General features: G+C 68.5%; 102 protein-coding genes, 2 tRNA genes and 4 pseudogenes (1 of these 108 running past the window's edge). 42 read left to right on the top strand and 66 right to left on the bottom strand.

Annotated elements, in window-relative coordinates; genetic code table 11:
• Positions 1–331 carry the 3' portion of a transketolase-like TK C-terminal-containing protein gene (locus tag AWC25_RS19420; protein ID WP_069398600.1) on the top strand. The gene continues 2,006 nt to the left of window position 1, outside the view, so the window shows 331 of its 2,337 coding nt (coding positions 2,007–2,337); the start codon falls outside the window, past its left edge; the stop codon is at positions 329–331.
• Here the strand turns inward: AWC25_RS19420 and pks2 are convergent.
• Positions 328–6,642: a sulfolipid-1 biosynthesis phthioceranic/hydroxyphthioceranic acid synthase gene (gene pks2 / locus AWC25_RS19415; protein ID WP_085167298.1), complete on the bottom strand. Its 6,315-nt coding sequence runs from the start codon at positions 6,640–6,642 to the stop codon at positions 328–330. The two genes, AWC25_RS19420 and pks2, sit on opposite strands and share 4 nt — an antisense overlap.
• A gap of 297 nt (positions 6,643–6,939) precedes the next feature.
• Here pks2 and AWC25_RS19410 point away from each other — a divergent pair, with 297 nt between their 5' ends.
• Positions 6,940–8,115 (top strand): permease, encoded by a 1,176-nt coding sequence (locus tag AWC25_RS19410; RefSeq protein ID WP_372513423.1) that lies wholly within the window; start codon positions 6,940–6,942, stop codon positions 8,113–8,115.
• A 16-nt stretch (positions 8,116–8,131) separates the two neighbouring features.
• Here AWC25_RS19410 and AWC25_RS19405 read toward each other — a convergent pair whose 3' ends face one another.
• From AWC25_RS19405 to AWC25_RS19340, 15 genes are all read right to left on the bottom strand, one after another.
• Positions 8,132–8,512, bottom strand: a complete 381-nt coding sequence (locus AWC25_RS19405) for a Fur family transcriptional regulator (RefSeq protein WP_232326887.1) — start codon at positions 8,510–8,512, stop codon at positions 8,132–8,134.
• On the bottom strand, positions 8,454–9,461 hold the full coding sequence (locus tag AWC25_RS19400) for a metal ABC transporter permease (protein WP_084229119.1): 1,008 nt from the start codon (positions 9,459–9,461) through the stop codon (positions 8,454–8,456). Before AWC25_RS19400 ends, AWC25_RS19405 begins: the two co-directional genes overlap by 59 nt.
• Positions 9,458–10,375, bottom strand: a complete 918-nt coding sequence (locus AWC25_RS19395) for a metal ABC transporter permease (RefSeq protein ID WP_069398596.1) — start codon at positions 10,373–10,375, stop codon at positions 9,458–9,460. Before AWC25_RS19395 ends, AWC25_RS19400 begins: the two co-directional genes overlap by 4 nt.
• Entirely contained in the window at positions 10,372–11,229 is an 858-nt protein-coding gene (locus AWC25_RS26665; RefSeq protein WP_069398595.1) for a metal ABC transporter ATP-binding protein, read from the bottom strand. Before AWC25_RS26665 ends, AWC25_RS19395 begins: the two co-directional genes overlap by 4 nt.
• On the bottom strand, positions 11,230–12,180 hold the full coding sequence (locus tag AWC25_RS26660) for a metal ABC transporter solute-binding protein, Zn/Mn family (protein ID WP_142278946.1): 951 nt from the start codon (positions 12,178–12,180) through the stop codon (positions 11,230–11,232).
• Positions 12,181–12,292: 112 nt separating this feature from the next.
• Positions 12,293–12,640: a DUF732 domain-containing protein gene (locus AWC25_RS19385; protein ID WP_085167296.1), complete on the bottom strand. Its 348-nt coding sequence runs from the start codon at positions 12,638–12,640 to the stop codon at positions 12,293–12,295.
• 6 nt (positions 12,641–12,646) lie between these two features.
• Positions 12,647–13,858: a PPE family protein gene (locus tag AWC25_RS19380; RefSeq protein WP_085167295.1), complete on the bottom strand. Its 1,212-nt coding sequence runs from the start codon at positions 13,856–13,858 to the stop codon at positions 12,647–12,649.
• 19 nt (positions 13,859–13,877) lie between these two features.
• Positions 13,878–15,083 carry a PPE family protein gene (locus tag AWC25_RS19375; protein ID WP_069398591.1) on the bottom strand — a complete coding sequence of 402 codons (1,206 nt, stop codon included), beginning with the start codon at positions 15,081–15,083 and terminating at the stop codon, positions 13,878–13,880.
• A gap of 354 nt (positions 15,084–15,437) precedes the next feature.
• A complete protein-coding gene (locus AWC25_RS19370; protein WP_085167294.1) occupies positions 15,438–16,694 on the bottom strand; it encodes a saccharopine dehydrogenase family protein in 1,257 nt (418 codons plus the stop codon).
• Positions 16,695–16,736: 42 nt separating this feature from the next.
• Entirely contained in the window at positions 16,737–17,219 is a 483-nt protein-coding gene (gene coaD, locus AWC25_RS19365) for a pantetheine-phosphate adenylyltransferase (RefSeq protein WP_069398589.1), read from the bottom strand.
• A 6-nt stretch (positions 17,220–17,225) separates the two neighbouring features.
• Complete coding sequence (gene rsmD, locus AWC25_RS19360; protein WP_085167293.1) at positions 17,226–17,798, bottom strand: 16S rRNA (guanine(966)-N(2))-methyltransferase RsmD; 573 nt, start codon at positions 17,796–17,798, stop codon at positions 17,226–17,228.
• Positions 17,799–17,811: 13 nt separating this feature from the next.
• Positions 17,812–21,207, bottom strand: coding sequence for a pyruvate carboxylase (locus tag AWC25_RS19355; RefSeq protein ID WP_085167292.1), 3,396 nt, complete (start codon positions 21,205–21,207; stop codon positions 17,812–17,814).
• Between the two features lie 10 nt (positions 21,208–21,217).
• A complete protein-coding gene (locus AWC25_RS19350; RefSeq protein WP_085167291.1) occupies positions 21,218–21,847 on the bottom strand; it encodes a vitamin K epoxide reductase family protein in 630 nt (209 codons plus the stop codon).
• A gap of 8 nt (positions 21,848–21,855) precedes the next feature.
• Positions 21,856–22,623 carry a DsbA family protein gene (locus AWC25_RS19345; protein ID WP_069398585.1) on the bottom strand — a complete coding sequence of 256 codons (768 nt, stop codon included), beginning with the start codon at positions 22,621–22,623 and terminating at the stop codon, positions 21,856–21,858.
• A gap of 104 nt (positions 22,624–22,727) precedes the next feature.
• Positions 22,728–23,846: an alpha/beta hydrolase gene (locus tag AWC25_RS19340; protein WP_069398584.1), complete on the bottom strand. Its 1,119-nt coding sequence runs from the start codon at positions 23,844–23,846 to the stop codon at positions 22,728–22,730.
• Between AWC25_RS19340 and AWC25_RS19335 the strand changes: the two genes are divergently transcribed.
• Together AWC25_RS19335 and AWC25_RS19330 are read left to right on the top strand one after the other, a co-directional pair.
• Positions 23,845–24,726 (top strand): aldo/keto reductase, encoded by an 882-nt coding sequence (locus tag AWC25_RS19335; RefSeq protein WP_085167290.1) that lies wholly within the window; start codon positions 23,845–23,847, stop codon positions 24,724–24,726. The genes AWC25_RS19340 and AWC25_RS19335 overlap by 2 nt on opposite strands.
• A 6-nt stretch (positions 24,727–24,732) precedes the next feature.
• Positions 24,733–25,578 carry an aldo/keto reductase gene (locus AWC25_RS19330; RefSeq protein ID WP_169717150.1) on the top strand — a complete coding sequence of 282 codons (846 nt, stop codon included), beginning with the start codon at positions 24,733–24,735 and terminating at the stop codon, positions 25,576–25,578.
• Between the two features lie 10 nt (positions 25,579–25,588).
• Here the strand turns inward: AWC25_RS19330 and AWC25_RS19325 are convergent, their stop codons facing one another.
• From AWC25_RS19325 to AWC25_RS19315, 3 genes are read right to left on the bottom strand one after another with little or no spacing between them, the layout of a single operon-like run.
• Positions 25,589–26,302 carry an HNH endonuclease family protein gene (locus tag AWC25_RS19325; protein WP_069398581.1) on the bottom strand — a complete coding sequence of 238 codons (714 nt, stop codon included), beginning with the start codon at positions 26,300–26,302 and terminating at the stop codon, positions 25,589–25,591.
• A complete protein-coding gene (gene recG, locus AWC25_RS19320) occupies positions 26,299–28,518 on the bottom strand; it encodes an ATP-dependent DNA helicase RecG (protein WP_085167289.1) in 2,220 nt (739 codons plus the stop codon). The genes AWC25_RS19325 and recG overlap by 4 nt, the downstream gene beginning before the upstream one ends.
• Before the next feature lie 2 nt (positions 28,519–28,520).
• On the bottom strand, positions 28,521–30,191 hold the full coding sequence (locus tag AWC25_RS19315) for a DAK2 domain-containing protein (protein WP_069398579.1): 1,671 nt from the start codon (positions 30,189–30,191) through the stop codon (positions 28,521–28,523).
• A gap of 215 nt (positions 30,192–30,406) precedes the next feature.
• Here AWC25_RS19315 and rpmB point away from each other — a divergent pair, with 215 nt between their 5' ends.
• Positions 30,407–30,601: a 50S ribosomal protein L28 gene (gene rpmB, locus AWC25_RS19310; protein WP_085167288.1), complete on the top strand. Its 195-nt coding sequence runs from the start codon at positions 30,407–30,409 to the stop codon at positions 30,599–30,601.
• Between the two features lie 13 nt (positions 30,602–30,614).
• On the opposite strand, the gene AWC25_RS19305 is transcribed toward rpmB, so the two are convergent.
• Complete coding sequence (locus AWC25_RS19305) at positions 30,615–31,436, bottom strand: mycofactocin-coupled SDR family oxidoreductase (RefSeq protein WP_085167287.1); 822 nt, start codon at positions 31,434–31,436, stop codon at positions 30,615–30,617.
• A 2-nt stretch (positions 31,437–31,438) separates the two neighbouring features.
• Positions 31,439–32,329 (bottom strand): SDR family NAD(P)-dependent oxidoreductase, encoded by an 891-nt coding sequence (locus AWC25_RS19300; RefSeq protein WP_085167286.1) that lies wholly within the window; start codon positions 32,327–32,329, stop codon positions 31,439–31,441.
• 96 nt (positions 32,330–32,425) lie between these two features.
• On the opposite strand from AWC25_RS19300, the gene AWC25_RS19295 reads away from it, so the two are divergent.
• The 3 genes and pseudogenes from AWC25_RS19295 to AWC25_RS19285 all read left to right on the top strand — a co-directional run bounded on the left by AWC25_RS19295 (position 32,426) and on the right by AWC25_RS19285 (position 35,034).
• Entirely contained in the window at positions 32,426–32,869 is a 444-nt protein-coding gene (locus AWC25_RS19295) for a nuclear transport factor 2 family protein (protein ID WP_085167285.1), read from the top strand.
• An 82-nt stretch (positions 32,870–32,951) separates the two neighbouring features.
• Positions 32,952–34,171: pseudogene (locus AWC25_RS27765) on the top strand (hypothetical protein).
• Between the two features lie 32 nt (positions 34,172–34,203).
• Positions 34,204–35,034 carry an oxidoreductase gene (locus AWC25_RS19285; protein WP_085167284.1) on the top strand — a complete coding sequence of 277 codons (831 nt, stop codon included), beginning with the start codon at positions 34,204–34,206 and terminating at the stop codon, positions 35,032–35,034.
• Positions 35,035–35,041: 7 nt separating this feature from the next.
• Here the strand turns inward: AWC25_RS19285 and AWC25_RS19280 are convergent, their stop codons facing one another.
• Both AWC25_RS19280 and AWC25_RS19275 read right to left on the bottom strand, forming a co-directional pair.
• The gene (locus AWC25_RS19280) at positions 35,042–35,725 is read right to left on the bottom strand and encodes a uracil-DNA glycosylase (RefSeq protein WP_069398574.1); all 684 of its coding nucleotides are present in this window, start codon (positions 35,723–35,725) and stop codon (positions 35,042–35,044) included.
• 39 nt (positions 35,726–35,764) lie between these two features.
• Positions 35,765–36,736 carry a thiamine-phosphate kinase gene (locus tag AWC25_RS19275; RefSeq protein WP_069398713.1) on the bottom strand — a complete coding sequence of 324 codons (972 nt, stop codon included), beginning with the start codon at positions 36,734–36,736 and terminating at the stop codon, positions 35,765–35,767.
• 214 nt (positions 36,737–36,950) lie between these two features.
• On the opposite strand from AWC25_RS19275, the gene AWC25_RS19270 reads away from it, so the two are divergent.
• Positions 36,951–37,538 carry a DUF3515 domain-containing protein gene (locus AWC25_RS19270; protein ID WP_069398573.1) on the top strand — a complete coding sequence of 196 codons (588 nt, stop codon included), beginning with the start codon at positions 36,951–36,953 and terminating at the stop codon, positions 37,536–37,538.
• On the opposite strand, the gene AWC25_RS19265 is transcribed toward AWC25_RS19270, so the two are convergent.
• Positions 37,535–38,641: a D-alanine--D-alanine ligase family protein gene (locus AWC25_RS19265; RefSeq protein WP_084229118.1), complete on the bottom strand. Its 1,107-nt coding sequence runs from the start codon at positions 38,639–38,641 to the stop codon at positions 37,535–37,537. The genes AWC25_RS19270 and AWC25_RS19265 overlap by 4 nt on opposite strands.
• Before the next feature lie 94 nt (positions 38,642–38,735).
• Complete coding sequence (locus tag AWC25_RS19260; RefSeq protein WP_069398571.1) at positions 38,736–39,779, bottom strand: NAD(P)H-dependent glycerol-3-phosphate dehydrogenase; 1,044 nt, start codon at positions 39,777–39,779, stop codon at positions 38,736–38,738.
• Between the two features lie 135 nt (positions 39,780–39,914).
• Here AWC25_RS19260 and cofC point away from each other — a divergent pair, with 135 nt between their 5' ends.
• The 3 genes from cofC to mutT1 all read left to right on the top strand — a co-directional run bounded on the left by cofC (position 39,915) and on the right by mutT1 (position 43,868).
• Positions 39,915–40,565: a 2-phospho-L-lactate guanylyltransferase gene (gene cofC, locus AWC25_RS19255; protein ID WP_069398570.1), complete on the top strand. Its 651-nt coding sequence runs from the start codon at positions 39,915–39,917 to the stop codon at positions 40,563–40,565.
• Between the two features lie 89 nt (positions 40,566–40,654).
• Positions 40,655–42,850 (top strand): RNA degradosome polyphosphate kinase, encoded by a 2,196-nt coding sequence (locus AWC25_RS19250; protein WP_276048584.1) that lies wholly within the window; start codon positions 40,655–40,657, stop codon positions 42,848–42,850.
• 70 nt (positions 42,851–42,920) lie between these two features.
• Entirely contained in the window at positions 42,921–43,868 is a 948-nt protein-coding gene (mutT1, locus tag AWC25_RS19245; RefSeq protein WP_085167282.1) for an 8-oxo-(d)GTP phosphatase MutT1, read from the top strand.
• A 61-nt stretch (positions 43,869–43,929) separates the two neighbouring features.
• Here mutT1 and AWC25_RS19240 read toward each other — a convergent pair whose 3' ends face one another.
• The 3 genes from AWC25_RS19240 to leuC all read right to left on the bottom strand — a co-directional run bounded on the left by AWC25_RS19240 (position 43,930) and on the right by leuC (position 46,839).
• Entirely contained in the window at positions 43,930–44,559 is a 630-nt protein-coding gene (locus AWC25_RS19240; RefSeq protein WP_069398567.1) for an HU family DNA-binding protein, read from the bottom strand.
• A 214-nt stretch (positions 44,560–44,773) separates the two neighbouring features.
• Positions 44,774–45,370, bottom strand: coding sequence for a 3-isopropylmalate dehydratase small subunit (leuD, locus tag AWC25_RS19235; RefSeq protein ID WP_069398566.1), 597 nt, complete (start codon positions 45,368–45,370; stop codon positions 44,774–44,776).
• A gap of 20 nt (positions 45,371–45,390) precedes the next feature.
• Positions 45,391–46,839 carry a 3-isopropylmalate dehydratase large subunit gene (gene leuC / locus AWC25_RS19230; protein WP_069398712.1) on the bottom strand — a complete coding sequence of 483 codons (1,449 nt, stop codon included), beginning with the start codon at positions 46,837–46,839 and terminating at the stop codon, positions 45,391–45,393.
• A gap of 97 nt (positions 46,840–46,936) precedes the next feature.
• On the opposite strand from leuC, the gene AWC25_RS19225 reads away from it, so the two are divergent.
• Positions 46,937–47,638 carry an IclR family transcriptional regulator gene (locus AWC25_RS19225; protein WP_069398565.1) on the top strand — a complete coding sequence of 234 codons (702 nt, stop codon included), beginning with the start codon at positions 46,937–46,939 and terminating at the stop codon, positions 47,636–47,638.
• Positions 47,639–47,814: 176 nt separating this feature from the next.
• On the top strand, positions 47,815–48,327 hold the full coding sequence (locus tag AWC25_RS19220) for a pyridoxamine 5'-phosphate oxidase family protein (RefSeq protein WP_069398564.1): 513 nt from the start codon (positions 47,815–47,817) through the stop codon (positions 48,325–48,327).
• Between the two features lie 4 nt (positions 48,328–48,331).
• Here the strand turns inward: AWC25_RS19220 and AWC25_RS19215 are convergent.
• The 4 genes from AWC25_RS19215 to AWC25_RS19200 form a co-directional block, all read right to left on the bottom strand.
• Positions 48,332–48,404: transfer RNA gene (locus AWC25_RS19215), tRNA-Glu, on the bottom strand.
• Positions 48,405–48,485: 81 nt separating this feature from the next.
• Positions 48,486–48,560 (bottom strand) — tRNA-Gln (locus tag AWC25_RS19210).
• Between the two features lie 161 nt (positions 48,561–48,721).
• Complete coding sequence (gene gltX / locus AWC25_RS19205) at positions 48,722–50,194, bottom strand: glutamate--tRNA ligase (RefSeq protein WP_085167281.1); 1,473 nt, start codon at positions 50,192–50,194, stop codon at positions 48,722–48,724.
• Entirely contained in the window at positions 50,191–50,991 is an 801-nt protein-coding gene (locus AWC25_RS19200; protein ID WP_069398562.1) for a fumarylacetoacetate hydrolase family protein, read from the bottom strand. The genes gltX and AWC25_RS19200 overlap by 4 nt, the downstream gene beginning before the upstream one ends.
• A 201-nt stretch (positions 50,992–51,192) precedes the next feature.
• Between AWC25_RS19200 and AWC25_RS19195 the strand changes: the two genes are divergently transcribed.
• Positions 51,193–52,497, top strand: coding sequence for an MFS transporter (locus AWC25_RS19195; RefSeq protein WP_085167280.1), 1,305 nt, complete (start codon positions 51,193–51,195; stop codon positions 52,495–52,497).
• Here AWC25_RS19195 and AWC25_RS19190 read toward each other — a convergent pair.
• A complete protein-coding gene (locus AWC25_RS19190; RefSeq protein WP_069398560.1) occupies positions 52,397–53,407 on the bottom strand; it encodes a 3-isopropylmalate dehydrogenase in 1,011 nt (336 codons plus the stop codon). The genes AWC25_RS19195 and AWC25_RS19190 overlap by 101 nt on opposite strands.
• On the bottom strand, positions 53,404–54,990 hold the full coding sequence (gene serA / locus AWC25_RS19185) for a phosphoglycerate dehydrogenase (protein ID WP_069398559.1): 1,587 nt from the start codon (positions 54,988–54,990) through the stop codon (positions 53,404–53,406). The genes AWC25_RS19190 and serA overlap by 4 nt, the downstream gene beginning before the upstream one ends.
• A gap of 128 nt (positions 54,991–55,118) precedes the next feature.
• On the opposite strand from serA, the gene wrbA reads away from it, so the two are divergent.
• A complete protein-coding gene (wrbA, locus tag AWC25_RS19180) occupies positions 55,119–55,718 on the top strand; it encodes an NAD(P)H:quinone oxidoreductase (protein WP_085167279.1) in 600 nt (199 codons plus the stop codon).
• A gap of 155 nt (positions 55,719–55,873) precedes the next feature.
• Here wrbA and ilvC read toward each other — a convergent pair whose 3' ends face one another.
• The 3 genes from ilvC to AWC25_RS19165 form a co-directional block, all read right to left on the bottom strand.
• Positions 55,874–56,875 (bottom strand): ketol-acid reductoisomerase, encoded by a 1,002-nt coding sequence (ilvC, locus tag AWC25_RS19175; RefSeq protein ID WP_069398557.1) that lies wholly within the window; start codon positions 56,873–56,875, stop codon positions 55,874–55,876.
• A 73-nt stretch (positions 56,876–56,948) separates the two neighbouring features.
• Positions 56,949–57,455, bottom strand: coding sequence for an acetolactate synthase small subunit (gene ilvN / locus AWC25_RS19170; RefSeq protein ID WP_069398556.1), 507 nt, complete (start codon positions 57,453–57,455; stop codon positions 56,949–56,951).
• Positions 57,456–57,533: 78 nt separating this feature from the next.
• Positions 57,534–59,420 (bottom strand): acetolactate synthase large subunit, encoded by a 1,887-nt coding sequence (locus AWC25_RS19165; RefSeq protein ID WP_069398555.1) that lies wholly within the window; start codon positions 59,418–59,420, stop codon positions 57,534–57,536.
• A 347-nt stretch (positions 59,421–59,767) separates the two neighbouring features.
• Here AWC25_RS19165 and AWC25_RS19160 point away from each other — a divergent pair, with 347 nt between their 5' ends.
• On the top strand, positions 59,768–60,106 hold the full coding sequence (locus tag AWC25_RS19160) for a PH domain-containing protein (protein WP_069398554.1): 339 nt from the start codon (positions 59,768–59,770) through the stop codon (positions 60,104–60,106).
• A 6-nt stretch (positions 60,107–60,112) separates the two neighbouring features.
• Here AWC25_RS19160 and AWC25_RS19155 read toward each other — a convergent pair whose 3' ends face one another.
• Entirely contained in the window at positions 60,113–60,979 is an 867-nt protein-coding gene (locus AWC25_RS19155; RefSeq protein WP_069398553.1) for a DoxX family protein, read from the bottom strand.
• Positions 60,980–61,196: 217 nt separating this feature from the next.
• On the opposite strand from AWC25_RS19155, the gene AWC25_RS19150 reads away from it, so the two are divergent.
• A complete protein-coding gene (locus AWC25_RS19150; RefSeq protein WP_069398552.1) occupies positions 61,197–62,318 on the top strand; it encodes a PQQ-dependent sugar dehydrogenase in 1,122 nt (373 codons plus the stop codon).
• Between the two features lie 29 nt (positions 62,319–62,347).
• Here the strand turns inward: AWC25_RS19150 and gatB are convergent, their stop codons facing one another.
• From gatB to gatC, 5 genes are all read right to left on the bottom strand, one after another.
• Positions 62,348–63,859, bottom strand: coding sequence for an Asp-tRNA(Asn)/Glu-tRNA(Gln) amidotransferase subunit GatB (gene gatB / locus AWC25_RS19145; RefSeq protein WP_085167278.1), 1,512 nt, complete (start codon positions 63,857–63,859; stop codon positions 62,348–62,350).
• A gap of 48 nt (positions 63,860–63,907) precedes the next feature.
• Positions 63,908–64,756 (bottom strand): MinD/ParA family ATP-binding protein, encoded by an 849-nt coding sequence (locus AWC25_RS19140; protein ID WP_232326884.1) that lies wholly within the window; start codon positions 64,754–64,756, stop codon positions 63,908–63,910.
• Between the two features lie 392 nt (positions 64,757–65,148).
• Positions 65,149–66,180 (bottom strand): ATP-dependent 6-phosphofructokinase, encoded by a 1,032-nt coding sequence (locus AWC25_RS19135; RefSeq protein WP_069398549.1) that lies wholly within the window; start codon positions 66,178–66,180, stop codon positions 65,149–65,151.
• Positions 66,181–66,225: 45 nt separating this feature from the next.
• Complete coding sequence (gene gatA, locus AWC25_RS19130) at positions 66,226–67,713, bottom strand: Asp-tRNA(Asn)/Glu-tRNA(Gln) amidotransferase subunit GatA (RefSeq protein ID WP_069398548.1); 1,488 nt, start codon at positions 67,711–67,713, stop codon at positions 66,226–66,228.
• Positions 67,710–68,009 carry an Asp-tRNA(Asn)/Glu-tRNA(Gln) amidotransferase subunit GatC gene (gene gatC, locus AWC25_RS19125; protein WP_069398711.1) on the bottom strand — a complete coding sequence of 100 codons (300 nt, stop codon included), beginning with the start codon at positions 68,007–68,009 and terminating at the stop codon, positions 67,710–67,712. Before gatC ends, gatA begins: the two co-directional genes overlap by 4 nt.
• A gap of 69 nt (positions 68,010–68,078) precedes the next feature.
• Here gatC and AWC25_RS19120 point away from each other — a divergent pair, with 69 nt between their 5' ends.
• Positions 68,079–68,735: an ACT domain-containing protein gene (locus AWC25_RS19120; protein ID WP_069398547.1), complete on the top strand. Its 657-nt coding sequence runs from the start codon at positions 68,079–68,081 to the stop codon at positions 68,733–68,735.
• A 10-nt stretch (positions 68,736–68,745) separates the two neighbouring features.
• Here the strand turns inward: AWC25_RS19120 and AWC25_RS19115 are convergent, their stop codons facing one another.
• The 5 genes from AWC25_RS19115 to AWC25_RS19095 form a co-directional block, all read right to left on the bottom strand.
• The gene (locus AWC25_RS19115; RefSeq protein ID WP_085167276.1) at positions 68,746–71,658 is read right to left on the bottom strand and encodes an MMPL/RND family transporter; all 2,913 of its coding nucleotides are present in this window, start codon (positions 71,656–71,658) and stop codon (positions 68,746–68,748) included.
• The gene (locus AWC25_RS19110) at positions 71,655–72,059 is read right to left on the bottom strand and encodes an MmpS family transport accessory protein (protein ID WP_069398710.1); all 405 of its coding nucleotides are present in this window, start codon (positions 72,057–72,059) and stop codon (positions 71,655–71,657) included. The genes AWC25_RS19115 and AWC25_RS19110 overlap by 4 nt, the downstream gene beginning before the upstream one ends.
• A 197-nt stretch (positions 72,060–72,256) precedes the next feature.
• The gene (locus AWC25_RS19105; RefSeq protein ID WP_142278940.1) at positions 72,257–72,865 is read right to left on the bottom strand and encodes a TetR/AcrR family transcriptional regulator; all 609 of its coding nucleotides are present in this window, start codon (positions 72,863–72,865) and stop codon (positions 72,257–72,259) included.
• A gap of 36 nt (positions 72,866–72,901) precedes the next feature.
• Positions 72,902–74,986: an NAD-dependent DNA ligase LigA gene (gene ligA, locus AWC25_RS19100; protein WP_085167275.1), complete on the bottom strand. Its 2,085-nt coding sequence runs from the start codon at positions 74,984–74,986 to the stop codon at positions 72,902–72,904.
• Between the two features lie 63 nt (positions 74,987–75,049).
• Positions 75,050–76,078: a uroporphyrinogen decarboxylase/cobalamine-independent methonine synthase family protein gene (locus tag AWC25_RS19095; RefSeq protein WP_069398543.1), complete on the bottom strand. Its 1,029-nt coding sequence runs from the start codon at positions 76,076–76,078 to the stop codon at positions 75,050–75,052.
• A 134-nt stretch (positions 76,079–76,212) separates the two neighbouring features.
• On the opposite strand from AWC25_RS19095, the gene AWC25_RS19090 reads away from it, so the two are divergent.
• On the top strand, positions 76,213–76,821 hold the full coding sequence (locus AWC25_RS19090) for a sensor domain-containing protein (RefSeq protein ID WP_069398542.1): 609 nt from the start codon (positions 76,213–76,215) through the stop codon (positions 76,819–76,821).
• A 34-nt stretch (positions 76,822–76,855) separates the two neighbouring features.
• On the opposite strand, the gene AWC25_RS19085 is transcribed toward AWC25_RS19090, so the two are convergent.
• The 7 genes from AWC25_RS19085 to AWC25_RS19055 form a co-directional block, all read right to left on the bottom strand.
• The gene (locus tag AWC25_RS19085) at positions 76,856–77,131 is read right to left on the bottom strand and encodes a hypothetical protein (protein WP_069398541.1); all 276 of its coding nucleotides are present in this window, start codon (positions 77,129–77,131) and stop codon (positions 76,856–76,858) included.
• Positions 77,132–77,242: 111 nt separating this feature from the next.
• Positions 77,243–78,319 (bottom strand): tRNA 2-thiouridine(34) synthase MnmA, encoded by a 1,077-nt coding sequence (gene mnmA / locus AWC25_RS19080; RefSeq protein ID WP_069398540.1) that lies wholly within the window; start codon positions 78,317–78,319, stop codon positions 77,243–77,245.
• Positions 78,316–79,494, bottom strand: a complete 1,179-nt coding sequence (locus tag AWC25_RS19075) for a cysteine desulfurase family protein (RefSeq protein ID WP_069398539.1) — start codon at positions 79,492–79,494, stop codon at positions 78,316–78,318. The genes mnmA and AWC25_RS19075 overlap by 4 nt, the downstream gene beginning before the upstream one ends.
• Before the next feature lie 68 nt (positions 79,495–79,562).
• The gene (locus tag AWC25_RS19070; protein WP_069398538.1) at positions 79,563–80,402 is read right to left on the bottom strand and encodes a lysophospholipid acyltransferase family protein; all 840 of its coding nucleotides are present in this window, start codon (positions 80,400–80,402) and stop codon (positions 79,563–79,565) included.
• Entirely contained in the window at positions 80,399–81,262 is an 864-nt protein-coding gene (locus AWC25_RS19065; RefSeq protein WP_069398537.1) for a GNAT family N-acetyltransferase, read from the bottom strand. Before AWC25_RS19065 ends, AWC25_RS19070 begins: the two co-directional genes overlap by 4 nt.
• A 158-nt stretch (positions 81,263–81,420) precedes the next feature.
• Entirely contained in the window at positions 81,421–82,377 is a 957-nt protein-coding gene (locus tag AWC25_RS19060) for an electron transfer flavoprotein subunit alpha/FixB family protein (protein WP_069398536.1), read from the bottom strand.
• A 36-nt stretch (positions 82,378–82,413) separates the two neighbouring features.
• On the bottom strand, positions 82,414–83,205 hold the full coding sequence (locus tag AWC25_RS19055) for an electron transfer flavoprotein subunit beta/FixA family protein (protein ID WP_069398535.1): 792 nt from the start codon (positions 83,203–83,205) through the stop codon (positions 82,414–82,416).
• 228 nt (positions 83,206–83,433) lie between these two features.
• Here AWC25_RS19055 and AWC25_RS19050 point away from each other — a divergent pair, with 228 nt between their 5' ends.
• From AWC25_RS19050 to AWC25_RS19035, 4 genes are read left to right on the top strand one after another with little or no spacing between them, the layout of a single operon-like run.
• The gene (locus AWC25_RS19050) at positions 83,434–84,264 is read left to right on the top strand and encodes a class I SAM-dependent methyltransferase (RefSeq protein WP_085167274.1); all 831 of its coding nucleotides are present in this window, start codon (positions 83,434–83,436) and stop codon (positions 84,262–84,264) included.
• Positions 84,261–85,844, top strand: a complete 1,584-nt coding sequence (locus AWC25_RS19045) for a 1,4-alpha-glucan branching protein domain-containing protein (protein WP_142278939.1) — start codon at positions 84,261–84,263, stop codon at positions 85,842–85,844. Before AWC25_RS19050 ends, AWC25_RS19045 begins: the two co-directional genes overlap by 4 nt.
• Positions 85,841–87,085 carry a glycosyltransferase family 4 protein gene (locus AWC25_RS19040; protein WP_069398533.1) on the top strand — a complete coding sequence of 415 codons (1,245 nt, stop codon included), beginning with the start codon at positions 85,841–85,843 and terminating at the stop codon, positions 87,083–87,085. Before AWC25_RS19045 ends, AWC25_RS19040 begins: the two co-directional genes overlap by 4 nt.
• Before the next feature lie 54 nt (positions 87,086–87,139).
• Positions 87,140–88,495: a TIGR01777 family oxidoreductase gene (locus tag AWC25_RS19035; RefSeq protein WP_085167273.1), complete on the top strand. Its 1,356-nt coding sequence runs from the start codon at positions 87,140–87,142 to the stop codon at positions 88,493–88,495.
• Here the strand turns inward: AWC25_RS19035 and AWC25_RS19030 are convergent.
• Positions 88,492–89,139 (bottom strand): phosphodiesterase, encoded by a 648-nt coding sequence (locus AWC25_RS19030; RefSeq protein ID WP_276048600.1) that lies wholly within the window; start codon positions 89,137–89,139, stop codon positions 88,492–88,494. The genes AWC25_RS19035 and AWC25_RS19030 overlap by 4 nt on opposite strands.
• A gap of 349 nt (positions 89,140–89,488) precedes the next feature.
• On the opposite strand from AWC25_RS19030, the gene AWC25_RS19025 reads away from it, so the two are divergent.
• The 11 genes and pseudogenes from AWC25_RS19025 to AWC25_RS18975 all read left to right on the top strand — a co-directional run bounded on the left by AWC25_RS19025 (position 89,489) and on the right by AWC25_RS18975 (position 98,165).
• A complete protein-coding gene (locus tag AWC25_RS19025) occupies positions 89,489–90,598 on the top strand; it encodes a polyprenyl synthetase family protein (RefSeq protein ID WP_069398708.1) in 1,110 nt (369 codons plus the stop codon).
• The gene (gene crtI, locus AWC25_RS19020; protein WP_085167302.1) at positions 90,595–92,118 is read left to right on the top strand and encodes a phytoene desaturase family protein; all 1,524 of its coding nucleotides are present in this window, start codon (positions 90,595–90,597) and stop codon (positions 92,116–92,118) included. Before AWC25_RS19025 ends, crtI begins: the two co-directional genes overlap by 4 nt.
• Complete coding sequence (locus tag AWC25_RS19015; RefSeq protein ID WP_069398530.1) at positions 92,115–93,068, top strand: phytoene/squalene synthase family protein; 954 nt, start codon at positions 92,115–92,117, stop codon at positions 93,066–93,068. Before crtI ends, AWC25_RS19015 begins: the two co-directional genes overlap by 4 nt.
• Positions 93,065–93,388: a lycopene cyclase domain-containing protein gene (locus AWC25_RS19010; RefSeq protein WP_069398529.1), complete on the top strand. Its 324-nt coding sequence runs from the start codon at positions 93,065–93,067 to the stop codon at positions 93,386–93,388. The genes AWC25_RS19015 and AWC25_RS19010 overlap by 4 nt, the downstream gene beginning before the upstream one ends.
• Positions 93,385–93,696 carry a lycopene cyclase domain-containing protein gene (locus tag AWC25_RS19005; RefSeq protein ID WP_069398528.1) on the top strand — a complete coding sequence of 104 codons (312 nt, stop codon included), beginning with the start codon at positions 93,385–93,387 and terminating at the stop codon, positions 93,694–93,696. Before AWC25_RS19010 ends, AWC25_RS19005 begins: the two co-directional genes overlap by 4 nt.
• Positions 93,683–94,405 (top strand): class I SAM-dependent methyltransferase, encoded by a 723-nt coding sequence (locus AWC25_RS19000; protein ID WP_085167272.1) that lies wholly within the window; start codon positions 93,683–93,685, stop codon positions 94,403–94,405. The genes AWC25_RS19005 and AWC25_RS19000 overlap by 14 nt, the downstream gene beginning before the upstream one ends.
• Entirely contained in the window at positions 94,402–95,934 is a 1,533-nt protein-coding gene (locus AWC25_RS18995; RefSeq protein ID WP_085167271.1) for an FAD-dependent oxidoreductase, read from the top strand. Before AWC25_RS19000 ends, AWC25_RS18995 begins: the two co-directional genes overlap by 4 nt.
• Positions 95,931–96,932: a DUF5914 domain-containing protein gene (locus AWC25_RS18990; RefSeq protein WP_085167270.1), complete on the top strand. Its 1,002-nt coding sequence runs from the start codon at positions 95,931–95,933 to the stop codon at positions 96,930–96,932. Before AWC25_RS18995 ends, AWC25_RS18990 begins: the two co-directional genes overlap by 4 nt.
• Before the next feature lie 14 nt (positions 96,933–96,946).
• A complete protein-coding gene (locus AWC25_RS18985) occupies positions 96,947–97,159 on the top strand; it encodes a hypervirulence associated TUDOR domain-containing protein (protein WP_085167269.1) in 213 nt (70 codons plus the stop codon).
• A 15-nt stretch (positions 97,160–97,174) separates the two neighbouring features.
• A pseudogene (locus AWC25_RS27510) lies at positions 97,175–97,502 on the top strand (DUF3140 domain-containing protein).
• 108 nt (positions 97,503–97,610) lie between these two features.
• Entirely contained in the window at positions 97,611–98,165 is a 555-nt protein-coding gene (locus AWC25_RS18975) for a MarR family winged helix-turn-helix transcriptional regulator (RefSeq protein ID WP_069402914.1), read from the top strand.
• Here AWC25_RS18975 and AWC25_RS18970 read toward each other — a convergent pair.
• Both AWC25_RS18970 and fni read right to left on the bottom strand, forming a co-directional pair.
• Positions 98,098–99,406, bottom strand: a pseudogene (locus tag AWC25_RS18970) (glycosyltransferase). The gene AWC25_RS18975 and the pseudogene AWC25_RS18970 overlap by 68 nt on opposite strands.
• 6 nt (positions 99,407–99,412) lie before the next feature.
• Positions 99,413–100,456: a type 2 isopentenyl-diphosphate Delta-isomerase gene (fni, locus tag AWC25_RS18965; protein WP_069402913.1), complete on the bottom strand. Its 1,044-nt coding sequence runs from the start codon at positions 100,454–100,456 to the stop codon at positions 99,413–99,415.
• 191 nt (positions 100,457–100,647) lie between these two features.
• Between fni and AWC25_RS18960 the strand changes: the two genes are divergently transcribed.
• The 4 genes from AWC25_RS18960 (at position 100,648) to AWC25_RS18945 (ending at position 105,227) form a co-directional block, all read left to right on the top strand.
• Complete coding sequence (locus AWC25_RS18960; protein WP_085167268.1) at positions 100,648–102,747, top strand: MMPL family transporter; 2,100 nt, start codon at positions 100,648–100,650, stop codon at positions 102,745–102,747.
• A complete protein-coding gene (locus AWC25_RS18955) occupies positions 102,744–103,232 on the top strand; it encodes a TspO/MBR family protein (protein WP_069402911.1) in 489 nt (162 codons plus the stop codon). The genes AWC25_RS18960 and AWC25_RS18955 overlap by 4 nt, the downstream gene beginning before the upstream one ends.
• Entirely contained in the window at positions 103,232–104,560 is a 1,329-nt protein-coding gene (locus AWC25_RS18950; RefSeq protein WP_085167267.1) for a cryptochrome/photolyase family protein, read from the top strand. Before AWC25_RS18955 ends, AWC25_RS18950 begins: the two co-directional genes overlap by 1 nt.
• Positions 104,561–104,672: 112 nt before the next feature.
• Positions 104,673–105,227, top strand: a complete 555-nt coding sequence (locus AWC25_RS18945; RefSeq protein WP_085167266.1) for an anti-apoptotic protein — start codon at positions 104,673–104,675, stop codon at positions 105,225–105,227.
• Here the strand turns inward: AWC25_RS18945 and AWC25_RS18940 are convergent.
• Complete coding sequence (locus AWC25_RS18940) at positions 105,224–105,961, bottom strand: acyltransferase (protein WP_044510561.1); 738 nt, start codon at positions 105,959–105,961, stop codon at positions 105,224–105,226. The genes AWC25_RS18945 and AWC25_RS18940 overlap by 4 nt on opposite strands.
• 187 nt (positions 105,962–106,148) lie before the next feature.
• On the opposite strand from AWC25_RS18940, the gene AWC25_RS18935 reads away from it, so the two are divergent.
• Positions 106,149–107,441: an outer membrane protein assembly factor BamB family protein gene (locus AWC25_RS18935; RefSeq protein ID WP_085167265.1), complete on the top strand. Its 1,293-nt coding sequence runs from the start codon at positions 106,149–106,151 to the stop codon at positions 107,439–107,441.
• Positions 107,442–107,447: 6 nt separating this feature from the next.
• Here AWC25_RS18935 and AWC25_RS18930 read toward each other — a convergent pair whose 3' ends face one another.
• From AWC25_RS18930 to AWC25_RS18920, 3 genes are all read right to left on the bottom strand, one after another.
• Complete coding sequence (locus AWC25_RS18930; RefSeq protein ID WP_069402907.1) at positions 107,448–108,131, bottom strand: esterase; 684 nt, start codon at positions 108,129–108,131, stop codon at positions 107,448–107,450.
• A 71-nt stretch (positions 108,132–108,202) separates the two neighbouring features.
• Entirely contained in the window at positions 108,203–109,384 is a 1,182-nt protein-coding gene (locus tag AWC25_RS18925) for a THUMP-like domain-containing protein (protein ID WP_198166753.1), read from the bottom strand.
• A complete protein-coding gene (locus tag AWC25_RS18920) occupies positions 109,381–110,343 on the bottom strand; it encodes a class I SAM-dependent methyltransferase (RefSeq protein WP_069402906.1) in 963 nt (320 codons plus the stop codon). Before AWC25_RS18920 ends, AWC25_RS18925 begins: the two co-directional genes overlap by 4 nt.
• A gap of 82 nt (positions 110,344–110,425) precedes the next feature.
• On the opposite strand from AWC25_RS18920, the gene AWC25_RS18915 reads away from it, so the two are divergent.
• Positions 110,426–110,794 carry a hypothetical protein gene (locus AWC25_RS18915; RefSeq protein ID WP_142278938.1) on the top strand — a complete coding sequence of 123 codons (369 nt, stop codon included), beginning with the start codon at positions 110,426–110,428 and terminating at the stop codon, positions 110,792–110,794.
• Positions 110,795–111,546: 752 nt separating this feature from the next.
• A complete protein-coding gene (locus AWC25_RS18910; protein ID WP_069402904.1) occupies positions 111,547–113,223 on the top strand; it encodes an HAL/PAL/TAL family ammonia-lyase in 1,677 nt (558 codons plus the stop codon).
• 26 nt (positions 113,224–113,249) lie between these two features.
• Here the strand turns inward: AWC25_RS18910 and AWC25_RS27720 are convergent, their stop codons facing one another.
• The 4 genes and pseudogenes from AWC25_RS27720 to AWC25_RS18900 all read right to left on the bottom strand — a co-directional run bounded on the left by AWC25_RS27720 (position 113,250) and on the right by AWC25_RS18900 (position 115,222).
• Entirely contained in the window at positions 113,250–113,378 is a 129-nt protein-coding gene (locus AWC25_RS27720) for a hypothetical protein (RefSeq protein WP_264033873.1), read from the bottom strand.
• Between the two features lie 75 nt (positions 113,379–113,453).
• Complete coding sequence (locus AWC25_RS27035; RefSeq protein WP_169717148.1) at positions 113,454–113,756, bottom strand: hypothetical protein; 303 nt, start codon at positions 113,754–113,756, stop codon at positions 113,454–113,456.
• 52 nt (positions 113,757–113,808) lie between these two features.
• A pseudogene (locus tag AWC25_RS27890) lies at positions 113,809–114,609 on the bottom strand (GMC family oxidoreductase); the annotation flags it as partial.
• Positions 114,610–114,799: 190 nt separating this feature from the next.
• Positions 114,800–115,222, bottom strand: a complete 423-nt coding sequence (locus AWC25_RS18900) for a GMC family oxidoreductase N-terminal domain-containing protein (protein ID WP_085167264.1) — start codon at positions 115,220–115,222, stop codon at positions 114,800–114,802.
• Between the last annotated feature and the right edge of the window lie 121 nt (positions 115,223–115,343).

The raw sequence follows: 115,343 nt of genomic DNA, 5'->3' as shown, positions 1-115,343 counted from the left end.
TCGGCTGGCGCAGCTCGGAGTCCCGGCCGACGTGGTCTGCGTGACCAGTCCGGGCCTGCTGTTCCAGGCCTGGCAGGCCCGCCAGGGCCGGGGCCGCGCCGACAGCTGGATCCTCGATCAGGTCTTCCCCGTCGACCGCGCCCACCCGATGGTCACCGTCCTGGACGGTCACCCCCACACGCTCGCGTTCCTGGCTAACATTCAGCGAGTTCCGTTGACCGCCTTGGGCGTGTCGACGTTCGGTCAGGCCGGCGGCCTCCAGGACGTGTACCGCTACCACGGCATCGACACCGACAGCATCGTGCGGGCGGCACTCGACATCGCCGGCTAGCCCGGGGCCGCCAGGTGTGCCTCTTCGGCGGCCAGCGCCTCCGACAGGTGCGCCCCCAACGCGCGCGCCGAGTTGTAGGTGGCGATGGTTTTGGGCGTCAGGCGGATCCCGGTCTCGGCTTCGATGCGGGTGCGCAGTTCCAGATTGCCCAGCGAGTCCAGGCCGTGCTCGGCGAACGGCCGGTCCGGGTCGATGGCGCGGCGCAGGATCAGGCCGGTCTGGTCGGCGATCAGGCGGCGCAGCCGGGCCGGCCACTCGTCGGGCGCCAGGGCGCGCAATTCGTCTCGCAGCGCCGAGCTTTCGGCGCCGTGCTGATCGCCGGAGTCTCGGAAGGCCTCGGCGAACGGGCTGCGCGCCACCAGCGCGGCCAGCCAGGGCGCCCCCGTCGTCGGGACGTAGCCGGTGTAGGTGCGGTCGTAGCGCAACAACGTCTCGAACGCCCGGGCCCCCTCGTCCGGCGCGATCATCGTCGTGCGCCCGCCGGCGGCCAAGAAGGTGGCGCGGCCGATCTCACCCCACGCCCCCCAGGCGATCGCGGTCGCCGGCAGACCCTGGCTGCGCCGCCAGCGAGTGAACGCGTCCAGCCAGCTCGAGGCCGCGGCGTAGGCGCCCTGCCCGGCCGAGCCGAACAGCGCGGCCACCGAGGAGAAGGAGCAGAACCAGTCCAGCGGCTGCCCGGCGGTCGCGTGATGTAAGTTCCACACCCCGTTGACCTTTGGCGCCCAGTCCTTGTCGATCAGCTCGTCGGTGATGTTGGCCAGCACGGCGTCCTCGACGACGGCGGCGGCATGCAGCACCCCGCGCAACGGCAACCCGGTCGCGGTGGCCGCGGCCACCACCGCGGCGGCCGTCTCGGGTTCCGCGATGTTGCCGCTGTGCACCACCACATCGGTGCCGTTCGCGCGTAGGCGCTCGATCGCCTGGCGCGCCTTGGGAGTTGGGGCGGACCGGGCGGTCAGCACGATGCGGCCGCAGCCCGCCTTGCCGTTGCGCGAGGCCATCTGGCCGGCCAGGAACAGGCCCAGACCGCCCAGGCCCCCGGTGACGATGTAGGCGCCGTCGTTGCGGAACACCGGCGCCCGCTCCGGCAGCAGCACCGCGTCGGTCCTTCCGGCGCGGGGCACCGTGAGCACCAGCTTGCCGGTGTGCTCGGCGCCGCTCATCACCCGGATCGCCGTCGCCGCCTCCGACAGCGGATATTCGGTGCAGGTCGGCACCGGCAGCTCGCCGTCCGCGATCCGCTGGTAGAGCGTGCGCAGCAACTGTTGCACCCGGCCCGGATGGGTGTGCGTGAGCAGTGCCAGGTCGACGGCGTAGAACGACAGGTTGCGGCGGAACGGGAACAGGCCCAGCCGCGCGTCGGCGTAGATGTCCCGCTTGCCGATCTCCACGAACCTTCCGCCGTAGGCCAGCAGTTCGATCCCGGCCTGCTGGGCCGCCCCGGTCAGCGAGTTCAGCACGATGTCGACGCCGTACCCGTCGGTGTCGCGGCGGATCTGCTCGGCGAACGCGGTGCTGCGCGAGTCGTAGACGTGTTCAATTCCCATGCGCTGCAACAACTCTCGACGCTCAGGGCTGCCCGCGGTGGCGAAAACGTCGGCGCCTGCCCGCCGCGCGATCGCGATCGCGGCCTGACCGACGCCACCGGTGCCGGAGTGGATCAGCACCTTGTCCTCGGCGCAGATCCGGGCCAGCTCGCACAGCCCGTACCAGGCGGTGCCGTACGCCGTGGCCGCCGCGGCGGCCTGCACGGTGGTCACGGCGGCCGGCAAGCCGACCACCAATCGGGCATCGCAGGTGACGAACGTGCCCCAGCTGCCGTTGCCGAATCCGGCGAAGCCGCCCACCCGGTCGCCGACGTGCAGGCCGGTGACGCCGTCACCAACCCGGGCCACCACACCACCCACGTCGAAACCCAATTGATGCGGCCGACCCTCCAGATCCGGGTAACGACCAAGAGCCGCAATCACTTCGGCGAAGTTGACGCTGGCGGCGTCGACCGCGATCTCCACCTCCCCGGCGCGGGGCGCGGTGCGGTCGAGTGCGACGAACTCCAGGGTCTGCAGGTCGCCGGGGTGGCGCACGACCGCGCGCAGCTGCTCGGTCTCGTGGCGGACCGTGGTGGTCCGGCGTTCGTCGGCCGCCAGCGGGGTGCAGCGCAGCCGCGCCGTGTACCACTGGCCACCTCGCCAGGCCGTCTCGTCCTCGGGCGTACCCGACAGCAGTTCCTGGGCGACCAGCTCGATGTCGTCCTCGGCGGCCAGGTCGATCTGGGTGGTGCGCAGTTGCGGATTCTCCGCGCCGACCACGCGCAGCAGGCCGCGCAGCCCGGCCTGTACCAGGTTGGGATCGTCATCGCCCCGCACGAGTTGCGCCCGTCGGGTCAGGACGTACAGCCGCGGCGGCTCGGCCGACATCTCCGGCAGTTCGCGGATCATGCGGACCAGGTGGCGCACCTGCTCGCGGCCCGCCAGCAGCCCCGGCTCGTCGGGCGGACCGCCGGGCGGCGGGCACACGATCACCACCCCATCGAGTCCACCGCGCACCACCGCGGACAGCTCCGCGGTCTTCGCGGCATGGTCGGCCTGCCGTGGCCAGATCAGTGTGCAGGGTTGGGCGGCAAGGGATTTCAGGGCGTCGGCGAGACGGGACCCCAGCAGATCGGACTCGGCGGGGGTGATCAACAGCCAGCTGCCCACCGGCCGCTCGGGCACCGGCTGCAAGGTCTGGCGCTGCCACTCGACGGTCAACAGTCGCTCGGTCATCAGCTGGTCGGCGGCGCCGCCACCGGCCGTCATGCGCAGACCTTCGACGGCCAGCACGACGGCACCGGTCTCGTCGAGCAGGTCCAGGTCCACCTGCAGCGCCGACTCGCTCGCCGACACGATGCGCGCCTGGCAGTAGCGCGTGCCCCGGACCGGGGCGTAGCGGCGCAACCGCGCCACACTCACCGGTAGCAGCAGGCCGACGTGCGCCGCGTCCTTGATGGCAGGGTGGGCCAGCACCGTCTGGAAGCAGGCGTCCAGCAGCGCCGGATGTACGCCGTAACCGCCCTGCTGCGAGCGCACCGCCCTGGGCAGCTCCACCTCGGCAACGACGGTGCGGCTCTTGCCTGCTGCGTTACAAGCCGACACCAGGCCGGCAAAGGCCGGGCCGTAATCGACGCCGCGCTCGGCAAAGGCGCGCCGCAGCGCGGCGCCGTCCGTCCGCTGCGGGTGGGTGGCCAGCAGGGCCGCGATGTCGCGGCGCTGCGGTTGTTCCTCGGCGCCCGCGTCGGCGGCGCGGCACAACGTCGCCGTCGCGCTGCGGGACCGTTCACCGTCGCGATCGGTGTCCACCGCGAACGCGGCGACGCCGGCGTCCTTGATCGAAGCCACTGCGCTGACCGGGGTTTCGTCGTCCAACAGCAGCATCTGCTCGAACCGGACATCGCGCACCTCGGCGTCCGGCCCGAAGATCTGGGCCGCGCCGGCCAGGGCCATCTCGCAAAAGCCCGCGCCCGGGAACACCGCGACGCCGTTCACCCGATGGTCGGCCAGCCAGGGCAGCGTCGCGGTGCCGATCTCGCCCTGCCAGGCGTGCCGCTCCGGCTCCTCGGGCAGCCGGACATGCGCACCCAGCAGCGGATGCACCGCAACGGTGGGCTCCCCGCGCCCGGTCGACCCGTCGGACTCGACTAGCAGCCGCTGCCGGGTCCAGGTCGGCAGCGGCGCATCCACCAGCCGGCCCGCCGGATACAGCGCGGCGAAATCGATTGCGGCACCGGCACTGTAGAGGTCGCCCAGAAACCCCAGCAGCCCATGCGGAACGGGCTGCTCGCGGCGCAGGCCGGCCAGCGCTTGCACGACGATGTCGGCCGCGGCGGCGGTCTGTTCCACCGCGCGGGTCAGCAGCGGGTGCGGCGACGGCTCGGCAAACACCCGGTGCCCGTCGTCCAACGCGGCCTGCACGGCGGCGGCGAACTTCACCGAACCGCGCAGGTTGTTCACCCAGTACCCGGCGTCGAAGGTCGGCGCCACGCGCGGATCATCAAGCGTCGCAGAGTAACACGGCACCACCGGCGCGCTCGGCGCCAGGTCGGCGAGCCGCTCGGCCAGCTCGGCCAGGATCGGGTCGACCTGGGACGAGTGCGACGCGACGTCCACGGCCACCTCGCGCGCCATCACGTCGCGGGCTTCCCACCCGGCGACCAGATCGCGAACCCGGTGGGCGGCACCGCCGATCACGACGGAGTTCGGCGAGGCGATCACCGACACCACGACGTCGGCGATGCCGCGGGTCGCCAGCTCGTCGCGCACCTGCCGGGCGGGCAGCTCGACCGTGGCCATCGCCCCGGCACCGGCCACCCGGGACATCAGTTCCGAGCGTCGGCAGATCACCTTGACGCCGTCTTGTAGCGACAGCGCACCGGCGACGACGGCCGCGGCGATCTCGCCCATCGAGTGGCCGATGACCGCGCCGGGCCGCACCCCGTGGCACCGCATCGCCTCGGCCATCGCGACTTGGAACGCGAACAGCGTGGGTTGCACCCGCCCGATGCCGGTCACCGTCTCCGCTGCCGACATCGCCTCGGTGACCGAAAACCCCGACTCCGCCGCAATCAGCGGCTCGGCCCGCGCGACGGTCGCCGCGAACGCCGGCTCGTTGGCCAGAAGCTCGGCACCCATCGCCGCCCACTGCGAGCCCTGCCCGGAGAAGATCCACACCGGCCCGCGGTCGTCGTGCCCGGCCGCCGGCGGGTAAGGGGTTTGGCTGCAAGCGATTTCGCGGAGCTTATCAACCAGATCGTCGACGCTGTTCCCGGCGACCACCGCGGTGCGCACGGTGCGGTGCCCGCGCCGCCGCGCCAGCGTGTAGGCCAGGTCGACGGGCCGCACGCCGCACTCCTGGGCGGCCAGCCAGTCCGCCAGCCGCCCCGCGGTTCGGCGCAGCTCGCCCGCCGAGGTCGACGACAGCGGAACGACCAGCGCGCCGGGCGCGGGACGCTCGGCGGGCGCGCCGGAGGCGTCGGGCGCCTGCTCGAGCACGGCGTGCACGTTGGTGCCCGACATCCCGAACGACGTCACCCCGGCCCGTCGCGGCACCGGGCCCCGCGCGTCGCCTTTGTCCGGCCACGGCGTAACCTCTTGCGGCACAAACAATCCGGTGTCGATGCGGGCGAGTTCGTCGGGCAGGCGGGTGAAGTGCGCCATCGGCGGCACCAGGCCGTGGCGTAACTCGAGGACGGCCTTCACCAACCCGACGGCACCGGCGGCCGCTTCGGTGTGGCCGACGTTGCTCTTGGCCGACCCCAGCGCGACCCGGTTACCGGCGGCGCCGTAAACCTCTGCCAGGCTGGCGAATTCGAGTGGGTCACCCTTCGGGGTCCCGGTGCCGTGCGCTTCCACCACGCCCACCGTCGACGGATCGACCCCGGCCGCTTCCAATGCCGCGCGGTACACCGTGGCCTGGGCGGTGCGCGATGGCGTGGTGATGGTCTCGGACCGGCCGTCCTGGTTGGCCGCGGTGCCGCGCACCACCGCCAGGATCCGGTCGCCGTCGCGCTCGGCATCGGGCAGCCGCTTGAGCATCACCACGGCGCAACCATCGGAGCGCACGAAACCGTCGGCGGCGACGTCGAACGTGTGGCAGCGACCCGTCGGTGAGAGCATGCCCTGGCCCGACGCCGACGTTGACACCCGCGGGTCCAGCACCAGCATCGCGCCCCCGGCCAACGCCAGGTCGCTTTCGCCGCTGTCCAGGCTCCGGCAGGCCAGGTGCACGGCGAGCAGACCCGACGAGCACGAGGTGTCCATCGTGATGGCCGGTCCCTGCAAACCCAGCCCGTAGGCGATGCGTCCGGAGGCCATGCTGAACGGCGTGCAGGTGTAGCCGTAGGCGTCGCCCAGCACGCCCGCATCGCCGGTCATCAGCGTGTAGTCCTGCTGGCACAACCCGATGAACACGCCAGTGCGCGAGCCGCTCATCGACGCCGGCACGATCCCGGCGTGCTCGATCGCCTCCCAGGACGTCTCCAGCAGCAACCGGTGCTGCGGATCGATGGCCGTCGCCTCGCGTTCGCCGAAACCGAAGAAGGCGGCGTCGAAGCCGCCGACGTCGTCGATGAAGCCGCCCCAGCGCGACACCGACCGATCCGGGACACCGCGCTCGGGGTCGTAGTGGTCCTCGACATCCCACCGGTCGGGCGGGATCTCGGTCACCAGGTCGTCGCCGCGCAGCAGCGCCCGCCAGAAGGCGTCGGGTGAGTCGATACCGCCGGGGAGCCGGCAGCCCATCCCGATGACCGCAATGGGCGTGACACGCGACTGCATCGCCGTTCATACCTCGTCTCAGCTCTGCCGGCGGCGCCTCCCCAAGCACCACCAGATGTCGATACGCGCAACGGAACCCCCGTAGCAGCGCTCGCAGAACCACTAATCCGGGTATCGACACGGAAATACTCGAACCGCCCCAGCTTAGACGCCGGGCTTCGCGGCGGCGCGGGAATGGATGAATTGTTCCCGCGCCCGCCGGCGCGGTGCACAACCGGCACCGAGCACCGCGAACGGACGCGCCCGGCCCCGGTGGGCCATAATCACCGCAGCACGCAACCCACCGCGGAGATCAAAGTGACGAGCAAAGCGCCAGCGGCCCTGGGCCACGCCTTGACCTTGGCCGGGTCGATGACGTGGGAGATCACCTGGGCGCTGATCCTGGGCTTTTTGCTCTCGGCAGTGGTGCAGGCGGTGGTACGCCGATCGACGATCGTGAATCTGATCGGCGACGACCGGCCCCGCACGCTGGCCGTGGCCGCCGGGCTGGGCGCGGCGTCGTCGTCGTGTTCGTACGCCGCGGTGGCGCTGGCCCGGTCGCTGTTCCGCAAGGGCGCCAACTTCACCGCCGCGATGGCGTTCGAGATCGGCTCCACCAACCTGGTCATCGAACTGGGCATCATCCTGGCGTTGTTGATGGGCTGGCAGTTCACCGCCGCGGAGTTCGTCGGGGGCCCGATCATGATCGTGGCGCTGGCGCTGCTGTTCCGGATGTTCGTGCCCTCCCGGCTGGTCGACGCCGCCCGCGCCCAGGCCGAGCGCGGCATCGCCGGTTCGATGGAAGGCCACGCCGCGATGGACATGTCGATCAAGCGGGACGGATCGTTTCGGCAGCGGTTGTTCTCCGCCGAGGGCTTCACCTCGGTGTCGCACGTGTTCGTGATGGAGTGGTTGGCGATCGTGCGCGATCTGGTGCTGGGCCTGTTGATCGCCGGCGCCATCGCGGCGTGGGTTCCCGAATCATTTTGGCAGAGTTTCTTTTTCGCCAACCATCCCGGTGCGGCGGCGCTGTGGGGCCCGATCGTCGGCCCGGTCGTGGCGATCGTGTCGTTCGTCTGCTCGATCGGGAACGTGCCGCTGGCCGCGGTGCTGTGGAACGGCGGCATCAGCTTCGGCGGTGTGGTCGCGTTCATCTTCGCCGACCTGATCATCCTGCCGATCCTGAACATCTACCGGAAGTACTACGGCACCAGGATGATGCTGACGATCCTGGCAACCTTCTATCTCGCCATGGTCGGCGCCGGCTACGCTATCGAATTGCTGTTCGGCGCAACGGATCTCATACCCCACCACCGCAACGCCACCGTCATGGAGGCGGCGGTCTCGTGGAATTACACCACCTGGCTGAACATCGTGTTCCTGGCGATCGGGGCCGTGCTGGTGGCCCGCTTCGTCACCTCCGGCGGGCTGCCGATGCTGCGGATGATGGGCGGCTCCCCCGAACCCGAACCCGGCGGACACCACCACCACTGAACACCGGCGCGTCGCCTCAGGTGTCAACGCATTGTGGGCAGGTGCCGTAGAAGTCGATCTGGTGGGCGACCCCGGTGAAGTGGTGTTGCCGGGCCAGTTGGGTGGTGAGGCATTCGACGTCGTCGACGGTGAACCCGATCGCGAACCCGCACTGGCGGCACAGCAAGTAGTGGCGATGCCCGGACACGGTGCGTAGCCGATACAGCATCTCACCGTCTTCGGCGCGCTGGGTTTCCACGATGTCCTGGTCGGCGAACGCGTGCAGGATCCGGTACACGGTCACCAGCCCGATCCGAACGCCGTCGTCGTGACGGAGCTCGAGATGCAGCTGTTGGGCGCTACGGAAACGGTCGCTGCGCTGCAGCAGCTCGAGCACGGCTCGTTGCTGGGCGGTCATGCGCGAGCGATGTAGCAGCCGCGACGACGGCATTGTTGTGCTCCTCGGATGTGTTGTGTGGCAAGGCCGCCGGCCGGTACGAGCCCCGACGGTCGCGGGCACCGACGACGGCGGTGAGCAGGTAGATGAGGGCGGCGGTGCTCATGATGGTGAAGGTGGCCGGGGCCGCCGGAACGGCATAGGCGACGGCGACGCCGATCCAGACCGCGGCGGCGGCCAGCAGCGCGGACAGCCAGAACGCCCGCCAGGGATGATTGGTCAGCCGGGCGGCCGCGGCGGCCGGGGCGGCGAGCAGACCGAGGACGACGAGGGTGCCGATGATCTGGGTGGCTTCGGCGACGGTGATTCCGACGACGATCAAAAAGGTCGTGCTCAGCAGTCGGGTCGGCACGCCGGCAGCCCGGGCGATGCCCGGATCGATGGTGGCGAACAGCAATGGGCGGGCGATCGTGACCAACACCGCGGTCAACGCCGCCGCGCCGACGACCGCGAAGGTGCGGGCGTCGTCGTTGATCCCAAAGATGCTGCCGAACAAGACATTTACGTTCGCCGTGCCGTTGTGGCCGCTGCCGTGGCTGGTGTAGTAGGTCAAAAACAGCGCACCCAGTCCGAGTATCCAGGAGAAAAACGACCCGATCGCGACGTCGTCGGCACCGAGTCGGCTCATCGCGGCCAGCAGGACCGCCGCGATGATCGTCGACGCGAACAGTCCCACCCGTGGATCGATCCCGGCCACCAGCGCCGCCATGGCGCCCGAGTAGGCGACGTGTCCCTGCGCGTCCCCGGCGAAGACCTGGCCGCGCAGCACGAGGAAGTAGCCGGCCAGCCCGCACACCGCGGCCACCGCGGTCCCGGCCACCAGGGCGTGCTCGATGAACGGATGCGACAGCATGTTCGCCGCGCCGGTCAGTGGGTCCGACGCCCCGACGTACACGTCGATCTTGCTCATGCCGTCACCACCGGCCGTGCCGGGATGCCCTGCCGGTCGACCCGCAGCAGCGCCCGCTCGGCGGCCGTGCGATAACCGACGGCCAGCAGATAGCCGGCGAATGCGAAACTGCTGACCCAGAATCCGATTGGATAGGGCGAGTAGAAGGCGCACCCGATGCCCAGCCAGGTCACCGTGACCGCCAGCACGATGGACAGCACGATTCCCGTCACGGGCCGGGCGGTCAGTTGGAACGCGGCCGCGGGCGGGGCCACTAACAACACGAAAACCAGGAGGCTGCCCGTGATTTGGCTGGCGCCGGCGGTGGCAGCACCGAGCACCAGCAGGAACACCATGGCGACGCCGCGGGTGGGGACGCCGTTGGCGGTGGCCGCGTCGGGGTCGATCGAGGCCCACAGCAGCGGCCGCCCGATCGCGGCCAGCACCACCAGGCACACCAGCGCGGCGATCATCAGCGCGCCGAGCTGCCCGGTGGTGACGCCGGTGATGGCGCCGAACAGCAGGTTGGTCAACCCCGACAGGAATCCGTGATACAGGCTGACGAACAAAAACCCGGTCGCCAGTGCCAGGGCCTGGATCGTGCCGATGCCGGCGGATTCCTCGCTGAGGCTGCTCAGCGTTCCCGCGCGAGTTGACCTGGGCAGCAACGCGATTACCGCGGCAGCGCCGACGCTGGCGGCGAAGTAGCCGTAGCCGGTGGCGATGCCCAGCCACGCCGCGGCGGCGGCCCCGGGGAAGCCGACGATGGCCAGGGTGTGTCCGGCGAAGCTTTCCTTGCGCAGCACCATGATCCATCCGACGACACCGGCCAGCACGGCGACCACGGTGCCGGCCCGGAAGGCGGTCACCATGAACGGATAGACCCACATCTGCTGCACGTCGGCGATCACGTTCCAGCCCGGCTGCGCAATCATGCAGGCGCTCCGGCGATCTGGGTGGCTGCGGCCGGTCCAACGGCACCGGGCTGGCCGACGACGAACAAATGCCCCGCCCGGTCGTGCAGCACGTCGATCGGCATGCCGTAGAGCGCGGACAGTTGATCGGCGGTGATCACCTCTTCCGGTGTTCCGATCATCGCCGAACCGGCGGCAAGATAGATGACGCGGTCGAGGTAGGGCAGGATCGGGTTGACGTCGTGGGCGACCATGACCACCGCGACATTCTCGCGGCGGCAGACGTCGCCTACCAAGGCGCAGATCCCGGCCTGGCTGGGCACGTCCAGACTGTCCAGCGGTTCGTCGAGCAACAACAGTTTGGGCCGGCGGATCAGTGCCTGCGCGATCAGCAGCCGCTGTTGTTCGCCACCGGAGCAGCGGCCGATCGGACGCGTGGCATAGTCAGCGGCGCCGACCATGTCGATGACGTAGTCGAGCCGTTGCCGCCGTCGCGCCGAACGTCGCGGGGCCAGCAGGCGGGCCAGCCCGGGCACGGGTGTGCCCCAGCGTGCGCCGTCCAGTCCCAGGGACACCACGTCGATGCCGCGGATCCGCACGCTGGCGTCGAACGCGCGCCGTTGCGGCAGGTACCCGATCAGGTTCGCGCGCCGGCCGGGCCGCGCGCCCAGCACCTCAACCAATCCGCGCGTCGGAGTCAGGCCGATCAGGGATTTCAATAGCGTCGATTTACCGCAGCCATTCGGTCCGAGCACCGCGACGAATTCTCCGGCGCCGAGCTCCAGGGACACCTCCGACCACACGGTCTTGCCGCCCACCACGGCCGACGCGGCGCGCATCCGGACCACGGTCTGCTCGGACCCCACGGCGGTCATCTACTTGCCCGTCGCGCCGTGTAGAGCGTCGGAGAGCGCGGACAGTTGGCTGGACTGCCAATCTTGGAACGATGCGTTTTCCGGCGACAAGGTCTCGGTCACGGTGGTGACGCGGATGCCCTGGTTTTTGGCCGCGTCGACTTGGGCCTGCACATCCGGTGTGGCGTTTTGAGTGTTGAACACGTACACCCTGACGGCCTTGGTGGCGATCTGGTGGTCGATGGTGGCCTTGTCCGCCGGCGAGGGATCCGTGCCCTCGCTGATTGCCTTCAGAAATTCCGGTGGGGTGATCAGGTTGAGCCCCAACGCATCCGAGAGCGGAGCGAAAATCGATTCGCTGGCGCCGACCGGTGTCCCGGCGTATTTGGCTTTGATGGTGGCGATCAGACCGTGGTAGGTCGCCAAGGTTTGGTTGAGGAACTCGGTGTTGCGCTGGTCGAAATAGGCCGAGTCGGCAGGGTCCGCCTTTTTGTATGCGGCGGTGATCGCCCCGGCAACCTTGGTCACCGAGTCGGGCGAATACCACTGGTGCGGGTTCCCGCCCGCCGGGACCCCGACGGTGTCGCCGACGTTGACCACGGTGTGCTTCGAATTTGATTCGGAGGCAAGCATTTTGTCGGCCCAGGCGTCGTAGCCGATGCCGTTTTCGATGACGACCGTGGCATCCGAGACGGCGCGGGCGTCGGCAGCCGACGGCTCGTAGCTGTGCGGGTCGGTGTTGGGATTGGTGATGATGCTGGTCTCCTGCACGCGATCGCCACCGAGCTGAGCCGCGATGCTGCCCCACGCGTTGATGGTGGCGACCACCGCCAACTTGGACGCGGCCCCGGGGCCGCTCGTGCCGGTGGGCCCCGATTGCGCCGGATTGCCACCGCCGCACGCGATAACGCCGAACAGCACCGCGACCGTGTTCACCGCCACCCATGCCGCGCTGCGCCGCCGACCTGCCATCACATCACTCCCCTGACTTTATTGAAAATGATTTCCATTAACATGGCGACGGTAGCACGCCGCCGCGAGCTTTGCACTCGACCGGTCCGGGCACCGGTGACAAGGCCGATGGTCAGCCCGGCTGGCCGTCGACATTGGCGGCGTCGCCGTCGGCGGCCAGCCGGTCGGGGCAGTAGGCGCTGGCGGCCGCTTTCGCAAACCTGGCAGCGCTGGTCATGGTGAAGGCGGGGTTGAGATCTCGGATGTCGCGGATGATGTCGAGCTCAGACGCGCCGGAATTGGCTAAGTCGCAGACCTTTTGGCCGGCTTTGATCACATGCTCGCGGTCGTGATAGGTGATGTGTGCGTCGGCGAGCGCGGCGAGGAATGCCTGGTCGGCCTCGTCGCCCGGGTCGGCGTGTGCCGCGGCGGCCAGGCCAATCGAGGCGACGACGGCGGCGAGCCCTGGTGCGAATCTCATATGCGGTTATCCTGCGGCGGGCGGGCGTCCGATGACGCGGGGGCGGAATCCGTAGATCGGGTCGGCGAACTCGTCCTCGGGGGAACCCGGGATACCGGCCAGCGGCACCCCCGGCATGCCCACCGCCCCTGCGCCTTCCATCACCATCGGGGTCGCGGCGCCGAAGCCGTGGTACGCCGCGGCACCCACCTTCGTCGTCGCCGCTACGGTGCTGACCGTCGCCCCGGTGTCGGCCCAGGTCGTCGGTACGGACAAGGTCCCCACCAAACTCGCCTGTCCCAACCCCGCGGTGGCGGCGGCACCGGGCAGCTTCGCGACCGACGACGCCAAGCCGACATTGCCGAGCCCGGCCGCCAGATCTTCGAGCCCCGAGGTGGTCGCGCTTGTGATGGCACCATTCGCGGCGGCCGTGGCTGCCGGATCGATGAACGTCGTCGGATTCAGAATTCCGTTGGTAGTGAAGGCGTTCGACAATCCGCCTACGCTGTTGTTGTTGAGGAAGGCGCCCAGGAGATTCTCGTTGGAATTGCTGAACAGGTTCATGACGCCGGCCAGCCCGGTGGTGGAGGTGTCCGAACCGGGAGCTAGACCGAGCCACGACCAGATGCCGGTCGGTGCAGGGGCCGCCGCGGCACCGGCGGCGCTGCCGGCCTGGTTGACCGCGGCCGCCTGCCCGGCTGCGGCGTCCTGGGCGGTATCGGCCCGAGGCTGGCTGAACGGCGTCATGTCACCGGCCGCGCGCGCGGCGATCGCGTAGCTGGTCATCGTGGCGCTGTTTTGCGCCCACATCTCGGCATACTGGGCGTTGGCGGCCGCGATCGCCCCGGCATTCTGGCCAAACAGGTTGCTCGCCAACAGGTTCGCCAGCAAGGTCCGATTGGCCGAGATGACCGTGGGCGGGACCGTCGCGGCAAACGCCGCCTCGTACGCTGTCGCGGCGGCGGCGGCCGAAGCGCCGACATGCTCGGTCTGCACGGCGGCTGCCGCCAGCCATGCCAGGTACGGTTGGACCGCCGCCGCCATCTTCTCCGCGGACGGCCCCAGCCAGTTTTCGGCGACCAGCGACGTGATGACTGATTCGTAATTGCCGACGGCCGAATGTAATTCAGCGGATAACGCATTCCACGCCGCCGCGGCCGCCAGTAGTGATCCCGATCCGGGACCTGCGTACATTTTGGCCGAGATGATTTCCGGCGGTATCGCCCCAAAATTCAGCATGACATCTTCTCCTGGTTTCTCAACCGGCGGCCGGCGGATGTGGCATAACGATCGGCCGAAATCCGTACCGTGGAATGGCTCGGCGGAGCCTGCGGCCGTTGCCGCCGAGCGGACCCGCGACGCCACCGGGACCTCCCGCGGCCGGCGCCGCGGCCGAACCGATATCGCTGAGCCCACCAACGGGCACTGCAGTCTGACTGGGCGTGATGTTGGTTGCCGATGCCCAACTCGGTGGCACCGACATCGATCCCACCAGGTCCGCGCGACCCACCTCCGCCGCGGCACCGGTCAGACCCGCTGCTTCCGTCGTGCTGGACGACAAACTCACGGTGGCACTTTCGGCCCCGTCCGCGAAGTCGTCCAGGCCGCCGAGCGTGGTGGCAACCGTCTGAAGGAAACTGAAGCCCTGCGCGGTGGAAACAATCGTCTGCGGGTTGAACGGTCCGCCGGCAAGCGAGCCGTTCAGCAGTGAGTTGCTGAAGAAATTGCTATTCAGGAAGCTGCCCAGCGCGGTATCGTTCGACCCATCCAACAGGCCCGTCAGGAAATCACCCGCCGACCCCGGCGTGGCCGCGCCGGCATCCGACGTTGCCCCCGCTGCCGAAGTGGGGTTGGCCGATAACGATGACTGTGCAGTGCCAGCGGCCGTGTTCGCCGCCTGACCGACGGCCTGGTTCTGTCCGGCCACCCCCTCGGCGGTGGTGTTCGTGCTCGGCGAGGTGAACGGCGTCATCTGCGACGCGGATCTCGATGCGCTGGCGTAGCCGGTCATCGCTGCGACATCTTGCGCCCACATTTCGGCGTACTCGGCGTCGGTGGCCGCGATGGCCGGGGTGTTCTGCCCGAAAATATTGGTGGCCACCAGGTTTGCCAGCAGTGTGCGATTGGCCGCAACGGCCGCCGGGCTGACCGTCATCGCGTACGCGGCCTCGAAAGCCGCCGCGGCCGCGGTAGCCTGCACCCCGGTCTGTTCGGCCTGGCCCGCCGTGGCTTGCAGCCAGGCCACAAACGGCGCCGCGGCGGCCGACATCGACACCGACGACGGCCCATGCCAGGTGGCGCCGGTCAAGTCTCGCAGCACCAAATCGTAATCTGTTGCCGCGGACCGCATCTCGGCGGCCAGCGCCCGCCAGGCCCCCGCGGCGGCCAGCATGGGTGCCGACCCGGGACCGGCATACATCCTGGCCGAGTTGACCTCCGGCGGCAACGCCGCGAAATCCAGCATGAACTCCCTTTCAGCGCCGGCCCGACCTGTTGTCGGCGGCCCAAGCTTATTGATAATCGTTTTCATTAAGCAAGCCGTACCATACCGCCTGCGCCGCACATGTCGACATGACGTAGGTCACCCGGCCGCCCCCGAACGGGCACCCCGCGCCGGCGGTATGCCAAACGGCCGATCGCCGCTACGCACCGCGGGCAGCGCGCGTCCGGCTTGTCGAAGATCAGCTACCTGCGGCCGGTACCGCGATCGCTACTTCGGCGTGCCCTTCCCGCCGGCCCACTTCGCGCCCTATCAATTCGAGCAGACTCGGCAGTTCGCTGTCGATCTTGCTGATCGGTTGTCGCAGAAGGCAATTCGCTAGGGGGTCAGCCGCACCGTGTTCATCGCCACCCCGGCGTCCGGCAGCCGCGTCAGCAACGCCTCCCCCATCGCGGCGGCCGGGGTGAGCACGCCGCGCACGTCGGTGAGGCGATCACGGTCGAGGGCCAGCGCCAGACCGCACTCGGCGAGCAGCACTCCGGTGCCGCTGTAGGCATCCAACTGCTGGCCGAAGGTCGCCAGGTAGCGGGCCCCGGTCGTGGTGGTGGTGTAGGTCTGCGCCGTGTAATGGCCGCGCTGACGCAGCGATTCGCCCGGACCGCTGCCGGGCTTCACCACCCGCTGCACCCATCGCCGCGGTATCCGGCGAAAGTGCCTGGCGCCCAAGCCGAATGCAGCCGCCACGGTTCCGGTCAGCGCAGCGGCGGCCACCGGCGCGGCGAACGACCTGCCCAGACTCATGGTCTCCGCATAGCGAAACCGCCGGCCGTAGGCCCAATTCTGTAATGCGTTGCTGCGCCGGACGATTCGGGTGTTGTGCGGCGCCCACAGCAGGCCACCCACCCAGAAGCCGGCGAGTTCGGGTGCGATCCGGCCGCCCGGCCGGCACCCGAAGTCGGGCTGGCGCCCCAGCTCCGGTTCGGCCCCGCGGTCGGGGGTCAACGTGTACGGGTCGGCCATCAGCCGTCGCGCCTCGGGGTCGCTGGAGGCGGTGCGCATCGACTCGAATTCCGAGGCGACGGTGCCGCCCGATCCCCCGCCCTGGAAGAAGGACCGGAACACCAGGGTGGTGTCGCACAATTCGCCCGCCCCGTCGTCGAGTGCCCGGCGGTACAGCTGGTATACGTTCAGATCCGAAGGCAGCGAAGCGAATCCACACGAGACGACGATCCGGGCTCCGGTGTCGGCGGCCTGTTTGTGGTAGCGGTCGATGCTGGTGCGCACGAACATCACCTCGCCGGTCAGGTCGGCGTAGTCGGTCCCGGTCTTGGCACACGCCGCCACGACCGGTAAACCGTGCGTCGTGTAGGGCCCCACCGTGGTCAGCACCACGCGGGTGCGGGCCGCCATCGCCTGCACGGCGGCGGGGTCCGCGGCGTCGGCCACGATCAGCGGCCAGTGTCCCGCCGTGGCGCCGAGGGATTCGCGCACCGCCAGCAGCCGCTGCCGGGAGCGCCCGGCCAGCGCGACCCGCGCGCCGCCCGCCACCCGGGCCAGGTATTCGGCCGTCAGCCGGCCGGAGTAGCCCGTCCCGCCGTAGACGACGATGTCGAACTCGCGTTCGTCCGCACTCACGGGTCAGGCTCCTGGCGGCACCGCCATCGGCGCACGACCGTGTCAGTACGCATCCGAACGTCGCTCCCGCAGCCGGCGGTTCACCGGGTCGGGCAACAGCGCGGTGACGTCGCCGCCCAGCATCGCGACCTCCTTGGCCAACGACGACGACACGAAGGAGTACCGCGGCGAGGTCGCCACGAAAAATGTGTCCACATTCGCGACGTGCTTGTTCATCTGCGCCATCTGCAGCTCGTATTCGAAATCGGTGCCGGTGCGCAGACCCTTGACGATCGCGGTCATCCCGTGGGACGTGACGAAGTCCACCACCAGGCCTTGTCCGACCTCGACGCGCAGGTTGGGCAGGTGCGTGGTGGACTCCTCGATCATCGCGATCCGCTCGTCGATGTCGAACATGCCCTTTTTCGCGGGGTTGGTCAGGATCGCGACGATCACCTCGTCGAATTGCGCCGCAGCGCGTTCGAAGACGTCGATGTGACCCAACGTCACCGGGTCAAACGAGCCAGGACATACGGCGCCGCTCATAAGCGATCAAGGTAGCAGGGCGTCTCGGTCAAACTCGGCGAGCTCCAGCCGGGTGTCGCCATACACTCGCTGCGGCCACGGTGTCCAGCCGTCCGGCCAGGTCAGCTCCGTCGCGGCGGCGGCACGCTCGACGACGGCGAGCGACCCGGAGCGCACCCACCCGCGCTCGCCCAGCGCGGCCACGACGGACTGGACCTCGGCGGTGTCGAGGTCATAGGGCGGATCGGCGAGCACCAGATCGACCGGGGCCGCGGCACCGCCGGCGAGCACGGCCGCCACCGTGCCGCGGCGCAGCGTCGCACCGGGCAGACCCAGCGCCTCGATGTTTGCGGCGATGACGGCCGCGGTGCGCGGGTCCGCCTCGACGAACAGCGCCGACACCGCGCCGCGGGACAGCGCCTCCAGACCCAGCGCGCCCGAGCCGGCGTAGAGGTCGAGCACCGCCACGCCGGTCAGATCCCGCCGCGCGGTGACGATGTTGAACAGCGACTCGCGGACCCGGTCGGTGGTGGGCCGGGTCCCCCGCGGCGGCACCGCGATGCGCCGCCCACCGGCCGACCCGCCGATGATCCTGGTCACGTCCGCCGGCGTGTCAGCCCAGCACCACCAGCAGGTCTCCGCCCTCGACCTGCTCGGTGCTCGAGACGGCGACCCGCGCCACTGTGGCGTCCTTCGGCGCGGTGATCGGAGCTTCCATCTTCATCGCCTCGATCGTGGCGATGGTCTGGCCGGCGCTGACCCGATCGCCCTCGGCCACCGAGACGCTGACCACGCCGGCGAACGGCGCGGCGACATGGTCGGGGTTGCCGCGGTCGGCCTTCTCCGCGGTGGGGACGGTGCTGGCAATGCTGCGGTCGCGCACCAGCACCGGGCGCAGTTGGCCGTTGATGATGCACATCACCGTGCGCATGCCGCGCTCGTCGGGTTCGGAGATCGCTTCGAGTCCGATCAACAGGTCGACCCCGCGCTCCAGCTTGACCCGGTGTTCGTCGCCCTGCCGCAGCCCGTAGAAGAATTGGTTGGCCGACAGGTGCGAGGTGTCGCCGAATGTCTCCCGGTGCTCCTCGAATTCCTTTGTCGGGCCGGGGAATAGCAGACGGTTCAGGGTGGCCTGGCGTTTCGGTCCGGTCAGCGCCAACCCGGCCTCGTCCTCGGCGCTGAGCTGCTCGACCGGTTTGGCCGGTCCACGGCCGGCCAGCGCGGCACTGCGCAACGGCTCCGGCCAGCCCCCGAGCGGATCGCCCAGCTCGCCCCGCAAGAATCCCAGCACCGATTCCGGGATGTCGAATCGGCCCGGGTCGGAAGCGAATTCGTCCGCACTGGCGCTCGCACCGACCAGAGCCAGGGCCAGATCGCCGACCACCTTCGACGACGGGGTCACCTTGATCAGCCGGCCCAGCACCCGGTCGGCCCCGGCGTAGGCCTCTTCGACCTCCTCGAAGCGGTCGCCGAGCCCCAGCGCGATCGCCTGCTGCCGCAGGTTGGACAGCTGCCCGCCCGGGATCTCGTGGCGGTACACCCGCCCCGTGGGTCCGGGCAAGCCGGATTCAAAGGGGGCGTACACCTTTCGCAGCGCCTCCCAGTAGGGCTCCAACGCGCACACCGCCGCCAACGACAGGCCGGTGTCGTGCGGGGTATTCGTCGCGGCGGCGACGATCGAGCTCAGGGACGGCTGGCTGGTGGTGCCAGCCATCGGCGCCGCGGCGCCGTCGACCGCATCCGCCCCGGCCTGCCAGGCGGCCAGGTAGCTGGCCAACTGACCGCCCGGGGTGTCGTGCGTGTGGACGTGGATGGGCAGATCGAAGCGACTGCGCAGCGCGCTGACCAGCCGGTGCGCGGCCTGCGGGCGCAGCAGTCCGGCCATGTCCTTGATGCCCAGCACGTGCGCACCGGCTTCGACGATCCGCTCGGCCAGATCGAGGTAGTAGTCCAGCGTGTAGAGCCGTTCGCCCGGATCGCTCAGGTCGCCCGTGTAGCACATCGCGACTTCGGCTATGGCCGAGCCGGTTTCGCGCACGGCGTCGATCGCCGCGCGCATCGAATCCAGGTTGTTCAGGGCATCGAAGATGCGGAAGATGTCGATCCCGGTCGCCGTCGCCTCCTCGACGAAGGCCGACGTGACCGATTCGGGGTAGGGCGTGTACCCCACCGTGTTGCGACCCCGCAGCAACATCTGCAGACAGATGTTCGGGATCTCCTCGCGCAGTGCGGCCAGTCGTTCCCAGGGATCTTCCTTCAAAAACCGCAGTGCCACATCGTAAGTCGCACCACCCCAGCATTCCACGGACAACAGCTGCGGCATCGTGCGCGCCAGGTATGGCGCCACCATCAGCAGGCCGCTGGTGCGCACCCGCGTGGCCAGCAGCGACTGGTGCGCATCGCGGAAGGTGGTGTCGGTGACGCCCACCGCGGGCGACTCACGCATCCAGCGCGCGAAGCCTTCGGGCCCCAACTCGACGAGGCGCTGCTTGGAGCCGACCGGCGGGGCGGTCTCCAGGTCGATCTCGGGCAGTTTGTCATGTGGATACACCATCGACTGCCGCGGGCCGTGCGGCTGGTTGACGGTGACATCGGCCAGATAATTGAGAATCTTGGTGCCGCGGTCGGCCGAGGCCCGCGCCGTCAGCAGGTGCGGCCGGTCGTCGATGAACGACGTGGTGATCCGGCCGGCCTGAAAGTCCGGGTCCTCCAAAACCGCTTGCAGGAACGGGATATTCGTCGACACGCCGCGAATCCGGAACTCGGCGATCGCGCGCCGGGCCCGGGCGACGGCGGCGTGAAAGTCGCGACCCCGGCAGGTCAATTTGACCAGCATGGAGTCGAAATGGGCCCCGATCTCCGCCCCCAGGTTGGTGCTGCCGTCCAGGCGGATGCCCGCGCCGCCGGGGCTGCGGTAGGTGCTGATCCGACCGGTGTCGGGTCGGAACCCGTTGGCCGGATCCTCGGTGGTGATGCGGCACTGCAGCGCGGCGCCGTGCGGGGCGATGTTCTCCTGCCGCAGCCCGAGATCGTCGAGGGTCTCGCCGGATGCGATGCGCAGCTGGCTGGACACCAGGTCGACGTCGGTGATCTCTTCGGTGACGGTGTGCTCCACCTGAATTCGGGGATTCATCTCGATGAAGACGTACTGGCCGCTCTCGTCCAGCAGGAACTCCACCGTGCCCGCGCAGCTGTAACCGATGTGCCGGGCGAACGCGACCGCGTCGGCGCAGATTTTGTCCCGCAGCTCAGCGGAAAGGTTTGGCGCAGGCGCCAATTCGACGACCTTCTGGTGGCGTCGCTGCACGCTGCAGTCCCGCTCGTACAGGTGGATCACGTTGCCGGCATTGTCCGCCAGGATCTGCACCTCGATGTGTCGTGGCTTGAGCACCGCCTGCTCGAGATAGACGGTCGGGTCGCCGAAGGCCGACTCGGCCTCGCGGCTGGCCGCCTCGATGGCCTCGGGCAGCGCGGCCAACTCGGTGACCCGGCGCATCCCCCGGCCCCCGCCGCCGGCAACTGCCTTGACGAACAACGGAAACCGGATGCCGTCGGCCTCGGACTCGGCCATGGCAACCAACTCGTCGACCGACGCCGACGGCGCCGACGAGCGCAGTACCGGCAGCCCGGCTTCCCGGGCGGCCTGGATGGCTCGCGCCTTGTTTCCAGTCAGCTCAAGGATTTCCGCGCCCGGACCCACGAATGTGATGCCGGCCGCCGCGCACGCCGCGGCCAGGTCCGGGTTCTCCGACAGGAAACCATAACCGGGGTAGACGGCGTCGGCGCCCGCCCGGCGGGCGGTTTCCACGATCTCGTCGATGGACAGGTAGGCCCGCACCGGATGGCCGACCTCGCCGATCTGATAGGACTCGTCGGCCTTGAGGCGGTGTTGGGAATTGCGGTCCTCGTAGGCATACACGGCGACGGTGCCCACCCCGAGTTCGTAGGCCGCGCGGAAGGCACGAATCGCGATCTCACCGCGATTGGCTACCAGCACCTTGGAGATCACTTTTGACTCCTCACAGCAGCGTCGACCAATAGTCCCAGAATCGCACCATGATCAGCAGAAACACTCCGGTAAACCATAGCGTGACCAGCGACCACCGCCATTGGTCGAGCAGCCGCGCCGCGGCGCTGTCCCGGCTTTGCAGCGCCGGGCGGAACGCGATGGACGCGAGCACCACCAGCAGGGTAATCGTCATCGCCCAGACCACCATGCAGTACGGGCACAGCGCACCGATCCGGTACAGGCTTTCAAAGATCAGCCAGTGCACGAACACCGCCCCCAGCAGTGTCCCGGCGGTCAGCGCCAGCCAAAACCATTGCGGTATTTGCACTTTCGCCACGGCCAAGACCCCGGTGACCAATACCACGGTGAAAGCCACCATGCCGAGCAACGGATTGGGAAAGCCCAGCAGCGACGCCTGCGGCGTCACCATCACCGAGCCGCACGAGATGATCGGGTTGAGGTTGCAGGACGGCACGTACAACGGGTTGAGCAAAATGTCAATCTTCTCCACCGTCAGCGTCGCCGACGCGGCCAGGCCGATCGCACCGGCGATCAGCACCCACCAGGCAGCCGGCGTCGGTACCGCACGAGTAGTAGCCGGTGCCGGATCTGCGCAGGGCTCGGCGGGTTGGTCCGACACCGCAACGCCTAGGCGGCCGCGGGGGCGACGGCCGTGTCGATGCCCGGTATGTCGCCCACGATGGTCTTGATCTTGGCAACCAGCGCGTCCGGCGTGGACGGGTCGTAGTTCTCGCCGTTGATCTTGACCGTCGGCGTGGCGGTGATGCCCGCGGCCGAGGCCTCCCCACCGACCTTGGCGAGGTACTTTCCGCTGTTGATGCAGTCCGGCACCTTGCCGACGACGCCGGCCTGACGGGCGTATTCGATCAGCTTCGCGTTGTCCGGGAAGTTCGGGCCGCGTTCGTCGGGCTGGATCCCCGTGGAGAACAGCGCGGTGTGGAAGCGCCGGAACGCGTCCATGTTCTCGTCGGCGACACACAGCGCGGCCGCCCCCGCCCGCGAGGAATAGTTCTGGTTCTTGTTGCTGTCCAGGATGGCCACCATCGCGTAGTCCGCCGCGATGGCGCCGGCGTCGATCAACCTGGACACCGTCGGCCCGAAGGTTCGCTCGAAGTTACCGCAGGCCGGGCACAGGAAGTCCTCGTAGAAGGTGATCACGGCCTTGGGGTTGTTCGTGCCCGGTTGGGTGATTAGCTTGCTCGACGTCACCCGGACCGTGTCGCCCTCGCCCGGCACGCCGCCCTTCTTGTCGTGATGCGACGTCACGATGTAGAACACGAGCGCCACGGCGAAGATGACGATGAACGCGGTGCCACCGATCTGTATGAGTCGGCCGGACTTACCGTCGGAGGCCTTCAGGTCGAATCGGGGGGGACGTTTCGATTTGTCGGCCACGGTCCGGAGGTCCTTTGTGTGCTGAGTCGGCTTGCGAGCAGGTCCGTCGGTCGGCCCGGCGCGCGATGGCGCTTCTAGGTTACCGGCGCGGGGCCCCGGGCGGATCAGGCCCGGCTCAGGTGAGCACGCAGCGCCGAGATCAGATCGCTGGTCGCGGCCGCGCTGTCGCCGCCGAGCTGGAACAGGCTGGCGAATCCGTGCGTCAGCGAACCGAGGTAGCGCAGGTCAACCGGAGTGCCGGCCTCCTGTAACGCTGCCGCGTAGCGCTGTCCCTCGTCGCGCAGCGGGTCGAACCCGGCGACGGCGATCAGCGCGGGCGCCAGCCCGGACAGCGACTCGGCGTACGCCGGCGACACCCGGGGATCCGTCAGGTCGATGCCGGTGCCCTTCAGGTATTGGTCGGAGAACCAGTCGATGTCGCGCTTGGTCAGTAAGAAGCCGCGGACGAACAGGCTCAGCGACCGGGTGTAGGCGGTGAAGTCGGTCCGCGGGTACATCAGCCACTGCAGCAGCGGCGCCGGGCCGCCCTCGTCACGGGCGAGCTGGCACACCACGGCGGCCAGGTTGCCGCCGGCGCTGTCGCCGCCGACCGCGACCCGTCCGGGCACCGCGCCGAGTTCGGCGGCGTGCTCGCACGCCCACCGATACGCCGCATAGGCGTCGTCGAGGCCGGCCGGTGCCGGATGCTCGGGAGCCAGCCGATAACCGACCGAAAGCACGTGCACCCCGGCGTCGCGGCTGGTGAGCCGGCACAGCGCGTCGGCGGTGTCGAGGTCGCCCAGCACCCAGCCGCCGCCGTGGTAGAAGACCAGCAGGTCGGTGGCCACGCCGCTGGCGGGACGGTAGTGCCGCGCCGGAATCGGGCCGGCGGGCCCGGGCAGCGTCAGCTCGTCGACCGTGACGTGAATCTGCGGGCCGGGCAGCGCCAGCATTGACTGGCGCAGTTGCGTCCGCGAGGCCGCCGGGTCGCTGTCGACGACCAACCCGTCGATGCCGCCGAGCCGCAGTCCGGACAGCATCAGCTGCAGGGTGGGATCCAGGGTGTTGCCGTCGATGATGATCGCCCGGCCGGCGAACATCACCCGCTTGGCCGGGGTCGGAATCCACGGAATCGCCTTGACACCGACCGTGGTCACTGCGTCCTGCACGCGGTCGGCCCAGCGGGTCGATCCGCGCCGCGCTCCAAGACCCACCTCCGGTGCGCCTGGCAGACTCTGTGTCATGTCCGGTCCCCTCGAACGAAACTCTGAACAAAACCCTGCCCAGAACCCTGCCCAGAAGATAGTCACACTCAACGACGGTCGTGCGATCCCCACCGTAGGGCTCGGCGTCTTCCAGGTTCCCCCGGCGGAGACCGAGCAGGTGGTGAGTGCCGCGCTACGCAGCGGCTACCGGCATATCGACACCGCCGCCGCCTACCGCAATGAACGAGAGACCGGCCGTGCGATTGCCAATTCCGGCGTGCCGCGCGATCAACTCTACGTGGTGACCAAACTGTGGAACGCGGACCAGGGTTACGACAGCACGCTGGCCGCATTCGACGCCAGCATGGACCGGCTCGGGCTGGACTATCTCGACCTGTACCTGATCCATTGGCCGGTTCCCGCGCTGGGAAAGTTCGTCGAGACGTTCAAGGCTTTCGCCCACCTGCGCGATCAGGGCCGCATCCGCTCGATCGGAGTCAGCAATTTCGAGCCCGAGCACCTGATGGTGCTCATCGATGCCACCGGCATGGTGCCCGCGGTCAATCAGGTCGAATTGCATCCGCGGTTCTCCCAAGCGGAATTGCGGAAAGTCCACGCGCAGCACGGGATCGCGACCGAGGCGTGGGCGCCACTGGGCCAGGGCGCGCTGCTGACGCACCCCGGCGTCACCGCCGTCGCCGAAGGTTTGGGACGAACACCGGCCCAGGTGTTGATTAGGTGGCATATACAGCTCGGTAATATCGTGATCCCTAAGTCGGTGAACCCTGCACGGATTGCGAGTAACTTCGACGTGTTCGATTTCGAACTGAGCGCCGATGAAATGGCGTCGATTTCCTCGCTCGACGACGGAACTCGGCTTGGCCCGGATCCGAAAACCTTCAGTTTCACAGGTAGGTGAATGACGTTGACTGGCGACTCGAGCGCCGCCGTACCCTCGATTGCTCTCAATGACGAAAACACGATGCCGGTGCTCGGCCTCGGTGTCGCGGATTTGTCAGAAGAGGAAACCGAGCGCGCCGTCACCGCGGCGCTGGAGGTCGGCTGCCGACTGATCGACACCGCCGCGGCGTACGGCAACGAGGCCGCCGTCGGCCGCGCCATCGCCGCCTCCGGGATCCCCCGCGCGGAGATCTTCGTGACCAGCAAGCTGGCCACCGCCGACCAGGGCTTCAAGGGCGCCGAGGACGCCTGCGTGGCCAGCGTGCAGCGGCTGGGCCTGGACTACGTCGATCTCTACCTGATCCACTGGCCGGCCCCGGCATTGGGCAAGTACGTCGACTCCTTCGGCGGGCTGCTGCAAGCGCGCGGGAAGGGACACACCCGCTCGATCGGTGTCTCCAACTTCACCCAGGAGTACCTGGAGATGGTCATCGACCTGGTCTTCACCACCCCGGCGGTCAACCAGATCGAGCTGCACCCGCTGCTCAACCAGGCCGACATGCGCAAGGTGAACGCTCAGCACAATGTCGTGACGCAGTCCTACACGCCGCTGGCGCTGGGCAAGCTGATGGACAACCCGACGGTGACCTCGGTGGCCGGTGAATACGACAAGACCCCCGCGCAGGTGCTGCTGCGGTGGAACGTGCAACTGGGTAATTCGGTCGTCTTCCGGTCGGCCTCGGCCGAACACATCGCCAAAAACCTGGACGTGTTCGACTTCGAACTGGCCGCCGAGCACATGGACGCGATCAACGCGCTGCACGACGGCACCCGGCTGCGCCCGGACCCGGACACCTACGAGGGCACCTGAGCGGCGTGCGTCATCCTCCCGTCGGGCAGGTCGCCGCGGCCCGCCGCAACACCTCCGCCGACGGCTGGTCCACGGGTAACTGATAGCCGCGCAGTACGGCGATGAACTGCACCGCGTATTGGCAGGCGAACGCCTTGTTCGGCGGCATCCACAGCGCCGGTGGCTGGTCGCCCTTGTCCTGGTTGGCCTGGCCCTGGACGGCCAGCAGGTTGGCCGGGTCGTTGCCGAAGCGCCGTCGTTGCGAGTCCGGCCAGCCGAAAGCGCCCATGTCCCAGGCGTAGGCGAGCGGGACGATGTGGTCGATCTGCACCGATTCCCCGATCTTGGCGCCGCGCCGGAAGTCGATGGTGGTGTTGGTGTACGGGTCGTGCAGGATGCCGGTGGCCACGGCGGTGGGACATCGCTTGATCGACACATAGGTCTTGTCGACCAGGTCGCGGTCGAGGATGTCGTCGCGGGTGTCGCAGCCGTTGTGCCCGCCCGGAGCGTCGTTGTCGTCGTCCCAGGCGTCGCCGAAGGCCGCCCGGCGGTAGTCGTAGCGGTGTGTTCGCTGTGGCAGTACCGCGACACCGGCCAGCACGTCGATGCCGGGCGCGACCGTGGGCACGTCGGCCCGGGCGGTGATCTCGGCGTGTCTGGCCGCCGTGGCATCCAGCGTCTGATAGGCGACCAGCACCGCGAGCACCGCGGCCAGCGACAACCACAGCAGCGTTCGGCGGGTCACGACTTGTCCAAGTATTCGATACGGTCGGTGTTGGTGAATTGTGCTGCCAGCAAATCCAATCCGGGGCGGTCGCTGCTGTGCTCGTAGGCCGTGGTGCAGTACTCGCGCGCGGCTTCGATGTAGGCCAGGTGGTCGGCCAGCGACAGCAGCCGCAGCGCGATCGCCCGCCCGGACTGGTTGCGGCCCAACACATCTCCTTCGCGGCGCTCCTTGAGGTCCAGCTCGGCGAGGGCGAAACCGTCCAGGGTCTCGGCGACGGCGCGCAGCCGCCGGCCGGCCGGCGAGCCCGGTGAGCTCCAGGTGGCCAGCAGGCACAGGCTCGGATGCTCGCCGCGGCCGATACGGCCGCGCAGCTGATGCAGCTGGCTGATCCCGAACCGGTCGGCGTCCAGCACCAGCATCACCGTCGCGTTGGGAACGTCGACGCCGACCTCGATGACGGTGGTGCACACCAGCACATCGATCTGCCCGGTCCGGAAGGCCGCCATCGCGGCGTCCTTCTCCTCGGCGGGCAATCGGCCATGCATCAGTCCCAGGCGCACCGTCGCCAGCTCGCCGGAGCGCAGCCGGGCGAACAGCCCCTCGGCGGTTTCCGTCGGCCGCGCGCCGTCGCCACCCTTCTCCGACTCGTCGGACTCGTCGATGCGGGGCGCCACCACGTAGGCCTGCCGGCCGGCCGCGACCTCCTCGCGGATGCGCTGCCAGGCGCGGTCCAGCCAGGCTGGTTTGTCCTTGACGAAGATGACGTTGCTGGTGATCGGCTGGCGCCCGCGCGGCAGCTCGCGCAGCGTCGAGGTTTCCAGGTCGCCGTAGACCGTCAGCGCGACCGTGCGCGGGATCGGCGTCGCCGTCATCACCAGCAGGTGGGGTGTGATGCCCGCAGGAGCCTTGGTCCGCAACTGGTCTCGTTGCTCCACCCCGAAGCGGTGCTGCTCGTCGACCACCACCATGCCCAGATTGTGAAACTCCACCGAATCCTGCAGCAGCGCGTGCGTGCCGATGACGATGCCGACCTGGCCGCTCGCGATGTCCGCGCGGACCTGGTTTTTCTGCGCGGTGGACATCGATCCGGTCAGCAGCGCGGCCCGGGTCGCGTTATCCGCCCCGCCCAGCTGGCCGGCCATGGCCAGCGGGCCGAGCACGTCGGTGATCGACCGCAGATGTTGTGCGGCAAGGACTTCAGTGGGCGCCAACATCGCGCACTGGTAGCCCGCGTCGACCATCTGCAGCATCGCCAGCACCGCGATGATCGTCTTGCCGGAGCCGACCTCGCCCTGCAGCAGCCGGTTCATCGGCCGGGTCGCTGCGAGCCCGTCGGAAAGCACCGCGAGCGTTGCACGTTGCCCCTCGGTCAGCTCAAAAGGCAAGCGCTGCAACAGTTCTGCGACCAGTCCAGCGGGCCGGGGCGGCGCCGGGGGCCCGGACTGGGACAGCTCGCCGTGCCGGCGCGAGACCAGCGCCCACTGCAGGCCGACGGCTTCGTCGAAACTCAGCCGTTCCCGCGCGCGGCGGCGGTCCGCCTCGTCCTCGGCCAGATGGATGGCGCGCAGCGCCTGGTCTTCGGAGATCAGGCCGTGGGCGGCGATCAGCTCGGCGGGCAGCGGATCCTCGACGGGCTCGAGGACGTCGAGCACTTGACGCACGCAGGCGAAGATGTCCCAGCTCTGCAGTTTGGTGCTGGCCGGATAGATCGGGAAGAAACGACGCTCGAACTCCGACATCAACACCTCGCCGCTGACGGCCTGCGAGGCGTCGGCGATGGATTTGAGTGCCTTGCTGCCGCGGTTGCGCCGCCCCGGCGCGTCGAGCAGGAGAAAGTCCGGGTGGGTCAGCTGCATGACGTTCCGGAAGTATCCGACCTCGCCGGCGAGCATCACCTTGGCGCCCTTGATCAGGTCCTTGCTGAGGTAGTCGGCGTTGAAGAACGTCGCGGTCACCTTGTGACGCCCGGAGCCCACGGTGATGCGCAGGCATTTGCGCTTCGGGTTCTTCTTCATCGGGAACGTGTGGGTGTCGGTGATCGTGTCGACGAGGGTGATGTGCTGGCCCGTTTCCGGGCGGTCGTCGTCGCTGTCCCAGCGCGCGGCGCCCTCGGAGTAGCTGCGCGGGTAGTGGCGCAGCAGGTCGTCGACGGTGCGGATGCCGAACACCTCGTCGAGGGGGTCGGCGGCCTTGGCGCCCAGCACGTAGTCCAGCCGATCACGCAGGGACACCACGGCTACTCGACCCCGATCAGCAGGGCGTCGCCGCGATGCCCGGTGCGGTAGGTCACCAGCTCGGTGCCCGGATGGTGATCGTGCACGTGCTCCTGCAGCACGTCGGTCACCGCCGCGCCGGCCGCCGCGTCCAGGCCGGCGCCGACCAGCACGGTCACCAGATCACCACCGGAGGCCAGCAGCAGGTCCAATAGCCCGATCGCCGCCCGGGTCACGTCGTCGGCGACGATGAGCACCTCGTCGCCGGCAATACCCAGGCCGTCGCCCGGCTGGCAGCGGCCGGCCCAGGTCAGCGCGCTCTCGGTGGCGACGCGCACCGAACCGCAGCGGGCGCTGCCGGCCGCGCGGGCCATCGTGTAGCCATCGTCGACGGCCTGGCGGTCCGTTTCGTGCACGGCCAGCGCGGCCAGGCCCTGCACCATCGACCCCGTCGGTATCGGCACCACGTCGATGCCCCAGCCGATGGCCGCGGTGCAGCCGGCGACCAGCTCCTCGGCGGCCACATACCCGTTGGGCAGCACCATCACCTGGGCGGCCCCGGTGTCGACCACCGCCCGCATCAGCTGGTGGGCGCTGACGGTCGTGGCCTGGTCGCTGCCCCGCCGATCCAGTCGCAGCACATGAGCGCCCTCGCCGGCGAACAGCGCGGCCGCGCCGTCGCCGTCCACCACGGCCACCACCGCCCGCTCCCGGGTCCAGCTGCCCACCGGCAGCCCGACGGCCCCCGAACTCAGCACGGAGATCACGATTCGGCTCGGTTGCCCGGCCGCCAAACCCGCTTCCACCGCCGCGCCGGCGTCGTCGGTATGCACGTGCACCGAGTAGCTACTGGACGACGCGGCCGAATCGGTGGCGATCGCCACCGATTCACCCAGCTCCTCGAGCCGCTGCCGCAATCGGTCCGCGGTGCGTGCATCGCACCCGGACAGCGCGTACATCACCTCGAACTGCGGCGCGGGCCGGTCGGCCGGTTGCGCCCGCGGCGAGGGCTCATAGACCGTGCGGACCGGCGGCGGCGCGGTGACCGTCGAGCGCAACGCATCCAGCAGGACCAGCAGGCCGCGGCCGCCGGCGTCCACGGCACCCGCGTCGGCCAGCACTTCGAGCTGCTCGGGGGTCTTCTCCAGGGCGACGACCGCCGCGTCGCCGGCGGCCGTCACCGCAGCGGCCAAGCCGTCGTCGGCGCATCCCTCGACGGCCTGCGCGGCGGCCCGCAACACCGAGACGATGGTGCCCGGAACCTCCTCACCACCCATCGAGGCGATCACCAGCTCGACCCCGCGCTGCAGCGCCGCGCCGAGCAACGCGGCGTCCAGGTGCGCAAGTTCGCCGCCGGATTCGGCGGCCGCCGTCGCGGTGACGTCGGCGATGCCGCGCAGGATTTGCGACAGGATCACCCCGGAGTTGCCGCGCGCGCCGTTGAGGGCGCCCACCGAGAGGGCTGACGCGGTCCGGGCCACGCAGCCGGGCCCGCCGTCGGCGCCGATCCCCGCATTGGCCTCGGCCAGCGCGGAACGCATCGTGAACAGCATGTTCGCACCGGTATCGGAATCGGCGACCGGGAACACATTGAGGCGGTTGATCTCGTCGATGTGGGTGATCAGGTCGGAGACGGCGGTGTGCGCCCAGTCCCGCAGAGCCGGCGCATCCAGCAGACGATCCGGATTGCCCACGTGACCCCACCTCCTCGAACGATTCGAGCCAGCCGACGGTCTATTGAGCCTAGCCAGCGGCCGCGACAGTGTCGGAGTTCAGCCGACCGTCGGTTGTGCAGCGTTTTGGAGGTTGCCCACCCCTGTCGGTATCCTGGACCGGCCCGGGTAACCTGGGCCGTTCCGGCGCGCGAGCTGACCGTGCCGGATCCCCGAACATTTGAGGAGCTAGAACGATGGCCGCTGTGTGCGAAATCTGCGGGAAAGGCCCCGGCTTCGGCAAGTCGGTGTCGCACTCCCACCGGCGCACCAGCCGGCGCTGGGACCCCAACGTTCAGACCGTGCACGTGGCGGCCCGCCCGGGCGGCAACAAGAAGCGGGTCAACGCGTGCACGTCCTGCATCAAGGTCGGCAAGGTCGTCAGGGGCTAGCCCGGCCACTCGCCTACATCACGATGTGCCCGGCATCCACGGGTATCGACACCCCGGTCACATAGCGTGCCCGGGGACTGACCAGCCACAGCACGGCTTCCGTCACGTCCTGCGCCTCGACCAGCGGCACATCGGGCAGCAACATCTGGGCCACCGCCGGATTCGGGTTCTCCAGCATCCGGCTGACCACGAAGTCGTTGATGATCATCGGTGTCGCAACCCCGGCCGGATGTACCGAGTTGACCCGAATCTTATGCGGCGCATAGGCATTGGCCGCCGACCGCATCAGCCCCACCACACCGTGCTTGGACGCGGCATAGCCGAACATCGCCGCGCTGCCGTCACCGCCGCGGCCGGTCAGGCCCTGTGACGAGCTGACCATCACGATCGATCCGCCGCGCCCCTTGCGGACCATCGACGGCACCGTCGCCAGCAGCGTGTGCCAGACCCCCTTGAGGTTGGTGTCGACGATCGAGGTGAACACCGGCTCGTTGTCCGTCTCGTCGTTGCCGATCGCCACCACCCCGGCGTTGGCGACGACGATGTCGATGTCGCCGAGCTCGTCGATGCCGCCGCGCACCGCGGCCGCCAACTGCTGCAGGTCGCGAACGTCGGCGACGACGGGTGCCGCCCTGCGGCCGGTCGCTTCGACCAGTCGCGCCGTCTCCTCGAGGTCCGCTTTGGTCCCCAGCGGATAGGGAATCGCGTCGATGTCGGCGCAGATGTCCACCGCGATGATGTCGGCGCCCTGTTCGGCGAGCGCCACCGCGTGGCTGCGGCCCTGCCCGCGGGCCGCGCCGGTGATGACGGCGACGGTGTTGTCGAGTTCGCCCATGGCTATACCTCCAGCTGCGTGCCGGTCTGTTCTTCGGCGAAGGCCACCAGGCGGGCGGCCGTGTCGTAGTCGCATGCCAGCGCCGAACGCCCGGCCAGCACCGGGCCACCGCGCAGGCCGAGCCGGCCGCTGACGCCGACGAAGCTGCCCGGCGGCACCGGTTCGCTGATGCAGTACAAGGTGGGCGCCGCGCCTTCGTCGATGTCGTTGGCGAACCGGTCGGCCACCACCGTGACGGCCCTGTGGGCCAGCGACAGCAGCGGGGTCTGCCCGACGTGTGACAGGTTGGAGGCCACCCATCCGGGGTGGGTCAGTTGGCTGACGATCGTCGACCCGGCGGCGCGCAGCCTGCGGTCCAGTTCCAGCCCCCACAACATGACCGCGAACTTCGAGGACGCGTAGCTGCCCAGCCGCGTCCACTTGGTGCGGCGCAGGTGCATGTCGTCGAGGTGCAGGACGGCCGATTTGTGGGCGTCGGAGCCGACGATGATGATCTGCGAACGCACCCTCGGGCGCAGCAGATTGGTCAAGGCGAATGGCCCCAGCAGGTTGGTGCCCAGGGTCGTCTCGAAGCCGTCGACGGTCTCGGTGCGCCGGTCGGTGAGCGTGCCGGCATTGTTGATCAAGATGTCGATGTCGCCGTCGAGCTGATCGGGAAACGCCCGCACCGACGCCAGATCCGACAGATCGAGCTTGAGCACCGACGTGGGGCCGCGCATGTCGGCCGCGCGCTGCTTACCCAGGTCGGTGTTGCGCACGGCCAGCACCACGTGCGCGCCGGCCGCGGCCAGCGCCCGGGCGGTGCCCAGCCCGACGCCGCTGGTCGCCCCGGTCACGACGACCCGTTTGCCGGTCAGGTTGCCGAGCCGGCTCGGCGTCCACGGAATGGCCACGGCGACTAACAGTAATGGGCGGTTCTATGTAAGTCGGGTCAGTTCTGCCAACATGGTCTGCGACACGGCCGACGAGTTGATCCGGGATGGCTTGGCATGAGCGACAGCGCACGAGAAATCACCAACCTGATCTACACCTACGCCGAGTTCCTCGACGGCGGCGATCTGGACGCGGTGGCCGGCCTTTTCACCCACGGCCGCATCTGCGGCGTGGCCGACGGACCGCCGGAGACGGTGTTCGAGGGACCGGCGCGGGTGCGGCAGATGTACGAAATGGCCACCCGGTTCTACGACGACGGCACGCCCAAGACCCGGCACCACACCACCAACGTGCAGCTGTTCATCGACGAGGACGCGGGCACCGCGCGCAGCACGTCGTATTACTGTGTCACGCAAGCAACCCCGGACCTGCCCCTGCAGGTGATCGTCACCGGGCATTACCGGGACACCTTTCACCGCGTCGACGGCGCCTGGTGGTTCGACAGCCGCACCATGTTCGTCGATCAGGTCGGCGACGTCAGCCGGCACCTGAAGTTCTGACCGGGTTTCGGCATGTTGCGCGTAGGCCTGCGACCGGTTTGCTTTGTGCCCCAACATTTTCGGACGAATATAGGAGCGGCTGATGGTTGAACACCCCGTCGCGACGGCCGCCCAACACGAACAGGAACTGGCCGCCCTCGACCTGATCGAGCACCCCACCGTCAAGTCCACCTATCGCAGCGTCGCCGGGACCTGGCTGAGCCGGGCCCGGGCCTCCGCCGCCATGCGCGAACGGTTCGACGACGCGTTCGCCGAGGTGATGTTCTCGGCGGCGATATGGTCGTGCAACCAGGACAAGCTGCGGCCCAAGGTCAGCTGCATCACCCGGCTGGCGCATCCGGTGTCAGGCCGTCAGGTCCCCGGATCACGTTGGGGCATCGACAATCCCGACAGCGTGTACCGGGTCATCCCGATCTGCGGCGACGAACGCTACGAAATCCACGGCCGGGTCGGCACGCACCGCATGACCGAGAACTACTTCACGCTCTGGGACGCGAACATGGGCACCGTCGCCGTGCTCAACGGCCGCACCATGCACGTCGAGTCCGACGGCAGCTTCACCATCACCGTCGACTCCGCACCCGCCGACGGCCGCCCGAACCACGTGCGGAGCTCACCGGCGGCGCACGAGTTCTACATCCGCGACGTGCTGCTGGACTGGGACCGCGACGACCCCAATTACCTTGAGGACAACGACTCGGCGCCACGACGTCGACGATGCGGCCGGCGCGCACGCTCGACGAGCAGGCCGAGGCCACCGCGGCGATGATGGCACACTTCGCGAACTTCACCGGCAAGCTCAGCCACGGCGTGTACAAGATGCCGGCCAACCACTTCGACCTGGCCTGGTCGGCCGACAAAGCGGGAGCGATGCGCAACCAGGTTTACGTGATGGGACGCGTGGACCTCGGGCCGGGCGAGGCGTTCGTCGTCGACGTCAACGACGGTGGCGCGGAGTACTTCACGGTTCCGCTGAGCAACATCTGGGGCACCACGCTCGATCTTGTCGACCGCACCGGCAGCCTGAACAAGGCGCAATCGGTGGCCAACGACGACGGCACCTACACCTACGTGATCTCCCCGGTGGACCCGGGCGGGGCGAATTGGATCGACTCCGACGGCCTGGCCGAGGCCATCCTGACGCTGCGGATGGCGGAGTTCGGCGAGTCCGGTCCCCGCGCAGGTCTCGGCGCGCGCGGCCGGGTCATCGAGCTCGACGATCTGGACCGGGAGGTGCCACACCTGCCGCGGGTCACCGCCCCGCAGCGGGCAACTGAACTGGCCCGTCGACGCGCGGCCTAACTGCGCCGGCTACCGGAAGGGACCAGCTAGCGATGTCGCGCTGGCTGATCACCGGATGCTCCACCGGCTTCGGCCGCGAAATCGCCCGTGCCGCTTTGCAAGCGGGCCATCGCACGGTGGTGACCGCGCGGCGGCCCGAGACGGTGGCCGATCTCGCCGACGAATTCGGCGACCACGCCCTGACCGTGGGGCTCGACGTAACCGACGCGGCCCAGATCGCGGCCGCGGTGTCGGCGGCGCACGACGCGTTCGGCGGGATCGACGTCCTGGTCAACAACGCCGGCCACGGTTACCTGTCCTCGGTCGAGGAGGGCGAGGACGCCGAGGTGCGAAAGCTGTTCGACGTCAACTACTTCGGGGCGGTCGACATGATCAAGGCGGTATTGCCCGAGATGCGCGCCCGCAGGTCGGGACACATCGTCAACATCTCCTCGATGACCGGGCTGGTGGCCAACCCGCCCAACGCCTACTATTCGTCGACCAAGTTCGCGCTCGAGGCGCTCACCGAGGCGCTGGCGACCGAGGTGCGTCCGTTGGGTATCAAGGTGACCGCCATCGAGCCGGGCGCCTTCCGCACCGACTGGGCCACCCGGTCGATGAAGGAATCGGGCCGCCCGATCCCCGATTACGTCGAGGTCGCGGCGCGCAAGGATTTGATCAAGCAGTTCGCCGACCAGCTGCCGGGCGACCCCAAAAAGGTGGCGGCGGCGGTGCTGATGATCACCACGCTCGATGATCCGCCGCTGCGGCTGCTGCTGGGCCGCGACGTGCTGAAAGCCGTGCGGGACAAGATCTCCGCGATGTCGGCGTCGATCGAGGAGTGGAAGGCCGTCACCAAAGACGTCGACTTCCCGGACGTCTAGGCACCGCTCAGGGCAATCGCCAGTCGATCGGTTCGGCACCCATCCCGGTGAGCAACTCGTTGGCGCGGCTGAACGGGCGCGAGCCGAAGAAGCCGCGCGAGGCGGATAGGGGCGACGGGTGCGGCGACTCGATCGCGACACAATTCCCCTCGGCCAGAATGGGTTTGAGCGTCGACGCATCGCGGCCCCACAGGATGGCCACCAGCGGCCGGGACCGGGCCACCAGCGCGCGGATGGCGCACTCGGTGACCGCTTCCCAACCCTTGCCGCGATGCGAGGCGGGATTGCTCGGCCGCACCGTAAGGACCCTGTTCAGCAGCAGCACCCCGCGCTGCGCCCACGGCGTCAAATCGCCGCAGCTGGGTCGCGGGTGGCCCAGGTCGGTTGAATACTCGTCGAAGATGTTGGACAGGCTCCGCGGCAGCGGATGCACATCGGGAGCCACCGAGAAGCTCAGGCCCACCGCGTGCCCGGGGGTCGGGTAGGGATCCTGGCCGACGATCAGCACCCGCACCTGATCAAACGGAAAGGTGAAGGCGCGCAGGACGTTCGGTCCGGCGGGCAGGTAGCGGCGGCCCGCGGCGATTTCCTCTCGCAGGAACTGCCCCATCCGGGTCACCTGGTCGGCGACCGGTTCCAGCGCCGCCGCCCAGCCGGGCTCCACGAGTTCGGGTAACGGACGCGCAGTCATCCCACCACCGTGTCGGTCACGTTGTTATTAAAAAGCACGTCAATCCTGGAACGACTGCCAGCCCGGGTATCCCTGCCACGGCGCGCCGTCGACCAACACCCGGGCCGGGCCGTCGAGCACCCGCCCGATCACGCGCCAGCCCGGCGGCGGCGGACCCGCGAAACATGCCGCCAGAGCGTGATCTTCGCCACCGCCCAGCACCCACGAGAAGGGGTCCTCGGCCACGGCGGCGGCGGCCGCGCGCAGCGCCTCGCGGTCGGGGTCCAGGGCCGCCGTGGATAGGTCGATACCCACACCCGACGCCTCCGCGACGTGCCGCAGGTCGGCGACCAGGCCGTCGGAGACGTCGATCATCGCTTGCGCGCCGTGCGCGGCGGCCACCGCGCCCTGACCATACGGCGGTTCCGGCACCAGATGACGCGACCGCAACGGCTCGAACCCGCTAATACCCTTGTGCCACAACGCATATCCCGCAGCCGAACGCCCCAGCTCACCGGCGACCGCGAGCACGGCCCCGGGCTGGGCACCGGAACGCAGCACCGGGGCCCGGCCGGCCAGGTCGCCCAGCACCGTGACCGAGAGCACCCACTGCGGCGAACTGACCAGGTCACCGCCGGCGATGCCGGCGCCGACTCGCGTTGCCTCTTGCCACATTCCGTCGGCCAGCGCTTCCACTTGCGCGGTCGGCGTGTCTGCGGGCGCGCCGAAGCCGACCACGAACGCCGTGGCCCGGCCGCCCATCGCCTCGACGTCGGCGGCGTTTTGTGCGATGGCCTTGCGGCCGACGTCGTGCGGTGTCGACCAGTCCAGCCGAAAATGCCGGCCGGCCACCAACATGTCGGTCGACACCAGCGCGCGGCCGTCGCCGACGGTCAGCACCGCCGCATCGTCGCCGGGTCCCACCAGCACGGCATCGGGCTGTCGCCGACCGCGCACCAGCCGGTCGATGACGGCGAACTCGCCCAGCCGCCCCAATGTGGACGGCGGCGCGCCGACCACCTCGTCGGGCATGTCCACCTCCTCTGCCGCGTCCGGTGCCCGTCGGCCCCCTCGTCCGGCGGCCCGACCTGCGGTAAGTTTGGTCCCTGCCCGCGCGAGCGGACCGCGCCAGTGTAGAGCGCCGTGGCGATGCGGGCCGCGTGCGGCCCGAGAAAGCGCGAATGCGAGGAAAAACAAAGAGGGGAGGTGGCCGGTCTTCGGCGCGCTGTGTCGACGACGGGCGAGGATGGCGACTTCGGATACCGACGACGTAGCCGGCACCGGCGATCTGGGTGGACCCCCGCGCGGCATGCTGATCGCCGCGGTGGTGATCGCGGTGGTGGCGGTCGGCGTCGTCCTGGGGATCGCGGCCACCCGTCAGGCACCACCGCAACCGGTCGCTCTCCCCGGTGTCCAGGCGCCGCAGGCCGGCAGTCCCGCATGTCGGGCGCTGGCCGCGGTGCTCCCGGACCGGCTCGGCGATTACCAGCGGGCACCGCTGGCCCAACCGGCGCCCGAGGGTGCAACGGCCTGGCGCGCCAAGCCCGACACCGAGCCCGTGGTGCTGCGCTGCGGCCTCGAGCGTCCCATCGGTTTCGTGGTGGGGTCCCCGATTCAGGTGGTCGATCAGGTGCAGTGGTTCGAAGTGGCCGGCGAAGAGCAATCCGCCGGTGACGCAGGCAGATCCACCTGGTACACCGTCGACCGGCCGGTCTATCTGGCGCTCACATTGCCGACGGGGTCCGGGCCGACGCCGATTCAGCAGCTTTCCGAGGTCGTCGCCCGCACCCTCACGGCGGTACCCATCGATCCCGCTCCCGCGGCGCAGCCCTAGCGCAGGCCCACGCCCCGGGCCAACGCCGTTTCGACCATCGTCGCCAGCAGGGTGGGATAGTCCACGCCGCTGGCCGCCCACATCCTCGGGAACATCGAGATCGTGGTGAACCCGGGCATCGTGTTGACCTCGTTGATCACCGGTCCGTCGTCGGTCAGGAAAAAGTCGACGCGGGCCAGGCCCTGGCAGTCGATGGCGTGGAACGCGCGGATCGCCAATTGCCGTACCGCGTCGGCGATGTCGTCGTCGACCTTGGCGGGCACATCCAATTCGGCTGCGTCGTCAAGGTATTTGGTCGCGAAATCGTAGAAGCCGTCCTCGCGGCCGCGCACCCCCGCCACCCGGATCTCTCCGACCGTGCTGGCTTCTATTGTGCCGTCCGGCATTTCGAGCACGCCACACTCCAGCTCGCGTCCGTTGATCGCGGCCTCGACGATCACCTTCGGATCGTGCCGGCGGGCGTCGGCGACCGCGGCGGCCAGCTCGTCCCAGTTCGTCACCCGGTTGACGCCGATCGAGGAACCGCCGCGCGCGGGTTTGACGAACACGGGCAGGCCGAGCCGTTCGCACTCCGGTGGGGCCAGCGTCGGTTGCGACGGGCGCAGCACGGCGTGCGCCCCGACCGGAAGTCCGGCGGCGGCCAGCAGCTTCTTGGTGAACTCCTTGTCCATTCCCACCGCGCTGGACAGCACGCCGGCGCCGACGTAGGGCACCCCCGCCAGTTCGAGCAGGCCTTGGATGGTGCCGTCCTCGCCGTAAGGACCGTGCAGCACGGGGAACACCACGTCGACCGAGCCCAGCACTTCGCCGGCACCGGTCGACAGGGACACCAACTGGCCGCTGCGTCGCGGGTCGGCCGGCAACGCCAACTCGGTCCCCGACTCCACCGTCACCCCGGGCAGTTGCCGGTTGGTGATCGCCAATGCATCCGGATCGCCGTCGGTGAGTACCCACGAGCCTTCGGGGGTGATGCCGATCGCGACGACGTCGAACCGCTGCGGGTCGAGGTTGCGCAAGATGCTGCCCGCGGACACGCACGAGATCGCATGCTCGTTGCTGCGCCCGCCGAACACGATCGCCACGCGCACCCGTTCGGGTGACACAGGGGACCCGCTCGTCCCGTCGCCGGCGTTCACAACCTAAAGAGGCTACCGGGTGAGCCGCACACCGGCCGGGCCGCCGGTCCCCGGGTGGGGGTTATTCCGGCTTGGTGCTGCGACCCAGCAGCAGCGCGATCGCCTGGTCGACCGAGAGGCCCTTGTGACAGACCCGATGCACCGCGTCCGTGAGCGGCATCTCGACGTCGTAGCTGGACGCCAGTGCGAGCACGGATTCACTCGATGTCACGCCCTCGACCACGTGTCCGTCCTTCCCCTTCAGCGCGGACTGGATCGTCGCGCCCCGCCCCAATTGCTCGCCCATCGACCGGTTGCGCGAATGCGGCGACGAGCAGGTGGCCACCAAGTCGCCCACGCCGGCCAGGCCGGCCAGCGTCGCACCCTTGGCGCCCAGCGCGATACCCAGCCGCATGATCTCCGCCAGGCCGCGGGTGATGATCGCGGCGACGGTGTTTTCGCCCAACCCCACGCCGACGGCCATGCCGCAGGCCAGAGCGATGACGTTCTTGCAGGCACCACCGATCTCGGTGCCGATGACGTCGCTGTTGGTGTAGGGGCGGAAGTAGCCGGTGTTGAGCATCCGCTGCAGGGCGACGGCGCGCCCGGAGTCGCTGCACGCCACGACGGTGGCGGCGGGCTGGCACGCGGCGATCTCACTGGCCAGGTTGGGCCCGGAGATCACCGCGACCTGCGCGGGGTCGACGCCGGTCACCGAGACGATGACCTGGCTCATCCGCATCAGCGTGTCCAGTTCGATGCCCTTGGCCAGGCTCACCAGCGTCGCCCCGTCGACGATCAGCGGGGCCCACCGCTCGAGATTGCCGCGCAGCGTCTGCGCCGGTACGCCCAACAGCACCGTGGTGACGCCGTCCAGCGCGTCGGCGGCGTCGGTGGTGGCGCGGATGCGCGACGGCAGCAGGGTGCCGGGCAGATAGGTCGGGTTGTAGTGGGTGGCGTTGATCTGCTCGGCCACGTCGGGCCGCCGCGCCCACAGCCGGATCTCGGCGCCCGGCGCCCTGGCCTCTTCGGGGGTTGCCTCAAGGACCTCGGCAAGCACCTTCGCCAGTGCCGTGCCCCATGCTCCGGCGCCCATCACCGCAACGGTGCCCGCTGTGCTGGCCATGTCCCCAATCCCGATCTGTCCCGACGCCGCATCCGCGGCCGCTACACCCTAGACCAGCCCGCCGGCGTCGTCACCATGATGCGCGCGCCGATGCTCCCGAGTGCATCGCGCGGCGGCGCTGGCAGGATTGACGCCATGAGCGGCACACGGGCCGACGGTGCCGGCGACATCGCGCTGATCATCGCCGTCAAGCGGTTGACCGCCGCCAAGACCAGGCTGGCCCCGGTGTTCTCGGCGCGGACCCGGGAGACCGTGGTGCTGGCCATGCTGGTGGACACCGTGACGGCCGCGGCGCGGGTCGACTCGGTGGGTTCGATCACCGTCGTCACACCCGACGAGGCCGCCGCCGCCGCGGTGGCACAGCTGGGCGCGCACGTGCTCAGCGACCCGACCCCGCAGGGCCATCCCGATCCGCTCAACCATGCGATCGCCACCGCCGAGCGATCCGTCGCCGGATCATTCGCCAATGTTATTGCGCTACAAGGAGATTTACCCGCGCTGCAATCCCAGGAGCTGGCCGGCGCCATCGCCGCAGCGCGCCAGCACCGGCGCAGCTTTGTCGCCGACCGGCTGGCGACGGGCACCGCGGCGCTGTGCGCCTTCGGCGGGGCGCTGCAGCCGCAGTTCGGTTCGGATTCCGCGGCGCGCCATCGTCGTTCGGGCGCCATCGAGTTGACTGGGCCGTGGCCGGGACTGCGCTGCGACGTCGACACCCCCGCCGACCTGGCCGCCGCCCGCCGCCTGGGCGTCGGACCGGCAACCGCCCGCGCCATCTCGCAGCACTGAGAGCGACGGTGTAGCAAACCTGTCCGTGCGATGAACGCCGCACCAACGACGGATGGATGTCTACCATGCGCTAGCAGCACCGGCGGGTGATGCGCCATGATTTCAGGGTGACCGAAACCGAAGCCCAAGCACGTCTCGACGAAACCGTGTGGCAACCTTCCGAAAGCGCGGTCGGAGCGCCGCCAGCGACGACCCAGGCCGCAATCGACGACGCACTGCCGGAGGATCGGTACCTCAACCGCGAACTGAGCTGGCTGGACTTCAACGCGCGGGTGTTGTCCCTGGCCGCTGACACCTCGCTGCCGTTGCTGGAACGAGCCAAGTTTCTGGCCATCTTCGCGTCCAACCTCGACGAGTTCTACATGGTCCGGGTGGCAGGGCTCAAGCGCCGCGACGAGATGGGGCTGTCGGTCCGCTCGGCGGACGGTTTGACGCCGCGCGAGCAGCTGGCCCGCATCGGCGAGCAGACCCAGCGGATCGCGACTCGGCATGCCCGGGTGTTCCTCGACGCCGTGCGACCCGCGCTGGCGCAGGAAGGCATTTATATAGTCACCTGGGCGGATTTGGATCAGGCTGAACGAGACCAACTCTCGGTCTACTTCACCGAGCAGGTCTTCCCGGTGCTGACCCCGCTGGCCGTCGACCCGGCTCACCCGTTCCCGTTCGTCAGCGGGTTGAGCCTGAATCTGGCGGTCACCGTCAAGGACGACGGCGGCCAGCACTTCGCCCGAGTCAAGGTTCCCGACAACGTCGATCGTTTCGTGGAACTCGAAGAACTCGAAGGACGAAGTGACGGCGACGGAAGCGACGGGCACGCCGTCATCCGTTACCTGCCGATGGAAGAGCTGATCGCCGCATTCCTCCCGGTTCTCTTCCCGGGCATGGAAATCGTGGAGCACCACGCGTTCCGCATCACTCGTAACGCCGACTACGAGGTCGAAGAGGATCGCGACGAAGACTTGCTGCAGGCACTCGAGCGGGAACTGGCCCGCCGACGCTTCGGGTCGCCGGTACGGCTGGAGATCGCCGATGACATGACCGAGAGCATGCTGGAGCTGCTGCTGCGCGAGCTCGACGTGAATCCCGGTGACGTCATTGAGGTTCCCGGCCTGCTCGACCTGTCGTCGCTGTGGCAGATCTACGGCGTCGACCGGCCGGCGCTCAAAGACCGCGCCTGGGTCCCGGCCACCAGTCCCGCCTTCGCGGATCGGGAGACACCCAAGAGCATCTTCGCGACCCTGCGCGAAGGCGATGTGCTGCTTCATCATCCGTACGAGTCGTTCTCCACGAGTGTGCAGCGATTCATCGAACAGGCGGCCGCCGACCCGAACGTGCTCGCCATCAAGCAGACGCTGTATCGCACGTCCGGTGATTCGCCTATCGTGCGGGCGCTGATCGCCGCGGCCGAGGCCGGCAAGCAGGTGGTGGCGCTGGTGGAGATCAAGGCGCGGTTCGACGAGCAGGCCAACATCCGCTGGGCGCGAACGCTGGAGCAGGCGGGCGTGCACGTGGTCTACGGGTACGTCGGACTCAAGACGCACTGCAAGACCTGCCTGGTGGTGCGGCGCGAAGGTTCCACGATCCGGCGCTACTGCCATATCGGAACCGGCAATTACAACGGCAAGACGGCGCGCCTGTACGAGGATGTCGGTCTGCTCACCGCCGCACCGGACATCGGCGCCGACCTGACGGACCTGTTCAATTCGCTCACCGGATATTCGCGCAAGGTGTCCTACCGCAATCTCTTGGTTGCCCCACACGGGATTCGGACCGGGATCATCGAGCGCGTCAACCGCGAGATCGAGGCGCACCGCGCGCACGGTGGCGGCCGCATCCGGATGAAGATGAATGCATTGGTCGACGAGCAGGTCATCGATGCGCTGTATCGCGCGTCGCGGGCCGGTGTGCAGATCGAAGTCGTGGTGCGCGGCATCTGTGCTTTGCGGCCGGGCGTGGAAGGCTTCTCGGAGAACATTTCCGTGCGGTCGATTCTCGGGCGATTCCTCGAGCACTCGCGCATCATGCATTTCGGTGCAATCAACGAGTTCTGGCTCGGCAGCGCGGACATGATGCATCGCAATCTCGACCGGCGCGTCGAGGTCCTGGTTCAGGTCAAGGACCCGAAGCTGACGGCGTATCTGAACGATTTGTTCGAGTCGGCGCTGGACCCCGCGACGCGATGCTGGGAACTCGAGGCCGGCGGCAAGTGGATCGCGGCGCCTCGAGACGGCCACACCGTCCGCGATCACCAGGAGTCACTCATGGAGCGGCACCGCAGCGCCTGACGTCGTGTGGTAACTTTCCAGGCCATGTCCATGGCCGGCGGTGCTGGCCGAATTGACCTGCAGGAGTGAGGTGCCGGACCAGAACTCGTCAGCAGGTCGCCGCACAAGTAACCGGGTCGTCTACGCCGCGGGCGCGGTGTTGTGGCGGCCGCGTCGCTCCGATTCGGCCGACCCCGAACTGGAGATCGCCGTCATCCACCGTCCGCGCTACGACGACTGGTCGCTGCCGAAGGGCAAAGTCGACCCCGGCGAGACGGCACCCGTGGCCGCGGTGCGCGAGGTGCTCGAAGAGACCGGACACCGCTGCGTCTTGGGCCGGCGACTCAACAAGGTGAGCTACCCCATCGATCAGGGCGTCAAGAAGGTCTACTACTGGGTGGCCCGCAGCACCGGCGGCGAATTCACGCCGGGTAAGGAGGTCGACGAACTCCTCTGGCTGCCGGTCGCCGACGCGATGCACAAACTCGACTACGCACAGGATCGAAATGTGTTGCAGCGCTCCACAAAACACCCTGCGGACACCCATACCGTGTTGGTGGTCCGGCACGGCACGGCGGGCCGGAAGTCGCGCTTCTCCGGCGATGACACCAAGCGCCCGTTGGACAAGAGGGGCCGCGCCCAGGCCGAGGCACTCGTCCCGCAACTGCTGGCGTTCGGTGCCACCGAGGTGCATGCCGCCGATCGGCTGCGCTGTCACCAGACGGTGCAACCGCTCGCGGAGGAGCTCGGTGTGACGATCGAGAACGAGCCCGCTCTCACCGAAGAGTCGTACGCCAAGAATCCCAAACGCGGCCGGCATCGCCTGCTGGAAATCGCCGAACACCCGGGCACCCCGGTGATCTGCTCACAGGGCAAGGTGATTCCGGGTCTGGTCCAGTGGTGGTGCGAGCGCGACGGGGTGCATCCCGATAAATCACGTAACCACAAGGGAAGCACCTGGGTGCTGTCGTTGCATGACGGCCGGCTGGTCGGCGCCGATCACATCGGCGGGGCACTGGCCGCGAACGTGCGGGCCTGAAAAGCGAAATACCCTTCGGGGGCAGCGATGCCGCCCGAAGGGTATTTGCGTCTGAACTGGTTTACTTGCGACCGCGCTTGGCAGCGGTCTTCTTGGCCGGCGCCTTCTTGGCCGCGGTCTTCTTGGCCGGAGCCTTGGTCGCGGCCTTGCGCACCGGCGCCTTGGTCGCGGCCTTCTTCGCCGGAGCCTTGGTGGCGGCCTTCTTCACCGGGGCCTTGGTCGCGGCCTTCTTGGCCGGGGCCTTGGTGGCGGCCTTCTTCGCCGGAGCTTTCGTCGCGGCCTTCTTCACCGGAGCCTTGCTCGCAGTCTTCTTGGCTGCAGTCTTCTTGGCTGCGGTCTTCTTGGCGGCAGTCTTCTTGGCTGCGCCTCCTACAACACCACGTTTCACGGCCGGTCCTTCCGACGGGAGGCGCTGTGCGCCAGCGACAACCGCTTTGAATTGGGCGCCCGGGCGGAATGCCGGGACAGACGTCGGCTTTACCTTCACCGTCTCACCGGTACGCGGGTTGCGGGCCACACGCGCTGCGCGGCGCCGTTGTTCAAACACACCGAACCCGGTGATCGTCACGCTGTCGCCCTTGTGCACCGCACGCACAATGGTGTCGACAACATTCTCGACGGCGGCGGTCGCCTGCCGACGGTCCGAGCCCAATTTCTGTGTGAGCACATCTATGAGCTCTGCTTTGTTCATCCAAACCCTCCGAAGCCAGTGGTTCCATTTTTGGCAACCGACTAGCGAACACGGTAAACCCTCACCCAGCAAATTGCCAAGCGCCACGCGCAATTTCACGGCCACTCGACAGGGAATTTGGGAATCCGGTTGCCGCCCTTGGAAGGTGACGCCGGCGAAAAATAAGCCTTGCTAGCTAAGGCGATCGGAGTGAAATCTCACTCCGATCCGGGGTTCACGGGGCGGGGAGAGTGCGTGGCCTCCAGTCCGGGCGAGCCGCCTCGAAAGACTCGATCTCGTCGAGTTTCCGCAGCGTAAGGGCTATATCGTCGAGTCCTTCGAGCAGTCGCCAGGCGGTATGGTCGTCAATCCTGAACGGCAGCACCGTCGTTCCCGCGGTGATATTTCGATCTTGAAGATTGGCAGTGATTTCCAGCCCCGGGTGCTGCTCGATGAGCTTCCAAAGCAGTTCCACGCCGTCTTGGTCGACTTCGGCCGCCAGCAGTCCCGCCTTGCCCGCGTTACCCCGAAAAATGTCACCGAAACGAGACGAGATCACCACTCGGAATCCGTAGTCCATCAGTGCCCACACCGCATGCTCGCGCGACGATCCGGTCCCGAAGTCGGGCCCGGCCACCAAAACCGAGCCTCGGTCAAAGGGACTGAGGTTGAGCACGAATGACGGATCCGTCCGCCACGACGCGAACAAGCCGTCCTCGAATCCAGTTCGGGTGACGCGCTTCAGGTAGACCGCGGGGATGATCTGATCGGTGTCGACATTGGAGCGGCGCAGCGGGACGCCAATCCCGGTGTGGGTCTGAAAGGGTTCCATCTTCGTCCTCGATTTCGTTTTCAGTTCAAATCAGCCGGAGCGGACAAGGTGCCACGGACCGCAGTTGCCGCCGCGACAGCCGGCGACACCAAATGCGTACGGCCGCCTTTGCCCTGCCGCCCTTCGAAGTTGCGGTTGGACGTCGCGGCACACCGCTCGCCCGGCGCGAGCTGATCGGGGTTCATGCCCAGGCACATCGAGCAGCCCGCCTGGCGCCATTCGGCGCCGGCGGCGGTGAAAATCTCGCCCAGCCCTTCGGCTTCGGCCTGCGCGCGCACCCGCATCGAGCCCGGGACGACCAGCATTCGCACGCCCGGCGCCACCTTGCGACCGCGCAGCACGTCGGCGACCACGCGCAGATCTTCGATACGACCGTTGGTACAGGAGCCGACGAACACGGTGTCGACCGCTATCTCCCGCATCGGCATGCCCGGCCGAAGGTCCATATACGCCAACGCTTTCTCGGCCGCCTGCCGTTCCGCGTCGTTGGTCATCAACTCGGGATCAGGCACCGTCGCCCCCAGCGGCACGCCCTGGCCGGGATTGGTTCCCCAGGTGACGAACGGCGTCAGCGACTCGGCGTCCAGGGACACCTCGGTGTCGAAGACGGCGCCCTCGTCGGTGCGCAGCTGTCGCCAGTACCGCACCGCGGCATCCCATTGCGCGCCCGTCGGGGCGTGCGGCCGGCCGCGCAAAAATTCGAACGTGGTGTCATCCGGTGCGACCATCCCGGCCCGGGCGCCGGCCTCGATGCTCATATTGCAGACCGTCATGCGGCCTTCCATGGACAGCGATTCGATGGCGCTGCCGCGGTATTCGATGACATGGCCCTGCCCGCCGCCGGTGCCGATCTTGGCGATCAGCGCGAGAATGATGTCCTTGGCCGTCACGCCGGGGGGCAACTTTCCGTCGACCCCCCCATCTACATTGACCGCCATTGTCTTGAACGGCCGCAGCGGCAAAGTCTGGGTCGCCAGCACATGCTCGACCTCCGAAGTGCCGATGCCCATTGCCAATGCGCCGAATGCGCCGTGCGTAGAGGTGTGACTATCCCCACAGACGATCGTCATTCCCGGTTGGGTGAGTCCCAATTGCGGGCCGACCACATGGACGATGCCCTGCTCGATATCGCCCATGGGATGCAGGCGCACACCGAATTCGGCGCAGTTCGTCCGCAATGTCTCGACCTGAGTGCGCGATACCGGGTCGGCGATCGGTTTGTCGATGTCGACGGTGGGCACGTTGTGGTCCTCGGTCGCCAACGTCAGGTCGGGCCGGCGCACGCGACGGCCGGCCAAGCGCAGACCGTCGAACGCCTGCGGGCTGGTGACCTCGTGCACCAAATGCAGGTCGATATAGATCAAGTCGGGCGCACCGGCGCCCTCGGCTGCGGCGCCGGATACCACAACGTGGTCCTCCCAAACCTTTTCGGCCAAGGTGCGCCGCCGGCCGTCGTCCGGCCGCTGTATTCCGCTTCCCACCGTGAACTCGCCTCGATTCGCCTCGTGCGCGGCTCGCCGATCCTCTGGGCTGTGATCTCAGAATGCGAGACGCTAATATCTCTTTATGAGACAGCATAGCGGCATCGGCGTCCTGGATAAAGCCGTGGATGTGCTGCACACGATCGCGGAATCCCCCTGCGGGTTGGCCGAACTGTGCGAGCGGACCGGATTTCCGCGGGCCACCGCCTACCGGTTGGCCGCCGCCCTAGAGGTGCATCGGCTGGTTGCGCGCGATGACGACGGGCGTTGGCAGCTCGGGCCCGCGCTGACCGAACTTGCGGCCCACGTTGACGATCCGTTGCTGGCTGCGGGCGCGGCGGTCCTCCCCCAACTGCGCGAGACCACGGGCGAGAGCGTGCAGTTATACCGCCGCGAGGGCAACTCGCGGGTCTGCGTGGCGGCCCTGGAACCGTCGGCGGGTTTGCGCGATACGGTCCCGGTCGGCGCTCGGCTGCCGATGACGGCGGGTTCGGGCGCCAAAGTTTTGTTGGCGCACAGTGATGCCGCCACGCAGAAGGCGGTGCTGCCCAACGCGATGTTCACCGAACGGACGCTGGCCGAGGTACGCCGGCGCGGCTGGGCGCAAAGCGTTGCCGAGCGCGAGCCCGGGGTGGCCAGCGTCTCGGCGCCGGTGCGCGACGGCCGCGGTGTGGTCGTCGCGGCCATCTCCGTGTCGGGGCCCATCGACCGGATCGGGCGTCGCCCGGGTGCGCGCTGGGCGGCCGACCTGCTGGCAGCGGCCGAGTCGATGACCCGGCTGCTCTAAGCCGCGGCGTCCGGTGTGCAGTCGCGGCCTTGGGTGTGTAGCCGCGGCGTTGGGTGTGCAGCCGCGGCGTTGGGTGTGTGGGTAGGGCTGCCCGCCTCGGCGTGTCCCCACCGCGGCTGCACAGCCAACGCCACCAGCGCACAGTCAACGGCAACCGGCCTGTCAGACTGACCGCCATGGGAACCAATCAACGCGCGAGCATCGTCATGTCGGACGAGGAGATCGCTGATTTCGTCGAAAAGAGCCGCACCGGAACGCTGGCCACCGTCGGTCCCGACGGCCACCCGCACCTGACCGCCATGTGGTACGCCGTTGTCGACGGCGAAATCTGGCTGGAGACAAAAGCCAAGTCGCAAAAGGCGGTGAACCTGACCCGCGATCCGCGGGTGAGCTTCCTGATCGAGGACGGCCACACCTACGACACGCTGCGCGGCGTCTCGTTCGAGGGCGTCGCGGAGATCGTCGACGACCCGGACGTCTCACACCGGGTCGGGGTCAGTGTCTGGGAGCGCTACACCGGGCCGTACACCGACGAGATGAAGCCGTTCGTCGAGCAGATGATGAACAAGCGCGTGTGCGTGCGCATCGTCGCCCGGCGCGCACGCTCGTGGGATCACCGCAAACTTGGCTTGGCCGCGATGCCGGTGGGCGGTTCCACCGCACCGGCCGTGCTGGGGACCGGCCAATAACTTGTAGCCCCGATGGGATTCGAACCCACGCTACCGCCGTGAGAGGGCGGCGTCCTAGGCCGCTAGACGACGGGGCCAGAACCGATCCGAGCTGCCAGCATAGCTCACCCGGCGGGGGCGACCTAATCGCTCGGCAGCCGTGCGCAGCTTGACGGACTTGGCTGGGGTACCAGGACTCGAACCTAGAATGGCTGAACCAGAATCAGCTGTGTTGCCAATTACACCATACCCCATTGGCTGCCTAAAACTGCTGGTCAGAGCGGTTTCTGCGAGCCAGTGCCCGCCGGAAAGGCCGCCGCTGCCAGCCGTTGTCGGCCTTTGCAAACCGCAGTGCAGACTACCAAAGACTCACCGGTCCGTCCGAATGCGCGGTCGGCTTGTCCGGCCGCCGGGCCTACGGCGCGGCGGTCTGCGCACGCGCGACCCGCAGCCGGGCCAGGCTGCGGTCGCGACCGAGCAGCTCCAGCGACTCGAACAGGGGCGGGCTGATGGTCGTCCCGGTGGCGGCGACCCGGATGGGGCCGAACGCCTTGCGCGGTTTGAGGCCCAGACCGTCGATCAGGGCGGTTTTGAGCGACTCCTCGATGCGGGCCGCGGTCCAGTCCGTCACGGCGTCCAGCGCCGTCAGGGTGGCCTCCAACACGGCAGCCCCGTCGGGTCCCAGCTCCTTGGCTGCGGCCTTGGGGTCGATCGCGTACTCGTCGTCGTTGAGGAACTTCAGCAGATCCCACGCGTCGGCCAGCACGACGATGCGCGTCTGAACCAACTCCGCCGCGGTGACCAACGCCGTCGCGTCCAGCGGCAGCCGATGCCCGTGCGCGTCGAAATAGTCCCGCAGCCGGGCGGCGAAATCGCCGACCTCGAGCATCCGGATGTGTTCGGCGTTGATGGCGTCGGCCTTTTTCTGGTCGAAGCGGGCCGGGTTGGAGTTGACGTTGACCACGTCGAACGCGGCCACCATCTCGTCCAGGCTGAACACGTCGTGGTCGTCGGCGATCGCCCAGCCCAGCAGCGCAAGGTAATTCAGCAGACCTTCGGGGATGAAGCCCCGGTCGCGGTGCGCGAACAGGTTGGACTGCGGGTCGCGCTTGGACAGCTTCTTGGTGCCCTCCCCCAAAACCGTTGGCAGATGGGCGAATTCCGGAACGCGCTCGGCCACCCCGATACGGATCAACGCCTGGTACAACGCGAGCTGACGCGGGGTGGAGGGCAGCAGGTCCTCGCCACGCAGCACGTGGGTGATCTTCATCATTGCGTCGTCGCACGGGTTGACCAACGTGTACAACGGATCTCCGCTGGCGCGGGTCAACGCAAAATCGGGCACCGAGCCGGCCGCGAACGTGGTGGTGCCGCGCACCAGATCGGTCCAACTGAGGTCCTCGTCGGGCATCCGCAGGCGCACCACCGGCTTACGGCCCTCGGCCAGATACGCGGCGCGCTGGGCGTCGGTCAGTTGCCGGTCGAAGTTGTCGTAGCCCAGTTTGGGATTGCGGCCGGCGGCGATGTGGCGGGCCTCGACCTCTTCGGGTGTGGAAAACGCGTAGTACGCCTCACCCGCCGCGAGTAGCTGGTCCGCCACGTCGCGGTAGATATCGCTGCGCTGCGATTGCCGGTATGGGGCATAGGGGCCGCCGATCTCGGGCCCCTCGTCCCAATCCAGGCCGAGCCAGCGCAGCGCGTCGAGCAGGGCCAGATAGCTTTCCTCGCTGTCTCGTTCGGCGTCGGTGTCCTCGATACGAAAGACGAAGGTGCCGCCCGTGTGCCGGGCGTACGCCCAGTTGAACAGCGCGGTGCGGACCATCCCGACGTGCGGCGTGCCCGTCGGCGAGGGACAAAACCGAACCCGGACCCCGCTCGAAGCGGTCACGACTTTCCTTTTCGGACCACGGGATTGGACAGGGTGCCGATGCCCTCGATGGTGATGGCGACGGTGTCACCGTCCTCGATGGGGCCGACCCCGGCGGGCGTCCCGGTGAGGATGAGGTCGCCCGGCAGCAACGTCATCACCGCCGAAATCCACTCCACGATCGCGCCGACGTCGTGGATCAGCAGCGAGGTACGGCTGTCCTGTTTGACCTCCCCGTTGACCTCGGTGCGCAGCGCGAGGTCGGACGGGTCGACATCCGTGACGACCCATGGGCCGACCGGGCAAAAGGTGTCGTGCGCCTTCGCGCGGGTCCACTGCCCGTCGGCCTTTTGTTGGTCGCGGGCAGACACGTCGTTGGCGATGGTGTAGCCGAGGATGTTGTCGGCGGCCTGGGCCGCGGGGACGTCCTTGCACGGGCGGCCGATGACCACCGCGAGCTCCCCTTCGAAGTGCACGGGAGATGCGTTGGCCGGCAACCGAATCGGCACGTTCGGCCCGATGATGGCGGTGTTGGGCTTGAGGAAGATGATCGGATCCTCGGCGGCCGGCCCGGTGGCGAATTTCGCCATCTCGGCGATGTGATCCGCGTAGTTCTTGCCGATGCAGACCACCTTGCCGGCGAGCATCGGGGCTAACAGGCGGACGTCGGCGACGGGCCACGAGCGGCCGGTGAACGTCGGGGTGCCGAACGGGTGTTCGGCGATTTCACGGGCAACCATCGCGCTGGGGTCCTCCAGCGGACCCTCAATGCTGACAAAGGAAACACCGTCCGGACTGGCGATTCGACCAAGGCGCATTCCGTCGAGCCTAGTGGCGGTCGCGAGGCCGGCAGCAGCCGGGCGACGCGGGCCGACACCATCAACCCCGTGGCGGTCGCGAGGCCGGCAGCAGCCGGGCGACGCGGGCCGACACCATCAACCCCGTGGCGGTCGAAACATGATGCGCCGTCCCAAATTGCCATCCGCCGCGTTCGAACAAACTTGTGGAAACATGGACAAATGGCGAAGGAGCCGACGGCGCCGCAATCACCGAATGCCGGCACACGCTGGTCGATCATGATCGTCGCCCTGGTCGTGACGGCAAGCTCGTTCCTGTTCATCAACGGAGTTGCATTCCTGATCCCCGCGCTGGAAGCCGAACGGAAGACCTCGCTGGCACAGGCCGGCCTGTTGTCGTCGATGCCCAGCTGGGGCATGGTCGTGACACTCATCGCGTGGGGCTACGTACTCGATCGCGCCGGCGAGCGAGTGGTTTTGACTGTCGGTTCGGCGCTGACGGCGGCCTTGGCGTATGCGGCGACCGCGACGGACTCCCTGGTGTGGATCGGCCTGTTGCTGTTTTTCGGCGGAATGGCTGCGGGCGGTTGTAACGCCGCCGGTGGCCGGCTGGTCTCGGGCTGGTTCCCGCCGCAGCAACGCGGTCTCGCGATGGGGATTCGCCAAACGGCCCAGCCGCTGGGGATTGCCTTGGGCGCCTTGGTGATACCCGAGTTGGGTGAGCACAGTCCGCACGCCGGCCTGATGTTTCCCGCGATCGCGTGCACGCTGGGCGCGCTGATCAGCCTGGTGGGGATCACCGACCCGCCGCGCAAATCCCGCGAGTCGGCCACCGACAAGGAACTGGCCAGCCCGTATCGCGGGTCGTGGGTGCTGTGGCGAATCCACGCGGCGTCGGCGCTGCTGATGATGCCGCAGACGGTGACCGTGACGTTCATGTTGGTCTGGCTGATTCGCAACGACGGCTGGTCGATCGCGTCCGCCGGCGCGGCGATGACCGTCTCGCAACTGCTTGGCGCGCTGGGCCGCATCCTGGTCGGACGATGGTCGGACCGCATCGGTTCGCGGATGCGCCCGGTCGCCCTGATCGCCGCCGCCGCAACCCTCACCCTGTTTGCGCTGGCGTACGCCGACGGCCACACTTCCCGCTACGAAGTACCGCTGATGATCCTGGTCTCGGTGATCGCGGTGCTCGACAACGGTTTGGAGGCAACCGCGATCACCGAGTTCGCCGGCCCGTTCTGGAGTGGGCGGGCGCTGGGCATCCAGAACACCACCCAGCGGCTGATGGCGGCGGCGGGTCCCCCGCTTTTCGGTGCGTTCATCAGCGCGGCGCGTTATCCACCGGCGTGGGCGTTGTGCGGGCTGTTCCCGCTCCTGGCGATCCCGCTGGTGCCAATCCGTTTGCTACCACCGGGTTTGGAAACTACAGCGCGGCTGCAATCCGTTCGCCGACTTCGCTGGTGGCGAGCTGTTCGCCGCCCCGCGACGCCAGGTAGCTCTCGACGGCCCGCTCCACCCGACTAGCCGCGTCGGCCTCGCCGAGATGGGCGAGCAGCAACCCCACCGAAATGATCGCCGCGGTGGGATCGGCGACGCCCTTGCCCGCGATGTCGGGCGCGCTGCCGTGCACCGGCTCGAACATCGACGGATTGGTTCGGGTGGCATCGATGTTTCCGCTGGCGGCCAACCCGATTCCGCCGGACACCGCGGCGGCCAGGTCGGTGATGATGTCACCGAACAGGTTGTCGGTGACGATCACGTCGAAACGCCCCGGGTCGGTCACCAAAAAAATGGTGGCGGCGTCGACGTGCTGATAGGCCACCTCGACATCGGGATACTCGGCCGCCACCTCGGCGAAGACGCGCGACCACAGTTTCCCGGCGAACGCCAGCACGTTGTTCTTGTGCACCAACGTCACATGCTTGCGCCGCCGTTGGGCTCGCTCGAACGCGTCCTTGACCACGCGGCGCACCCCGTACGCGGTGTTGACGCTGACCTCGGTCGCCACCTCGTGCGCGGTGCCCGCCCGGATCGCCCCGCCGTTACCCGTGTACGGCCCTTCGGTGCCCTCGCGCACCACCACGAAATCGATGTCGGGGTTTCCCGCGAGCGGACTGTTCACGCCCTTGTAGAGCCGGGCCGGGCGCAGGTTGACGTGGTGATCGAGCTCAAAGCGCAGTCGCAGCAACAGTCCTCGCTCCAGCACGCCGCTGGGCACCGAGGGGTCACCGATCGCGCCGAGCAGAATCGCGTCGTGCTCACGCAGTTCGGCCAGCGCCGACTCCGGCAGCAGCTCGCCGGTGGCGTGATAGCGCCGCGCGCCGAGGTCGTATTCGGTCTTCTGCACACCCGGTTTGACGGCGTCGAGGACTTTGACCGCCTCGGCAACCACCTCCGGGCCGATACCGTCACCGCCAATGATCGCCAATTTCATGACAGGTCAACCACTTCCAGTTTGTTGGCGCCGACGGCGGCCGAGATCGCCGATCGGACATCGCTGGGTACATCTTGATCGAGCCGCAGCAGGATCGTCGCGCTCGGCCCCTCGGTGTCCTCAGAGAGCTGCGCGGCTTGGATATTCACGCCTGCCTCGCCCAGGATAGTGCCGATCTTGCCGAGCGCGCCGGGCGCATCGGCGTAGTTGATCACCAGGTTGGTGCCCTGCGCGCGCAGGTCGAAGTTGCGGCCGTTGATCTGAACGACCTTCTCCACCAGCTGCGGACCGGACAGCGTGCCGGCCACGTTGACGGTCGAGCCGTCGTGGGCCACGGCGCGCACGTCCAGGACGCTGCGGTGGTTGGGACTTTCGGTGGCCGTGCTGATTTCGGCCGTCACCCCGCGTTCGGCGGCCAGCGCCGGGGCGTTGACGAAGGTGACGGGGTCTTCGATGACCGCCGAGAACAATCCGCGCAGGGCCGAAAGCTTCAGCACCTCAACGTCTTCGGCGGCCAGCTCGCCGCGCACCTGCACCGACAACGAGGCCGGCAGGCCGTCGGACAGCGCGGCGGCCAGCACCCCGAGTTTGCGCGCCAGGTCCAGCCACGGCGCCACCTCTTCGTTGACCACGCCGCCGCCGACGTTGACCGCGTCGGGGACGAACTCCCCGGCCAGGGCCAGCCGTACGCTTTCGGCCACATCGGTGCCGGCACGATCCTGCGCCTCGGCGGTCGACGCGCCCAGGTGCGGTGTCACCACCACTTGCGGCAAGTCGAAAAGCGGGCTGTCCGTGCAGGGCTCGGTGGAGAACACGTCGAGCCCGGCGGCGCGGACGTGGCCGCTGGTGATCGCTTCGGCCAGCGCCGCCTCGTCGACCAAACCACCCCGCGCCGCATTGACGATGATGACGCCGGGCTTGGTCTTGGCCAGCGCGTCCTTGTCGATCAGGCCCGCGGTCTCCGGCGTCTTCGGCAGGTGCACCGAGATGAAGTCGGCGCGCGCCAGCAGGTCGTCCAGCGCCAGCAGCTCGATGCCCAGCTGCGCGGCGCGCGCCGCCGAGACGTACGGATCGTAGGCCACGATGTGGGTGCCGAACGCCGCAAGCCGCGCCGCGACCAATTGGCCGATCCGGCCCAGCCCGACGATGCCGACGGTCTTGTCGAATAGCTCGGTGCCGGAAAACGACGAGCGTTTCCAGGTGTGTTGGCGCAACGTGGCGTCGGCCGCCGCGATTTGCCGGGATGCGGCCAGCAACAACGCGATCGCGTGCTCGGCGGCGCTGTGGATGTTCGACGTGGGCGCGTTGACCACCAGCACACCGCGTTCGGTGGCGGCGTCGACGTCGACGTTGTCCAGTCCGACGCCGGCGCGGGCGACGATCTTCAGCTTGGGCGCGGCCGCCAAGACCTCGGCGTCCACGGTGGTCGCCGACCGCACCAGCAGCGCGTCGGCCTCGGGCACGGCCGCCAGCAGCTTCTCCCGGTCCGGTCCGTCTACCCAGCGCACCTCGACCTGGTCACCCAGGGCGGCGACGGTGGATTGAGCGAGTTTGTCGGCGATCAACACAACAGGCAAGTTCACCCGACCAGGCTATAGGCCGGGATCCGCAGCCACCCCGCCGGGCGGCGGGGTGGCTGCCGCCGAGCGCCGGTTGGGCCGCGAATTCGGTAGCACGGCGATGCCCGCCCCGGCGCCTTAAGCTGACCCGCGTGACCAAACTCGCAGTCATCTATTACTCGGCCACCGGCCACGGCACCACGATGGCCAACCGCGTCGCCGCCACGGCCGAGGCGGCCGGCGCCGAGGTGCGCGTCCGCCCCGTGGCCGAAACGCGCGACCCGGCATCCATCGCGCAGAACCCCGCCTGGACGGCGAACTACCACGCCACCAAGGACCTGCCGAGCGCCACCGGCGAGGACATCGTGTGGGCCGATGCCGTCATCTTCGGCTCCCCCACCCGCTTCGGCTCGCCCGCCGCTCAGCTACGCGACTTTCTGGACTCGCTGGGCGGACTGTGGGCCGAGGGCAAGCTGGCCGACAAGGTCTACGCCGGGTTCACGTCCTCGAACACCCTGCACGGCGGCCAGGAAACCACGCTCGTCTCGCTTTACCTGACGCTGATGCACTTCGGCGGCATCCTCGTCCCGCCGGGTTACACCGATCCGTGCAAGTTCGTCGACGGCAACCCGTATGGGGTGAGCCTGGTCAGTACGCACGACAACATCGAGGACATCGGTGAGGTCACGGTCGCGGCGTTGGAACACCTGGCGCGCCGGGTCGTCGCGATCGCCGACCGCCTGGCGTCCTAGCGCCCGCCGCGACACTTAAACCACGCACACGACACGCCGAAGCTTCTCGCCGTGGTTTAAGTTTCGCGGACGCCGCGGACGCCGCGGACGCCGCGGACGCCGCGGACGCGGCGGACGCTGCGGGCGGACGCTGCGGGCGGGCTGACCGAAAAGCGTTATGCCGTTTCGGTGATCGGGCGGTCGACCCAGCTCATCAGGTCGCGCAGCTTCTTGCCGGTGACCTCGATCGGGTGCTCGGCGTTCTCCTTGCGCAACTGCTCGAGCTGCTTGTTGCCACCCTCGACGTTCGCGACGAGTTTCTTGGTGAATTCGCCACTTTGGATGTCGCGCAGGATCTCCCGCATCCGCTCCTTGGTGTCGGCGTCGATGACACGCGGACCCGACAGGTAGCCGCCGAACTCCGCGGTGTCGGACACCGAGTAGTTCATCCGCGCGATGCCACCCTCGTACATCAGGTCGACGATCAGCTTCAGCTCGTGCAGCACCTCGAAGTACGCCATCTCCGGCGGGTAGCCCGCCTCGACCATCACATCGAAACCGGTCTTCACCAATTCCTCGGTGCCACCGCACAATACGGCTTGCTCACCGAACAGGTCGGTCTCGGTCTCGTCCTTGAAGGTGGTCTTGATGACGCCGGCACGGGTACCGCCGATCGCCTTCGCGTAGGACAGCGCGAGCGCCTGGCCGTTGCCGGTCGGGTCCTGGTCGATCGCGATCAGCGCGGGCACCCCCTTGCCGTCGACGAACTGCCGGCGCACCAGGTGCCCGGGGCCCTTCGGCGCCACCATCGCGACGGTGACGTTGCCGGGCGGCTTGATCAGGTCGAAGTGAATGTTGAGGCCGTGACCGAAGAACAGTGCGTCGCCGTCGTTGAGGTTGGGCTCGATGTCGTTCTTGAAAATGTCGGCCTGCGCGGTGTCGGGGGCGAGCAACATGATCACGTCGGCCCATTTGGCGACCTCGGCCGGGGTGTCGACCTCGAGCCCCTGCTCGGAGACCTTGGGCCGCGACTTGGAGCCCTCCTTCAGCCCGACCTTCACCTGCACGCCGGAGTCGCGCAGGCTCAACGAGTGCGCGTGCCCCTGACTGCCGTATCCGATCACGCCGACCTTGCGACCCTGGATGATCGACAGGTCGGCGTCGTCGTCATAGAACATCTCTAATGCCTCTGGCACGGTGAATTTCTCCTTCTTATTTGCCTTCTCGGGCAGCCTTTTCGGGTGCGCGGCCTTACTTGGCGGTGCCGATGCCGCGTGGGCCGCGGGATAGCGACACCACACCCGATTGGACAATCTCTCGGATACCGAACGGTTCGAGCACACGCAGCAGCGCCTCGAGCTTACCGCGCGTACCGGTGGCCTCGACCGTCAGTGACTCGGGGGAAACGTCGATGACCTTGGCGCGGAACAGGTTTGCTGCCTCGACTACCTGTGCCCGGGTGGCCGCGTCGGCGCGTACCTTGATGAGCGCCAATTCGCGAGCCACCGAGTTGTCCTCGTCCTGCTCGACGATCTTGATGACGTTGATCAACTTGTTTAGCTGTTTGGTGACTTGCTCGAGCGGAGTTTCCTCGGCGGAAACGACAATTGTCATCCGCGACATGTCCTTTTGTTCGGTGCCACCCACCGCCAACGACTCGATGTTGAAGCCCCGCCGCGAGAACAGTGCCGCGACGCGCGCGAGCACACCGGGTTTGTCTTCCACCAACACCGACAAGGTGTGCGTCTTGGCGTACATGTCTAGCGCCGCTCCTTCTCATCGCTACGTCCCCCGCGAGGGGGAGGTGCCCCCACTGCATCGTCGCCGGCGCGCATGTCAGGCGTGCCCCTCGGTCTCGTCGTCGAACAACGGCCGGATCCCGCGGGCGTGCTGAATCTCGTCGTTGCTGGTGCCGGCGGCCACCATCGGCCACACCTGCGCGTCGGCGCCGACGATGAAGTCGATCACCACCGGGCAGTCGTTGATGGCACGCGCCTGGTTGATCACGTCGACCACGTCTTCCTCACGCTCGCAACGCAATCCGACGCACCCCAACGCCTCGGCCAACTTCACGAAATCCGGGATGCGGCGCGAGTGCGTGGCCAGGTCGGTCTGGGAGTAGCGCTCCTCGTAGAACAGGCTCTGCCATTGCCGCACCATGCCCAGGTTGCCGTTGTTGATCAGCGCCACCTTGATCGGTATGCCCTCGACCGCGCAGGTGGCCAACTCCTGGTTGGTCATCTGGAAGCAGCCGTCGCCGTCGATCGCCCAGACCTCCGCCTCGGGCCGAGCGACCTTGGCGCCCATGGCCGCCGGGATCGCGAAGCCCATGGTGCCCAGGCCGCCGGAGTTGAGCCAGGTGCGGGGGTTCTCGTAGGAGATGAACTGCGCCGCCCACATCTGGTGCTGACCGACGCCGGCGACGTAGACGGCCTCGGGCCCGGCAATCTTGCCGAGCTGCTCGATCACGTACTCCGGGCTCAGGCTGCCGTCGCTTTGCGGGCCGTAGCTGAGCGGATAGGTGGACTGAACGTCGTCCAGGTAGGCCCACCACGCATCCATGTCCGGGACCTTGGCGGCACCGCCGTCGCCGTCCTGGCGAAGCATCGCGATCAGGTCGGTGATGACGGCCTTGACGTCGCCGACGATCGGCACGTCGGCCGCCCGGTTCTTGCCGATCTCGGCCGGGTCGATGTCGGCGTGGATGACCTTGGCCTCGGGCGCAAAGGAATCGAGCTTGCCCGTCACGCGGTCGTCGAAGCGGGTGCCCAACGCGATCAACAGATCGCTGCGCTGCAGCGCGGCGACCGCGGCGACCGTGCCGTGCATGCCCGGCATGCCCAGGTTCTGCCGGTGACTGTCCGGGAACGCACCCCGCGCCATCAGCGTGGTGACCACCGGAATCCCGGTCAGCTCGGCCAGATCCCGCAACTGTTCGGTCGCCTCGCCCCGGATCACGCCGCCGCCGACGTACAGCACCGGCTTGCGCGCCCGCGCGATCAGCTTCGCGGCCTCCCGGATCTGGCGGTTGTGCGGCTTGGTGTTCGGCTTGTAGCCCGGCAGGTCCATCCGCGGCGGCCAGCTGAAGGTGCACTGGCCCTGCAGCACGTCCTTGGGAATGTCGACGAGCACCGCGCCCGGGCGTCCCGATGACGCGATGTGAAAGGCCTCGGCCAGCACCCGGGGAATGTCGTCGCCGGAGCGGACCAGGAAGTTGTGCTTGGTGATCGGCATGGTGATGCCCGAGATGTCGGCTTCCTGGAAGGCGTCGGTGCCGATCAGGCCCCGTCCCACCTGCCCGGTGACCGCGACCACGGGAATCGAGTCCATCTGCGCGTCCGCCAGCGGGGTCACCAGGTTGGTGGCCCCCGGGCCGGAGGTGGCCATCATGACGCCGACCTTGCCGGTGGCGTGCGCATAGCCGCTGGCCGCGTGACCGGCGCCCTGCTCGTGTCGAACCAGCACGTGCCGCAGCTTCTTCGAGTCGAACAGCGGGTCGTAGACCGGCAGCACCGCACCGCCCGGGATCCCGAAAATGACCTCCACTCCGAGTTCCTCAAGTGACCGGATCACCGACTGGGCACCGGTAAGTTGTTGCGGTGCAACGTGTTTGGCTTGTGGGGCCGGGACTTTCGCGGCGGTGGCGGCGGTAGCGTCCGGGTCGTCCGGCGCCCAGTCGCCGTTCGCCGACCCGGCTCGCTGATGCCTGGTGGGTGCGCTCACTCTGGTCCTATCTTGTTGGGCTGGCTGTGAAAGTTTGGTCGACGCAAGAAAAAACCCCCGTCAGCTCCCGCTGATCGAGGGTTGCGCGTTGGTTCCGGATCGCTTCACATGCTGAAGGAGCTAGTCAGGCACCAACGCGCCGACTAATTACTACGAGCATCCCGGGGTTTCCGGCGGTATCCATAGCCCTCGACGGTAGCCTTCGCACTGCTCAACCGTCAAATCCGGGTCCGTCCGGCCGCACCGGCGCCCGGCACCGGTCGGCGCGGGCCGGGTGAAATGATGCTCGGGTGGCCTCCGGTTCTGCTGCTCCGACACCCGCGCCCGTCGTGATCAGGATTTCACCGATGGCGCATCTGGCCGTGGGATTCTTGACGCTGGGGCTGCTGATCCCGGTGCTGTACTGGCCGCCGTCGGCGCCGCTGCTCGGCCTTCCGGTGCTGTTGTCGGCCATGATTGTCCGGTTGCGCACGGTCGCCGACGACCACGGTGTGACGGTCCGGAACCTGCTGAGCAGCCGGGCCGTGGTGTGGGACGACATCGACGGGCTGCGGTTCCACCGCGGCTCCTGGGCCCGTGCCAAGCTCAAAAGCGGTGCGGAGCTGCGTCTGCCGGCCGTCACATTCGCGACGCTGCCGCAGCTGGCGGCCGCCAGTTCGGGCCGGGTGCCCAACCCCTACCGCTGACGCGGGTCAGGCCACCGGGTTGACGCCGTTGAGCAGCACCCACACCGCGATACCGGCGGCGATGCCGGCGAGCAGGGCCACAAACGACCCAATGAACGGGCGGTGCGCCCAGCCGCGGTTGGTGTCCAGGCTGTAGCGGCCCGGGCCGGCCAGGATGACCGCGACCGCCATCACGATCAAAGAGATCTGGTACTCATGACCCTGCGGCAGGAAGAACGCGAACGTGTGCGGGCGCGCCGAAACGGTGGCCAGCATGCCGTTGATCAGGAAGGCCAGGGCGCCCGCCGCGGCCACCGGGGTGAACAGCCCCAGCACCAGCAGCGCGCCCGCGACGATCTCACCGCCGGCGCTCACGTAGGACAGGATGTCGGCGTGCTGGTAGCCGACGTCGGACAGCGAGTTCTTGAAACTGGTCATTCCCTGGCCGCCCCACCAGCCGAACAACTTCTGCAGGCCGTGCGCCCCGAGCACCACCCCGAGGCCGACGCGCAGCACCAGCAGGCCGAGATGCTGGGTCCCGCGCCGGCCGACGGCGTGTTGCCGTTCGTAGTCCTCGCTGGGGTCGATCTCGGTGGGCTCGGCGGCCAGATGCCGCGGTGCCGGTGTCGACACCGGCTGGGCCGGCGGTTGCGGCTGCACGTACGGCAGCGGCTCCTGCTGGTCGAGGACGTGATAGGTCGGCGCCGCGGGCGCCACAACCTGATTCGGGTCTTGGTAGGGGATGACGGTGGTGGTGCCGAAGTCGCCCGGATACCCGACGGGGGTCAGGTCATCCTCGGGGTCGACCAAGCGCGCTGCGGCGGGGCGTCCCGGGGCCGGCTCCGGTGCGTCGCCGGGCCGCTGCCAGGGTGCGTCATGAGATTGACCGGTCACGGGTGTCAGGGTAAGGGCATCGACGCCCGAATTGGGGATTTGAGCGGCGCTTTCGCCGGATAATTGACCCATATACCGCAAAATCGGCCCGGATCGACTCGAAATCGGCTCGACGGTGTCTCGAAACGGTAACCACGGCCGTCGCCCGCGGTCGGACGAGGGTGCGCTGCCGCACGCCTGTGGCGCCGGTGCCCGCACTATCCGTAGCCTGTCGGTCATGCGTCTGGGGTGGCCGGTTCGGTGCGGGCTCGCTGCGCTGTGCGCGGTGCTGCTGGTGGCGACGGGCTGCGCCCGGTTCAACGATGCGGCATCCGCGCCGTTCACCACGGCCCCGGAACTCAAACCGCAGCCGAGTTCGACGCCGCCCCCACCGCCGCCGTTGCCGCCCACGCCGTTTCCCAAGGCCTGCCCGGCCCCGGGGGTGATGCAGGGCTGCCTGGAGAGCACCAGCGGCCTGATCATGGGCCCCGATAGCAAGACGGCACTGGTCGCCGAGCGCACCACCGGCGCGGTGAAGGAGATTTCCGTCAGCGCCGAGCCGAAGGTCAAGCTGGTCGTTCCGGTGGACCCGTCCGGCGACGGCGGCCTGATGGACATCGTGCTCTCACCGACCTACACCCAGGACCGGCTGATGTACGCCTACGTCAGCACGCCGAGCGACAACCGGGTCATCCGGATCGCCGACGGTGACATCCCCAAGGACATCCTGACTGGAATCCCCAAGGGCGCCGTCGGAAACACCGGGGCGCTGCTGTTCAGCAGCCCTACCACGTTGTTGGTGCTCACCGGCGACGCGGGCAACCCGGCGCTGGCCGCCGATCCTAAGTCGTTGGCCGGCAAGGTGTTACGCATCGAACAGCCGACCACCGTCGGACAGGCGCCGCCGACGACCGCGCTGTCCGGTGTCGGTTCGGGCGGCGGCATGTGCATCGACCCGGTGGACGGCTCGCTCTATGTGGCCGACCGCACCCCCACCGCCGACCGGTTGCAGCGCATCACCAAGGCTTCCGAGGTTTCCACGGTGTGGACCTGGCCGGACAAGCCGGGCGTGGCCGGCTGTGCGGCGATGGACGGGACCGTGATGGTCAACCTGGTCAACACCAAAATGACGGTGGCGCTGCGGCTGGCGCCGAACACCGGCGCCGTGACCGGCGAGCCCGAGGTGGTCCGCAAGGACACGCATGCGCACGCGTGGGCGTTGCGCTTGTCGCCGGACGGCAACGTCTGGGGTGCCACCATCAACAAAACCGCCGGTGACGCCGAGAGGTTAGACGATGTGGTGTTCCCGCTGTTCCCGCAGGGCGGCGGCTTCCCCCGCAACAACGACGACAAGGCCTAAACCGCGCCGCCACACGGCAAACCGACTGCTTAGCTCTGCCCGCAGGCGGCCAACACCAGTTCGCGCACTCGCGCCGCGTCGGCCTGGCCGCGGGTCGCCTTCATCACCGCACCCACGATGGCCCCGGCGGCTTGAACTTTCCCGCCGCGAATCTTCTCCGCCACATCGGGATTGGCGGCCAGCGCTTCGTCGACGGCGGCCTGGGTGACCGAGTCGTCGCGCACCAGCGCCAAACCGCGGGCCGTCATCACCTCTTCGGGTTCACCCGCACCGGCCAACACGCCCTCGACGACCTGGCGGGCCAGCTTGTTGGAAAGTTTGCCTTCGTCGACCAGTGCGATGACCGCCGCGACCTGTTCGGGCGTGATGGCCAACTCGTCCAGCTCGATGCCCGCCTCGTTGGCCTTCTGCACCAGAAAGTTTCCCCACCAGGCGCGGGCCGGCTCGCTGGCGGCGCCGTGCGCGATGGTCGCGGTGACCAACTCGACGGCGCCGGCGTTGACCAGATCGCGCATCACCTCGTCGGAAACACCCCACTCCTGCTGAATTCGCTTGCGGCTCAACCACGGAAGCTCAGGGATGGTCTGGCGTAGCCGCTCCACCAGCTCCCGGCTGGGCGCGACGGGTTCCAGGTCGGGCTCGGGGAAATAGCGGTAATCCTCGGCGGTTTCCTTGGTGCGGCCCGGGCTAGTATAGCCAGTCTCGTGAAAGTGCCTGGTTTCCTGCGTGATTCGACCGCCGCCCAGCAGAACGGCGGCCTGGCGCTGCATTTCATATCGCACCGCCACCTCGACGCTTTTCAGCGAGTTGACGTTCTTGGTTTCGGTGCGGGTGCCGAACTCGGTGGCACCGATCGGTTTGAGCGACACGTTGGAATCGCAACGCATCGACCCCTGGTCCATCCGGACGTCGGATACACCCAACGCCCGCAACAGGTCTCGCAACGCCGTCACGTAGGCGCGGGCAATTTGGGGAGCCCGCGCCCCGGCCCCCACGATGGGCTTGGTGACAATTTCGATCAGCGGCACACCCGCGCGGTTGTAGTCGATCAGCGACGTCGTCGCGCCGTGGATGCGGCCGGTCTCGCTGCCCAGGTGGGTCAGCTTGCCGGTGTCCTCTTCCATGTGGGCGCGTTCGATCTCGACGCGCCACGTGGTGCCGTCTTCCAGCGGTGCGTCCAGGTAGCCGTTGACGGCGATCGGCTCGTCGTACTGGGAGATCTGGTAGTTCTTCGGCATGTCCGGGTAGAAGTAGTTCTTCCGGGCGAAACGGCACCACGGCACGATCTCGCAGTTCAGCGCCAACCCGATGCGGATCGCCGATTCCACCGCGGCCTGGTTGAGCACGGGCAACGAGCCGGGCAGGCCCAGGCAGACCGGGCACACCTGGGTGTTCGGCTCGGCGCCGAAGGCGGTGGAGCAGCCGCAGAACATCTTGGTGACGGTGGACAGCTCAACGTGGACCTCGAGGCCGAGCACCGGCTCGTAACGCGCGAGGACCTCGTCGTAATCCAGCAGGTCGGCCCCGGACGTGACAGTCATGGAAAAGATCCTAGTGGGGACGGGGTGGGCGACCGGGGCGGGCGCGGACTAGGGCATGCGGGCCGAACCGTCCCGCGCCGGACGTCCGGCGGCCATATCGCCCAGCGCGGCCGCCAGCTCCAGGTAGCCGCGCCGGCTTTCCTTGCTCAGCCGGTCCAGGCCGAGTTCCCGGCCTTCGTGCACATGCCGATCGAACGGCAACACCGCGGCGGCGGCGACGCGGGCGGCCAGGGACTCGAACTCCTTGACGACCACGCCGTCCGGCTTGGTCGGCTCCGTGTAGTTCATCACCAGCACGGTTGAGGTCATCAGGTGCCGATACCCGTTGTTGCACAACCATTCCAGGGTGGTGTTGGTTTTGCGTACCGCGTCGATGGAAGTGCCGGTGACCACCACCAGGGCGCGCGCCTCGGGCAGCACGGCTTCCATCACCGCGGAGTTGATCGCCTTGACGCAGTCCACCAGCACCACCGAGTAGTGATTCCGCACCATCGAGAACACCTTGGCGAAGTCGCGGCGCTCCAGCCGCCAGCCGGTCTGGCCGTAATCGGGCAGCCCGAGCACTTCCAGGCCGAAGCTGTTCATGTGGGTGTGCGCCCGAATCTCGGAATATTGCGTGACCGAATTGCGGGCGACCAGGTCGGCCAGGCTCAACGGGTTGCGGCGACCGTGGCGTTCGGCCAGGTCGCCGGTGTCGATGTCGACGGCGATCACCCGGTCCCCGCGCGCCTCGGCGAACGTCGAGCCGAGCGCCTCGACCACCGCGGTCTTGCCGACACCGCCCTTGAAGTTGAGCACCGCGATCGGGAACACCGCGCCCAGCGGCGTCGCGATCCGCTGCCGCAGGCCGTGCTCGTGCAGCGCGTCCTTGCCCGGGCCCACGTCGATTCCGGTCACGCGGTGGATCACCTGTCGCCAGCCGGACCGTACCGAACGTGCGGAATCGCCGTGGTCCACGCCGTCCAGTGCGGTGCCACCTAGCGTCAGACCGGGACGATACGGCGCGGCGGGGCCGCGCGACCGGGACAGCCGATGGCGTGGCTCGGGCACCGTGGCGGCCGTCGGGTCGCCGCGACGCCAGGAAACCGAAGGCGCGGGCCCCGTGTGCCTCACGGGGCCTGAGGGCCCCGGCGGGGCCGGCGCGACCGGGGACTGCCCGGGGACTCCGCGAACACCACCGCGATTGCTCATACCCGGGGATAGCCGCCGCGAGCAGCGAGTTAAACCCGAAAATGTGACCAACCCCACTCGATCGCGCAGCGCCGGCAAAGTCGTGCGGCCGGCGGAGATCACCCGAAGAACGCGGCGGCCTCGTCGTAGCGGGTGTCGGGCACCAGTTTGAGGTGGCGGGTCGCATCGGCCAGCGACACGCGACCGATTTCCTGCCCGCGCAGGGACACCATCTGCCCGTACTCACCGGCATGCGCGGCGTCGGCGGCGTGCACCCCGAACCGGGTGGCCAGCACCCGGTCGTAGGCGGTCGGCGTGCCGCCCCGCTGCACGTGACCCAGCACCGTGACCCGAACGTCCTTGTTGATCCGCTTTTCCACCGCGATGCCCAGCTGCTGGGCCACACCGGTGAAACGCTCGTGCCCGAACTCGTCAATCCCGCCCTCGCGCAACGGAATCGAGCCGGGGATCGGCTTGGCGCCCTCGGCGACCACGCAGATGAAATGCGAATCCCCGCGCTGGAAGCGCCGTTTGACCAGTCGGCACACGTCCTCGATGTCGAAGGGTTGCTCGGGGATCAGTGTCATGTGGGCACCGGAGGCCAGCCCCGCGTTGAGCGCGATCCAGCCGGCGTGCCGGCCCATCACCTCGACCAGCATCACCCGTTGATGGGACTCGGCCGTGCTGTGCAACCGGTCGATCGCGTCGGTCGCCACCGTCAGGGCGGTATCGTGCCCGAAAGTCACGTCGGTGCAATCGATGTCGTTGTCGATCGTCTTGGGCACCCCCACCACCGGCACGTTCTCCTCCGACAGCCAATGCGCCGCCGTCAGGGTGCCTTCGCCGCCGATCGGGATGAGCACGTCGATGCCGTTGTCGTCCAGGGTTTGCTTGATCTGGTCCAGGCCGGCCCGCAGCTTGTCGGGGTGCACCCGGGCCGTGCCCAGCACCGTGCCGCCCTTGGCCAGCAGCCGGTCGTTGCGGTCGTCGTTTTGCAACTGGATTCGCCGGTTTTCCAGCAAACCGCGCCACCCGTCCTGAAATCCGACCACCGACGAGCCGTACCGGGCGTCGCAGGTGCGCACCACCGCCCGAATGACAGCGTTGAGGCCGGGACAGTCGCCACCCCCGGTGAGTACTCCGATCCGCATGCCCTTATCTTGCCCGTCCCGGCGGCCCGGTGGGCAAGTCCGCGGCTAAACGGTCGGCGCCGCGGGCAATGGCCCGCGCGCGGCCTCGTAGGCCGCACCCACCCGGTAGAGGCGGTCGTCGGCCAGGGCGGGCGCCATGATCTGCAGGCCCACCGGCAACCGGTCGTCCGGGGACAGCCCTGAGGGCACCGACATGCCGCAGTGCCCGGCCAGGTTCAGCGGCAGCGTGCACAGGTCGAACAGGTACATGGCCAGCGGATCGTCGACCTTCTCCCCCAAGCCGAATGCGGTCGTCGGGGTCGCCGGCGAGATCAACACGTCGACCGACTGGTAGGCCGCGTCCAGATCGCGGGCGATCAGGTTGCGGACCTTCTGCGCCTGGTTGTAATAGGCGTCGTAGTAACCGGCGGACAGCGCGTAGGTGCCAATCATGATGCGGCGCTTGACTTCCGGGCCGAATCCCGCCGCCCGCGTCATCGCCATGACCTCCTCGGCGCTCTTGGTGCCGTCGTCCCCGACCCGCAGGCCGTAACGCATCGCGTCGAAGCGCGCCAGGTTGCTGGACACCTCCGAGGGCAGGATCAGGTAGTAGGCCGCCAGGGCGTGATCGAAGTGCGGGCAATCGACCTCGCTCACCTGCGCGCCCAGCTCGGTCAGTTGTTGCACCGCGGCCTCGAACGACGCCAGCACCCCCGGCTGGTAGCCCTCGCCACGCAACTGCTTGACCACCCCGATCCGCACGCCCCGCAGATCACCGGCCGCGCCGGCCCGGGCGCCGGCGACCACGTCGGGCACCGCGACGTCGAGCGAGGTGGAGTCCAGCGCGTCATGCCCGGCGATCACCTGGTGCAGCAGCGCGGTGTCCAGCACAGTGCGGGCGCACGGGCCGCCCTGGTCCAGCGACGAGGCGCAGGCCACCAAGCCGTAGCGGGACACCGTGCCGTAGGTGGGTTTGACCCCGACGGTCGCCGTCAGCGCGGCGGGCTGACGGATCGAGCCGCCGGTGTCGGTCCCGATGGCCAGCGGCGCCTGGAACGCGGCCAGCGCCGCGGCGCTGCCACCGCCCGAGCCGCCGGGCACCCGGTCGAGGTCCCACGGGTTGCGGGTCGGGCCGTAGGCCGAGTTCTCTGTCGACGAGCCCATCGCGAACTCGTCCATGTTGGTCTTGCCCAGGATTGGGATGCCGGCGGCGCGCAACCGGGCGGTGACGGTGGCGTCGTACGGGGAACGCCATCCCTCGAGGATTTTGGATCCGCAGGTGGTCGGCATGTCGACCGTGGTGAACACGTCCTTGAGGGCCAGCGGAACACCGGCCAGCGCCGAGGGCAGCTGCTCACCGGCCGACACCGCCGCGTCGACCGCGGCCGCCGCGGCCAGCGCCTCGTCGGCCGCGACGTGCAGGAAGGCACCGTAGCGGTCGTCGGTGGCCGCGATGCGGTCCAGGTAGGCCTGGGTGATCTCGACCGACGACAGCTCCTTGGCCACAACTTTGGCGGCCAGCGTCGCTGCGTCCGAGCGGATGATCTCGCTCACTCGCTGTCCCCCAGGATCTGCGGGACCGCGAACCGGCCGTCAACGGCCTCGGGGGCCGCGGCCAGCGCCTCCTGCTGCGTCAGGCACGGCCGGGCCGCGTCCGCGCGGGTGACGTTGACGCTCTTGAGCGGATTGTCGGTCGCTTCGACGCCGGTCACGTCGACCGCCTGGATCTGGCCGACGTGGGTCAGGATGGCGTCGAGTTGGCCGGCGAAGCTGTCCAGCTCGGTATCGGTCAGCGCCAGCCTGGCCAGCTTGGCCAGGTGCGCGACCTCATCACGAGAGATGCGGGGGATCTGGGACACGAGCGAAAAGCCTAACCGGGCTGAAATGCCGCGCGCGCGGCACTGTGCAACAGTGGGCGCGTGCCGTCGTATCTGTTGCGCATCGAGCTCCTGGACCGCCCGGGAAGCCTGGGCGCGCTGGCCGTTGCGCTGGGGTCGGTGGGCGCCGACATCCTGTCGCTGGACGTCGTGGAGCGCAGCGCCGGTTACGCCACCGACGACTTGGTCATCGAGCTGCCCGCCGGCGCCATGCCCGACACGCTGATCACCGCCGCCGAGTCGCTCAACGGTGTGCGGGTGGACAGCGTGCGCCCGCACACCGGGCTGCTGGAAGCCCACCGCGAGCTGGAGCTGCTCGATCACGTCTCCGCGGCGCACGACCAGTCGGCGCGGCTGCAGGTGCTGGCCGACGAGGCGCCCCGGGTGCTGCGGGTGAGCTGGTGCACCGTGCTGCGCAGTGCCGACGGCGAACTGCTGCGTCTGGCCGCCAGCCCGGGTGCTCCCGAGACGCGCGCGGTCTCGGCGCCGTGGTTACCGATCCGGGGGGCGGTGACGCTGGACGGCAGCGCCGAGTGGGTGCCGGAGGCCTGGCGCGACATGGACACCACGATGGTGGCCGCCCCCCTCGGCGACCCGCATACGGCGGTGGTGCTGGGCCGGCCCGGACCGGAATTTCGGCCGTCGGAGGTGGCCCGGCTGGGTTACTTGGCCGGCATCGTCGCGACCCTGCTGCATTGATCCCCGACGGTCAGCGCGAGGCCGGGGCCGGGGAGCCGGCCAGCACCGTGTCATCGTCGTCATCCCACAACAGCAGCTGACGCACCGCCGGACGCGGGCCATAGGGCCGAAGCATCGTGCTGGCCGGGCGCGGTCGAACCCGCTGCGGCCACCAGAACCACCGGCCCAAAAGCCTTGCGATGGAAGGCGTCAGGAACGCCCGCACGATCAGCGTGTCGAACAACAAACCGAGGCCGATCGTCGTCCCGATCTGCCCGAGCACCTGGAATCCGCTGAATACGAACGCGCACATGGTGACCGCGAACACGATGCCCGCCGAGGTGACCACCGAGCCGGAGCCGGCCATCGCCCGGATGATGCCGGTGTTGAGCCCGGCATGGATCTCTTCCTTGAACCGGGAAATCAACAGCAAGTTGTAATCGGATCCGACGGCCAGCAGCAGGATCACGGCCAGCGCCAGCACCACCCAATACAACTGGATGCCAAACATGTACTGCCACACCAGGACCGACAGGCCGAACGAGGCGCCCAGCGACAGCGCCACCGTGCCGACGATGACCACCGCGGCGATCAGGCTCCGCGTGATGATCATCATGATCAGCAGGATCAGGCTCAACGCGGCAAACGCCACGATCATCAAGTCGTACTTGGCGCCGTCCTGGATGTCCTTGTACGTGGCGGCGGTTCCACCGAGGTACACCTTCGCATCGGCCATCGGGGTGCCCTTGAGGGCCTCGTGCGCGGCCTTGGCGATCGGGTCGATGTGCGAAATGCCTTCCGGTGTAGCGGGATCGCCTTCGTGCGTGACGATCATCCGCACGGCCTTGCCGTCGGGCGAGAGGAACAGTTTCAGCCCGCGCTTGAAGTCGGGGTTGTCGAACACCTCGGGCGGCAGGTAGAAGGTGTCGTCGTTCTTGGCGGCGTCGAAGGCCCGGCCCAATGCCGTCGCATTGTCGATCGCGGCGGCGGTCTGGGCGTAGATGCCGGACAGCGTAGCGTAATTCGCCAGCGTCAGATCGCGATTCGTCTCCTGACTCTGGATCTGCGGCGGTATCAACGCGACCAGCTGCGGTTGCAGCGCGTCGAGCTTATCCAGTGTCGCCGTGAGGTTTTCGAACTTCTCGGTGAGCTGGTCGGTGGTGTCGAGCGCCTCGAAGGTGGACCGGAACGCGAAGCACGCGGGAATGTCGTAGCAGTGCTTCTCCCAATAAAAGTAGCTGCGCAGCGGGCGCAGGAAATCGTCGAGGTTGGCCAGCTTGTCGCGCAGCTCCTGGATCGTGTCGATGGTGTCGTGAAAGCTTTGGGTCTCGCTGTGCGTGGCGTTGGCCAGTTGCTGCTGCAGTTGATATTGCTGCTTCAAGATGTTGATCGTCTTCGACAGCTCGTTGGCCTGCTTGAGCGCGTCGTCGGCCCGATCCCGTTGATACTGAAGGTTTTGCTGCTGGCCGGCCGCCTGATTGCTGACGACAAACGCCAGCGAGCTGTGCACCAGCGGGGTGCCCAACGGCCGGGTGATGGTCTGCACCTGCGCGACCCCCGGCACGTGGAACACCGCCTTGGCCACCTTGTCCAGCACCAGCATGCTCTCCGGGTTGCGCATATCGTGATCGGTTTCGACCATCATCAATTCGGGCTCCAGTCGAGCTCGCGAAAAGTGCCGCTCGGCCGCGGTGTAGCCGATATTGGCCGGCGCGCTGGCCGGCATGTAGGGACGGGTGTCGTAACTGGTCTTGTAGCCGGGCAACGCGATCAGTCCCACCAGGGCCAGGCCGGTAGCAGACGCGAGCACGGCACCGGGCCAGCGCACGATGGCGGTGCCGATCCGCCGCCAGCCGCGGGTCCGGATCGTCCGCTTGGGGTCGAAGATGCCTGCCTTGGCTCCCAGGGTCAGAATCGCCGGACCCAGGGTCAGCGCGGCGCACAACGCCACCAGAATGCCCAAAGCCGCTGGAATACCCAGACTTTGGAAGTAGGGCAGACGCGTGAAACTCAGACACGCCACTGCCCCGGCCACGGTGAGCCCCGAACCCAGCACGATGTGTGTGGTGCCGTGATACATGGTGTAGAACGCGGTTTCTCGGTCCTCGCCGGTTCCACGCGCTTCCTGGTAACGGCCGGCGAAGAAGATCGCGTAGTCGGTTCCCGCGGCGATCACCAGCAGCGTCAACAGGTTCGTCGCGTAGGTGGACAACCCGATCACGCCGGCGTTTCCGAGAAACGCGACAAGTCCTCGGGCGGCGGACATTTCGATCAGGACCGTGGCAAGCACCAGCAGCGTGGTGAGCACCGAGCGGTAGACGAAGAACAGCATCACCGCGATCATCCCGATGGTGATCGCCGTGACCTTGGCGGTGCCCTTACTGCCGACGTCGAACTGGTCGGAGATCAGCGGCGCCGCGCCGGTGACGTAGGTCTTGACGCCCGGTGGCGGCCTCATGTGGTCGACGATGTCGCGGATGGCGCCGACGCCCTCGTTGGCCAGCGCGGAGCCCTGGTTGCCCGCCAGGTTGACCTGGACGTAGGCGGCCTTGCCGTCGCTGCTTTGCGATCCGGCCGCGGTCAGCGTGTCCCCCCAGTAGTCCTGCACATGTTCGACGTGTTTGCGGTCCTGCTCGAGCCGACGGATCATCTCGTCGTAGAACTTGTGTGCGTCCGCGCCGAGTGGCTTGTCGCCCTCCAAGACGATCATCGCCGTGCTGTCGGTGTCGAACTCGCCGAACTTCTCCCCGATTCGCTTGATCGCCTTGAGCGACGGAGCATCCGGGGAGTTCAGCGCGACATTGTGGGTCTTGCCAACGTCTTCCAGCTGCGGCACCGCGATGTTGGTCAACGCGGCCAGCGCCACCCAGAACAGCAGGATCGGCAGTGCCAGCCGGCGGATGGTGCGCGGCACGAACGGCCGCGACTGCTCATGAGTGCTCATCCCGATTTATCCAGACAAAAGGTGTAGGCGTCGACTTTGTGGACGGTGCGTTGATCTTTGACTTCGCCGTTGACGGTGATGCGGCAGCCGAGCGTGTCGCCGTCGCCCTGCGCCACGACGTTGGCGACGACGGCGGGTTCGGTCGTGGTGATGGTGAACGACCAGGGCAGCGGCGCGTCCTTGACCTGTTGCGGCTGGGCGTTGACGTCAAGGTAGTTGATGGTGGCCACCGCCCCGGGGGCGCCGAACACCTCCAGCACCACCTGCTTGGGGTTGAACGGGACGATCTCGTTGGCCAGGCCGCTGTTGGCCGAATTGCCGGCATCCGAGCCGAAAATGCCGTGCAGGCGATAGATGCCGAATCCCGCGATCGCGACGACGAGCACCGCGACCAATACCATCCATCCTTGCCGCAGCACGGTGGACAACGAAACCGCCTTCACCCGTTGGCCTTTCGCTGGTCGGGCGTTGCTCGATCGGCTGGTGACCACGACCGGTGTCGCGCTCAGGTGGGACCGACGCGTCTTAGAGTACGGTACTGGACCGTACTGCACAAGAGACGCTCACGTACCCACCCCGCGGCGCGGGCCGGCGGCGGTTAGCTGGTGGTTCGGGTCAGGCCCGGCAGCAGGATCTGGTCGACGAGCAGCTGGACGGTGCGACGAGTGGGCGGCCGGCCCGGGATGATCGACCGGAAGATCAGGTACCCGGGCAGCAGGTCCCAAAGTTCGTCGTCGATTGCGTCATCGGTGATCTCGCCGCGTTCGACGGCTTGCCGCAGCACATGCTGAATCAGGGCCTTGCGCTGCTTGAGGAATTGCTCCTGCAGGGCCTCGTTGAGGGCGGGATGCCGCGACACCTCGACCATCACCGCGCGAATGGTGCTGGCGTGCTGGCGGCCATGCTCGCCACAGACTTCGCCGAGTCTGATCAGATCGCCGCGCAGGGTGCCGGTGTTGGGGACGACCGCCACCTCGCGCACCCCCTCGGTGAAGGCGGCCAGTACCAGTTCGGCCTTCGACGGCCAGCGCCGGTACACCGTGGCCTTGCTCGCCCGGGCCGCGGCGGCCACCGCGTCCACGGTCAACTGGTCGTAGCCGTGCTCCTGCAGCAGCCGCAGGGTGACCGCCAGCAGTTCGGCCTCGCGCGGAGACCACGGAGAGTCCTCCGTGTACGGTTCGGCGGTCTGCGTCATAGCGCCCACCATAGATCCGCTACCTGTGTGTAGCCCAGTGCCTCGCTGTTACTCCGCGCCTGCCGGCACGTCGGGCCCCTCATCGAGCAACCGCCGGAAGCCGTCTTCGTCGAGGATCGGCACCCCCAATTCGACCGCCTTGTCGTATTTCGATCCCGGCGCGTCGCCGGCGACGACGTAGTCGGTCTTCTTCGACACCGAACCCGCGGCCTTGCCGCCGCGCGCGAGGATCGCCTCCTTCGCGTCGTCGCGGGAGAAGCCGGTCAGCGACCCGGTGACGACGATGGTCAGCCCGGCCAGCGTGCGTGGCGTGCCGGCGTCACGCTCGTCGGCCATCCGCACCCCGGCGGCCCGCCACTTGTCGACGATGGCGCGGTGCCAGTCCACGGTGAACCATTCGGTGACCGCGGCGGCGATGGTCGGCCCCACGCCCTCGACTGCGGCCAACTGCCCGGTGCTCGCGGCGGTGATCGCGTCGAGGCTGCCGAACTCGGTGGCCAGCGCGCGCGCTGCGGTCGGGCCGACGTGCCGGATCGACAGCGCCACCAACACCCGCCATAACGGCTGCGCCTTGGCCCGGTCCAGGTTGGCCAGCAGCCGCTGACCGTTGGCCGACAGCGTGCCGGCCTTGGTGGTGAACAGCTCGGTGCGCAACAAGTCGTCCTCGGTGAGGGTGAACAGGTCGCCCTCGTCGCTGATCACCCCGGCCTGCAGCAGCGCGATGGCGGCCTCGTAGCCCAGGCCTTCGATGTCGAAGGCGCCGCGCCCGGCGACGTGAAACACCCTCTCCCGCAACTGCGCTGGGCAGGACCGGGAGTTGGGGCACCGGATGTCGGCGTCGCCCTCCTTGGCCGGGGCGAGTTCGGTTCCGCACTCGGGGCAGTGCGTGGGCATGACGAATTCGCGTTCGGTGCCGTCGCGCAGATCGACGATGGGTCCAAGAACCTCCGGAATCACGTCGCCGGCCTTGCGGATCACCACGGTGTCGCCGATCAGCACGCCCTTGCGCTTGACCTCCGATGCGTTGTGCAGCGTGGCCAACCCAACCGTCGAGCCGGCCACCTTGACCGGCGTCATGAACGCGAATGGTGTCACACGCCCGGTCCGGCCGACGTTGACCCGGATGTCGAGCAGCTTCGTCTGCACCTCCTGCGGCGGGTACTTGTAGGCGATCGCCCAGCGCGGTGCGCGCGACGTCGACCCCAGCCGGCGTTGCAGGGCGACATCGTCGACTTTGACCACCACGCCGTCGATTTCGTGCGCGACGTCGTGGCGGTGCTCGCCCCAGTAGGCGATCCGCTCCAGCGCGCCGGCGGCGTTTTGGACCCGCGCGGTGTGCTCGGAGACGGGCAGGCCCCACGCACCGAGTGCCAGATAGGCGTCGTGCAGGGTGGCGGGACGGAATCCCTCGGTGCGACCCACGCCGTGGCAGATCATCCGGAGCTTGCGGCGCGCCGTCACCGCGGGGTCCTTCTGCCGCAACGACCCGGCGGCGCTGTTGCGCGGATTGGCGAACGGTGTCTTGCCGTCTTCGACCAGCGCCGCGTTGAGCGCCTCGAAATCGGCGACCCGGAAAAACACCTCGCCGCGCACCTCGAGGACGTCGGGAATCGGGTAGTCGTCGCTGGGCGTCAGCCGTTCCGGGACGTCGTCAATGGTGCGCGCATTGTTGGTGACGTCCTCACCGATGCGACCATCGCCCCGGGTGGCCGCCCGCACCAGCCGGCCCTCGCGGTAGACCAACGCCAGCGCGACGCCGTCGATCTTGAGCTCGCACAGGTAGGGGACGTCGTCACCGACCTCGCCGCGCACGCGGGCCGCCCACAGCTCAAATTCTTCGGTGCTGAACACGTTGTCCAGCGACAGCATCCGTTCCAGATGCTCGGCGGAGGTGAAATCGGTGGCGAAGCCGGCACCGCCGACCAGCTGGGTCGGCGAATCGGGGGTGCGCAACTCGGGGTGCTCGTCCTCGAGGGCGGCCAGCCGGCGCAACAACTGGTCGAACTCGGCATCGGAGATGACCGGCGCATCACGCACGTAGTAGCGGAACTGATGCCCGCGCACCTCGTCGGCCAGTTCCCGCCACTGCCGCCGGATCTCTGGTGGGACGGGATCAGCTTCGGGCGAACTCATCCCCGCAGGCTATCGAAGCACCCCGACAGTGCTAGCTCGCATCGCCGCCCCACGAGCGGGTGCTTAGCCGATGGCGTCGGGGTCCTGGGCGAACACCTCGGCGGCTTGCCGGGCCAGCTCGATCGCGGTGCGGGCCCACTGCGGCGTCGCCGCGGCCAGACCGCACGCCGGCGTGACGCCGATGCGATCCCGCAGCGCCGAGCGCGCGAAGCCGAGCCGATCGGTCACCCCGACGAGCGCGCTGGCGACCTGCTCCGCCGAGGGTTGCCGCTCCGGGGCCGTGGCGGCCACCACCCCCAGCAACACGGTGCGCCCCGATTCGACGAACCCCGCGATCCCGTCCAAGTCCGCCGCCGTCAACGTCGCCGCGTCCACCGATACCGCGCCAATAGCGCTGCGCCCCAACAGTTCCCACGGCAAGGCGGGCGCGCAGCTGTGCAGCAGCACGTCGTTGCCCAGTGCCGCGGCGCAACTGTCGAGCAGCGCCTCGGCCACCGCTTCGTCCAGCGCGGCCACCGGGCTCAGCGCGGTCACCCCGCTCAACTGCCCACCCAATGCCGCCGGCAACGACGGCTCGTCGAGCTGCACCACGACCGGCGTGTCCAGCCGCCTGGACAGTGAGGCGCGGTGCACGGCGACGCCCTCGGCCAGGGAGGCCGTCAGGTCGCGGACCGCCCCGGCATCGGTGATCGCCCGGTGCCCGTTGGCCAGCTCCAGCCCGGCGGCCAGCGTGATCGGGCCGGGGGCCTGCACCTTGACCACCCGCCCGCCGCCGCGCAAGCCGGCCGTCTCCCAGGCTTCCTCCAGCGCGTCGGTGTCCTCGTCGAGGAGGCTGAGCGCCCGACGGGTCACCGCGCCGGGCCGGGCGGCGATCCGGTAACCGCGGGGCACGGTGTCTATCGCGACGTCGATCAGCAGCGCGCCGGCCCGCCCCAACAGGTCGGCGCCCACTCCCCGGGCCGGCAGCTCCACCAGGTGGGCCAGCGCGCCCGCCAACTCCCCGACGACAACCTGTGCCGCCGGGCGGGCCGCGGTGCCGGGCCACGATCCGACACCAGTGGCCTTGGGAACGATGTCGGCGAAAACACTCACCGGCCAACCGTATTCGACGCGGCATCGCGGTCGGCGGGCCAGGGGTGTGTGATCCCGCCGCCAGGACTACGCTCGAAGCTTTAGAGGGGTGCAAAACGGTGTGGCGCAGGGCAGGATTCGCAAGGCCGCTGCTGATGTGCGGCGCGGTGGCGCTCACCGTGGCGTGCACCCGAATCGTCGACGGCGCTGCGGTTCCCGGCTACACCGGTGGCGCCAGGGGCGTCGGCGGCGTGAATGTCGACACCATCCTGCTCGACCAGTCGCGGATGCGTGCGATCACCGGCGCCGGTGAACATCTGTCGATCATCCCGTCGATGGACGGCAGCGCGCCGGTGGACATCGAGGCGCTGGCCGGCACCATGCCGGCGCCCTGCCGCTTCCTCTACGCCGAGACCGCGACGTTCGGGCCCGAGATCGAGGAATTCCACAAGATCACCTTCCAGGATCCGCCCGACGGCGCGCTGATCTCCGAGGGCGCCGCGGCCTACCGGGACGTGGCCACCGCGCAACGCGCCTTCGGCGCGCTGGTGTCGACGGTGACCGATTGTGCCGGCGGCGCCGACGGCCGAGCATTCGTCGGCGAATGGAAGGCCGGCGCCGATTCGCTGCACCTGGGGCCCGGCGGTTGCGGCCGCGACTACCGCCAGCTGTCGGTGGCCCTGCTGGAAGTGACGTTCTGCGGCTTTCCGCAATCGGTATCCGACATCGTGATGACCAACATCACCGCCAACATGCCCCACTAGCTTCGTTGTGAAAGTTCCTGTACGCGAACGTCTTTCACCAATGCGCGGTGGTCATCAGCTCGAAGTTGGGCTGCCCGCACTCGATCCAGATCGCGACGTGCAGGACGGTGACCGCGGCCGAGACCACCAACGCGGCAACGCCGAACGCGAATCCCTGCTGCCCATGTTGTTTGACCTGACGCATCCCGACGAGGGCCAGCACGCCGCTCAAGATCGGGCTGGCGTACATGCCCATGATGCTCAGCACAAACGCCGCCACGGTCAGGCCGTTGGTCGGCATCGTCTGCGCGGTGGCCTGGTTGTCGCTCATCGTCGCTGTTCCTTCCCGCTCCGAGTCCCGCTCCCGGGTCGCCACAGTGTCGGAACGAATGGTCTCCACAACGGCTAAAAGGATCCCTGGAACGCGCGGTGGGTGCTCCGGTCAGCGGGCGGTGCCGGCGATGATGGCGCTGCCGAGCACCTCGTCGCCGGCCGGATCCGGCCGGTACAGCGCCACGGTCTGGCCGCGTGCCACCCCGCGCAGCGGAGTGCGCAGCCGCACGTCGAGCTCCTCGCCGACCAATTCGGCAACCGCAGCAACGGTTTCGCCGTGCGCGCGCACCTGGACGGTGCACTCGATGGGGCCCGCGGGTGCGGTTCCGGAGGTGAACACCGGCTCGCGACCCGTCAGCGCCCGCACTTCGAGGTCGGCGGCGCTGCCCACATGCACGGTCGAGGTGTCCGCATCGATGGCCGTCACGTAGCGCGGGCGGCCGTCGGGTCCGGGCCCGGCGATGCCCAGTCCCTTGCGCTGACCGATCGTGAAACCGTGCACGCCGTCGTGCGTGGCCAGCACCGTGCCGTCCGCGCCGACCACGTTGCCCCGGCGCACGGCGATGCGCTCGCCCAGAAACGCGCGGGTGTCCCCGGACGGGACGAAGCAGATGTCATGGCTGTCCGGTTTGTCCGCCACCGCCAGACCGCGGCGGGCGGCCTCCGCGCGGATCTGTGGCTTGGGCGTGTCGCCGACCGGGAAGGCGGCGTGGCGCAACTGCTCCGCGGTCAGCACGGCCAGCACATAGGACTGGTCCTTGTCCCGGTCCACGGCGCGGCGCAGCCGCCCCTGCGACAGCCGGGCGTAGTGGCCGGTGACCACCGTGTCGAAACCGAGCGCCACAGCCCGCGCGGACAGCGCGGCGAACTTGATGCGCTGGTTGCAGCGCACGCAGGGATTGGGCGTCTCGCCGCGCTGGTAGGACGACACGAAATCGTCGATCACGTCCGCGGCGAACTTCTCCGCGAAATCCCAGATGTAGAACGGAATCTTGAGCACGTCGGCGACGCGGCGCGCATCGGAGGCATCCTCCTTGGAGCAGCATCCGCGCGAGCCGGTGCGCAGCGCGCCCGGCGCCGACGACAACGCCAGATGCACACCGACCACGTCGTGCCCGGCGTCGACCATGCGAGCGGCGGCGACCGACGAATCGACGCCACCGCTCATCGCGGCAAGCACTCTCACCCGGATGCCCCTGCGGCGGCCATCGCTGCGCGCCGGGCGCGATCGACCGCCGCGGGCAGCACCCGCAGCACCTCGTCGATGTCGGCGTCAACAGTGGTGTGCCCCAACGACAGTCGCAGCGATCCGCGCGCGGTGGCGGCGTCGTCGCCCATCGCGATCAGCACGTGCGAGGCCTGCGGCACACCGGCGGTGCATGCCGACCCCGTCGAGCACTCGATGCCGTTGGCATCCAACAACATCAACAGCGAATCGCCTTCGCAGCCGCGGAAGGTGAAGTGCGCATTGCCCGGAAGCCGCGCTTCGCGGGAGCCGTTGAAGCGCACGTCGTCGATCTCGGCCAGCACGCCGTCGACCAGACGATCGCGCAGCACCCGCAGCCGCGCGCTGTTGGCCTCCAAGCCGTCCACCGCAAGCTTCACGGCCGTTGCCATTCCCACCGCACCGGCGACATCCGGTGTGCCGGAACGGATATCACGCTCCTGCCCACCACCGTGCAACAGCGGCACACAGGCGACGTCCCGGCGCAGCAGCAACGCGCCCACGGCCGCCGGACCGCCGAACTTGTGCGCCGCGACGCTCAGCGCGGACAACCCGCTCGCGGTGAAGTCGACGGGCAGCTGACCCACCGCCTGCACGGCGTCGCTGTGCATGGGCACGCCGAATTCGGCGGCGACGGCGGCGAGATCGGCGACCGGCATGACGGTGCCCACCTCGTTGTTGGCCCACATCACCGAGACCAGTGCCACGTCGTCGTGGGTTTGCAGCGCCTCGCGCAGCGCGGCCGCGCCGACCGATCCGTCCGGCTCGGTCGGCAACCAGGTCACCTCGGCGCCGTCGTGCTCGACCAGCCAGTGCACCGAGTCCAGCACCGCGTGGTGTTCGACCTGGCTGGTGATGATGCGGCGGTGACGGGCATCGGCGTCGCGGCGGGCGCGATAGATGCCCTTGACGGCTAGGTTGTCGCTCTCGGTGCCGCCGGTCGTGAAGATGACCTCCGATGGGCGGGCACCCAGCCGGTCGGCGATCAGCTCGCGGGACTCCTCGATCCGGCGCCGCGCGGCCCGGCCACTGGTATGCAGCGAGGAGGCGTTGCCCACGGTGCCGAACACGGCCGTCATCGCCTCGACGACGGCGGGGTGCATCGGGGTGGTGGCGGCGTGATCGAGGTAGACCATGACTCGCCCCACGATACCGGGCCGGCCCGGCGACGACGCAGGCCGCGGCGGCGTGCGGGGTCCTCCCGCTAGGCGGCCAGCGCGTGGCGCTGACCTGGGCGACGCGTCACGCCGACGCCCACGGCCTGCTGGCTGCGCCGGGCCAGCGCCCGCCGATCACCGCCGGGCAGCTGCAAAGACTCGACGTGCACGTGGGCCAGGGTGCGGCGCTGGGTGATCAGCCGGAAGATCGCCGCCCCCAACGTGTCGTCGCCGACGAAGGCCGGGGCGGTCGAGATGAGGCCGTCGACGTGGTGGTAGGTCAACCGCAGTGGTTGCACCGGGCGGGCCGCGTCGATCGCGGCCTGGAACATCGCCGGGTAGAACGACCCGCAGGCCACCCCGCACCAGGTGGTGCCCTCGGGGAAGGCCACCACGGTCTGGCCCGCGCTGAGCCGGGATGCCACGGAGTGCACCACGCCCGGCAGCCGGCGCAGGCTGGCCCGGTCGATGGGAATGATCTTCAGCAGCCGCGCCCACGGCTCGCCGAACATGTCGGCGCGGGCCACATACCAGCCGGGCAGCACCGCGCCGATGGCGAAGACGTCCAGCCAGGACATGTGCGGGCTGACCACCAGGACGCCGCGCAGGTTCCGGATCGGGGCCCCCGAGACGCTGATGCGCACCCCGAAGCAGCGCAGTAGCGTCCGGCAGTAGAACTGGCGCAGCCGCATCTGACCCGGCATCGGGATCAGCGCCAGCGGCAGCACCGACGCGATCGACAGCGCCAGCAGCAGGCGAAGCGTCACCCGCAGCACCACTTGCCACCGTGGCGACGCGGGGCCGACGCCCACGCAGCTGCTGTCGCACGTCGCGCGCGGCATCCAGGCGTGTGGGGTGGCGCGTGGATTCCTCGGGGGGGCGCTCATCGGGTGTCGCCGCCCGCCGTCTCGCCGCTGAGCTGGGACGCCGCCGACACCGACCGCAGCCGCCGCAGGTAGCGGGTGTCGGCCTGGCTCTTGGCGAGCACGACGCAGAAGTCGCCGACGCCGAAGTCGGGGTCCAGGGCGGGCTCTCCGCACACCTTGGCGCCCAACCGCAGGTAGCCGCGCATCAGGGCGGGTATCGCGGGCCGGGGCGGCGGTGCGATCTCGTCGAGGCTCTTGCCGTCCACCAGCACCGGCCGGTGCGGGATTACCTGGTGTTCCGGCGGCGCGCCGTGCCGGTTCAGCACGAAGTCGCGCACCCCACGCAATTGGCTGCCGGGCGCCTGGTCCGCATCGCCCCCGCTGATCGGCACGGACACACACCCGATCACGTAGTCGTACTGGTAGCGGTCCAGGTAGGCCAGAATCCCGGCCCACATCAGCAGCACCACCGCCCCGTTGCGGTGCCCGTCGCGAACCGCAGCCCGCCCCATCTCCACCAGCGAGGGCCGCAGCCGGTCGAGCGCGGCGAGGTTGAATTCGGTCGCGGTGTAGAGGCCACCCGCCGCGATGGCACCGGCGGGGGCCAGCATCCGGTAGCACCCGACCAACTCGCCGGTGTCGTCGTCGCGGACCAGCAGGTGGTCGCAGAACTCGTCGAAGCGGTCGGTGTCGCGGTCCCCGGCGCCGGTGGTCGGCAGCACGAAGCCGGGGGTGCTGGTGAACACGTCGTAGCGGAGCCGCTGGGCCGCCTCGACGAGGCTGGGGTCGGTGGACAGCAACAGCGAATAGCGCGGCCCGCCAGCGCTGGCTGGGGCCCCGTCCGGTTTGTCGCTCGGGATCAGAACAGAAGCAATGCTCACGGGAACAACGTCGCGCAACCGAGGAGCGAATCGGCATCGCCGCTATGACATGTCGGTGCACGTCAGATGACGAATGCGGTGCCAAAGACCCCGTCTCGTGCGCCCGGTGACAGCAAACACCCCCGCCCGGCGGCGGGGGTGTTTGGATGCAGCCCGGCTCAGCCCTTGCGGGCCTTGATCGCCTCGGTCAGCTGGGGAGCCACCTTGAACAGGTCGCCCACCACGCCGTAGTCGGCGATCTCGAAGATGGGTGCCTCTTCGTCCTTGTTGACCGCGATGATGGTCTTCGACGTCTGCATGCCGGCGCGGTGCTGGATCGCCCCGGAGATGCCCAGCGCGATGTAGAGCTGCGGGGACACCGTCTTACCGGTCTGGCCGACCTGGAACTGGCCCGGGTAGTAGCCGGAGTCGACGGCGGCACGCGAGGCGCCGACGGCCGCGCCCAGCGAGTCGGCGAGCTCCTCGACGACCTTGAAGTTCTCCGCGCTGCCGACGCCGCGGCCACCGGACACCACGACGGTGGCCTCGGTGAGTTCCGGACGGTCCCCGGCGACCGCGGGCTCGCGGGAGGTGACCTTGGTGGCGTTCTCCGCGGGTGCGGGCACCTCGACCGTGATCGGCTCACCCGCGCCCGCGGCCGGCTCCGCGTCGACCGCGCCGGCCCGCACGGTGATCACCGGGGTGTCGCCGTTGGCCTGCGCCTCGACGGTGAACGCGCCACCGAAGATGGAGTGGACGGCCTTGTTGCCTTCCCGGACCTCGACCACGTCGACCAGCAGGCCGGAACCGATCCGGGCGGCGAGCCGGCCGGCGATCTCTTTGCCGTCGGCGTTGGCAGCCAGCAAAACCGCTGCGGGAGAAGCGGATTCGACCAGCGAAGCCAGCACGTCGACAACCGGGGTGATGAGGTACTTGTCGACGTCGTCGGACTCGGCGACGTAGATCTTGGCGGCGCCGGCCTCCTTGAGCGCGTCGGTCAGCGGCGCAGCCGTGCCCGGGGCCCCGACGACGACGGCGGACGGCTCACCCAATGTGCGGGCGGCGGTGATCAATTCGGCGGTGACCTTCTTCACCGCGCCTTCGGCGTGCTCGACGAGCACCAATACTTCAGCCATGGGTTATTTCGCTCTTCTCGTGTAAGGGGGTCAGCGTCAGATGATCTTTTGAGCCACCAGGTATTTGGCGATCTCGTTGCCGCCTTCACCCTCGTCGGTGACCTTCTCACCCGCGGTCTTGGGCGGCTTCGGGGTCGAGGACAGCACGGACGATCCGGCGTTGGCCAGCCCGACCTCATCGGGCTCGACGCCGATGTCGGCCAGGCTGAGCACCGTAACCTCTTTCTTCTTGGCGGCCATGATGCCCTTGAAGGACGGGAAGCGCGGTTCGTTGATCTTCTCGGTGACGCTGACGACCGCGGGCAGCGTGGCCTCCAGGGTGAACACACCGTCGTCGGTCTCCCGCTCGCCGGTGACCTTGTCACCCTCGATGGACAGCTTGCGCAAGTGGGTCAGCTGCGGAAGGCCCAAGTACTCGGCGATGATGGCCGGGACCGCACCCCCGGTGCCGTCGGTGGCCTCGTTGCCCGCGATGACCAGCTCGGTGCCCTCGATGGTGCCCAGCGCGCGGGCCAGCGCCCACGCCGTCTGGATCACGTCGGAGCCGTGCAGGCCGTCGTCCTTGACGTGAACGGCCTTGTCGGCGCCCATCGACAGGGCCTTACGGATGGCCTCGGTAGCGCGCTCGGGGCCCGCGGTCAGCACGGTCACCGACCCTTCGCCGCCTTCCCGCTCACGGATCTGTAGGGCCTCTTCGACCGCGCGCTCGTTGATCTCGTCCAGGACCGCGTCGGCGGCCTCCCGGTCAAGCGTCCAGTCGCTGTCCGTCAGCTTGCGCTCCGACCAGGTGTCTGGGACCTGCTTGATCAGGACCACGATGTTCGTCATGAGTGTGGTTCGTCCTCCTTGAAGGAGCCTCGCAGCGGCGAGCCACGAGACTTTCAGTACGCGTTCTGCCACGCACGATTGTGTTACTTCTCGGTAACATTGTGCGACCTGCCCTCACACCATAGCGGGTCGTACTGCAGGTTCTTGCGGGCCGCCTCTTGCCGCGACCGGGGCCTACCCCGCCGGACGGTTCGCGAATCCGACACTTCGCGTTAGCCTCCCTATGCAATGAGCGCATTCGTCCCCGACGCCCCCCACACTCGCCCCGGCGGCACCGCACCGGCGGTCTCACAGGCGATCGCACCGGCGTTGCCGCTGACCGGCGAGCGCACCCTCCCCGATCTGGACATCGAGAACTACTGGTTCCGTCGCCATCAGGTGGTGTATCAGCGGCTGGCAACGCACTGTGTGGACCGTGACGTGCTGGAGGCCGGATGTGGCGAAGGTTACGGCGCGGATTTGCTGGCCGAGTCGGCGCGGCGGGTGGTCGCGGTGGATTACGACGAAGCGGCGGTGGCCCACGTCCGCGTCCGTTATCCGCGGGTAGAGGTGATGCATGCGAACCTGGCCGAGCTGCCACTGCCCGACGCATCGATCGACGTGGTGGTGAATTTTCAGGTCATCGAACATCTGTGGGATCAGCCGCAATTCGTCCGGGAGTGCGCGCGGGTATTGCGCCCATCGGGGCTGCTGATGATGTCCACGCCCAACCGGATCACCTTCTCCCCGGGCCGCGACACCCCGATCAACCCGTTTCACACCCGGGAATTGAACGCCGACGAGCTGACCGAGCTGCTGGTCGACGCCGGGTTCACCGGGGTCGCGGTCAGCGGGCTGTTTCACGGCGCCCGGCTGCGCGAGATGGATGCCCGGCACGGCGGATCGATCATCGACGCGCAGATCGCCCGAGCGGTTGCCGGCGACGAGGGCGCGTCGTGGCCGGCGGAGTTGGCGGCCGACGTCGCCGCGGTCACCACCGATGACTTCGACCTGGTGGCCGCCGCCGACCGGGACATCGACGAGAGCCTGGATCTGGTCGCGATCGCGGTGCGTCCGTGACCCGCTCCGCGGCGCCGGTGCCCGGCATGTTCACGCTGGTGCTGCACACGCACCTACCGTGGCTGGCCCACCACGGCCGCTGGCCGGTCGGTGAGGAATGGCTTTATCAATCCTGGGCGGCGGCGTATTTGCCGTTGCTGCGCGTGCTGCGCACGCTGGCCGACGAGGATCGGCACGGGCTGCTCACCCTCGGCGTGACGCCGGTGGTCAACGCCCAGCTCGACGACCCGTACTGCCTGGACGGCATGCATCACTGGCTGGCCAATTGGCGGTTGCGCGCGGCCGAGGCCGCCAGCGTGCGCTCGATCCCCAAATCGAAGTCGGCCGGCTACCTGTCGTGCACTCCGGAAGCGTTGCGGGCGTTCGGAATTCGCGAATGCGCGGAGGCCGACCGCGCGCTGGACGACTTTGCCACGCTGTGGCGGCACGGCGGCAGCCCGTTGCTGCGCAGCCTGGTCGACGCCGGCACGGTGGAGTTGCTCGGCGGCCCGCTGGCTCACCCGTTCCAGCCGCTGCTGAACCCGCGGCTGCGCGAGTTCGCGCTGCGCGAGGGCCTGGCCGACGCGCAGCAGCGGCTGGCCCACACCCCGCGCGGCATCTGGGCGCCCGAGTGCGCCTACGCGCCGGGCCTGGAAGACGACTACGCCGCCGCGGGCGTCACCCACTTCATGGTCGACGGTCCGTCGCTGCACGGTGACACCGCACTGGGCCGGCCGGTCGGCGACACCGCTGTGCTGGCATTCGGGCGCGACCTGCAGGTCAGTTACCGCGTGTGGTCGCCGAAGTCGGGTTATCCGGGGCATGCCGCCTACCGCGATTTCCACACCTACGACCACCTGACCGGGCTCAAACCCGCGCGAGTCACCGGGCGCAACGTCTCTTCGCAGGACAAGGCACCCTACGACCCGGAGCGCGCCGACCATGCCGTCGACACCCATGTCGCCGATTTCGTCGACGTGGTGCGCAACCGGCTGCACAGCGAGTCCGAGCGCATCGGCCGCCCGGCCCACGTGATCGCGGCGTTCGACACCGAGTTGTTCGGCCACTGGTGGTACGAGGGGCCGACCTGGCTGGCGCGCGTGCTGCGCGCGCTGCCCGCCGCCGGGGTGCGAGTGGGCACCCTGAACGACGCGCGAACCGGCGGCTTCGTCGGCGAGCCGGTGGCGCTGCCGCCGAGTTCGTGGGGTTCGGGCAAGGACTGGCAGGTCTGGGCCGGCGAACGGGTAGCCGACCTGGTGCAGCTCAACACCGAGGTCGTGGACACCGCGCTGAGCACCGTCGACAAGGCGCTGGCACAGACCTCGGCGTCGCTGGACGGGCCCACCCCGCGCGACCGGGTGGCCGACCAGATCCTGCGCGAGACGCTGCTGACCGTGTCCAGCGACTGGCCATTCATGGTCAGCAAGGACTCGGCCGCGGACTACGCCCGCTATCGCGCCCACCTGCACGCCCATGCCACCCGCGAGATCGCCGGGGCGTTGGCCTCGGGCCGGCGCGACACCGCGCAGCGGCTCGCCGACGGCTGGAACCGGGCCGACGGGCTGTTCGGCGCACTGGATGCCCGAAGGCTGCCGCGATGAGAATTCTGCTGGTGTCGTGGGAGTACCCGCCGGTCGTGATCGGCGGGCTGGGCCGCCACGTGCATCACCTGTCGACCGCGCTGGCCGCCGCGGGCCACGACGTGGTGGTGCTATCGCGGCGCCCGTCCGGCACCGACCCCAGCACGCACCCGTCGTCCGACGAGATCCGCGAGGGCGTCCGGGTGATCGCGGCCGCGCAGGATCCGCACGAATTCAGTTTCGGCACCGACATGATGGCCTGGACGCTGGCGATGGGCCACGCCATGATCCGCGCCGGACTCAACCTGAAAAGGCCCGGCACCGGACGGCCCTGGCGGCCCGACGTGGTGCACGCGCACGATTGGCTGGTTGCCCATCCCGCCATCGCGCTTGCCCAATTCTACGACACGCCAATGGTTTCCACGATTCACGCGACCGAGGCGGGTCGGCATTCCGGCTGGGTGTCCGGAGCGATCAGTCGGCAGGTGCATGCGATCGAATCCTGGCTGGTTCGTGAATCCGATTCGCTGATCGCGTGTTCGGCGTCGATGACGGACGAGATCACCGAGCTGTTCGGTCCCGGTTTGGCCGAAACTACGGTCATCCGCAACGGTATTGACGCGGCGCGGTGGCCGTTCGCGCCGCGTCGTTCACACACCGGTCCGGCCGAACTGCTCTATGTCGGTCGTTTGGAGTACGAGAAGGGTGTGCACGATCTGATCGCCGCGCTGCCGCGGATCAGGCGCACCAACCCCGGCACCACGCTGACCATCGCCGGCGACGGAACCCAGCAGGACTGGCTCGTCGAGCAGGCCCGTAAACACCGTGTTCTCAAGGCAACTCGCTTCGTCGGGCACCTGAACCATGACGAACTGTTGACCGCGCTGCATCGGGCCGACGCTGCGGTATTCCCCAGCCACTACGAGCCGTTCGGCCTCGTCGCGTTGGAGGCCGCCGCGGCCGGCACCCCGCTGGTGACCTCCAACATCGGCGGACTGGGCGAGGCGGTGATCAACGGGCACACCGGGGTGTCCTGTCCACCCCGCGACGTGGCGGCCCTGGCCGCGGCGGTGCGCACCGTGCTCGACGACCCGGCCGGCGCGCAGCGGCGCGCGCGGGCCGCCCGGCAACGCCTCACCTCCGACTTCGACTGGCACACCGTCGCCGGCCAGACCGCGCAGGTGTACCTGGCGGCCAAACGCGGCGAGCGTCAGCAACTTCCCCGCCTGCCCATCGTCGAGCACGCGCTGCCCGACCGCTGAGCCGCACCCGCAGCCGGGCATGCTCCGGCCGCCAGCGGGTATCCCGCCTCGACGATGGGACTGGAATTCTCGAGCGTGGTCGACGCGCCGCGCGAAGACGTGTTCGCCTGGCACGGCCGCCCGGGCGCCTTCGAGCGGCTCTCGCCGCCGTGGGCACCCATGCGGCTGGTCGCCGAGGCGTCCTCACTCGAGGACGGGCGGGCCGAGCTGGCGCTGCCGGGCGGCTTGCGCTGGGTGGCCCAGCACCAGCGGGACGGCTACGACCCGCCACGCCGCTTCGTCGACGGCATCGGCGGCGACGGGCTGGCCTCGCTGCCGGCCCGGGTGGCCATCCGGTGGCGGCACGTGCACGAGTTCGAGGATCTCGGCGACCAGCGCACCAGGGTGATCGACCGGGTGCACACGCCGCTGCCCGGCGCGGCGTTGCGGCCGATGTTCCGTTATCGGCACCGCCAACTGGCCGACGACCTGGCCGCGCATCGGCTGGCCGCCGAACACGGCCTGGCCCCGTCGACCGTCGCGATCACCGGATCGTCGGGCCTGGTGGGTTCGGCGCTGGCGGCATTTCTGGGCACCGGCGGCCACCGCGTCATCCGGCTGGTCCGCCGCACCGCACGCCGACGCGGGGAACGCCAGTGGAATCCCGACGACCCGCACCCCGACCTGCTGGCCGGCGTCGACGCGGTGATCCATCTGGCCGGCGCCTCTATCGCCGGCCGGTTCACCGACGAGCACCGCAAAGCCGTGCACGACAGCCGGATTGGCCCGACGCGTCGACTGGCCGAGCTGGTCGCGCGCGGCCCCGATCGTCCGTCGATCCTGATCTCGGCGTCGGCGATCGGCTATTACGGTTACGACCGCGGGGAGGAGATCCTCACCGAGGCCAGCACCCGCGGCGACGGGTTTCTGGCCGACGTCGTCGACGACTGGGAGGCGGCCACCATGCCCGCCGCGCACGCCGGCGTGCGGACGGTACAAGTTCGCACCGGCATCGTGCAATCGCCCCGTGGCGGCACGCTGAGGCTGCTGCGACCGCTGTTCACCGCCGGGCTGGGCGGTCGGCTCGGCGACGGGCGCCAGTGGCTGTCGTGGATAGGCATCGACGATCTGGTCGAGGTGTATCACCGCGCCCTGTGGGATGCCGCGCTGTCCGGCCCGGTGAATGCCGTTGCGCCGCAACCCGTCCGTAATGCGGAGTACACCCGGATTCTCGGCGATGTGCTGCGACGGCCGACGGTGTTACCCGTCCCGTCGCTGGGACCGCGGATGCTGCTCGGCCGTCAGGGTGCCCGCGAACTGGCGTTGGCCAATCAGCACGTCGCCCCGCAAAAGCTCGACCGAGCCGACCACCGCTTCCGTCAACCGGAGCTGAGTCAGGCGTTGGCGCATCTTCTCGGCCGCGGCGCCTAGCGGTGCCCCGGCAGCAGGCCGAACAGCCGGCCTTCACGGCTGCGCTGGTAGGCCTGCGCTCGCAGATCGGCGAGCCAGCCCGGATACAGCGTCAGCCCGGGTGGGGTATTGACGACGGGATCGAACGACACGTCTTCCTGCTGCGGGTCGAGCACGGTCGACAGATGCAGCCGGGCCAACGGGGTGAAATCGCCGCGCCCGCGGGCCTGGTCGAGCGCCACGTCGATCCCGCCGTGGCTGATGCGCCGTTCGACGTCGTCCAGCGAGAGCCCGTTGCCGCGGATGTCGGTCTCGATGCGGGCGCGCAACCACCACGGACTGTCCCGGTAGCGCAGCGGCATCAGGTTGGACAGCGGCTGCCCCGTCCAGGAGGTGACCGGGCGTAGCGCCAACGCCCGGGTCAGCACGCCCGATCCCGCCGAGACCAACAGGATGTCCCACGGCCTGGCGCACGACTGCGGGGCGTCGGCCCGGATGGCCAGCCCGATGAGGTCGGGCAGGGACCCCGGTGTCCCGACCGCCTTGGACACCCGGACGACGACGTCGCTGGACGGCAGCGGCAGCCCGCATTGCGCGGGTGCCACGCGTTCGGCACGCCCGTGCGCCAGCACCCCCACCGGATGGAAAAACCGTCGGCCCCGCATGGCCGATCCCACGCGGAACGGCAAAGCAACCACATCGGCGACACTCACGGGTTTGGCTCCTCTTGGTTGGGCATATTCAGCGCGCTGCAAGCCGTGAGCGCTCGCGTACCCGGCTGTCCGCCGGCCAAACCCCGAGCTTGATCCACGAACTTGATGTTTAAGTAAATGAACTATGTGGCATCTCGGTGAGACCGGGGTGCCGACGCACTGTTGGACCGCGGCTGTTTGTTCTCGCCTGTTTGTTGTCGCGCCGAAGGGGTACCAACGCGTGAATCCAAGCCGTTCACAACAGCGGCTGACCGACCGTGCGAGGGGTGCTTCGGTGGGAACCGTGCGTTCGTTTCCGCAGCTGCGCCCCGTGGCGGCAGCCCCCGACGCGGTTGCGCTGTTGCCCGAGCCCGGACAGTTGGGCGCCTGGCGCCACGGGGTGCGGCAAGCGGTGCTGGCGCAGGTGGCGCAGTTCGTCACCGCGCGCTGTGCCGCCGATCTGGGCCCCTGCGGAGTCGACGTGGCCGGCGAGGTGTTGGCCGAATTCGTCCAACACGGCAAATGCCTGCGCCCCACGTTCATGTACCTGGGCTGGTTGTGCGGCGCGCCGCCGGACGATGCGGCGCTGGGCGCGGCCGCCAGCCTGGAACTCCTGCAGGCGTTCGCGCTGCTGCAGGACGACGTGATGGATGCATCGCCGGCTCGGCGCGGGCGTCCGTCCGCGCACGTGCAATTCGCGCAGTGGCACCGGCGGCGCGGCCTGTCCGGGTCGTCGCAGAGGTTCGGCGAATCGGCCGCCGTCTTACTCGGCGACCTGTGCCTGGTGTGGGCCGAGCAGATGCTGCGCGACAGCGGCGTGCAACCAGCCGCGCTCCGACGCGCCTGGCCGCGTTACGACGCCATGCGCACCGAACTCGCGATCGGCCAATTCGCCGATGTGGCAACCGATCTGCGCGACCTTCCGACGCTGGATTCGGTGCTGGCCGTGGCCCGGATGAAGTCCGGCAACTACACCGTGCGCCGGCCCCTGGAGATCGGCGCCGCCATGGCCGGCTGTGACGACGTAATGCTGGCCGGGCTCGGCGAATACGGCGCGGCGCTGGGTGAAGCGTTCCAACTGCGCGACGACATTCTCGGCGTCTTCGGATCACCCACTGCCACCGGCAAACCCAACGGCGGGGACCTCAGTGAGCGCAAAGCCACCAGTGTCGTGGTGGCCGCCTACCAGCTTGCCGACGCGTCCACTCGCCGGCAGTTCGGCGAACTGATCAACCGCGCGCACCTGGACGAGGACGCCATCGAGCACTGGCGCACGCTGATTTTGGCCAGCGGCGCCGTGCAATTCATCGAGGAGCTGATTGACGAGAGGGTTGCCATCGCACGAAAGGCGCTGGACAGCAAGCCTTTTGACGATGCGGCGCTGGCCGCCCTGATCGACATGACCGACGTGTGCACCCGGCGGGCCGCATGAACGCCGCACCGGACCGGGTGGTCGTGGTGGGCGCCGGATTCGCGGGCCTGTCCGCGGCACTGCACCTGGCCGGTCGGGGACGGGAGGTGACGGTCGTCGAGCGCCAGGCCTGGCCCGGCGGACGAGCGGGACGCCTCGACGTCGCCGGCTATCGGATCGACACCGGGCCCACCGTGCTCACCATGCCCGACATCATCGACGAAACCTTCGCTGCCACGGGGAAAGAACGTGCGCACTTCGTCGACCTGCGGCCGGTCGATCCGGCCTATCGGGCGATGTTCGCCGACGGCAGCAGCATCGACGTGCACGCCGACGCCGACCGGATGACGGCCGCGGTACGCGAATTCGCCGGCCCGGCACAGGCCGCGGGGTACCTGCGCTTGCGGGCGTGGCTGCAACGTCTCTACCGCACCGAGTTCGACGGGTTCATCGGCTCCAACTTCAATTCGCCGCTGTCGCTGGTCAACCGGCGACTGGTGCAACTGGCGGCAATCGGCGGATTCCGGCGCTGGGACACCATGGTCAAACGCCACATCACCGATCCGCGGCTGCGGCGGATCTTCACGTTCCAGTCGCTGTATGCCGGCGTCGCGCCGCAGCACGCCTTGGCGGTCTATTCGGTGATCGCCTACATGGACACGGTCGCCGGGGTCTTCTTCCCGCGCGGCGGGGTGCGCGCACTGCCCGACGGACTCGCGGCCGCCGCGGTCCAGACCGGAGTCGAGTTCCGTTACCGGACAACGGTTTCTGCGCTCGACCGAACGGGTGGCCGGGTCACGGCGGTGCGCACCGACGACGGCGAACGCATCCGGTGCGACGCGGTCGTGCTGACCACCGAGCTACCAGAAACCTACCGGCTGGTGGGCCGGCGGCCGCGCCGGGTCATACCGCTGCGCCCCGCGCCCTCGGCCGTGGTGATGCACGTGGGATTCCGCCCCGCCGACGCGACACCGCACGCTCATCACACGATCCTGTTCGGCGAGTCTTGGGAGCAGACGTTCACCGACATCATCCGCGACGGCCGAACCATGCGGGACCCCTCGCTGCTGGTGACGCGCCCCACGGTCGGCGACCCCACCCTGGCGCCGGACGGGCGCGGCCTGCTCTACGTGCTGGCCCCGGCGCCGAACCTGTCCCGGGGGGCCATCGATTGGTCGCGGCAAGGCCGGGCGTATGCCGGCACCTTGCTGGAAGCGGTGCGCGAGCGCCTGCTGCCCGAGCTGGGCGCGGGCGCCGAACTGCTGGGCCTGCACACCCCCGCCGATTGGGCCGACCAGGGCATGGCGGCCGGGACGCCGTTCGCGCTTGCCCACACCTTCGCCCAGACCGGCCCGTTCCGGCCGGCCAACACCGTGCGCGGAATTGCCAACGTCGCGCTGGCCGGATCGTCGACCGTGCCCGGCGTGGGGGTGCCCACGACGATGATCTCCGGACGGCTGGCCGCCGAGCGCGTCACCGGCTCGCGCGACGAAAGGCACCGGCCCGCAACGGTACTCGACGTGAAGGTGCCGCTGCGATGATCCGCACCGAACTGGATGCGGCCGGCGTCGCGGACCCGGCGCTTCGCCTGGCCTACCGCCATTGCCGGCGGATCGCCGCTCAGCACGGCCGCACCTACTTCCTGGCCACCCGACTGCTGGCCCCCGACCAGCGCCCGGCCGTGCACGCGCTGTACGGCTTCGCCCGCCACGCCGATGACATCCTCGACGAATTCGACCCCGCGCTGGACACCGCCACCCGCGCCCGACGCCTGCAGCGCCTCTCCGAACACCTCTTCGCCGGCGGGCGGCATCGGCAAGAACCGGTGATCGCCGCGGTCACCGACACGATCGGACGTTACGGGATAGCCGCGGAGTTGTTCGAGGACTTCCTCAACTCCATGCGGATGGACCTCACCGTCACCGACTACCCCACCCGCGCCGCGCTCAACGTGTACATGCGCGGATCGGCGGAAGTGATTGGCCTGCAAATGCTTCCGATCCTGGGAACCGTCGGTGACCCCGACGAGGCGGCACCGCACGCGGCCGCGCTGGGTCGCGCCTTTCAGCTCACCAACTTTCTGCGCGACGTCGACGAGGACCTGCAACGCAACCGGATCTACCTGCCCGCCGACGAACTCGCGAGCTTCGACGTCGACCGCGAACTACTACTGTGGTGCCACGAGCAGCGCCGCACCGACCCGCGGGTGCGTGCCGCGTTGGCGGCCCAGCACGACATCACCCGCACGATCTACCGCTTCGCCGCCGAGGGCATCTCGGCGCTGGCCCCGCGCTCACGCCCCTGTGTCAGTACCGCGTTGACGCTGTATTCGGAGATCCTGGATCGCATTGAGGCAAGCGACTTCTCGGTATTCAGCGGACGCGCCACTGTCGCCACGTCGCGACGATTGCGCGTCGCCGCGGGCGGTCTGCTGCGGTCGTGGCGTCTGCGACTCGCCGAGTCCTATCAACAAGATCACGGCGCGGCATGACTGACCATTGGCAATACCTGATCGTGCTGGGGCTGTGCCTGGCGATCACCGCGCCGCTGGAACTTTTCGGCCCCGGGGTCTACCGACAACCACGTCGGGTACTGCGCGCCGTGCTATCAGTGGCGGCCGTATTCCTGGTCTGGGACGCCATCGCCATCGCCGCCGGGGTGTGGACCTACAACAGCGCCTACATCAGCGGCCTGCACATCCCGTTCGGGATACCCATCGAGGAAGTGCTGTTCTTCGTGGTGATTCCGTTGTGCGGCCTGCTGACCTACAACGCGGTGACCGCCATCCTGGCTCGGAGCAAACGCCGATGACCGGCTTGGGCTACACCGTGCCCGCGGTCGTGTCGGTGCTGACGGTGATCGGGCTGGAATTCACGCTGCTGCGTACCGGGTTGTTTCGCCGGCTGGCGTACTGGTTGACGATGCTGATCGTGCTCGGTTTCCAAGTGCCGGTGGATGGCTGGCTGACCAAGACCAGCGCGCCGGTGGTGATCTACCACGACCGCGACACCAGCGGGGTGCGGTTCCCGCTCGACATCCCGGTCGAGGACTTCCTGTTCGGCTTCGCACTGGTCACCGCCGTCCTGCTGTTGTGGGAGTATCAGCGTGCGCATCGATAATCGGGGTCTGCCGCGCGACGACGTGCCCGACGCCTTCAACGTCGGGGCGCGCGCCTATGACCGGCTGGTCGGCGCCAACCCCGGCTATCACGCCGGTCTCGAACTGTCCGCGCGCCGGATGCGAATCCCCGACCGGGGCCGCGGCCTGCGGCTGCTGGACGCGGGCTGCGGCACCGGCGCCTCGACGGCGGCGCTGCTGCGGGCGGCTCCCGAGGCTCAGATCGTCGCGGTCGACGCCGCGGGCGCAATGCTGGATGCCGCGCGGGCCAAGGACTGGCCGGCGTCGGTCCGATTCGTGCACGCGCGCGTCGAAGACCTCGACGAGCACGGCGTCGCCGGCCCGTTCGACGGCATCCTGGCGGCCTACCTGCTGCGCAACCTGGCCGACCCGGATGCTGCGCTGCCCGCGTTTCGCGCCCTGCTGCGCCCGGGCGGCACGCTGGCGGTGCACGAGTACTCGGTGCGCGATTCCCGTGCGGCGACCTGGCTTTGGCACGCGGTGTGTTGGGGCATCATCATCCCGGCGGGCTGGTGGCACACCCGGGACACGGTGTTGTACCGGCACCTGTGGCGCAGCGTGCTGGCCTTCGACGGGGCCACGCAGTTTCGGAACCGGCTGACCGAGGCGGGCTTGGTGGCGGTGCACAGCGACACCGTGCCGGGTTGGGAACGCGATGTCGTGCACACCTTCGTGGGGGTGGCGCCGTGACGACCGACCGGCGCCGCCACCGGCACCCCGCACCGGCTGGGCTGCCCGACGCGGGCGCGCTGTCGTCGCGCCCCCGGGCCGTGGTGGTCGGCGGGGGCATTGCCGGGCTGACAGCGGCCACCGCCTTGGCCGAGCGCGGCGTCGCCGTCGACGTCGTGGAGCGCGAACCCTACCTGGGCGGCCGGGTGGGCGGCTGGACGGAGCCCGCAAACCCGCACTCGGACAACAGCTTCGCGATGAACCGGGGATTCCACGCCTTCTTCCGCCAGTACTACAACCTGCGGTCGCTGTTGCGCCGCGTCGACCCGCAGTTGCGGATGCTGGTACCCGTCGACGACTATCCGTTGGTCGACGGTGCGGGCCGGCGAGACACCTTTCGGGGGCTGCCGCGCACACCACCGTGGAACGCGGTGGCATTCGCCTTGCGCAGCCCGACGTTTCGATTCGGTGACTTGCTGCGCCTGGACGCTCGCGCCGCCGCCCCACTGGCCGCCGTGTCGGTGCCCGACATCTACTCCCAGCTCGATCATCTCAACGCCGAAACCTTTTTGAAGTGCATCAACTTCCCGGAATCCGCACGGCATCTCGCGTTTGAGGTGTTCTCCCGCAGCTTCTTCGCCGCACCGGAACAACTCTCGGCCGCCGAGTTGGCGACGATGTTCCACATCTACTTCCTGGGCTCGCGCGAGGGCCTGATCTTCGACGTCGCCAACGCGAATTTCGATGCGAGCCTGTGGGATCCGCTGCGGCAGCAATTGCAGGACCGAGGAGTTCGAGTGCACCTCGGCACCGAGGTGCGGCGGATCAACCTGGCCGCAGCGGCATCCGGGTACGTCGAAACACACTCGGGCGACCGGCTGGGCGCCGACGCAGTCGTGCTGGCCGCCGATGTGGCCGGTCTGCAACAGGTCGTGGCGGCATCCCCGGGACTCGGCGATGACCGGTGGCGCGCCCGAATCCGGGACCTGCGCACCGCCCCACCGTTTGTCGTGCATCGGCTGTGGCTGGACCGGCCGGTCGACTCCGGCCGGGCGCCGTTTTTGGGCACCTCGGGCCATCCACCGCTGGACAACATCAGCGTGCTCGAACGATACGAACGCGAAGCCGCCGCCTGGGCGCGCCGCACCCGCGGCTCGGTCGTCGAACTGCACTCGTATGCAGTCGATTCCGATACCTCGCCAGAGGACGGGATCCAGCAACTGCATCGAATATATCCCGAGACGGCGGCCGCGCGCGTGCTGCACGAACGCGTGCTGCGCCGCAGCGACTGCCCGCTGTTCGCCCCCGGCACGCATGCGCGGCGACCGACCGTGACGACGCCGCATCCCGCGCTGATGTTGGCCGGCGACGGGATTCGGGTCGACCTGCCGGTGGCACTGATGGAACGCGCCGCCACCACGGGCTGGATCGCCGCCAACCGACTACTCACCGGATGGGGGCTGGCCGGCCACGAGCTGACCACCGTTCCCCTGGCCGGACGGTCGAAACTCCTTCGAGCGCTGGCACAACGGCAACGGCGGACGCGATGAACACCCGCGACCGACTCCGGCACCGCTGGCCGAAAGGCTGGCCGATCGAGATGCTGCCGCACCATCCGTGGGCCGAGCAACGGCCGACCCATGCCGAGGCGAAGCCGAGCATCATCGAGGCCGCGTTGCGCAGGTCCCAGCGCAGGCCGACGGGAAACTGGTACGTCTTCGCCGCCAGCCGCGACGTCCGTGCAGACCGCCCGTTCGGCGCCCGGGTCGCCGGCATCGAACTCGTGGCCTGGCGGGATCGCGACGGACATCTGTGCGTCGGTCCCGCCGTGTGTCCGCACCTGGGGGCGGATCTGGCCACCGGCGCCGTGCGCGACGGCGTGTTGTTCTGTCGCTGGCATGGTTTGGCGTTCGACGGGCAGAGCTGCAAGATGCGCTGGAGGCCGTTGCCCAGCCACGACGACGGCGTGCTGACCTGGGTGCGTCTGGACGCCGTCGGCAACGAGGCACCGTTGGACGCGCCGATCGTGCCGGAAAGACCGCCCGGCCCGACGGTGCACGCCGTCGCCCGCAGCGTCGGTCGCTGCGAGACTTGCGACATCATCGCCAACCGGCTCGATCCCTGGCACGGCGCCTGGTTTCACCCGTACTCGTTCACCCGCCTCGAGGTGTTGAGCGCCCCGACCGAAACCGACGACCGGTTCGTCGTCGCGGTCACGTTCCGGATGGGCCCCTTCGGGGTGCCGGTGCTCGCGGAGTTCACCAGCCCGGACGCACGCACCATCGTCATGCGCATCGTCGAGGGCGAAGGCACCGGCAGCGTGGTGGAAACCCACGCGACGCCGTTGGGCCCGGGGCCGGACGGCACCCCCAGGGTCGCGGTCGTCGAAGCGGTCGTCGCGCACTCCGGACGCCCCGGGTTCCGGCACGCCGAGCGCGCCGCGCCCCTGATCACCCCGCTGGCGCGCTATGCGGCCAACCGGCTGTGGCGCGACGATCTCGACTACGCCGAACGCCGTTACGCTCTACGCGCCGGAACATCCCGCTAGGAAGGTGAAAACACTTGGTCGACAACATACTTCGTAAGGGCGACAAGGTCGAATGGCGCAGCCACGCAACGACGGTGACGGGCGTCGCCGTGCGCGTCATCACCTCGGACACTGCGGCGGCGGGGCGCACCGTGCGCGCGTCGAAAGAGGATCCGCAATACCTGGTGCGCAGCGACAAGACCGGCGCCGACGCCGTGCACAAGCCCGGCGCGCTGCGGCGCCGCTGAAGTCGGGGGTGGCGAATGACCGACACCGATATCGTGTGGACACAATTTCACCAGACGGTCAACATGACGGCCGAGGAGCTCGAAAAGTGGCTGGCGACAGCGGAATCGAAGAGCGTAGGTCAAAAGCACGGAAACCAGGAGTCGACCGGACGCCAGCGGCCGTCGGATCGTCGCCATCCTGCGTGCCAACCGCTCCGATCTCGACGAGGACGACTACGCACACATGCGTAAGGTCGTCGGCTACGCCAAGCGGCATCTGACCCAACGACCGCGCGGGGATGTGCAGGATTCCGCGTGGCGTTATTCGCTGATGAATTGGGGCCACGACCCGACCCGAACCTGACCCGGCCCACCCGCGGCTCCGCCAGGTCCGCCCCCGACACGCACCGGCTCGGGTAGTTCACCCTCGAGCGCGCGGATACGCTGGGACATCTGATGAAGGATCCGGGAAGTGACCAAGCGCCGCACATCTGACCAGCAACTCAGCCGGGCCGAGTTGGAACGATCGTTGTCGGCCGATTTGCGGGCCATCACCGCGAGATCGGATCGCGTCGGCCGCCATTTCGCCCGGATGAACGAGGTGAGCAGCAGCGACTTTCACGCGCTGCTGCACATCATGGTCGCCGAGACGGCGGGAGAGCCGTTGACCTCCGCGCAGTTACGGCAGCGGATGGATGTGTCGCCGGCGGCCATCACCTACCTCGTCGACCGCATGATCGAGGCCGGCCACATTCGCCGCGAAGCAGACCCGCAGGACCGGCGGAAGTGGCTGTTGCGTTATGAGCCCACCGGGATGAGCATGGCGCACTCGTTTTTCAAACCACTCGGCGCTCATTTCAGCGCCGCGATGGCCGATCTGAGCGACGACGACTTGCTGGCCGCGCACCGGGTCTTCACCGCGATGCTCACGGCGATGTCGACGTTCGAGGACGAAGTCCTCAGCGCGGCACCGAGCCCGCCGCCGAACTCCGATCAGCGTGCCGCGCGGCAGGGCGCAGCGCAGTAGACCCCGCCGCAGCGATGCCCAACAGGCGCTGCTCGATCAGGTCGGCGCCGCGCGCCACACCCCCGGTCGCGGCGAACCCGGCGGCCACCCTCGGCCATGGTCATCGCCGTGCGCACGGCCTCGGCCAGGCGCGCGGTCGTGAGCCGGCGCGCCGGCAGGCGGGTACCGCAGCCCGCCACCTGAACCCGGCGGGCAACTTCGGCTTGGTCCCGCGCGAACGGCACGGTGCACACCGGCACACCGCGGCTCAGCGCCTTGACGGTGGCACCCATGCCCGCGTGGGTCACCGCACAGACCGCCCGGTCGAGGACCACGCTGTGACTGAGGAAGCGGGTCACCGACGCGTTGGCCGTCGACGGCAGGCCGGGCGGTATTCCGGCCGGGAAGGTGGCCACCACGTGGACGGGCTCCTCGGCCAGCGCGCGCAACGCCGTGTGTGCCAGCCTCGCATCAGCCTGCGGGATCGAGGACGTGCTGACCAGCACCAGGGGTGTGTCACTGCCTCGATCGATCCCGGACAGCCATTCGGGCACGACCGCGGGTACGGGTTCGAAATCGCAGGCGCCGAGGAAGTGCACGGCGTCGTCCCAATCGGGGTGTGGATATTCGAAGGGTTCGCCGCCCACCGCCAGCAACAGCGGCGCCTGACGCATCAGCTCGTCCACCGACCCGACCGCACGCACGCCCAACCTCGCCCGAATCCTGTTGAGGGCGGGCAATACCGGGCGGTCGAAGAGCTGACGCACGACGGGGCGCACGGATGCGTCGCGCAGTCGCCCGAGGGGGCCGGGCAGCGGCCGCAAGCCGGGACCGAACGGCGGCGCCGCGCTGGAACGCAGGTACGGCGTGAACGGCGAAAACACCAGCCAACCGATACCACTGGCCTGCGCCGCCGAGATGGCGCCCCAGCAGTTCGCGTCGACGATCACGACGTCGGGCGCGACGTCATCGATGGCGTGCCGCAGGTCGTCGACCTCGACGACCGCGCATCGACACAGCACGTCGAGGGTGCTGCGCAGCACGCCCAAGGCGTTGCCCGCCAACCAATCCCGTCCGGTAATGGCCTCGACGCGGGCATCCACGGCCTGCGCGTGCACGCCGATCCCGGACATCGTCGCCACCTCGGCCGCCAGGGTACGCAGATGCACCTGGTGTCCACGCCCGACGAGTTCGGCCAACAGAGCCGCCAACGGGTACACGTGACCGAGCGCGGGTGAACCGTATGCCAGGATTTTCGCCATTTTCCCTCACGGGAGACCGGTCAGGCCGACGTCGCGCAGCGCAGCCAGGTTCCACGCGCCGCAGCCGTGCAGGCACACCCGCAGCTCGTCGACGATGTCCTGCAGCAAACCCGTTACCGCGGCAGCGGATTCGATGGCCGCCGAGAGCAGGGGGCGGGCAACCGCCACCACGTCGGCGCCCAGGCACAGCGCCTTGGCCGCATCCGTTCCGGTGCGGATACCGCCGGAGGCGACCAACGGGATATTCGGCAGTGCCGCACGCACCTCCCGTACCGCCTGCGCGGTCGGTATGCCCCAGTCCGCCAGATCCGGGTAGCGCACTTCGCCGTAGCGGACGAACTGTTCGACGCGTGACCACGACGTGCCACCGGCACCGGCCACATCGATCGCGGCCACCGGCGGTGCACCGGTCAAGCGCAGCAGTTCACCGATGGCACCGGCACCGATCCCGTGCCCAACCTCCTTCAGCAGCACCGGATAGCCCAGCAGGTCGGTCAGGTCATGCAGCCGGTCCAGCGAGCCGGCGAAGTCGGTGTCGCCGTGTCGCTGGACGGCCTCCTGCAACGGATTCGTATGCACGGCAAGCGCATTCGCGCCAACCCGGTCGAGCGCCGCTACGATGTCAGGCAGCGCATCCTTGGTGAACTGCGACAGGCCGATGTTGCCGAGCAGCAGCACGTCGGGCGCCACGTCGCGCACGGCGAAGCTCGCGGCGGCCCGCTCCCCCGATGCGCCGCGCAGCATCACGCGTTGGGATCCGAGCATCATGCCGATGCCCAATTGCTGGGCCGCCGCGGCCAGATTGCGGTTGATGGTGCCCGACAGGCGGGCACCGCCGGTCATGGCCCCCACCAGAATTGGTGCCCGCAATGGCACGCCGAGGAATTCGGTGGACAGATCGACGTCGCCGAGGTTGGTCTGGGTCAACGCGTTGTACGGCAGCCGGTAGCGCTCGAGGCCGGTCGTGACGTGCTGGTAGCCGACGTCGTCGTGCAGACAGACGTCGATGTGGCGGCGCTTGCGGGTGGTGATCTCACCGCGACGGTGCATCCTCAGGTGGTACCCATTCGCGGGCCGCGAACGCGCGTCGATTCGAGGTAGTGCCGCATGGTTTGTGGTTCTTCCGATTCCGTACGTTGCAGGGCACCCAGGTTTGGGTACGTCAGAATCGCAGCATACTGACCTGCGGCCAGCCAGGTTGTTAAGTTGCTTAATTATTAATTGATTGAAATAGTAGGTTGATGTCGGACGCTTTCGCCCGCTGGGTCACCGACCGCCACTCGTGGCGGTGGGGGCTGGCCGCCGTACTGCTGGGCACCGGCCTCATGATGTTGATCGGCGAAAATGCCGCAGCAGGGCGGGCGCCACAGTCGGTTCCGGTCGATTCGGAGTCCGCGAAACTCGACAACCTGGCACCTCAGTTCCCCGGCGGCGACGACGCGCCGGTGCTGCTGGTGGTCAACCGGGCCGACGGCGCGCGCCTGACCGCGCCCGACATCGCGGCCACCCAGGACGCCCGCGATCGGATGCAGGCCGCGGTGACACCGTTCGGGTCCAGCCATCCGCAGCCGCCCACGGTGTCGGCGGACGGCAAGGCGGCCCTCGGCGTCGCGACCATTCGCGCGGACCTGTCCGGCGTGGTCCTGAGCCAGGGGGTGGCCGCGCTGCGCAGCGCTGCCCGCAATGGTTTGCCGGCCGATCTCGTCGCGCACGTGACGGGCGGCCCGGCGTTCGGCGCGGATATCGCCGGGGCCTTCACCCATGCCGACATCACGCTGCTGGCGGTGACGGCGTCGGTGGTGGCCGTGCTGTTGATCGCCACCTACCGCTCACCGGTGCTGTGGCTGGCGCCGCTGCTGGTGATCGGGTTCGCCGATCGGGTCGCGGCCGCGGTGGGCACGGCGGTCGCATCGTTGACCGGCCTGAGTTTCGACGGCTCCACCTCCGGCATCACCAGCGTGCTGGTGTTCGGGGCGGGCAGCAACTACGCGCTGCTGCTGATTTCCCGCTACCGAGAAGAACTCCGGCGGCACACCGACCATCGCGACGCGCTGCGGCGCGCGGTGCGCCGGGCCGGACCGGCCATCCTGGCCAGCAACGCCACCGTGGTGCTGGCCCTACTCACCTTGCTGTTCGCCGCCACACCGAGCACCCGCAGCCTGGGCGCGCTCGGGGCCTGTGGTCTGGTGATTGCCGCGGCGTCGATCCTGGTGGTGCTGCCACCGCTGCTCGCGGTGTGCGGGCCACGACTCTTCTGGCCGCGCATCACGGCGGCAGGCCCCACGGCCGACGGCGCGGCCTGGCACCGCATCGCCGAACGGGTCGCCCGCCGCCCGGCGGTCGTCGCCGTAGTCGCGATCACCGCGCTGGGCGTGCTGGCCACCGGCCTGCTCGGAACGCGCATCGGCCTGTCGCAGACCCAACAGTTCCGCGTGCAAGCCGATTCGGTGTCCGGCTACGACGTGGTTTCCGCACACTTCCCGGCCGGTGCGGCCAACCCGACACTCGTTGTCGGTCCCACTGCCCAGGAGACGCAACTGCAGACGGCGATCTCGGCCACCCCCGGTGTGGTGTCGGCAACCCAAACGGGCCGATCGGCAACCGGTCTGACGAAGTGGTCGGTGGTGACCGACGCCGCGCCGTCATCCGGTCAAGCATTCAAAACGATTGTCGCGCTGCGACATTCGACTAAGTCGATCACGCCGTCGGCGCTCGTCGGCGGTCCCGACGCGCAAGCGCTCGACGTCCGCGACGCGGCCGCCCACGACCGGCTGCTGCTGATTCCGGCAATCCTGGCCGTGATTTTGGTCGTCCTCTTCGTGCTGCTGCGCTCGGCGCTGGCGCCGCCGAACTTGCTGTCCGCGACCATCCTGGGCGCGCTGGCAGCGCTCGGGCTGGGCGGCTGGACGAGCATGCACGTATTCGGATTTCCCGCGCTGGACAACAGCACGCCGCTCTTCGCGTTCCTCTTCCTGGCCGCCCTCGGCGTGGACTACACGATCTTCTTGGTCACCCGCGCCCGCGAGGAAGCCGAACACCACGGTACCCGCGACGGCATCATTCGCGCCGTCTCCGCCACCGGCGGCGTAATCACCAGCGCCGGAATCGTTTTGGCGGCGGTGTTCTGCGTGCTGGCCGTGTTGCCCCTGATCGTGCTGACACAGCTCGGCATCATCGTCGGCCTGGGCATTCTGTTGGACACTTTCGTGGTGCGCACGCTGGTGATCCCGGCGATCTTCGCCCTGATCGGCGAGCGGATCTGGTGGCCCACCTCCCCGACGTCAACCAAACCCACTGCGGTGCAGACCAATTGGATACAATACGAACGGAGCCGACTGTGAAGTCCTCGACGCTGGCTACGACCGCCCTGGCGGTTGCCGCGGCCGCCGGCACCGGAAGCATTGCCGGCCCGCGACGGACGCCGGGGTGGTTCGCGGGGCTGCGCAAACCCTACTATCAGCCGCCCGCCGCGGCGTTCCCGGTGGTGTGGACCGGTCTGTACACCGACCTCGCCACCACGTCGGCGGTGACGCTGGACAAGTTGCGTGCCGCGGGACAGCACGACAAGTCGCGCGGGTACGCGACCGCGCTGACGGTCAATCTGGTGCTCAACGCCGCGTGGAGTTGGCTGTTCTTCCGGTTCCACCAGCTGGGCGCCGCTGCGTTCGGTGCCGCCGCACTGACCGCCAGCAGCGCCGACCTGGCCCGCCGCGCCGCCGCCGCGGATCCCCGCGCCGGGCTTACGCTCTCGCCCTACCCGGCGTGGTGTGCGTTCGCCACCGTGTTGTCCACCCACATCTGGCGGCTCAATCGCGGCGGCCAATAATGCCCGCGCTGTTGTGGTTTCGCCGCGACCTGCGGGTGCGCGACCACCCCGCGCTGCTCGCCGCGGCCGACAGCGACCAGGTGCTGGCCTGCTTCGTGCTCGACCCGCGATTGGAGCGATCGTCGGGTCAGCGTCGCCTGCAATTCCTGGGCGACGCGCTGCGGGCGCTGCGCGACGACCTCGATGGCCGGCTTCTGGTGGTTCGCGGACGGCCCGAGCACCAGATTCCGCTTCTGGCGCGCGAAATCGGCGCCCCGGCGGTTCACATCTCCGAAGACTTCGCGCCCTACGGCAAGCGACGCGACGAAAAGGTCAGCGCCGCACTGGGTTCGGTCCCACTGGTCGCGACGGGCTCGCCCTACCTGGTGTCGCCCGGGCGGGTGACGAAACCGGACGGCGCCCCCGACAAGGTGTTCACCCCGTTCCTTCGCCAGTGGCGCGCGGCGGGCTGGCGAACACCGGCGAAGTCCGACGCCGCGTCCGCGCGCTGGATCGACCCGGCCGACGTGCCGATCCAGGCTTGCGCGATTCCCGACCCCGGTTCCCGTTTGGACATCGCGGCCGGCACCGCGCACGAGCAGTGGAAGTCGTTCGTGGGTAAGGGGCTGAAAACCTATGACACCGACCGCAACCGGCCCGGTATCGCGGGCACCAGCCGCATGTCGGCCCACCTGAAATTCGGCACCATCCACCCCCGCAGCATGGTCGTCGACCTCGACCCGCGCGAACGCGGCGCCCAGGCGTATCTGCGCGAGTTGGCTTTTCGCGACTTTTACGCCGACGTGCTGCATCACTGGCCGCGCAGCGCCTGGCGCAACTGGAACAGCAACTTCGACGACATCGAGACCGACACCGGCGCCGAGGCGCAACGCCGCTTCGAGGCGTGGCAGGCCGGGCAGACCGGATTTCCGATCGTCGACGCCGGAATGCGCCAGCTGCGCCAGATCGGCTTCATGCCCAACCGGGTGCGGATGATCGTCGCCTCGTTTCTCGTCAAAGATCTCCACCTGCCGTGGCAGTGGGGCGCCGCGTGGTTCCTCGATCAGCTTCTCGACGGCGACATGGCCAACAACCAGCACGGCTGGCAGTGGTGCGCCGGGTCCGGCACCGACGCCGCGCCCTACTTCCGGGTGTTCAACCCGACCACACAGGGCGTCAAGTTCGACCCCGACGGGGACTACATCCGGCAGTGGGTGCCCGAGCTTCGCGACGCCGTCGACGCCCATGTGCGCACCGGTGACCGCCCACCCGGCTATCCGGCGCCGATCGTCGACCACGGGGCCGAACGCAGGGAGGCGCTGCACCGGTATCAGGTGTTGAGTTCCTAGCCGAAACCGACCCGCGAGCACCCGCAAAATATTTGCGGAATCCCCCTCTCAAGGCGCTCTGTCATGCAACTATCAGCCGACCGGCAGTTGCTGATGCGCCGCGGGAGGCGATATGACACACTCGCTCGTTCGGACCTTGCTGATTTCCGCTGCCGCCGCGGGCCTGATGGCCGGCGCCGGCGCGTGTTCGTGCTCGATCGGTTCGTCGTCGTCGCACGCGGTAGCCAAGGGCGACGTCGCCAGCCAGATCACCCAGAAGCTGACCGACGCTCAGGGCACCAAGCCCGAGTCCGTGGACTGCCCGGGCGACCTGCCCGCCACGATCGGGGCGCAGCTGAACTGCACGATGAAGGTGAAGGGCTCGACCTACAACGTCAACGTGACGGTGACCAGTGTCAGCGGCAGCGACGTCAAGTTCGACATGGTGGAGACCGTCGACAAGAACCAGGTCGCCACCGCGATCAGCGACAACATCACCCAGCAGGTGGGCACCAAACCCGAATCGGTCACCTGTCCCGACAACCTCAAGGGCGTGCAGGGCGCGACGCTGCGCTGCAAGCTCGTCACCAACGGCGAGACCTACGGGGTGAACGTGTCGGTCACGGGCGTCGACGGCGGCACGGTCGACTACCACTTCGTCGTCGACGACCGCCCATCTGCGGGCTAGCGGGCCGCCTTCTTGCGCTCGATATCGGCCAGCGCGGCAGCCAATTCGGCGCGCTGGGCGGCCGAGCTCTCCCAGGACAGCTGCCGGTTCTTGACCACCTTGGCCGGCGCCCCGACCGCGATCGAGTAGTCCGGGACCACCCCGCGCACCACCGCGTGGGAGCCGAGCACGCAGCCGCGCCCGATCGACGTGCCGCGCAGCACCGTCACCTTCACCCCCACCCAGGTGTCCGGCCCGATCCGCACCGGCGACTTGACGATGCCCTGGTCCTTGATGGGCAGGGTGATGTCGTCCATCCGGTGGTCGAAATCGCAGACGTAGCACCAGTCGGCCATCAGCACCGAATCCCCGAGCTCGATGTCGAGGTAGGCGTTGATCACGTTGTCACGGCCCAGCACGACCTTGTCGCCGAACCGCAGCGAGCCTTCGTGCGCGCGGATCGTGTTCTTGTCGCCGATGTGCACCCACCGGCCGATCTCGAGTTGCGCCAATTCAGGTGTCGCGTGGATCTCGACGCCCTTCCCGAGGAACACCATCCCCCGGGTGATGATGTGCGGATTGGCCAGCTTGAACTTGAGCAGCCGCCAATAGCGCACCAGGTACCACGGCGTGTAGGCGCGGTTGCGCAGCACCCACTTCAGCGAGGCCAGCGTCAGGAACTTGGCCTGGCGTGGGTCCCGCAACCGTGATCCCCGCCAGCGGCGATGGACCGGGGCCCCCCACATGCTCGTCATGGCCGGAAAGCCTAACGCGGGCAATCATCGGCGTGCGAACCGCCACGGGTTACCCTCACCTGTACTCAATCGCCGCCGAACGGCCGGGTCTGCCCACGCGCGGCCCGCCTCGCAAGAAGGATTTGGGAAACCGAACGTGCTTGCCCGACAACTGGTCAGTGGGCTTCGGCGTCCGTCCTCGGTCGTTTTGGAGGTCGTTTTGGGGGTCGTTTTGGGGGTCGTGCTGGCGGTGGGCCTCGGCGGCTGCGGCAACACCGATTCATGGGTCGACGCCGCGCCCTCGCCGGGTTGGTCGGCGCCCTACGCCGACGCGGCCAACAGCAGCTACACGGCGACCGGCGGCGCCGAGAACCTGTCGCTGCAGTGGACCCGCTCGGTCAAGGGCAGCCTGGGCGCCGGCCCCGCCCTGAGCAGCAGTTATGTAGCCCTCAACGCCCAAACCCCGGGCGGATGTTCGCTGATGGAGTGGGAGAACAACGACAAGGGCCGTCAGCGCTGGTGCGTGCGGCTGTTTCAGGGCGGCGGCTTCGCCGGCCCCCTGTTCGACGGCTTCGACAACCTCTACGTCGGCCAGCCGGGCGCCTTCCTGTCGTTCCCCGTGACGCAGTGGACCCGGTGGCGTCAACCGGTGATCGGAATGCCTTCCACACCAAGGTTTTTGGGCGGCGGCCAACTGCTGGTCACGACGCACCTGGGACAGGTGCTGGTATTCGACGCGCACCGCGGCATGGTGGTAGGTAGTCCGCTGGACCTGGTCGACGGGATCGACCCGACGGACGCGACGCGCGGGCTGGCGGATTGCGCCCCGGCACGACAGGGCTGCCCCGTCGCGGCGGCCCCGGCGTATTCGACGGCGTCGGGCATCGCCGTGCTGGGCGTCTGGCAGCCCGGAGCGCCGGCGGCGGGACTCGTCGGGCTGAAGTACCACCGCGGCCAGTCGCCCCTGATCACGCGGGAGTGGACCAGCGACGCGATCGGCGCCGGGGTCATCGCCAGCCCGGTGCTTTCCGCCGACGGCGCAACCGTTTACGTCAACGGGCGCGACCAGCGGTTGTGGGCCCTGTCGGCGGCCGACGGAAAACCGAAGTGGTCGGTGCCGCTGGGATTTTTGGCTCAGACGCCGCCCGCGGTCACCCCGCAGGGCCTGATCGTGACCGGCGGCGGGCCCGACACCCGGTTGGCGGCGTTCAAGGACGCGGGCGATCATGCCGACCAGGTGTGGCGGCGTGACGACGTTACCCCGCTGTCGTCGTCGGGACTGGCCGGCGGCGCCGTGGGCTACGTGGTGACCGGCGGCCCGGCCCATGACGGCGTCGCGGGCATGTCGCTGCTGGTATTCGATCCGGGCAACGGCCACACGCTCAGCAGCTATCCGCTACCCGAGGCCACCGGATATCCCGTCGGGCTCGCGATCGGCACCGATCGCCGGGTGGTGGCCGCCACCAGCGACGGGCAGGTCTACAGCTACGGGCCGGCCTAACCCTGCTCAGATCGCGAGCGGCGGGATGGCGTTGCGCGGTACCTGGGCTTGCTTGGCGCCGGCGAACGCGGGCAACAACTCCCCCGGCGCGAAATAGAAGATCAGCTGGTCGTCGGTGATCGCGAAGTTCTGGTAGTGCGACGGGTCGCGGCCCGACGACGGCAGGATGGCCGCACCGAAGGCATTTTGCCGGTCCAGGTCGCGCTGAACCAGCGGGAAGATGGCGTCCAGCGGTGACGTGTTCGGCGCGAACAGGGTGTCGAAGGTGATGGGCTGCGACGTGGCGAGGTTGTAGTTGAACGACTTGTACCAGGTGGACGTGTGGGAGCCGCCGACGTCCTGGAAGAACTTGAGCACCACGCTGCGGGTGTTGTGCGGGGGCTGACCGGCGTAGTGCTGCTCGGTGGTGGCCTCCATCTGGTAGGGCTGGTCGCGGGGACCCGACGTCTGCGCGACCGCGAGGAAGCCGTCGCGGTTCTGCGCGATGTAGTCCGTCATGGCCTGCTGGTCGGGGTAGTCGGCCGGAAAGGTCAGGTTGAGCGTGTAGTTCGACCCGGTCGCACGCACATGACACAGCTGGCCGGCCTCGATGGTGCCCGCCAGGCTCGCGCATGAGGCCGGTTCGGCGGCCGCGGGTCCGCCCACCACCACCGCGGTGACCAGCATCGCGGCCGCGATCACATAGCGCATAACTTGAATTGTCCTTGTCGACGGTGATGGCGCGGTCCCCCCGGAAAGGACCGCCGACAGCGTACCGGGCGTCAGCGCGACGGACGGCAGACATAGGCCGTGGCACGCGCCGCCGGCCCGGAACCGACGCGGGTCAACACCACCGACAGAGACTGGCTGCCGCGCGGGCGCAGCCGTCGGCGTAATGCGTCGGGATCGACCCGCAGGCCGCGCACCAGGATTTCCAGCGTGCCGCAGTCCAGCCTGGACAGCTCCTGCCGGAGCCGGCGCTCGTCGAATTCCAGCCGCTCGAGCACCTCGAAGCCGCGCAGCCCCGGCGGCAGCCGATCGCCGGACAGGTAGGCGATGTCGGGGTCGAGTTGCCACAGCCCGTGCCGGGCGCCGTACTGGCGTACCAGGCCGGCCCGCACGACGGCACCGTCGGGGTCGACGATCCATCGCCCGGCCGGTCGCACGCCGCAGTCGCCGGGTTCGGTGTCGGCGAGTTGTTCGCCCCGATCCAGCACGCTGGCCCGACGCCGCACACCCGGCTCGGCCAAACCCGCCGACCACAGACACGCCTCGCGCACCGAGCCGCGGTAGGACGTCACCTCGATCTCACCGTCGAAGCCGAGCCGGCGCACCTGGTCGAAATCGATTCCGGGAGCGCACTTTACGACAAGGTCACGACCGCGGTAGCAGTCGATCAGCTGGGAGAGGCCCGGGCGGTAGTCGGCCGGGTTGAATCGGCGTTGCCCGGCCTGGCGCCGCGCGGGGTCGACGACGACGACCGCGTCGCGGGTCACCGGGTGCAGCGCGTCCGCGCGGCAGAGCGCCGCGCCGGGACCCAGGTTGTGGTCCGCCATCATCAGGCGTACCGGGTCGAGGTCGCTGCCCAGCACGCGCGCGCCCGCGCCGCGCAGCGCGGCCACTTCGGTGCCGATCGAGCAGGTGGCGTCGTGGACGACGACGCCGAGCGCCGCGAGCCGGGTCGCGCGGTGTGCGGCCACGGGCGCCGCGGTGGCTTGCTGTAGGGCCTCGTCGGTGAACAACCAGCCCGACACGGCCCCGAGCTCGCCCAATTTGTCCAAGGCGCGCCGGCGCAGCAGCGTGGTTTCCACCAGCACAGGCGCGCGGTCGCCGAACCGGGCCCGCACCGCGGCGATGTCGGCGATCCGGGTGGCGTCGGACAACGGATATGCCGCGACGGCGGCAAGCGCCGCGGCGCCCGATTCCGACCGCAGGTAGCCGACGTCCTCGGTGCTGAAGTTCAGGAGGGTTTAACCCCGGTGACCATCACGTTGTAGAACCAGCCTTTCGGCGCGACGTGCCGCCAGATGTTGGCGTCCACCCAGCTCAGCGCCTTCCACCCGTTGAACGCAAACTTCGCCCAGCCCCAGCCCAGCCGCCCCGGCGGCACGGACGCCTCGAAGGTGCGAACCGGCCAGCCGAACATCGCGGCGGTGAACTCCTCGCTGGCGGTCGCGACCTGCTCCGCGCCGGCGTTGGTGGCCATCCGCTCCAGGTCTTCGGGAGCGAAGGTGTGCAGGTCGACGATTGCTTCCAGCGCGGCGACGCGGGAGGACTCGTCCAGCTCGACCTGGGGCCGGCGCCAGCCGCCAAGACCGGGCAACTTGGTGACGTTGGTGGCAACCCGCCAGGTCAGGGTGGACAGTGAGCGGGCGTAGACCTCACCGACATTGGTGGGCTCGCCGGCGAAGACGAACCGGCCACCGGGTTTGAGCACCCGGATCACCTCGCGTAGCGACAGTTCGACATCGGGAATGTGGTGCAGCACTGCGTGCCCGACGACCAGGTCAAAGGTGTTGTCGTCGTAAGGGATGCCCTCGGCGTCGGCGACCCGGCCGTCGATGTCCAGGCCCAGCGATTGCCCGTTGCGGGTGGCGACCTTGACCATGCCGGGCGACAGGTCGGTGACCGAGCCGCGCCGCGCAACGCCGGACTGGATCAAGTTGAGCAGGAAAAACCCTGTGCCACAACCCAATTCGAGGGCCCGGTCATATGGCAGCGCGCGCTGGACGGCGTCGGGCACGATGGCGTCGAACCGGCCCCGGGCGTAGTCGACGCAGCGCTGGTCGTAGGAGATCGACCATTTCTCGTCGTAGGTCTCGGCCTCCCAGTCGTGGTAGAGCACCTGGGCGAGCTTGGTGTCGTGCCGCGCGGCTTCGACCTGATCGGCCGTCACCTGGGCCGCCGGAGTTACGTCGGTCATGCAGGGCAGCCTAATCGCCGCCCGATCTGCCTTCGAACGAGGTGAAGTGCTAATCGGTAGTACCGGCCTAAGCTTTTGCGACATGGCTGACGTTCTTCAGGTCAGTGATGAGGGGCTGCAGGTGCTGGCAGCGCACTGCGAGAAGGTGTCGGCGCAGTTGGTGGCGGCGACTCCCCTGCCTCGGGTCGGGTTGCCCACCCAAGCGACATCGGGCGCGGTGGGCGCTGCCCACGCGGCTCTCGGTGGAGCCATCGTTGTCTTGGCCCGACGAGCGCAAACAAGCGCAGTCAAATCGGCGGTGGCGGGTGCCGAGTTTGCAATGACAGACACCAACGGTGCGCAGCAAGCCGCCGCTATTGCACCCTCGATACCTCCGCCACAGGCCGCTCCGCCGCAGGCTGGACCGCCCACTAACCAGAACGATCCGAACGGCTCGGACCTCACCGTCTAACGAAGCAGCACCGAGATCGCCGGGAGAGGAGGTCAGGATATGGGATTCACGAATGTGGCGTGGGAATTGCGCAGTGCTGGAGAACTTGCCCGCGACCTCAGTGACGGACTAGGACCCATGTCGGTCAGTCAGGTGGGTGCCGCCTGGGTGCGGGTCGCCGACGAATGGGCAAGCATTTCAGAGGAATACGACAATCCATCGAAAAAGATCAAGAACGCGTTCACCGCAGTCGGCTCACCACACCGCCCGACCCCATGCAAGGTCAGCAAATTCATTTCAGGGGGTGGCCCGGTCAGCGGTCCGCTTTGCCGACGTCGCGTGACACCGACTCGGCGGAAACCAGCTTGTAACCACCAGAACGCGTAACCTGATCTCGTCGGGGAGGCAACGCCTTCGAGGCCGTCGAACACCAATGCCGGGTGACGCCAATGACGGGAACCCGTCGTTTACCTCACAAGCACCGTTCATTCTCACAAACACTGCGTGAACATTGCTCTCCGCAGCCAACGGTCGGCATGCCCACGCTTTGTCTGAGTGGCTTTGTGGATCGGTTAATCGCGCGACGACCGCCTACGCCCGCTATGACACGGCTGCACTTGTTCGACGTCCGATTGTGTAGCCCCCTTGGTGGACACAAATGCGGCGAGTTGTTCACAAGATAGCCGGACTCGTCACGCGAAGTTCAGCCGGTTTACCTCTGCTCGAAGTGACTCGGTGGCCAGGCCATCGTTAATGTTGACTGCGTGACAGATATGACGATCGACCAAGGGGCGCAAAGGATTTCCGACGACGATGTGAGTGAAGTCTCACCCGTGCAAGTTGACGGACACCGGTTGTCGCTCGACGACGTCGGACGGGTTGCCCGCGGCGGGACGCTCGCGTTCCTGTCGGCCGACCCGAGGGTGCGGGAACGGATAGTCGGCGGTGCCCGGCGGCTGGAAAGACTGATCGAAAGCGGGACCCCAGTGTACGGGGTGACCACCGGTTTCGGCGCTTCGGTCCGCCGCCGTGTCGATTCCCAAAGCGCTCACCTCCTGCAGGAACGCCTGATCGAGTTCCTGGGCAACGGGACTGGCCCCACGCTGCCGACGGAGACCGCCCGGGCGGTGCTGCTGATCCGGGCCAACAACTTAGCTCGCGGATACTCCGCGGTACGCCCGGAGCTGATTCAGATGCTTCTGGACCTGCTCAACGCGGGTATCACACCGGTAATCCCCGAGGAAGGCTCCGTCGGAGCCAGCGGGGACCTGGTTCCGCTGTCGTACGTGGCCGCCGCCCTGGTCGGCCGGCGTTCGGTGCACTTCCGCGGGCGCGTCGTCACGGCCAAAGAGGCGTTGCGGGTAGCGGGACTGTCCCCGCTCGTGCTCGAGCCGAAGGAAGGCCTGAGCGTGGTCAACGGCACGGCGTACATGACGGGCATCGCGGCAATGGCGTGGCTGGACGCCAGAAGACTCGCGAACGTGGCGGATGCGTGCACGGCCATGACCACCGAGGTTCTCCGCGGAATTACCACGCCCTTCGAACGGTTCCTGCACGACGTGGCCAAACCCCATGCCGGACAGATTCGTTCGGCCGCAAATATCCGGCATCTCCTAACCGGCAGCCGTCTGGGGCGCACATACGCGGACGCGGTGGACGAGCTGATCGCGGAGGGAAAGGTGGTGAACCAGAACGAGATTCAGGACGCCTACTCGATTCGGTGCGCGCCGCACTTCACCGGAGTCCTTTGGGATGTACTGGCATGGGTCTCACGTTGGTTGGAAACGGAGATCAACTCGAGCACGGACAACCCGCTCGTGGATCCCCAGTCGGCCGAGGTGTTCTCCGGCGGTAACTTCTCCGGCGGGCACGTGGCGATGGCCATGGATTCCCTCAAGGCGGCGGTGGCCAGCGTCGCCGACCTATTGGACCGGCAGCTCGAGCTGGTCGTCGACGAAAGATTCAACCGGGCCCTGGGCCCCAACCTCGTCGTCTCCTACCCCGATGAGCATCCCGAATTCGGTCTTAACCATGGCTTCAAGGGCATGCAGATCGCGTGCTCGTCGCTCACTGCCGACGCGCTCAGCCGCGGCATGCCGCTCAGCGCGTTCTCCCGCTCGACCGAATGCCACAACCAGGACAAGGTCTCGATGGGGGCGACCGCGGCCCGAAAGGCCCGCGACGTCGTGGAGATCGTCGAGCGCGTTGCGGCGATCCACCTGCTGGCGCTGTGTCAGGCCGCCGACATCCGGGGAGCGGACAAGCTCGGGCGGACGAAGGCCATCCACGCCAGCATCCGCGCGAAAGTCCCATTCGTGGGCCACGATAGGGCGATGGACGGCGACATCCGCACGGTGGTTGGCATGATCCGAGATGGCAGCCTGTTGGCCGGTGTCTACCCCACTGAGTGTGGCTCGAGCGAGGGTAGATGGCGGGCACCACGCCCGTGAACCGTTTCGGGTTTGATGTGCCGGCTTCATGGTTGCGACATCTCCGGCTCGGGGGGCCCGGAGCTGGGGTAGTAGGCGTTCTCGGATTGGGCGGGCGGGACGTAGTCGAGCACGCTGTGTAGGCCGCGGCTGCTGTACCAGTAGACCCGTTCCATGACGAGGTATTCGACGTCGTCGGGGGTTCTGAGCGGCCGGGTCCCAAATGGCTTGTTCGGCGTGATCGCTTCCGTCTAAAATAAGCCGATTGTGGTCTGAGCCAATGCGTTATCGTAAGCGTCACCGATGCTGCCGACGTATGCGCGATCCCTTTCACTAGAAGGGTTTCGGCGAAGGCGATCGATGTGCAGGCTGAACTGGCGTCGCTGTGGGGGATCAATCCCTTGGCTATGGTGCGACCGTAGTGGTCGCGGCGTCGCATGGCCATCTTCAACGCCGTGGGTCACCATCGCGGTGTCCTTGGTTGTAGATACCTGCCAGCCCACGATCGCCCGCGAGTAGCAGTCGATCACCAGCGCGACGTAGACGAATTCCACTAGGTGGGCGCGTAGGTGAAGTCGGTGGCCCACGCACGGCGTCCAAGCTGCGTCCCATTGCACAACTCCCCACCGGGTGATACATCGTTTGGGTGTGAGCCCGTGCGGCCGCCTTGAATTCGGCGGTTTCAAAACGGGCTGGCGTTGGGAAGAACATTGTCTCCAGATAGGGGCCAAGGGGTCCAGCCGTACTCATCTCAATGAATGCCTGCACTCCAACGAGAAGCACGACGAAGTCGGTTCTCTCGCTTAGGAATGCAAGACTGATCGAGGGGGGATGCCTGCCTAGCTTGCGTTGCGAGGCGCACAGCACCCCGGCTAGCTGGGTTGAGCAGCGACACGGTTTCAGTGAAGACGGTGTCGACGGTTGGTCCAATCCGTCGGCGAACGCCGTTGGTGCGGTGTGAAATTCGATATCCGGCACCTTGGGGTCGGCGCCGATGGAGAAGAATCCCCCGACGTCACATAGAACGGAGTTCAGCGGGCCAGGTTCGCCAGCATTAAACTGCCTTACTGCCAAAGGATTCTGCGCGAGCTTCAGGACATCAGTAGCGTGTTGGGTTTTCCAAACTATCGGCAAGGTGGGGTGATCATGCAGGTTGGCACCGACGCCGGGCAGGTCCACCACGACGTCGATATCGTGCTGGCGCAGGTGTTGCGCGGGTCCGACACCGGACAGCAGCAACAGACGGGGAGAGTTGATCGATCCCCCACTAAGTATTACCTCTCGTTCGGCTCTGGCGAAATGCTGTTGTGTGCCATGGTCATAAAGGACGCCGACCATCCGCCCACTCGCTATAATCACGCGATGAACGAACGCGCGGGTGCGTACAGTGAGGTTCGGACGATGCAACGCCGGACGCAAGTAGGTGTCCGCCGCCGACCACCGCTTGCCTTGGTTTTGTGTGAGCTAAAGGACCAATCCCGATCTAGTGACGACCGTTGAAGTCGTCGTTCGGGGGTGGACCCCAAGCCGTTGCGGACTCAGCCCAAACCGATTGAGACTGTGCAAGTAAACCGGGTCTTGCACGTGTAGAGGACCATCAACACGTGCAAAGGCGAGCAAGCCGGGCAGTGCGTTCCGCCCGGATAAAGTACGGCAATACCTCCTCGTACCCCCATCCGACAGCGCCATGTTCGTCGCGCCAGCAGTCGTAATCAGCTGGGTTGCCACGAACATAGATCATGCCGTTGATTGACGACGAGCCGCCCAGCAGTCGGCCCCGCGGTGCCGCGACTCGGCCACCTGTGCCAGTCTGTGGGACAGTTCGGTAGGCCCAGTCCATTTCCGTTTCGAACAGCGCGCCGAAGAAGGCTGGGATGTGGACTTCCGGTGCGGAGTCTTCGCCGCGCGCTTCGAGCAGCAGCACGCGAGCACAGCCGTCAGCGGTGAGCCGGTTGGCGAGCACGCAGCCGGCACTGCCCGCGCCGACCACGATGAAATCGAAAGCACCGTTGTCCGTCATTTAGTCTGAACCTCCGTAGCACATGGCGTTAAAGGATGCCCTTGGCTGTCAATGGCCAAGTCGAAGTCCTCGCTGGTGGCCATGTAAAAGTCCCCACCCCGTGTAGTGATTCTTAGGTTGG

Origin of the sequence: Mycobacterium sherrisii (assembly GCF_002102355.1) — a bacterium.
GTDB classification, from domain to species: domain Bacteria; phylum Actinomycetota; class Actinomycetes; order Mycobacteriales; family Mycobacteriaceae; genus Mycobacterium; species Mycobacterium sherrisii.
Note: the sequence above shows the minus strand (reverse complement) of the source record. Positions and strands in the feature narration are given on the sequence as shown.

Excerpts from the sequence above, each read along its gene's own strand:
- pks2 (WP_085167298.1), bottom strand. The coding sequence starts at position 6,642 with ATGCAGTCGCGTGTCACGCCCATTGCGGTCATCGGGATGGGCTGCCGG.
- AWC25_RS19405 (WP_232326887.1), bottom strand. The coding sequence starts at position 8,512 with ATGACCGCCCAGCAACGAGCCGTGCTCGAGCTGCTGCAGCGCAGCGAC.
- AWC25_RS19400 (WP_084229119.1), bottom strand. The coding sequence starts at position 9,461 with ATGAGCAAGATCGACGTGTACGTCGGGGCGTCGGACCCACTGACCGGC.
- AWC25_RS19395 (WP_069398596.1), bottom strand. The coding sequence starts at position 10,375 with ATGATTGCGCAGCCGGGCTGGAACGTGATCGCCGACGTGCAGCAGATG.
- AWC25_RS26665 (WP_069398595.1), bottom strand. The coding sequence starts at position 11,229 with ATGACCGCCGTGGGGTCCGAGCAGACCGTGGTCCGGATGCGCGCCGCG.
- AWC25_RS26660 (WP_142278946.1), bottom strand. The coding sequence starts at position 12,180 with ATGGCAGGTCGGCGGCGCAGCGCGGCATGGGTGGCGGTGAACACGGTC.
- AWC25_RS19385 (WP_085167296.1), bottom strand. The coding sequence starts at position 12,640 with ATGAGATTCGCACCAGGGCTCGCCGCCGTCGTCGCCTCGATTGGCCTG.
- AWC25_RS19380 (WP_085167295.1), bottom strand. The coding sequence starts at position 13,858 with ATGCTGAATTTTGGGGCGATACCGCCGGAAATCATCTCGGCCAAAATG.
- AWC25_RS19375 (WP_069398591.1), bottom strand. The coding sequence starts at position 15,083 with ATGCTGGATTTCGCGGCGTTGCCGCCGGAGGTCAACTCGGCCAGGATG.
- coaD (WP_069398589.1), bottom strand. The coding sequence starts at position 17,219 with ATGAGCGGCGCCGTATGTCCTGGCTCGTTTGACCCGGTGACGTTGGGT.
- AWC25_RS19335 (WP_085167290.1), top strand. The coding sequence starts at position 23,845 with ATGTCCGGTCCCCTCGAACGAAACTCTGAACAAAACCCTGCCCAGAAC.
- AWC25_RS19340 (WP_069398584.1), bottom strand. The coding sequence starts at position 23,846 with ATGACACAGAGTCTGCCAGGCGCACCGGAGGTGGGTCTTGGAGCGCGG.
- rpmB (WP_085167288.1), top strand. The coding sequence starts at position 30,407 with ATGGCCGCTGTGTGCGAAATCTGCGGGAAAGGCCCCGGCTTCGGCAAG.
- AWC25_RS19305 (WP_085167287.1), bottom strand. The coding sequence starts at position 31,436 with ATGGGCGAACTCGACAACACCGTCGCCGTCATCACCGGCGCGGCCCGC.
- AWC25_RS19295 (WP_085167285.1), top strand. The coding sequence starts at position 32,426 with ATGAGCGACAGCGCACGAGAAATCACCAACCTGATCTACACCTACGCC.
- AWC25_RS19285 (WP_085167284.1), top strand. The coding sequence starts at position 34,204 with ATGTCGCGCTGGCTGATCACCGGATGCTCCACCGGCTTCGGCCGCGAA.
- AWC25_RS19280 (WP_069398574.1), bottom strand. The coding sequence starts at position 35,725 with ATGACTGCGCGTCCGTTACCCGAACTCGTGGAGCCCGGCTGGGCGGCG.
- AWC25_RS19275 (WP_069398713.1), bottom strand. The coding sequence starts at position 36,736 with ATGCCCGACGAGGTGGTCGGCGCGCCGCCGTCCACATTGGGGCGGCTG.
- AWC25_RS19270 (WP_069398573.1), top strand. The coding sequence starts at position 36,951 with ATGGCGACTTCGGATACCGACGACGTAGCCGGCACCGGCGATCTGGGT.
- AWC25_RS19260 (WP_069398571.1), bottom strand. The coding sequence starts at position 39,779 with ATGGCCAGCACAGCGGGCACCGTTGCGGTGATGGGCGCCGGAGCATGG.
- cofC (WP_069398570.1), top strand. The coding sequence starts at position 39,915 with ATGAGCGGCACACGGGCCGACGGTGCCGGCGACATCGCGCTGATCATC.
- AWC25_RS19250 (WP_276048584.1), top strand. The coding sequence starts at position 40,655 with ATGCGCCATGATTTCAGGGTGACCGAAACCGAAGCCCAAGCACGTCTC.
- AWC25_RS19240 (WP_069398567.1), bottom strand. The coding sequence starts at position 44,559 with ATGAACAAAGCAGAGCTCATAGATGTGCTCACACAGAAATTGGGCTCG.
- leuD (WP_069398566.1), bottom strand. The coding sequence starts at position 45,370 with ATGGAACCCTTTCAGACCCACACCGGGATTGGCGTCCCGCTGCGCCGC.
- AWC25_RS19225 (WP_069398565.1), top strand. The coding sequence starts at position 46,937 with ATGAGACAGCATAGCGGCATCGGCGTCCTGGATAAAGCCGTGGATGTG.
- AWC25_RS19220 (WP_069398564.1), top strand. The coding sequence starts at position 47,815 with ATGGGAACCAATCAACGCGCGAGCATCGTCATGTCGGACGAGGAGATC.
- AWC25_RS19200 (WP_069398562.1), bottom strand. The coding sequence starts at position 50,991 with ATGCGCCTTGGTCGAATCGCCAGTCCGGACGGTGTTTCCTTTGTCAGC.
- AWC25_RS19195 (WP_085167280.1), top strand. The coding sequence starts at position 51,193 with ATGGCGAAGGAGCCGACGGCGCCGCAATCACCGAATGCCGGCACACGC.
- AWC25_RS19190 (WP_069398560.1), bottom strand. The coding sequence starts at position 53,407 with ATGAAATTGGCGATCATTGGCGGTGACGGTATCGGCCCGGAGGTGGTT.
- ilvC (WP_069398557.1), bottom strand. The coding sequence starts at position 56,875 with ATGTTCTATGACGACGACGCCGACCTGTCGATCATCCAGGGTCGCAAG.
- ilvN (WP_069398556.1), bottom strand. The coding sequence starts at position 57,455 with ATGTACGCCAAGACGCACACCTTGTCGGTGTTGGTGGAAGACAAACCC.
- AWC25_RS19160 (WP_069398554.1), top strand. The coding sequence starts at position 59,768 with ATGGCGCATCTGGCCGTGGGATTCTTGACGCTGGGGCTGCTGATCCCG.
- AWC25_RS19150 (WP_069398552.1), top strand. The coding sequence starts at position 61,197 with ATGCGTCTGGGGTGGCCGGTTCGGTGCGGGCTCGCTGCGCTGTGCGCG.
- gatB (WP_085167278.1), bottom strand. The coding sequence starts at position 63,859 with ATGACTGTCACGTCCGGGGCCGACCTGCTGGATTACGACGAGGTCCTC.
- AWC25_RS19135 (WP_069398549.1), bottom strand. The coding sequence starts at position 66,180 with ATGCGGATCGGAGTACTCACCGGGGGTGGCGACTGTCCCGGCCTCAAC.
- AWC25_RS19115 (WP_085167276.1), bottom strand. The coding sequence starts at position 71,658 with ATGAGCACTCATGAGCAGTCGCGGCCGTTCGTGCCGCGCACCATCCGC.
- AWC25_RS19110 (WP_069398710.1), bottom strand. The coding sequence starts at position 72,059 with ATGGTATTGGTCGCGGTGCTCGTCGTCGCGATCGCGGGATTCGGCATC.
- AWC25_RS19105 (WP_142278940.1), bottom strand. The coding sequence starts at position 72,865 with ATGGTGGGCGCTATGACGCAGACCGCCGAACCGTACACGGAGGACTCT.
- ligA (WP_085167275.1), bottom strand. The coding sequence starts at position 74,986 with ATGAGTTCGCCCGAAGCTGATCCCGTCCCACCAGAGATCCGGCGGCAG.
- AWC25_RS19090 (WP_069398542.1), top strand. The coding sequence starts at position 76,213 with ATGTGCGGCGCGGTGGCGCTCACCGTGGCGTGCACCCGAATCGTCGAC.
- AWC25_RS19085 (WP_069398541.1), bottom strand. The coding sequence starts at position 77,131 with ATGAGCGACAACCAGGCCACCGCGCAGACGATGCCGACCAACGGCCTG.
- AWC25_RS19075 (WP_069398539.1), bottom strand. The coding sequence starts at position 79,494 with ATGGTCTACCTCGATCACGCCGCCACCACCCCGATGCACCCCGCCGTC.
- AWC25_RS19070 (WP_069398538.1), bottom strand. The coding sequence starts at position 80,402 with ATGAGCGCCCCCCCGAGGAATCCACGCGCCACCCCACACGCCTGGATG.
- AWC25_RS19060 (WP_069398536.1), bottom strand. The coding sequence starts at position 82,377 with ATGGCTGAAGTATTGGTGCTCGTCGAGCACGCCGAAGGCGCGGTGAAG.
- AWC25_RS19055 (WP_069398535.1), bottom strand. The coding sequence starts at position 83,205 with ATGACGAACATCGTGGTCCTGATCAAGCAGGTCCCAGACACCTGGTCG.
- AWC25_RS19050 (WP_085167274.1), top strand. The coding sequence starts at position 83,434 with ATGAGCGCATTCGTCCCCGACGCCCCCCACACTCGCCCCGGCGGCACC.
- AWC25_RS19040 (WP_069398533.1), top strand. The coding sequence starts at position 85,841 with ATGAGAATTCTGCTGGTGTCGTGGGAGTACCCGCCGGTCGTGATCGGC.
- AWC25_RS19035 (WP_085167273.1), top strand. The coding sequence starts at position 87,140 with ATGGGACTGGAATTCTCGAGCGTGGTCGACGCGCCGCGCGAAGACGTG.
- AWC25_RS19030 (WP_276048600.1), bottom strand. The coding sequence starts at position 89,139 with ATGCGGGGCCGACGGTTTTTCCATCCGGTGGGGGTGCTGGCGCACGGG.
- crtI (WP_085167302.1), top strand. The coding sequence starts at position 90,595 with ATGAACGCCGCACCGGACCGGGTGGTCGTGGTGGGCGCCGGATTCGCG.
- AWC25_RS19015 (WP_069398530.1), top strand. The coding sequence starts at position 92,115 with ATGATCCGCACCGAACTGGATGCGGCCGGCGTCGCGGACCCGGCGCTT.
- AWC25_RS19010 (WP_069398529.1), top strand. The coding sequence starts at position 93,065 with ATGACTGACCATTGGCAATACCTGATCGTGCTGGGGCTGTGCCTGGCG.
- AWC25_RS19005 (WP_069398528.1), top strand. The coding sequence starts at position 93,385 with ATGACCGGCTTGGGCTACACCGTGCCCGCGGTCGTGTCGGTGCTGACG.
- AWC25_RS18990 (WP_085167270.1), top strand. The coding sequence starts at position 95,931 with ATGAACACCCGCGACCGACTCCGGCACCGCTGGCCGAAAGGCTGGCCG.
- fni (WP_069402913.1), bottom strand. The coding sequence starts at position 100,456 with ATGCACCGTCGCGGTGAGATCACCACCCGCAAGCGCCGCCACATCGAC.
- AWC25_RS18960 (WP_085167268.1), top strand. The coding sequence starts at position 100,648 with ATGTCGGACGCTTTCGCCCGCTGGGTCACCGACCGCCACTCGTGGCGG.
- AWC25_RS18950 (WP_085167267.1), top strand. The coding sequence starts at position 103,232 with ATGCCCGCGCTGTTGTGGTTTCGCCGCGACCTGCGGGTGCGCGACCAC.
- AWC25_RS18945 (WP_085167266.1), top strand. The coding sequence starts at position 104,673 with ATGACACACTCGCTCGTTCGGACCTTGCTGATTTCCGCTGCCGCCGCG.
- AWC25_RS18940 (WP_044510561.1), bottom strand. The coding sequence starts at position 105,961 with ATGACGAGCATGTGGGGGGCCCCGGTCCATCGCCGCTGGCGGGGATCA.
- AWC25_RS18930 (WP_069402907.1), bottom strand. The coding sequence starts at position 108,131 with ATGCGCTATGTGATCGCGGCCGCGATGCTGGTCACCGCGGTGGTGGTG.
- AWC25_RS18920 (WP_069402906.1), bottom strand. The coding sequence starts at position 110,343 with ATGACCGACGTAACTCCGGCGGCCCAGGTGACGGCCGATCAGGTCGAA.
- AWC25_RS18915 (WP_142278938.1), top strand. The coding sequence starts at position 110,426 with ATGGCTGACGTTCTTCAGGTCAGTGATGAGGGGCTGCAGGTGCTGGCA.
- AWC25_RS18910 (WP_069402904.1), top strand. The coding sequence starts at position 111,547 with ATGACGATCGACCAAGGGGCGCAAAGGATTTCCGACGACGATGTGAGT.
- AWC25_RS27720 (WP_264033873.1), bottom strand. The coding sequence starts at position 113,378 with ATGGAACGGGTCTACTGGTACAGCAGCCGCGGCCTACACAGCGTGCTC.
- AWC25_RS18900 (WP_085167264.1), bottom strand. The coding sequence starts at position 115,222 with ATGACGGACAACGGTGCTTTCGATTTCATCGTGGTCGGCGCGGGCAGT.